Annotated in this window: 99 protein-coding genes and 1 riboswitch (1 of these 100 running past the window's edge); of the genes, 61 read left to right on the forward strand and 38 right to left on the reverse strand. The window is 51.3% G+C overall.

The window, feature by feature from the left end:
* Positions 1-220 precede the first annotated feature (220 nt).
* From ruvA to HAV38_RS11750, 4 genes are all read left to right on the forward strand, one after another.
* The gene (gene ruvA, locus HAV38_RS11735) at positions 221-799 is read left to right on the forward strand and encodes a Holliday junction branch migration protein RuvA (protein WP_168055583.1); all 579 of its coding nucleotides are present in this window, start codon (positions 221-223) and stop codon (positions 797-799) included.
* Between the two features lie 167 nt (positions 800-966).
* Positions 967-2019, forward strand: coding sequence for a Holliday junction branch migration DNA helicase RuvB (gene ruvB / locus HAV38_RS11740; protein WP_168055584.1), 1053 nt, complete (start codon positions 967-969; stop codon positions 2017-2019).
* A gap of 67 nt (positions 2020-2086) precedes the next feature.
* The gene (locus tag HAV38_RS11745; RefSeq protein ID WP_168055585.1) at positions 2087-2545 is read left to right on the forward strand and encodes a YaiI/YqxD family protein; all 459 of its coding nucleotides are present in this window, start codon (positions 2087-2089) and stop codon (positions 2543-2545) included.
* 81 nt (positions 2546-2626) lie between these two features.
* A complete protein-coding gene (locus HAV38_RS11750; RefSeq protein WP_184013427.1) occupies positions 2627-3469 on the forward strand; it encodes a 2-keto-4-pentenoate hydratase in 843 nt (280 codons plus the stop codon).
* 394 nt (positions 3470-3863) lie between these two features.
* Here HAV38_RS11750 and HAV38_RS11755 read toward each other — a convergent pair whose 3' ends face one another.
* Together HAV38_RS11755 and HAV38_RS11760 are read right to left on the reverse strand one after the other, a co-directional pair.
* The gene (locus HAV38_RS11755) at positions 3864-4310 is read right to left on the reverse strand and encodes a DUF2147 domain-containing protein (RefSeq protein WP_168055587.1); all 447 of its coding nucleotides are present in this window, start codon (positions 4308-4310) and stop codon (positions 3864-3866) included.
* 108 nt (positions 4311-4418) lie between these two features.
* Entirely contained in the window at positions 4419-7238 is a 2820-nt protein-coding gene (locus tag HAV38_RS11760; protein WP_168055588.1) for a valine--tRNA ligase, read from the reverse strand.
* A gap of 274 nt (positions 7239-7512) precedes the next feature.
* A riboswitch (TPP riboswitch) is annotated at positions 7513-7654 on the forward strand.
* A 112-nt stretch (positions 7655-7766) separates the two neighbouring features.
* Here HAV38_RS11760 and thiC point away from each other — a divergent pair.
* The 5 genes from thiC to thiE all read left to right on the forward strand — a co-directional run bounded on the left by thiC (position 7767) and on the right by thiE (position 12284).
* Positions 7767-9680 carry a phosphomethylpyrimidine synthase ThiC gene (gene thiC / locus HAV38_RS11765; RefSeq protein ID WP_168055589.1) on the forward strand — a complete coding sequence of 638 codons (1914 nt, stop codon included), beginning with the start codon at positions 7767-7769 and terminating at the stop codon, positions 9678-9680.
* Between the two features lie 8 nt (positions 9681-9688).
* On the forward strand, positions 9689-9889 hold the full coding sequence (gene thiS, locus HAV38_RS11770) for a sulfur carrier protein ThiS (protein WP_184013431.1): 201 nt from the start codon (positions 9689-9691) through the stop codon (positions 9887-9889).
* 75 nt (positions 9890-9964) lie between these two features.
* The gene (locus HAV38_RS11775) at positions 9965-10804 is read left to right on the forward strand and encodes a thiazole synthase (RefSeq protein WP_221313830.1); all 840 of its coding nucleotides are present in this window, start codon (positions 9965-9967) and stop codon (positions 10802-10804) included.
* On the forward strand, positions 10801-11667 hold the full coding sequence (thiD, locus tag HAV38_RS11780) for a bifunctional hydroxymethylpyrimidine kinase/phosphomethylpyrimidine kinase (RefSeq protein ID WP_168055591.1): 867 nt from the start codon (positions 10801-10803) through the stop codon (positions 11665-11667). The genes HAV38_RS11775 and thiD (HAV38_RS11780) overlap by 4 nt, the downstream gene beginning before the upstream one ends.
* On the forward strand, positions 11664-12284 hold the full coding sequence (gene thiE / locus HAV38_RS11785) for a thiamine phosphate synthase (protein ID WP_168055592.1): 621 nt from the start codon (positions 11664-11666) through the stop codon (positions 12282-12284). Before thiD (HAV38_RS11780) ends, thiE begins: the two co-directional genes overlap by 4 nt.
* A gap of 98 nt (positions 12285-12382) precedes the next feature.
* On the opposite strand, the gene HAV38_RS11790 is transcribed toward thiE, so the two are convergent.
* Both HAV38_RS11790 and HAV38_RS11795 read right to left on the reverse strand, forming a co-directional pair.
* The gene (locus tag HAV38_RS11790) at positions 12383-12907 is read right to left on the reverse strand and encodes a Dps family protein (protein WP_168055593.1); all 525 of its coding nucleotides are present in this window, start codon (positions 12905-12907) and stop codon (positions 12383-12385) included.
* Positions 12908-13074: 167 nt separating this feature from the next.
* Positions 13075-14349 carry an MFS transporter gene (locus tag HAV38_RS11795; protein ID WP_168055594.1) on the reverse strand — a complete coding sequence of 425 codons (1275 nt, stop codon included), beginning with the start codon at positions 14347-14349 and terminating at the stop codon, positions 13075-13077.
* A gap of 408 nt (positions 14350-14757) precedes the next feature.
* Between HAV38_RS11795 and HAV38_RS11800 the strand changes: the two genes are divergently transcribed.
* A complete protein-coding gene (locus HAV38_RS11800) occupies positions 14758-17040 on the forward strand; it encodes a UvrD-helicase domain-containing protein (protein WP_168055595.1) in 2283 nt (760 codons plus the stop codon).
* A 203-nt stretch (positions 17041-17243) separates the two neighbouring features.
* Here HAV38_RS11800 and HAV38_RS11805 read toward each other — a convergent pair whose 3' ends face one another.
* From HAV38_RS11805 to HAV38_RS11820, 4 genes are all read right to left on the reverse strand, one after another.
* A complete protein-coding gene (locus HAV38_RS11805) occupies positions 17244-18032 on the reverse strand; it encodes a BPSS1780 family membrane protein (RefSeq protein WP_168055596.1) in 789 nt (262 codons plus the stop codon).
* A gap of 5 nt (positions 18033-18037) precedes the next feature.
* Positions 18038-18994 carry a homoserine kinase gene (locus HAV38_RS11810; protein ID WP_168055597.1) on the reverse strand — a complete coding sequence of 319 codons (957 nt, stop codon included), beginning with the start codon at positions 18992-18994 and terminating at the stop codon, positions 18038-18040.
* A gap of 141 nt (positions 18995-19135) precedes the next feature.
* Positions 19136-19588, reverse strand: coding sequence for a hypothetical protein (locus HAV38_RS11815; RefSeq protein ID WP_168055598.1), 453 nt, complete (start codon positions 19586-19588; stop codon positions 19136-19138).
* A gap of 472 nt (positions 19589-20060) precedes the next feature.
* Positions 20061-20813 carry an LOG family protein gene (locus HAV38_RS11820; RefSeq protein WP_168055599.1) on the reverse strand — a complete coding sequence of 251 codons (753 nt, stop codon included), beginning with the start codon at positions 20811-20813 and terminating at the stop codon, positions 20061-20063.
* Here HAV38_RS11820 and polA point away from each other — a divergent pair, their 5' ends adjacent.
* Together polA and HAV38_RS11830 are read left to right on the forward strand one after the other, a co-directional pair.
* On the forward strand, positions 20814-23627 hold the full coding sequence (gene polA, locus HAV38_RS11825; protein ID WP_168055600.1) for a DNA polymerase I: 2814 nt from the start codon (positions 20814-20816) through the stop codon (positions 23625-23627).
* A gap of 203 nt (positions 23628-23830) precedes the next feature.
* Entirely contained in the window at positions 23831-24715 is an 885-nt protein-coding gene (locus tag HAV38_RS11830) for a dienelactone hydrolase family protein (RefSeq protein WP_168055601.1), read from the forward strand.
* A gap of 170 nt (positions 24716-24885) precedes the next feature.
* Here HAV38_RS11830 and HAV38_RS11835 read toward each other — a convergent pair whose 3' ends face one another.
* Both HAV38_RS11835 and HAV38_RS11840 read right to left on the reverse strand, forming a co-directional pair.
* Positions 24886-25752: a sulfurtransferase gene (locus HAV38_RS11835; RefSeq protein ID WP_168055602.1), complete on the reverse strand. Its 867-nt coding sequence runs from the start codon at positions 25750-25752 to the stop codon at positions 24886-24888.
* A gap of 473 nt (positions 25753-26225) precedes the next feature.
* Positions 26226-27344: an aromatic ring-hydroxylating oxygenase subunit alpha gene (locus HAV38_RS11840; protein ID WP_168055603.1), complete on the reverse strand. Its 1119-nt coding sequence runs from the start codon at positions 27342-27344 to the stop codon at positions 26226-26228.
* A gap of 417 nt (positions 27345-27761) precedes the next feature.
* Between HAV38_RS11840 and HAV38_RS11845 the strand changes: the two genes are divergently transcribed.
* The 3 genes from HAV38_RS11845 to dxs all read left to right on the forward strand — a co-directional run bounded on the left by HAV38_RS11845 (position 27762) and on the right by dxs (position 30849).
* Positions 27762-28022, forward strand: a complete 261-nt coding sequence (locus HAV38_RS11845; RefSeq protein ID WP_168055980.1) for an exodeoxyribonuclease VII small subunit — start codon at positions 27762-27764, stop codon at positions 28020-28022.
* An 83-nt stretch (positions 28023-28105) separates the two neighbouring features.
* Positions 28106-28975 carry a polyprenyl synthetase family protein gene (locus tag HAV38_RS11850; protein ID WP_245182360.1) on the forward strand — a complete coding sequence of 290 codons (870 nt, stop codon included), beginning with the start codon at positions 28106-28108 and terminating at the stop codon, positions 28973-28975.
* 5 nt (positions 28976-28980) lie between these two features.
* Positions 28981-30849 (forward strand): 1-deoxy-D-xylulose-5-phosphate synthase, encoded by a 1869-nt coding sequence (gene dxs / locus HAV38_RS11855; protein ID WP_168055605.1) that lies wholly within the window; start codon positions 28981-28983, stop codon positions 30847-30849.
* Positions 30850-31021: 172 nt separating this feature from the next.
* On the opposite strand, the gene HAV38_RS11860 is transcribed toward dxs, so the two are convergent.
* Positions 31022-31579, reverse strand: a complete 558-nt coding sequence (locus HAV38_RS11860; RefSeq protein ID WP_168055606.1) for a cob(I)yrinic acid a,c-diamide adenosyltransferase — start codon at positions 31577-31579, stop codon at positions 31022-31024.
* Positions 31580-31857: 278 nt separating this feature from the next.
* Between HAV38_RS11860 and HAV38_RS11865 the strand changes: the two genes are divergently transcribed.
* The 13 genes from HAV38_RS11865 to HAV38_RS11925 all read left to right on the forward strand — a co-directional run bounded on the left by HAV38_RS11865 (position 31858) and on the right by HAV38_RS11925 (position 46014).
* On the forward strand, positions 31858-33267 hold the full coding sequence (locus HAV38_RS11865) for an FAD-binding oxidoreductase (RefSeq protein ID WP_168055607.1): 1410 nt from the start codon (positions 31858-31860) through the stop codon (positions 33265-33267).
* 141 nt (positions 33268-33408) lie between these two features.
* On the forward strand, positions 33409-34296 hold the full coding sequence (locus HAV38_RS11870; protein ID WP_168055981.1) for a LysR substrate-binding domain-containing protein: 888 nt from the start codon (positions 33409-33411) through the stop codon (positions 34294-34296).
* A 455-nt stretch (positions 34297-34751) separates the two neighbouring features.
* On the forward strand, positions 34752-36251 hold the full coding sequence (locus HAV38_RS11875; protein WP_168055608.1) for an FAD-linked oxidase C-terminal domain-containing protein: 1500 nt from the start codon (positions 34752-34754) through the stop codon (positions 36249-36251).
* An 86-nt stretch (positions 36252-36337) separates the two neighbouring features.
* Entirely contained in the window at positions 36338-37402 is a 1065-nt protein-coding gene (glcE, locus tag HAV38_RS11880; protein WP_168055609.1) for a glycolate oxidase subunit GlcE, read from the forward strand.
* Positions 37403-37577: 175 nt separating this feature from the next.
* Positions 37578-38828 carry a glycolate oxidase subunit GlcF gene (gene glcF / locus HAV38_RS11885; protein WP_168055610.1) on the forward strand — a complete coding sequence of 417 codons (1251 nt, stop codon included), beginning with the start codon at positions 37578-37580 and terminating at the stop codon, positions 38826-38828.
* A gap of 296 nt (positions 38829-39124) precedes the next feature.
* Positions 39125-39685 (forward strand): PAAR domain-containing protein, encoded by a 561-nt coding sequence (locus HAV38_RS11890; RefSeq protein WP_168055611.1) that lies wholly within the window; start codon positions 39125-39127, stop codon positions 39683-39685.
* Positions 39682-40188, forward strand: a complete 507-nt coding sequence (locus tag HAV38_RS22100; RefSeq protein ID WP_168055612.1) for a DUF6402 family protein — start codon at positions 39682-39684, stop codon at positions 40186-40188. The genes HAV38_RS11890 and HAV38_RS22100 overlap by 4 nt, the downstream gene beginning before the upstream one ends.
* Positions 40115-40573 (forward strand): DUF6402 family protein, encoded by a 459-nt coding sequence (locus HAV38_RS22105; RefSeq protein ID WP_221313827.1) that lies wholly within the window; start codon positions 40115-40117, stop codon positions 40571-40573. Before HAV38_RS22100 ends, HAV38_RS22105 begins: the two co-directional genes overlap by 74 nt.
* The gene (locus HAV38_RS11905) at positions 40567-40956 is read left to right on the forward strand and encodes a hypothetical protein (RefSeq protein WP_168055614.1); all 390 of its coding nucleotides are present in this window, start codon (positions 40567-40569) and stop codon (positions 40954-40956) included. Before HAV38_RS22105 ends, HAV38_RS11905 begins: the two co-directional genes overlap by 7 nt.
* Complete coding sequence (locus tag HAV38_RS11910; protein ID WP_168055615.1) at positions 40950-41339, forward strand: hypothetical protein; 390 nt, start codon at positions 40950-40952, stop codon at positions 41337-41339. Before HAV38_RS11905 ends, HAV38_RS11910 begins: the two co-directional genes overlap by 7 nt.
* 435 nt (positions 41340-41774) lie before the next feature.
* The gene (gene glpD / locus HAV38_RS11915) at positions 41775-43313 is read left to right on the forward strand and encodes a glycerol-3-phosphate dehydrogenase (RefSeq protein ID WP_168055616.1); all 1539 of its coding nucleotides are present in this window, start codon (positions 41775-41777) and stop codon (positions 43311-43313) included.
* A gap of 272 nt (positions 43314-43585) precedes the next feature.
* On the forward strand, positions 43586-45088 hold the full coding sequence (gene glpK, locus HAV38_RS11920; RefSeq protein WP_168055617.1) for a glycerol kinase GlpK: 1503 nt from the start codon (positions 43586-43588) through the stop codon (positions 45086-45088).
* Positions 45089-45303: 215 nt separating this feature from the next.
* Positions 45304-46014 (forward strand): MIP/aquaporin family protein, encoded by a 711-nt coding sequence (locus HAV38_RS11925; protein WP_168055618.1) that lies wholly within the window; start codon positions 45304-45306, stop codon positions 46012-46014.
* 224 nt (positions 46015-46238) lie between these two features.
* Here HAV38_RS11925 and HAV38_RS11930 read toward each other — a convergent pair whose 3' ends face one another.
* Genes HAV38_RS11930 through HAV38_RS11940 form a run of 3 tightly spaced genes read right to left on the reverse strand, consistent with a single transcriptional unit; the run spans position 46239 to position 48993 of the window.
* Positions 46239-46760, reverse strand: a complete 522-nt coding sequence (locus HAV38_RS11930; RefSeq protein WP_168055619.1) for a glutathione peroxidase — start codon at positions 46758-46760, stop codon at positions 46239-46241.
* Positions 46757-47893, reverse strand: a complete 1137-nt coding sequence (locus HAV38_RS11935) for a PilT/PilU family type 4a pilus ATPase (protein ID WP_168055620.1) — start codon at positions 47891-47893, stop codon at positions 46757-46759. Before HAV38_RS11935 ends, HAV38_RS11930 begins: the two co-directional genes overlap by 4 nt.
* 56 nt (positions 47894-47949) lie before the next feature.
* Entirely contained in the window at positions 47950-48993 is a 1044-nt protein-coding gene (locus HAV38_RS11940) for a type IV pilus twitching motility protein PilT (protein ID WP_168055621.1), read from the reverse strand.
* A gap of 120 nt (positions 48994-49113) precedes the next feature.
* Here HAV38_RS11940 and HAV38_RS11945 point away from each other — a divergent pair, with 120 nt between their 5' ends.
* Positions 49114-49851, forward strand: a complete 738-nt coding sequence (locus tag HAV38_RS11945) for a YggS family pyridoxal phosphate-dependent enzyme (protein ID WP_168055622.1) — start codon at positions 49114-49116, stop codon at positions 49849-49851.
* Between the two features lie 105 nt (positions 49852-49956).
* Positions 49957-50781 (forward strand): pyrroline-5-carboxylate reductase, encoded by an 825-nt coding sequence (gene proC / locus HAV38_RS11950; protein ID WP_168055623.1) that lies wholly within the window; start codon positions 49957-49959, stop codon positions 50779-50781.
* Positions 50782-50939: 158 nt separating this feature from the next.
* Here proC and HAV38_RS11955 read toward each other — a convergent pair whose 3' ends face one another.
* From HAV38_RS11955 to recG, 4 genes are all read right to left on the reverse strand, one after another.
* Complete coding sequence (locus tag HAV38_RS11955; RefSeq protein WP_168055624.1) at positions 50940-51263, reverse strand: ElaB/YgaM/YqjD family protein; 324 nt, start codon at positions 51261-51263, stop codon at positions 50940-50942.
* Positions 51264-51351: 88 nt separating this feature from the next.
* On the reverse strand, positions 51352-52206 hold the full coding sequence (gene ubiA / locus HAV38_RS11960; protein WP_168055625.1) for a 4-hydroxybenzoate octaprenyltransferase: 855 nt from the start codon (positions 52204-52206) through the stop codon (positions 51352-51354).
* Positions 52207-52361: 155 nt separating this feature from the next.
* Positions 52362-53309 (reverse strand): LysR substrate-binding domain-containing protein, encoded by a 948-nt coding sequence (locus HAV38_RS11965; protein WP_168055626.1) that lies wholly within the window; start codon positions 53307-53309, stop codon positions 52362-52364.
* Between the two features lie 240 nt (positions 53310-53549).
* The gene (gene recG, locus HAV38_RS11970) at positions 53550-55682 is read right to left on the reverse strand and encodes an ATP-dependent DNA helicase RecG (protein ID WP_168055627.1); all 2133 of its coding nucleotides are present in this window, start codon (positions 55680-55682) and stop codon (positions 53550-53552) included.
* Positions 55683-56082: 400 nt separating this feature from the next.
* On the opposite strand from recG, the gene queA reads away from it, so the two are divergent.
* From queA to yajC, 3 genes are all read left to right on the forward strand, one after another.
* Positions 56083-57126, forward strand: coding sequence for a tRNA preQ1(34) S-adenosylmethionine ribosyltransferase-isomerase QueA (queA, locus tag HAV38_RS11975; RefSeq protein WP_168055628.1), 1044 nt, complete (start codon positions 56083-56085; stop codon positions 57124-57126).
* Positions 57127-57260: 134 nt separating this feature from the next.
* Positions 57261-58388 carry a tRNA guanosine(34) transglycosylase Tgt gene (gene tgt, locus HAV38_RS11980; RefSeq protein WP_168055629.1) on the forward strand — a complete coding sequence of 376 codons (1128 nt, stop codon included), beginning with the start codon at positions 57261-57263 and terminating at the stop codon, positions 58386-58388.
* Positions 58389-58565: 177 nt separating this feature from the next.
* A complete protein-coding gene (gene yajC / locus HAV38_RS11985) occupies positions 58566-58967 on the forward strand; it encodes a preprotein translocase subunit YajC (RefSeq protein WP_184013426.1) in 402 nt (133 codons plus the stop codon).
* Positions 58968-59010: 43 nt separating this feature from the next.
* Here yajC and HAV38_RS11990 read toward each other — a convergent pair whose 3' ends face one another.
* Complete coding sequence (locus tag HAV38_RS11990; RefSeq protein ID WP_168055631.1) at positions 59011-59265, reverse strand: hypothetical protein; 255 nt, start codon at positions 59263-59265, stop codon at positions 59011-59013.
* Between the two features lie 66 nt (positions 59266-59331).
* Here HAV38_RS11990 and secD point away from each other — a divergent pair, with 66 nt between their 5' ends.
* Entirely contained in the window at positions 59332-61191 is a 1860-nt protein-coding gene (secD, locus tag HAV38_RS11995) for a protein translocase subunit SecD (protein ID WP_168055632.1), read from the forward strand.
* Between the two features lie 113 nt (positions 61192-61304).
* Positions 61305-62249, forward strand: a complete 945-nt coding sequence (gene secF / locus HAV38_RS12000) for a protein translocase subunit SecF (RefSeq protein WP_168055633.1) — start codon at positions 61305-61307, stop codon at positions 62247-62249.
* A 109-nt stretch (positions 62250-62358) separates the two neighbouring features.
* Here secF and HAV38_RS12005 read toward each other — a convergent pair whose 3' ends face one another.
* From HAV38_RS12005 to HAV38_RS12015, 3 genes are read right to left on the reverse strand one after another with little or no spacing between them, the layout of a single operon-like run.
* Positions 62359-62667 (reverse strand): AtuA-related protein, encoded by a 309-nt coding sequence (locus HAV38_RS12005; RefSeq protein WP_168055634.1) that lies wholly within the window; start codon positions 62665-62667, stop codon positions 62359-62361.
* Between the two features lies 1 nt (position 62668).
* Positions 62669-64024 carry an acyclic terpene utilization AtuA family protein gene (locus tag HAV38_RS12010; RefSeq protein WP_168055635.1) on the reverse strand — a complete coding sequence of 452 codons (1356 nt, stop codon included), beginning with the start codon at positions 64022-64024 and terminating at the stop codon, positions 62669-62671.
* Positions 64025-64045: 21 nt separating this feature from the next.
* The gene (locus HAV38_RS12015; protein ID WP_168055636.1) at positions 64046-65344 is read right to left on the reverse strand and encodes a CitMHS family transporter; all 1299 of its coding nucleotides are present in this window, start codon (positions 65342-65344) and stop codon (positions 64046-64048) included.
* Positions 65345-65548: 204 nt separating this feature from the next.
* On the opposite strand from HAV38_RS12015, the gene HAV38_RS12020 reads away from it, so the two are divergent.
* Both HAV38_RS12020 and HAV38_RS12025 read left to right on the forward strand, forming a co-directional pair.
* Entirely contained in the window at positions 65549-66445 is an 897-nt protein-coding gene (locus tag HAV38_RS12020; protein WP_168055637.1) for a LysR family transcriptional regulator, read from the forward strand.
* A 242-nt stretch (positions 66446-66687) separates the two neighbouring features.
* Positions 66688-68511 (forward strand): ABC transporter ATP-binding protein/permease, encoded by a 1824-nt coding sequence (locus tag HAV38_RS12025; RefSeq protein WP_168055638.1) that lies wholly within the window; start codon positions 66688-66690, stop codon positions 68509-68511.
* Between the two features lie 148 nt (positions 68512-68659).
* Here the strand turns inward: HAV38_RS12025 and purB are convergent, their stop codons facing one another.
* Positions 68660-70027, reverse strand: a complete 1368-nt coding sequence (gene purB, locus HAV38_RS12030) for an adenylosuccinate lyase (protein ID WP_168055639.1) — start codon at positions 70025-70027, stop codon at positions 68660-68662.
* Positions 70028-70346: 319 nt separating this feature from the next.
* On the opposite strand from purB, the gene HAV38_RS12035 reads away from it, so the two are divergent.
* The gene (locus HAV38_RS12035) at positions 70347-70955 is read left to right on the forward strand and encodes a glutathione S-transferase N-terminal domain-containing protein (RefSeq protein WP_168055640.1); all 609 of its coding nucleotides are present in this window, start codon (positions 70347-70349) and stop codon (positions 70953-70955) included.
* Between the two features lie 238 nt (positions 70956-71193).
* Here the strand turns inward: HAV38_RS12035 and HAV38_RS12040 are convergent, their stop codons facing one another.
* Positions 71194-72009 (reverse strand): AraC family transcriptional regulator, encoded by an 816-nt coding sequence (locus HAV38_RS12040; protein ID WP_168055641.1) that lies wholly within the window; start codon positions 72007-72009, stop codon positions 71194-71196.
* Positions 72010-72349: 340 nt separating this feature from the next.
* Here HAV38_RS12040 and HAV38_RS12045 point away from each other — a divergent pair, with 340 nt between their 5' ends.
* Positions 72350-73588, forward strand: a complete 1239-nt coding sequence (locus HAV38_RS12045) for an MFS transporter (RefSeq protein ID WP_168055642.1) — start codon at positions 72350-72352, stop codon at positions 73586-73588.
* Between the two features lie 191 nt (positions 73589-73779).
* On the opposite strand, the gene HAV38_RS12050 is transcribed toward HAV38_RS12045, so the two are convergent.
* The 10 genes from HAV38_RS12050 to HAV38_RS12095 form a co-directional block, all read right to left on the reverse strand.
* Positions 73780-74319, reverse strand: a complete 540-nt coding sequence (locus tag HAV38_RS12050; RefSeq protein WP_168055643.1) for a peroxiredoxin — start codon at positions 74317-74319, stop codon at positions 73780-73782.
* A gap of 208 nt (positions 74320-74527) precedes the next feature.
* A complete protein-coding gene (locus HAV38_RS12055) occupies positions 74528-74851 on the reverse strand; it encodes a spore coat protein (RefSeq protein ID WP_184013424.1) in 324 nt (107 codons plus the stop codon).
* A 234-nt stretch (positions 74852-75085) separates the two neighbouring features.
* A complete protein-coding gene (locus HAV38_RS12060; protein ID WP_168055644.1) occupies positions 75086-76027 on the reverse strand; it encodes a carbohydrate kinase family protein in 942 nt (313 codons plus the stop codon).
* A gap of 184 nt (positions 76028-76211) precedes the next feature.
* Entirely contained in the window at positions 76212-77765 is a 1554-nt protein-coding gene (locus HAV38_RS12065; protein WP_168055645.1) for a DUF3426 domain-containing protein, read from the reverse strand.
* A 2-nt stretch (positions 77766-77767) separates the two neighbouring features.
* Positions 77768-78703 carry a 50S ribosomal protein L11 methyltransferase gene (gene prmA / locus HAV38_RS12070; RefSeq protein WP_168055646.1) on the reverse strand — a complete coding sequence of 312 codons (936 nt, stop codon included), beginning with the start codon at positions 78701-78703 and terminating at the stop codon, positions 77768-77770.
* An 8-nt stretch (positions 78704-78711) separates the two neighbouring features.
* Positions 78712-80082: an acetyl-CoA carboxylase biotin carboxylase subunit gene (gene accC, locus HAV38_RS12075; RefSeq protein ID WP_168055647.1), complete on the reverse strand. Its 1371-nt coding sequence runs from the start codon at positions 80080-80082 to the stop codon at positions 78712-78714.
* 201 nt (positions 80083-80283) lie between these two features.
* A complete protein-coding gene (gene accB / locus HAV38_RS12080) occupies positions 80284-80733 on the reverse strand; it encodes an acetyl-CoA carboxylase biotin carboxyl carrier protein (RefSeq protein ID WP_168055648.1) in 450 nt (149 codons plus the stop codon).
* 120 nt (positions 80734-80853) lie between these two features.
* Positions 80854-81291, reverse strand: a complete 438-nt coding sequence (gene aroQ, locus HAV38_RS12085; protein ID WP_168055649.1) for a type II 3-dehydroquinate dehydratase — start codon at positions 81289-81291, stop codon at positions 80854-80856.
* Positions 81292-81433: 142 nt separating this feature from the next.
* Positions 81434-81961, reverse strand: coding sequence for a TlpA family protein disulfide reductase (locus HAV38_RS12090; RefSeq protein ID WP_168055650.1), 528 nt, complete (start codon positions 81959-81961; stop codon positions 81434-81436).
* Positions 81962-82006: 45 nt separating this feature from the next.
* The gene (locus HAV38_RS12095) at positions 82007-82675 is read right to left on the reverse strand and encodes a hypothetical protein (RefSeq protein ID WP_168055651.1); all 669 of its coding nucleotides are present in this window, start codon (positions 82673-82675) and stop codon (positions 82007-82009) included.
* 347 nt (positions 82676-83022) lie between these two features.
* On the opposite strand from HAV38_RS12095, the gene mpl reads away from it, so the two are divergent.
* The 8 genes from mpl to mtgA all read left to right on the forward strand — a co-directional run bounded on the left by mpl (position 83023) and on the right by mtgA (position 91360).
* Positions 83023-84546 (forward strand): UDP-N-acetylmuramate:L-alanyl-gamma-D-glutamyl-meso-diaminopimelate ligase, encoded by a 1524-nt coding sequence (gene mpl / locus HAV38_RS12100; RefSeq protein ID WP_168055652.1) that lies wholly within the window; start codon positions 83023-83025, stop codon positions 84544-84546.
* Positions 84543-85136, forward strand: a complete 594-nt coding sequence (locus HAV38_RS12105; RefSeq protein WP_168055653.1) for a YqiA/YcfP family alpha/beta fold hydrolase — start codon at positions 84543-84545, stop codon at positions 85134-85136. Before mpl ends, HAV38_RS12105 begins: the two co-directional genes overlap by 4 nt.
* Entirely contained in the window at positions 85136-85702 is a 567-nt protein-coding gene (locus tag HAV38_RS12110) for a chorismate--pyruvate lyase family protein (RefSeq protein ID WP_168055654.1), read from the forward strand. Before HAV38_RS12105 ends, HAV38_RS12110 begins: the two co-directional genes overlap by 1 nt.
* A 220-nt stretch (positions 85703-85922) precedes the next feature.
* Positions 85923-88133 carry a ribonuclease catalytic domain-containing protein gene (locus HAV38_RS12115; RefSeq protein WP_245182343.1) on the forward strand — a complete coding sequence of 737 codons (2211 nt, stop codon included), beginning with the start codon at positions 85923-85925 and terminating at the stop codon, positions 88131-88133.
* Positions 88134-88189: 56 nt separating this feature from the next.
* Positions 88190-89065: an energy transducer TonB family protein gene (locus HAV38_RS12120; RefSeq protein ID WP_221313825.1), complete on the forward strand. Its 876-nt coding sequence runs from the start codon at positions 88190-88192 to the stop codon at positions 89063-89065.
* Positions 89066-89151: 86 nt separating this feature from the next.
* Positions 89152-89385 (forward strand): hypothetical protein, encoded by a 234-nt coding sequence (locus tag HAV38_RS21645; RefSeq protein WP_184013423.1) that lies wholly within the window; start codon positions 89152-89154, stop codon positions 89383-89385.
* A gap of 398 nt (positions 89386-89783) precedes the next feature.
* On the forward strand, positions 89784-90650 hold the full coding sequence (gene aroE, locus HAV38_RS12125) for a shikimate dehydrogenase (RefSeq protein WP_168055656.1): 867 nt from the start codon (positions 89784-89786) through the stop codon (positions 90648-90650).
* A gap of 14 nt (positions 90651-90664) precedes the next feature.
* Positions 90665-91360 (forward strand): monofunctional biosynthetic peptidoglycan transglycosylase, encoded by a 696-nt coding sequence (gene mtgA, locus HAV38_RS12130; protein ID WP_168055657.1) that lies wholly within the window; start codon positions 90665-90667, stop codon positions 91358-91360.
* Between the two features lie 137 nt (positions 91361-91497).
* Here mtgA and hemL read toward each other — a convergent pair whose 3' ends face one another.
* Together hemL and thiD (HAV38_RS12140) are read right to left on the reverse strand one after the other, a co-directional pair.
* Positions 91498-92781, reverse strand: a complete 1284-nt coding sequence (hemL, locus tag HAV38_RS12135; RefSeq protein WP_168055658.1) for a glutamate-1-semialdehyde 2,1-aminomutase — start codon at positions 92779-92781, stop codon at positions 91498-91500.
* Positions 92782-92959: 178 nt separating this feature from the next.
* The gene (gene thiD / locus HAV38_RS12140; RefSeq protein ID WP_168055659.1) at positions 92960-93829 is read right to left on the reverse strand and encodes a bifunctional hydroxymethylpyrimidine kinase/phosphomethylpyrimidine kinase; all 870 of its coding nucleotides are present in this window, start codon (positions 93827-93829) and stop codon (positions 92960-92962) included.
* A 113-nt stretch (positions 93830-93942) separates the two neighbouring features.
* Between thiD (HAV38_RS12140) and HAV38_RS12145 the strand changes: the two genes are divergently transcribed.
* The 6 genes from HAV38_RS12145 (at position 93943) to HAV38_RS12170 (ending at position 105733) form a co-directional block, all read left to right on the forward strand.
* Positions 93943-94095 (forward strand): rubredoxin, encoded by a 153-nt coding sequence (locus tag HAV38_RS12145; protein WP_168055983.1) that lies wholly within the window; start codon positions 93943-93945, stop codon positions 94093-94095.
* Positions 94096-94378: 283 nt separating this feature from the next.
* Positions 94379-94798, forward strand: coding sequence for a response regulator (locus tag HAV38_RS12150; protein WP_168055660.1), 420 nt, complete (start codon positions 94379-94381; stop codon positions 94796-94798).
* Positions 94799-94877: 79 nt separating this feature from the next.
* Entirely contained in the window at positions 94878-95243 is a 366-nt protein-coding gene (locus HAV38_RS12155; protein WP_168055661.1) for a response regulator, read from the forward strand.
* 15 nt (positions 95244-95258) lie between these two features.
* The gene (locus tag HAV38_RS12160) at positions 95259-95912 is read left to right on the forward strand and encodes a chemotaxis protein CheW (RefSeq protein WP_245182344.1); all 654 of its coding nucleotides are present in this window, start codon (positions 95259-95261) and stop codon (positions 95910-95912) included.
* 230 nt (positions 95913-96142) lie between these two features.
* The gene (locus HAV38_RS12165; protein ID WP_245182345.1) at positions 96143-98587 is read left to right on the forward strand and encodes a methyl-accepting chemotaxis protein; all 2445 of its coding nucleotides are present in this window, start codon (positions 96143-96145) and stop codon (positions 98585-98587) included.
* Positions 98588-98872: 285 nt separating this feature from the next.
* Positions 98873-105733: a hybrid sensor histidine kinase/response regulator gene (locus HAV38_RS12170; RefSeq protein WP_209216729.1), complete on the forward strand. Its 6861-nt coding sequence runs from the start codon at positions 98873-98875 to the stop codon at positions 105731-105733.
* 221 nt (positions 105734-105954) lie between these two features.
* On the opposite strand, the gene HAV38_RS12175 is transcribed toward HAV38_RS12170, so the two are convergent.
* Positions 105955-107448, reverse strand: a complete 1494-nt coding sequence (locus HAV38_RS12175) for a cryptochrome/photolyase family protein (RefSeq protein WP_168055986.1) — start codon at positions 107446-107448, stop codon at positions 105955-105957.
* A 292-nt stretch (positions 107449-107740) separates the two neighbouring features.
* On the opposite strand from HAV38_RS12175, the gene HAV38_RS12180 reads away from it, so the two are divergent.
* The 6 genes from HAV38_RS12180 (at position 107741) to HAV38_RS12205 (ending at position 112736) form a co-directional block, all read left to right on the forward strand.
* The gene (locus HAV38_RS12180) at positions 107741-108442 is read left to right on the forward strand and encodes a YqgE/AlgH family protein (RefSeq protein WP_168055663.1); all 702 of its coding nucleotides are present in this window, start codon (positions 107741-107743) and stop codon (positions 108440-108442) included.
* Positions 108443-108553: 111 nt separating this feature from the next.
* Positions 108554-108940 carry a Holliday junction resolvase RuvX gene (gene ruvX, locus HAV38_RS12185; RefSeq protein WP_168055664.1) on the forward strand — a complete coding sequence of 129 codons (387 nt, stop codon included), beginning with the start codon at positions 108554-108556 and terminating at the stop codon, positions 108938-108940.
* Between the two features lie 129 nt (positions 108941-109069).
* Entirely contained in the window at positions 109070-109591 is a 522-nt protein-coding gene (gene pyrR / locus HAV38_RS12190) for a bifunctional pyr operon transcriptional regulator/uracil phosphoribosyltransferase PyrR (protein ID WP_168055665.1), read from the forward strand.
* Positions 109584-110543, forward strand: coding sequence for an aspartate carbamoyltransferase catalytic subunit (locus HAV38_RS12195; RefSeq protein WP_168055666.1), 960 nt, complete (start codon positions 109584-109586; stop codon positions 110541-110543). The genes pyrR and HAV38_RS12195 overlap by 8 nt, the downstream gene beginning before the upstream one ends.
* A gap of 121 nt (positions 110544-110664) precedes the next feature.
* On the forward strand, positions 110665-111966 hold the full coding sequence (locus HAV38_RS12200) for a dihydroorotase (RefSeq protein WP_168055667.1): 1302 nt from the start codon (positions 110665-110667) through the stop codon (positions 111964-111966).
* On the forward strand, positions 111963-112736 hold the full coding sequence (locus HAV38_RS12205; protein ID WP_168055668.1) for a lysophospholipid acyltransferase family protein: 774 nt from the start codon (positions 111963-111965) through the stop codon (positions 112734-112736). Before HAV38_RS12200 ends, HAV38_RS12205 begins: the two co-directional genes overlap by 4 nt.
* 53 nt (positions 112737-112789) lie before the next feature.
* Here HAV38_RS12205 and HAV38_RS12210 read toward each other — a convergent pair whose 3' ends face one another.
* Positions 112790-113623, reverse strand: coding sequence for a symmetrical bis(5'-nucleosyl)-tetraphosphatase (locus HAV38_RS12210; RefSeq protein WP_168055669.1), 834 nt, complete (start codon positions 113621-113623; stop codon positions 112790-112792).
* A gap of 617 nt (positions 113624-114240) precedes the next feature.
* Between HAV38_RS12210 and rfbB the strand changes: the two genes are divergently transcribed.
* Both rfbB and rfbA read left to right on the forward strand, forming a co-directional pair.
* On the forward strand, positions 114241-115320 hold the full coding sequence (gene rfbB / locus HAV38_RS12215; RefSeq protein WP_168055670.1) for a dTDP-glucose 4,6-dehydratase: 1080 nt from the start codon (positions 114241-114243) through the stop codon (positions 115318-115320).
* Positions 115320-115343 carry the 5' portion of a glucose-1-phosphate thymidylyltransferase RfbA gene (gene rfbA, locus HAV38_RS12220; RefSeq protein ID WP_168055671.1) on the forward strand. It continues 864 nt past the right edge of the window, so the window shows 24 of its 888 coding nt (coding positions 1-24); it begins with the start codon at positions 115320-115322; its stop codon lies beyond the right edge, outside the window. Before rfbB ends, rfbA begins: the two co-directional genes overlap by 1 nt.

The following is a 115343-nucleotide window of genomic DNA, read 5'->3' on the forward strand; positions in this document are numbered from 1 at the left end:
ATCGTCAGGCTCTTATTAAAAAACCCTCCCGGAGTAATCCGGGAGGGTTTTTGCTTTGCAAAAATGCTTTGCGTTATGGCATGACTTCCTACTCAACCCCTCATTTCAACGCCTGAAAATAACATCCTCTCTACAAATCTGATAATGAGATTCACAACCACTGGGTTTTTAACCAGTTGTCCTGTATCATTTCATAAACTCTTTATACGGTGATATTAAGATGATAGGTCGTCTTTCCGGAATCTTGCTCGAAAAAAATCCCCCGCAGTTGCTGGTGGATTGTAACGGCGTTGGCTATGAAGTCGGCGTGCCGATGAGCACCTTTTATAATTTGCCTGCTCTGGGCGAAAAGGTCGTATTGCTCACCCACTTGGCAATTCGGGAAGATGCACACGTTTTATTTGGGTTCGGCACATCGGAAGAAAGAAACGTATTCAAGCAGTTGATTAAGATTAGCGGTATCGGTGCGCGCATGGCGTTGTCGATTTTATCTGGAATGTCGGTACACGATCTGGTCCACGCAATAACTTTACAAGAGTCCGGCCGCCTTACCAAGGTCCCTGGCATAGGCAAGAAAACCGCAGAACGGTTATTGCTGGAGCTTAAAGGAAAGTTGGGGGCGGATATTGGCGCGGCAGGGGGGCAAGCGATGAGCGACGTAACCGCAGACATCTTAAACGCACTAGCGGCACTAGGTTATTCAGATAAAGAGGCGGTTTTGGCACTTAAGCAAATTCCAGGGGATACCACAGTATCTGAGGGGATTAAGTTAGCACTGAAAGCGTTATCGAAATTGTAGTGTCAAGTGCAATAGCGAAACTCTCCGTTACGAAGACCGCATAGAGCATAATAAAAGTAATAAAAAAACACTAGAGAAATAATAAGCGACCCGAGCAGTCCTCTAAAACATATTGGTAGGGCGTTCTTCACTCTAAATAACTTACCGAGTCCGGCTATTATCCGAACATGAGCATTCAGACCGACGATTTCTCCGAGCAGCGAATTATCGCCGCTACACCCGCTTCTCCTAATGAAGAAGCGATTGAGCGTGCCCTGCGTCCGAAGCATCTGGATGAATATGTAGGACAGCAAAAAATCCGCGAGCAGCTGGAAATCTTTATTACTGCCGCGCGTCAGCGTAAAGAAGCGCTGGACCATACTTTATTGTTTGGTCCTCCGGGGTTAGGTAAAACCACGCTGGCGCATATTATCGCCCGAGAAATGGGGGTTAATTTACGCCAAACCTCTGGACCTGTGCTCGAGCGTGCTGGTGATTTGGCCGCCTTGCTTACCAATCTGGAGGCCAATGATGTGTTGTTCATCGATGAAATTCATCGGCTTTCACCGGTCGTAGAAGAAATTCTTTATCCCGCACTGGAAGATTATCAAATCGATATTATGATAGGTGAAGGGCCTGCCGCGCGTTCTGTTCGCCTTGATTTGCAGCCCTTTACGCTGGTGGGCGCGACAACCCGTGCGGGCATGTTGACCAACCCCTTACGTGACCGGTTCGGCATCGTCGCCAGGTTGGAATTTTATACGCCGGAAGAGCTTACCAAGATCGTTACCCGCAGTTCCGCTTTACTCAATGCCCCGATAGTCGGGGATGGCGCTTTTGAAATTGCCAAGCGTAGCCGTGGCACACCACGGATCGCCAATCGTCTTTTACGTCGGGTTCGGGATTACGCCGAGGTGAAGGGGAATGGTCAAATTACAAAAGCGATCGCCGATGCTGCGTTGGTAATGCTGGACGTTGACCCGGTTGGCTTCGACGTCATGGATCGCAAGTTACTGGAAGCGGTACTGTTCAAGTTTGGTGGCGGTCCGGTAGGACTTGATAACTTGGCGGCTGCGATCGGAGAAGAGCGCGACACTATCGAAGACGTATTAGAACCCTATTTGATACAGCAAGGCTTCCTTCAGCGTACGCCGAGAGGGAGAATTGCTACCCCAGCGGCTTACGCGCATTTTGGTGTTAGTGCACCCAAGACTGGCCCCAACGGTGAATTGTGGGGATAAAATTAGCGATCCACACAATATCGGCAGAGAGGCAAATCTGGATTCAATTCGAGACCGGGACGGTGTTATGTCGCCATCCCGACAGGCACAGATATGGGTTGATGCGGACGCGTGCCCCAATGTGATTAAGGAAATCCTGTTCCGCGCAGCCGATCGACGTCAAATTATCACTACTCTCGTCGCCAACAAATTGCTACGTACGCCAGCGTCGCGTTTTATACACGCAATACAGGTACCGTCTGGCTTCGATGTGGCTGATCAAGAAATTTTACGTTTGTTGCAACCCAAAGATTTAGTGATTACTGCCGATATTCCGCTAGCAGCGGAGGTCCTCGGCGGCCGCGGCAATGCATTGAATCCGCGCGGCGAGTTTTATACGCACGATAATATCCAGCAACATTTAACGATGAGAAAATTCATGGATGAATTGCGCGCATCGGGTGTCGAGACTGGAGGCCCGCCCCCATTCAGTCAAAGCGACCGCCATTATTTTGCCGCGCAGTTAGATCGATATTTACAAAAATAGCCCATTTTATAAGTCGTGCTTGTGTAAAAATTAAACGTCACAGACAATGCGATAGTCTTCACCAACTTGTGTAAGCGAACCATGCTCATGTCCACCAAAGCAAACCGGTACGCGCATCAGCTTATTGACGCGCGCGCTCGGGCGCGATTGTTACCTCCGTTTTCCACTAGCGAAGTGTTGTTACTTAGTGACGGCTATGACATAGCGAAACGTGTTCTTGACGTCAGTATTAGTCAAGGAGAAGTACCTAAGGGACGCAAGCTCGGCTTCACTAACCGTACGCTATGGCCTAAATATGGCGTGAATGAGCCGATCGATGCATTGATATGGGCGCATATTTTTGATAGCACAGTCCGTTTTGCCGATGATAATCGCGGCATTCAGAGCCTAGAAGGTGCGTTACAACCCCGAATTGAACCAGAAATCGTATTTAAGCTAGCGACGACTCCCGATCCCGATGCCAGTATTAACGACCTGGCAGATTGCATTGAGTGGATGGCACATGCATTTGAAATAGTAGTCTGCCCCTATCCTGACTGGAAGTTCGAGGCCGCGGATGCTATTGCAGCGTTCGGATTACATGGTACGTTGATCATTGGTGAGCCACACGTGCTGTCGACCGCCACGCGGCGTAATCTCGGCGACATTCTTGCGAACGCCAGCGTCTCTCTGTCCTGTTGTACCGACGAGTCGGTGACCTTATGCGGCGCCGGTTTTGGTAGTGATGTGCTAGATAGTCCATTGCATGCAGTCTGGCATTTACATCAACTGCTTAAAACCCAACCAGATTTTGCTCCACTTACCGCTGGGGAAATCATAACTACCGGGACCTGGACCGATGCATACCCGGTACAGCGAGGCCAAACTTGGGTGACTGCATTTTCCGGGGTTACGCTACCTGGGTTGACCTTGTCGTTTGTGTAGGCGGTAGTACTAGTTGAGCAACTCCCCGTAATTTATTGTGATACGGGCCGCACTCCGTGGCTGTGTCCGTTGCTGCGTTGACCGCCGCTGGCCCTGCGTCGTAACGTGCGGCATACAGAGCGTTGCTCGGGTTCGCCGTCTCTTTACAATAATTCTTGAGCGCTACGTAGTTGGCTGGGCCATTAAATTAGTTAAAACTATGGCGGAGATGTTAATGCTCATAGGAAAAAATCAGTCCGACGCGCCTCTGACGCATGCTCAGCGCTAATTTTGAAGTGCTTAGCGCGTTGTCTCGAAGTCCTTTCGGTGAAGCCGGTAACGCAAACAAAAATAAAAAAAGCCGCGCAATCAATGACTGACGTGGCATTTTTTACTTATTAAGCATTATTCTGATTTACTGTTCACGCACCCACGTTTGTGTACGGCCGATCAGTGGTAGACCGATGTAGCCGCGAACATTGAGCTTTTTACCGTCTTCAATGAGGGTCATTTTACTTTTGTAGACTTTACCGTTCGCTGGATCAAGGATCGTGCCGCCGTCGTAATCAGCGCCATCTGCCTTCATGCCTTGCAACATCGTCATGCCGATGATAGGTTTGTCTTTGTTATCGCCTTCGCATTTAACGCATTTAGGATTCAACTCTTCGGGTGCCTCGCGATATAGTTTTTCTATTTTTCCGGAGAACTCGCCATTTGATTCAGTGATGCGAATCAAGGCTTTTGGTTTGCCTGTCGTATCATCAATGTTTTTCCACAGTCCTACCGGCGAAGCCGTTTGTGCCAAGGCGCTGGTTGCCAGCAAAAGAGTAGCGACCAGAATACCGAGTGAATTGTTTTTCATTGCAAATATCTCCGTTATTTTTTTATTGTACGTAAGTGGATATTGTTGACAACATTCGCTTACGCACAGGGATTTGCATGACGATTTACTACAACGAGTGCTCCGTTGCTAATCCTTCAGTTTGCTAAATTGCTCGCGCAGTTTGATCAAAGTGGTAGAAAAATTAGCGACGCGCTCTTGCTCCTGAGCAACCACCTGTGCCGGCGCTCTGGCTACAAAGCTTTCGTTGTTTAGTTTCGCCTGCGCTTTTGTAATTTCCGCATCCAACCGAGTGATCTCCTTAGTCAGGCGCTCTCTCTCGGCGGCAACATCAATTTCAACCTTCAGCATCAGCTTAGCATTACCCACTATAGAAATAGGTGCCGGTGACTCGGGGAAATCCTCTAATACTTGCACTTCGGATAACTTCGCCAGTCCTTGCAGGTAAGGGGCGAACGATTGTAACGCTGGCCTATATGCTGTATCGCCAGCAATAATCAACGGAATTCGCAGGGCCGGAGACAATTGCATCTCACCGCGCAGGTTTCGGCAGGCATCGGTCAGGGATTTCAGTTCTGTCATCCACGCCTCGGCTTTTTCATCGATTTTATCCGGCCGCGCTTCGGGATACGATTGACGCATGATCGAATCACCTGCCGGATCCATGACGTAACCAGTCAAAGGCGCGACGCTTTGCCACAAAGCTTCGGTAACAAATGGAATGATCGGATGCGCAAGGCGCAATACGGTTTCCAGTACTCGCAACAAGGTGCGACGCGTCGCTTGCTGCTGGGCCGCGCTGCCGTTTTGCATCTGGATTTTGGCGACTTCGAGATACCAGTCGCAATACTCATCCCAGACAAATTTATAGATAGCCGACGAAATATTGTCGAAGCGATAGTCGGTAAATCCCTTCGCGATTTCCATCTCGGTGCGCTGCAATTGCGAAACTATCCAACGGTCTGCGTAAGAGAAATTCAGCTTCTCTTTGTTGCATTCGCCAGCGGTATGACCTTCAAAACCACAATCCTTGCCTTCTGTGTTCATCAAAACAAAGCGGGTGGCATTCCATAATTTATTACAGAAATTGCGATAACCATCGCAACGACTCAGATCAAAATTGATATTCCGGCCGAGTGTTGCCAGCGACGCAAAGGTGAAGCGCAATGCATCGGTACCAAACGCAGGGATGCCATCTGCAAATTCCTTGCGAGTCGCCTTGGCGATGCTATCGGCTTGCTTAGGATTCATCAAGCCAGTCGTACGTTTGGCGACCAGCGTTTCAACGTCAATACCATCGATCAAATCAATTGGATCGAGTGTGTTGCCTTTGGATTTTGACATTTTTTGGCCGCTACCATCGCGCACCAAACCGTGCACGTAGACGGTACCGAACGGGACTTTGCCAGTAAAGTGCGTGGTCATCATGACCATCCGCGCGACCCAAAAGAAGATAATGTCAAAGCCGGTCACTAGTACCGATGACGGCAAGAACATTTTGTAATCCGGTGTTTCTGCCGGCCAGCCAAGCGTCGAAAAAGGCAGCAGCGCTGAGGAGAACCAGGTATCCAGCACATCGTCATCGCGGCGGATAGTTTTATCGCCAGCTTGGGTCTGCGCCTCTGCCTCAGTCCGGGCGACGTAGATTTTGCCATCTTCGTCGTACCACGCCGGAATCTGATGACCCCACCATAATTGTCGCGAAACGCACCAGTCCTGAATGTTGTTGAGCCATTGGTTATAGGTTGTGGTCCAGTTTTCAGGGACCATCTTAATCTCGCCGCTGGCAACTTTTTCCAGTGCTACTTCAGCAATCGATTTCCCGGGGAAATGCGTACCTTCAGGTGCAGGCTTACTCATTGCCACAAACCATTGATCGGTGAGCATTGGTTCAATCACGACGCCGGTCCTGTCGCCACGGGGCACCATCAATTTATGTGGTTTTACCGACTCAAGCAACCCTAACGCATCAAGATCTGCGACGATTTGTTTACGAGCAACAAACCGATCCATACCTTGATATTGTGAAGGCGCCTGATCGTTGATTTTAGCGTCCAATGTCAGGATGCTGAGCTTGTCCAAATGGTGACGCTGGCCGACGGCATAGTCGTTAAAATCATGCGCTGGCGTGATCTTGACGCAACCGGTACCGAATTCTTTGTCGACGTATTCATCGGCAATGATCGGAATTTGACGGCCGCATAATGGCAGCGTCAGCATCTTGCCAACCAAATGCGCATAGCGTTCATCGGTTGGATCAACGGCGACGGCGCTGTCGCCCAACATGGTTTCCGGACGCGTGGTGGCAACCGTCAAATGACCGCTGCCATCGACCAATGGATAGTGGATGTACCACATCGAGCCGTCTTCTTCTTCCGACACTACTTCTAGGTCAGAAACCGCGGTGCCCAGCATCGGATCCCAGTTTACCAGGCGTTTGCCGCGATAAATCAAACCTTGTTCAAACAGGCGCACAAAAACTTCGGTCACGGTGCCGGACAAATCGGCGTCCATGGTGAAATATTCTCTGTCCCAATCGGCAGAAGAACCTAGACGGCGCATCTGACCAGTGATAGCAGAGCCGGATTTTTCTTTCCACTCCCAGACTTTTTCGATGAATTTTTCACGACCCAAATCATGGCGCGAGACTTTCTGCGCATCAAGTTGGCGTTCGACGACGATTTGCGTCGCAATACCAGCATGATCTGTGCCCGGAATCCACGCGGTGTTATAGCCGCGCATGCGATGATATCGCACCAGCCCATCCATGATGGTCTGGTTGAAGGCGTGGCCCATGTGCAAAGTGCCGGTAACGTTCGGCGGCGGTAACTGAATGCTGAAAGATGGTTTGCTCGCATCGGTGGTGGCGGCATAATACCCGCGCTTTTCCCACTCGTTACGCCAAAATTGTTCAATCTCGGCAGGGTCGAAAGACTTGGCTAATTCCATGATTTATTGGTGTTTTCTGCTAAAACAATGATTATAAAGTACGACATGCCGTGCTTCGGTATCTGGCGGTGAGATATTTGCACTGCGCGACAATAAAAAACGCTTTCACCTATTTTTTCTGGATTTTCAATCGTTGGTTTTGTATGCATATTGTTAGTTAAAACACAGCAAATACAGTCGAACTCTGGCCTCGGAAAGATCAAATAAAAATCTTTGCGTACCTCCGGCAGGGGGTGTAAAATTCAGTTCGCTGCCTTAAGATGTCTATTAAGTCAGCAAATGCTAGGGGTCCTGATTACCCGGTGTGGATTAAGTAACGTACTAAACGTTGATTAAAAACGCCAGTAATCGGGTGAGAAACACCCTCTGAACCTGATCTGGGTAATGCCAGCGAAGGGAAGCCGTTCGAGTTTGCTGTTGGCCTTAATCAAACGTATACACCGTTATAACGTATACACCATTATTCCGCCGCCTCTCGAAAACTCCTTTGCTGGCCCCACGCCGAGATAACAACGCAAAGGAGCCAAAATGAACGCCAATCCAAAATTTCTGTCCGCCACTGCCACGGTGGATGAAGCCGCCATTCAGCCACTACCGAATTCCCGCAAAATCTATGTCACCGGATCGCGACCGGATATTCGCGTACCAATGCGACAAATCACCCAGTCCGACACAGAAGCCTCGTTCGGTGCGGAAAAAAATCCTCCGATCTATGTGTACGACACCTCAGGCCCTTATTCTGATCCTGACGTCAAAATTGATATCCGTTCTGGTCTGTCGACACCGCGCACGCCTTGGATCGTCGAACGTGAGGACACCGATGAACTACCTGGACCAAGCTCCGATTATGGCGTTGAGCGCCTCAATGATCCAAAGCTTGCCGAGCTGCGCTTTAATTTGCACCGCAAGCCCCGCCGCGCCAAGGAAGGTAAAAATGTCTCGCAAATGCATTATGCGCGCCAAGGCATTATTACGCCGGAAATGGAATATGTTGCGATCCGTGAAAACATGCGCCGTCAGGAATATCTGGAGGAGCTAAAGGCGTCTGGCCCTATGGGTAATCGTCTGGCCGATTTAATGGGACGCCAGCATCCGGGCCAATCGTTCGGTGCCAGCATTCCTGCAGAAATCACGCCGGAGTTCGTGCGTTCAGAAATCGCGCGCGGTCGTGCGATTATCCCTGCCAATATTAATCATCCCGAAGTCGAGCCGATGATTATCGGGCGTAACTTTCTGGTGAAAATTAACGCCAATATTGGTAACTCAGCGGTCACGTCATCCATCGGCGAAGAAGTCGAAAAAATGACATGGGCGATTCGCTGGGGCGGCGACAACGTCATGGATTTGTCGACCGGCAAACACATCCATGAAACGCGCGAGTGGATCATCCGTAACTCGCCAGTACCGATTGGTACAGTACCTATTTATCAAGCGTTGGAAAAGGTCAATGGTAAGGCCGAAGACCTGACCTGGGAAATTTTCCGCGACACGCTAATTGAGCAGGCCGAGCAAGGTGTAGATTACTTCACGATCCATGCCGGTGTGCGTTTGCAATACGTGCCGATGACTGCCAAGCGTCTGACTGGTATCGTCTCACGCGGTGGTTCGATCATGGCTAAATGGTGTCTGGCGCATCATAAAGAATCGTTCCTGTACGATCATTTTGAAGACATCTGCCAGATCATGAAGGCCTACGACGTGTCGTTCAGTCTGGGCGATGGTTTGCGTCCGGGATCGATTTACGATGCCAACGATGAAGCCCAGTTGGCCGAGTTAAAAACGCTGGGTGAATTGACCCAAATCGCGTGGAAGCACGATGTTCAGGTGATGATCGAAGGCCCCGGCCACGTACCGCTGCACTTGATCAAAGAAAACATGGACCTGCAATTGGAGCAGTGCGACGAAGCGCCGTTCTACACGCTGGGACCGCTGACTACCGATATCGCACCGGGTTACGATCACATCACGTCCGGCATCGGTGCGGCCACCATCGGCTGGTACGGTACCGCGATGTTGTGTTACGTCACGCCGAAGGAACATCTGGGATTGCCGAACAAGGCCGACGTCAAGGACGGTATCATCACTTACAAGATTGCGGCTCACGTCGCCGATTTGGCAAAGGGTCACCCTGGCGCACAGATTCGTGACAATGCGTTGTCCAAAGCACGCTTTGAATTCCGCTGGGACGACCAGTTCAACATTGGTCTCGACCCTGATAAAGCACGTGAATTTCACGATGAAACCTTGCCGAAGGACTCAGCCAAAGTAGCGCATTTTTGCTCGATGTGCGGACCGCATTTCTGCTCGATGAAAATCACGCAGGAAGTCCGTGAGTATGCTGCTGCGCAAGGTCTTACCGAGATCGCCGCCTTGAAAAAGGGGATGGAAGTGAAGTCCATCGAGTTCATCAAAAACGGTGCAGAAATTTATAAAAAACTGTGAGTCGGATGATGGAAATTGAACTCAATGGCGCGCCACATCAGCTTGCCGACGCACAGTCGTTGCAACAGTTAGTCGCGGCGCTGGCGTTATCTGGCAAAGCGATCGCCGTCGCGGTTAATCGTCAGGTGGTGCCATCGCATATGTGGTCGCAACACCTGTTGCAACCGCACGACAAGGTTGATCTGGTGCGCGCTATCGGTGGTGGCTAGACACGATGCAAGTCGGGCTGTATGCAGATTTGCGTGCACCCCGGCATTGTATAAAGTAATACGAAAGGAAGAATCATGAACACGAACGATGCCTTCTCAGATACACAAAATGCTGGCTTAACTAATGCTGGCTTAACTAATGCTGGATTAACGATTGCAGGAAAAACCTATCGCTCACGCCTGTTAGTCGGTAGCGGAAAATACCGCGACCTGGCTGAAACGCGCGCGGCGACAGAAGCCAGCGGTGCAGAAATTATCACGGTAGCGATTCGCAGGGTCAACATCGGGCAGGACCCGAATGCGCCGAGTTTACTGGATGTAGTCCCGCCGTCGCGCTACACGATTTTGCCTAATTCTGCCGGTTGCTACACCGCCAAAGATGCGGTCTACACGTTACAACTGGGACGAGAATTATTGGGTGGTCATAAGCTGGCAAAACTGGAAGTGCTGGGTGACGAAAAAAACCTGTTTCCCAATATGCCAGAGACCTTGAAGGCTGCGGAGACGCTGGTCAAGGACGGTTTCGATGTCATGGTGTATTGCAGCGATGATCCGATTCAGGCCCGTATTCTGGAAGAAATCGGTTGTGTTGCCATCATGCCGCTGGCCTCACTGATTGGGTCCGGCATGGGTATTTTAAACCCGTGGAATTTGTCGCTGATCATTGAGCAGTCCAAGGTCCCGGTACTGGTCGATGCAGGAGTCGGCACTGCCTCTGACGCCGCTATAGCGATGGAACTGGGATGCGATGGCGTATTGATGAATACCGCAATTGCCGGCGCACGCGATCCGATTCGCATGGCGCGCGCGATGCGATTGGCGGTAGAGGCCGGGCGCGAGGCTTTTCTGGCGGGACGAATTCCTAAGCGCTTCATGGCCTCGCCGTCGTCACCAATGGCCGGACGTATCGTGTGACCGGGCCAGATAGTCGGCTCAAGCTTGCGAGGCCGCCCTGCGTTCTGATTTTTTCCGGCTCAGATCCGAGCGGTGGTGCGGGTCTGCAGGCAGATATCACGGCGATAGCCGCACAGGGCGCGCATCCGATGTCCGTAGTAACGGTACTGACGGTGCAGGACAATCAGCATGTTTTTGGGGTCTATCCCGTGGCAGCTGATCTGGTCCGGCAACAGGCTCAGGTATTGGTGGATCGGATCGCCATTGCAGCAGTAAAAATTGGTATTGTCGGCAATCGCGCCAATGCCGAAGTGATCGCTGCCATCATCCGCGACTTACGTACGCGCTTGCCTGATTTACCTGTGGTGTTTGATCCGGTATTGGCGAACGGCGCCGGTGACACTCTCTCGACGGAAGATCCGATAGCCGCGCTGGCACCTTTGTTTGCGTTGGCGACGGTGATCACACCGAACCGGATTGAGGCCAACCGTTTGTGTGGTGTTGCCGCTGACGAGGATGGCGATCCTGACGATCAGGCGAAACAATTGTTGGCGCGGGGTTGTCAGCATGTATTGCTAAAAGGTGGGCACGGGCCGGAGCAGGATCATGTGCTGAATCGTTGGTATAGCCGAACGCAGGATCGAAATCAGAGTTGGCGCTGGCCGCGCTTGCCGGGGGAGTTTCACGGCAGTGGTTGCACGTTAGCGGCAGCATTAGCCGGTTTGCTGGCGCAGGGAATGTCCATGGAACACGCGATTGCCGCCGCGCAAACTTACTGTCAGCAAACGTTGAGCTCGTCGTATGCGATTGCCGATGGCCAACGCATTCCGAATCGTTTAACGGCGATGCTGCCATCTACGCAGCGAGCGAAGGAGCAAGAATGAAATCACTGAAAGGCCTCTATATTGTCACTCCCGACTGGTATGACACGGCTAAGTTGCTGGAAGTAAGTGAGCAAGCATTACAAGGCGGAGCAGCCATACTGCAATATCGCCACAAGACAGCAGGGACTGCGTTGCGAGCAGTACAGGCTACGTTATTGTTCGCATTATGCCGTCGCTATCAGCGACCGTTTATCATCAATGATGACGTTGATCTTTGTCTGGCACTGGATGCGGATGGGATTCATGTTGGCGGTACGGATGCCAGTGTTGCCGACATTCGCGCCCAAGTCGGCCCGAACAAAATTGTTGGCACATCTTGCTATGGCAGTGTGGAGTTGGCGCATGCTGCGGTTAGTTCTGGCGCAAGCTACGTAGCATTTGGTGGATTTTACCCGTCGCGGGTTAAGCAATACGAAGTGTCTACGCAAGCAGCAATCGTGACCGAAGCTAAGTCCGTAATTGCGTTACCAAACGTGGTTATCGGTGGCATGACGGTACAAAACGCTACGCCGTTAGTCGCCGCCGGTGCCGATATGGTCGCCGCGATCAGCAGCGTTTATCTGGCGAATGATCCGGTCGCTGCAGCACGCCAATTTGCCGATTTGTTTGCAATTTAGAAGGTTGGCAGATTGCAGATCGATGGATTTGATATATTAAAAACGGCGCTGCGTGCGCCGTATTTAATATTGAATAAAATAATACTGATAAGAATAAATCAGCCTTCCAGCAAACTGCGCAACATCCATGCATTTTTTTCATGCAACTGCATGCGTTGGGTCAACAGATCGGCAGTTGGCTCATCCGATGCAGCATCCACAACCGGAAAAATTGAACGCGCAGTGCGCGTGACCGATTCTTGGCCTGCGACCAGTTGTCGAATCATTTCAGTCGCATTGGGAACACCTACGGCTTCAGGAATAGATGATAGCTTGGCAAACGCGCTGTACGAACCTGGCGCAGGATAGCCCAAAGCACGAATACGTTCGGCAATCAAATCAACGGCTAATGACAACTCGGTATATTGCCCCTCAAACATCAGGTGCAATGTATTGAACATTGGCCCAGTCACGTTCCAGTGAAAATTATGCGTTTTTAAATATAACGTATAAGTGTCGGCCAGCAGTTTGCTGAGACCGTCTGCAATTTTCTTGCGATCTTTATCGTTGATGCCGATATTAATGACCGCGACGCTTTTCTTTGCAACTACCTTTGTAATTACTTTTGTAGCTAACTTTGCCATTGCATTGCTCCTTCTAGGACTGGTTTTGGAATTTGCCGAGAGGCTTGTATCCTGTGCCGGACCCATTCTATGTCAATTCGCGCGATAGCGTGTTTTATGTCCATCAGCCCGAAAGGAACCTGCGGGAGCAAGATTACTTTCATAGCGGGAGATTGCGCAGGAGATTTTTAGTCTACCGACATATTTCCCATCGCCTGCTCCGAGCGCCGATACAGCAGAATTGTCAGCGCGATCCCCCCCAGCGAGGCGAGTGAGGCAAACAGAAACACTTCGGGGTAACCAAACGCGGTGGCGATCAATCCGGCCAGCGGTCCGGTAATGCCGAGCGCAACGTCTAAAAACATGGAGTAGGTACCCAACGCACTGCCACGATTGTGTTGCGGTACGGTGCGCACCGCTTCGACGCCCAGTGAGGGAAAAACTAGCGCAAAACCGAAGCCTGTGAGCGCGGCGCCGCACAGTGCCACCCAAGAGGCGGTAGAGAATCCGAGTAATAGCAATCCGAGCGCCTCAATGGCAAAGCAGGCAACCGCAACCCGGAACCCGCCAAAACGACCGATCGCACCGCTAAAGAGTAATCGGGCACCTACAAAAGCACTACCAAACAAGGTCAGGGCGAAAGCGGCATTAGACCAATGATGGCTGGCGTAAAAAAGTGTGATGAAGGTAGCGATCGACCCAAATCCAATGGAGCCGAGAGCCAGGCCGATGCCATGGGGTAACACGCGTCGCAATACGCTTTTGAACGAGAGATGCTCGCCTTTGATGACCGCCGTAGCCTGTTTACGCCGTGCTAAATAATAGCCCAGGACAGATAAAACGGCGATGATAACGCCAACCCACGATAAGCCCCAGGCGTGCACAATAACCACGCCAAGCGGCGCACCTGCTGCTAGCGCGCCGTAAGTAGCGATACCATTCCAGGAAATCATTCGCGCAGTGTGTTGAGCGCCTACGCGACCAATACCCCATGCAATGGCACCGGTACCGACCAGACTTTCGGCGCAACCGAGCACTAGTCGCCCGAGCATTAATACCACCAGACTAAGCCACGGTATCGGCATCAGCAATGCTGCTACTATTAGAACAGCACCGCTAACGCCGCATCCTATCAAGCCATATAGAACCGAGGTTTTGGGGCCGACCGAATCGGCAAGGCGACCGGCACGCGGGCGGCTTAACATGGTTGCCAGATACTGAACGCTAATGGCGAGACCTGCGATGACGGAACTGTAGCCGAGATCGACGTTAACATAGCCGGGCAGGACGGCTAACGGCAAACCTATCGACAGGTAGCAGATAAACGTGAAAAAAGAAGTAGAGATGATATGGAACGTGACCGCGCTCTCTGACAGAGGTTGCAGATCGGGCGGTGAAACAGGTGAATCACCATGCTTTGAAACTGACGGTGGGACGCGTTTCAAGCGGGCTTGTTCGAGCATAGTAGGCAACGTAAAGAAGGTGATCGATTTGAGATTGGCGACAACCAATGGTGTATAAAAAGACTAGATAAATGATTGTTACAGAAACAGTGGCCAGCACTAACAAATCGCACGTTGTTATCGCAATTCGGTGATATCTAATCAGTAGTTAATCAATAATCATAACCAGTAATTAAGCAGTGATTTTAATAGTTGTAAATCCAAAACGGTGCCTCAATTTCATGATGCAAATCACAACTTTACTTTAATGCAAGACACTATTTTACTCTCGTGTCCTGATTATCGCTTGCTGGCCCGCAAAACGGCAGGGATTCCGAGTCGCCCCTGATTTCCGGAACGGTTTGACGTGTCTTAGTCCGAACTTCGTAAATCCGCTTCCTGAGCTGCCACGCAGCTTATAATGGTGAGATGCAAAATCTCCTTTTGAACCTCAATCCCGAACAACTCGCCGCCGTTACCTTGCCAGCCCAGCCCGCATTGATTCTTGCCGGTGCAGGATCAGGCAAGACGCGCGTGCTCATTACGCGTATTGCGTGGCTAATTCAAACCGGACAGGTCTCCCCGTCTGGCGTGCTGGCCGTCACCTTTACCAACAAAGCGGCCAAGGAAATGATGATGAGGTTGTCGGCGATGTTGCCGATAAATACACGCGGGATGTGGATTGGTACTTTTCACGGCTTATGCAATCGTCTGCTGCGCGCCCATCATAAAGACGCTGGCCTGACCGCGACGTTTCAGATACTCGATTCACAAGACCAGCTATCGGCAATTAAACGTCTTCTCAAGTCATTAAATATTGACGATGAAAAATATCCGCCGCGCAACTTGATGTATTTTATTAATGGTGCCAAGGATCAGGGTCTGCGGGCGCATCAGGTTGATGTCAGCGACGATTACAACCGCAAATTTGTCGAACTCTATGCGTTATATGATCAACAATGTCAGCGTGAGGGCGTTGTTGATTTTGCGGAATTATTATTGCGTACCTATGAATTACTGGCCAGAAATCAACCGTTGCGTGAGCATTATCAAGCCCGCTTCAAGCATATTCTGGTCGATGAGTTTCAGGATACCAACGATCTGCAGTATAAATGGTTGAAGTTGATGGCAGGGCAGGGCGGCACGGTCTTTGCCGTTGGCGATGACGATCAAAGTATTTATGCGTTTCGTGGTGCCAACGTCGGCAACATGAGCACTTTTGAGCGCGAGTTCAAGGTCGAAAATTTGATCAAGCTGGAGCAAAATTATCGCTCGCACGGCCATATTCTGGATTCCGCCAACACGCTGATTGCCAACAATAGCAAGCGCCTGGGAAAAAATTTACGCACTGATGCCGGTCACGGTGAGCCGGTCAGAATCTACGAATCCACCAGCGATTTGCTGGAAGCGCAGTGGATCATAGAGGAGGCCAAAAGCCTCATCAATGAGGGTGCGACGCGTAGCGAAATTGCGATTCTGTATCGCTCTAACGCACAGTCGCGGGTGATTGAGCATGCCTTGTTTTCAGCAGGGATTCCGTACCGGGTATATGGAGGGCAACGCTATTTTGAGCGCGCAGAAGTCAAGCACGCGATCGCCTATTTGCAATTGATGGACAACCCGCACAACGACTCCGCATTTTTACGGGTAGTGAATTTTCCGACCAGGGGGATCGGCGCACGTTCGCTCGAGCATCTGCAAGATGCGGCCCGCCAGCAAGGGATTTCGTTATATGCAGCGGTCCCCTATGTGGCGGGCAAGGCGGGTGCTTCTCTTGGCGCTTTTCTTAAATTAATTGAAGGCACGCGTTTCGAAGCGCAGCATCTGCCGCTGCCGGAGATGATACAAATCATGCTCGACATGAGTGGCCTGATTACCCATTACCGGTCGGAAAGAGAGGGGGCGGATCGTATTGAGAATCTGGAGCAACTGGTCAACGCTGCGACGCTGTTCGTTGCGGAAGAAGGTTTCGGACACAACGCGCCCGCTTTGTCAGGTCCGCAAGCCGATGTGCTCGCCGCGGCTTCCATTACGACTGCGGACGGGATTGAGATTATCGATGCCGATGCGCGACTGTCGTTCATTATGTCGCCACTGTCAGCCTTCTTGTCACATGCTTCACTGGAGGCGGGCGACAATCAGGCTAAAACGGGACAAGACGCTTTGCAACTGATGACCGTCCACTCATCCAAGGGACTGGAGTTTGAGGCAGTATTCATCACAGGATTGGAAGAAGGTTTGTTTCCTCATGAAAATTCGCAGAAGGAAGAATCCGGCGTGGAGGAAGAGCGGCGTCTGATGTACGTTGCCATCACGCGTGCAAAGAAGCGTCTTTACATGAGTTTTTCGCAAACGCGCATGCTGCACGGTCAGACCCGGTATAACTTGCGCTCGCGGTTTTTTGACGAGTTGCCGGAGCAGGCGCTGAAGTGGTTGTCGCCCAAAATACAGGCACCGCAACATAGCTGGTTTGCCCACCCGAAAGCGGCATGGGTAGACGAGCCGCAGTTTGGGGCGAATACGATTGCCAACAAATTTACCAAACTTGATCTGGGCTGGCGCATCGGTGAGAACGTTGCCCATCTGAAGTTTGGCGAGGGCGTCATTGTTAACATCGAAGGCAGTGGCGACAGCGCGCGTGCACAGATTAACTTTGGCAAACATGGGATGAAATTGCTAGACCTGACGGTTGCCAAGTTGGAGAAGGTTTAAACACCTGACTAACGTAAAACCGCTCCAGCGGCGATGTGCTTTCTAGCCGCCTTGCGCAACCCGGCCTTAGTGGCCGCTCTAACATACTGTCTTCGTCGGCAAGGTAGGAAGCCCTTTACTGGGACGATTTTGGGTAAGCCCTTCATCGTCGCTGCCCCACCGCATTAGGAAAGCGACGCGTTTGAATACTTGTTTGAATATGGTTATTTAACTGCTTTGTCAGTGATGTTGGTTATATTTGGCTTGCCAAATATCTGCGTGTAAGTAGGGTAAAACGAGCAGTACATCACAACTGTCAGCAGTATCGATAAGGGCAATAGCACCATAATCGTAATGGATGCATTGCCTGCCAGCAACGCCACGATGACGCTCACAATCGCTGGCAATACCACGCCAAAAAGTGCCCAGGTAAGCCCGTACACCAGAAATGCCTTGGTCTCGCGCTGAACCGCAAAAAAACTAAAGAAAATTGCCTTCAGGACGCTCATTTTTTGCCACACAATAAGTGGTGCGGCGTACCAGAATCCCATCGCAAATGGCACGTATATCGCGGCGGAAAACATCATTGCCAGCGACATATTGGATTCTTGCGCGGTCTTGGCGTCAAGTGGAATCTGGCCCGTCATCGCCTGCCAGAAAACACCCCCATCAATCAGGGACGACGCACCGATCGCGATGATTGCTGCCAGTAAATACAGACATCCAAGAAGCAACAGATTCTTAACTGCCGGTGATCGAAATCCGGTCAACAATAAGTTAGGGAAGACGCGTTTGCCTTCCTCAATCTGTACGCACGCCTGCATGAATGCCATCGAAAATACCGGTACCAATATCAGCGGCAGCACCTGGCCTAACACTGGAATGATACCCAGAGCCAGCATCAGAAACATGTACGCGAGAAACAGCGTGGAGAGTTCAGCAGGTTGTTTACGGAACAGCGCAAAGCCGCTTTTCACCCAAACCCAGCCAGTTTTTGCAGGTAATTTTTCCATTATTTTCAGACCAGGGCCGGAGCCGGGTGAGCAATGCGCTGTCGCAATATCCGTTCAAAATCAGTCGGATCAAGCGGCGTCAGCATTTCTGCTGGGCGCGGTAAATAAAAGTCATAAAGACGCGATAGCCAGAACCGCAAAGCAGCAGCACGTAACATCGGTTGCCATGCAAGTTGTTCGTCAATGCTAAATGGCTGCACCGAACGGTAGCCGTCCAGCATTGCCGCCACGCGTGTTTCATCTAGCCCGCCGGTATGAACATCAATACACCAATCGTTGACGGTGACGGCGAGATCAAATAGCCAGGTATCGCATCCCGCAAAATAAAAATCGAAAAATCCCGTCAGCCGATCGCCGTCGAACATGACATTATTGCGGAACAGGTCGGCGTGCACAGGACCGTTCGGCAAATTGTTAAAAGTTTCCGTCTCCGCAAAGTCTTCCTGAAACTGCAATTCGGCGCGAAGCAACTGTTGGATTTCTTCCGGCAAAAACGGCAATACTACTGGCGCCGTCTCGCGCCACCAGGACAGGCCGCGTAAGTTAGGCTGCTTAATAGCAAAATCCCGTGCGGCCAGATGCATCTTTGCCAGCATCTCGCCTACCGCGTAGCAATGCACCGGGCCCGGTGACATTTGCGATTCGCCGGCTAGTTTGCTGACGATGGCAGCGGGCTTACCGTGTAACGCATTGATAATCGATCCGTCCGCGTTCGCAATCGGCGCTGGTACCGCCACGCCACGCTGCGCCAGATGACGCATGAGCTCCAGATAAAACGGCAATTGTTCGAAGCTAAGCTTCTCAAAAACAGTTAGTACGTATTCGCCAGCTTCAGTATCTATGAAGAAATTGCTGTTTTCAATGCCAGACGATATGCCTTTAATTGCTAGTGCTTTGCCTAAAGGAAATTGGGATAGCCATTGGGTCAGGTCATCCAGACTGACCGGGGTAAATACTGCCATGAGAAAATTTAAAAAAGGAGATTTCGGAAAAAGTCGAAAGGACATGCCATTTGTGAGAATGCTGAGCAAAGACACCATATCAGTCTTTGCCCGCATCTTTGCCTGGGCTACAAAAAGCTACATATTGCGGTCTGAACTGGCTTAACTACCTGGTGCAGCTGGCGGCGCTGGCGCTGTTTTGCCACCGCCCTGCTCGTCACCGGGTTTTGCAGGTTTTTCTTTCTTTTGGCCCCAGTCAAATTCTTTGATCACCCATTGAGCACCGTTAGCGGACGTGTTATCGGCGTCAACACTCTTACGCGGGATGATGTGGTAAGAACTGCCGCCACTATTTACCTTGATATCAGTTACAACACCCTGCTGGCGTTGTTGGGTGATACTGCCCTCCGGCGCTTTCTGTTCTTTTTCAATAGAAATGGCCGGTTTTTCGCCTTCCTCCAAGTGTTGCATCTCTGGTGGAGGAGGTGCCAGGCCGGTCGGACGCGCTGGGTCGGCCGATTGCTGCGCCAATACTGTTGGCGTCACGGACGCTCCAAACGCTGCGATGAAGAGCGCTGCGATGGTTGCCATAGGCCAGACTTTGAGGTTATTCATGGTTTTGGATACCTATTTGTTCGGTGATAGCAAACTAGCGGGAAAATCTAGTTAAATGCATTTAGCTCATTGTAACAAACCGGCTGTAGCGATAGGGTCCGACCTGTCTTTCTGGCTTAAATAGCGGTGATAAATCGTTCTTTTTCCAACAATCGAAAAATAAACGGCATTTCCTGATGGAAATTTAAAAGGTAGGCGGAAAATTGTCTTTTTTTGTTAACTCTCGCGCCAGCATGCCCGAGGGTTCTGATCATAAAAATGTCATTAATGCTAAGGAGAAAATTTTGCGCGAGAAAAGCAATCAAATAGGGAGCCATTAGCAAGTAAATAGCAAGTAAATAACAAGCAGAAACAAAAAATAGCGAGCAATAGGCCGCATTGAGCCAGACCGGCCTATAAGACCGGTCCCGAAGCTTCAATTGATCTTTAAAAAAGGTTGTTGATGTTACTGCACAAGTTTTCCGACAGACTCTTACAGCACTGCGCCTGTGTCGGTATGACGCTCCGCCGAATCTGCCAGAGATGTTTCACCCTTGTCATAAAAATCAAACACTGCATCAACAATACTTGCAGGATCGTCGATCACCTGAATGAGATCCATATCCTTTGCGCCGATCATGCCGGTCGTCACCAACGTTGTGCGGAACCAGTCCAACAAACCGCTCCAAAACTCTGTCCCAACCAGAATAATCGGAATATGCCGACATTTGCCGGTCTGAATTAAGGTCAACACCTCAGTCAACTCATCCATCGTGCCAAATCCGCCCGGCAAGACGATATACGCATCCGCATGTCGCACAAAGGCGACTTTACGCGCAAAAAAGTGCCTAAAACTTAGAGAAATATCTTGCCACTTGTTATTGCTTTGCTCGTGCGGCAATTCAATATTGAGTCCGATGGAAGGCGATTTGCCTTCAAACGCGCCGCGGTTGGCGGCTTCCATCAGGCCTGGACCACCGCCTGAAATCACCGCAAATCCTGCATCTGAAAAACGCCGCGCGATATCTGAACATTGCGCGTAATACGGGTTATCCTCTTTAATCCTTGCCGAGCCAAAGATGGAGACGGCGGGGTGCAACTCTGACAGACGTTCGGTTGACTCGATAAACTCTGCCATAATTGTGAACATATGCCACGATTCGCGTGCCTTCTTGGAAGTAGCGCGTTCGATGTCCGTCACTTGCCGCAAACGCGGCACATTCTTTCCGTTCGAATTTGATTCCATATGCAAAAAACCCTGCTGTTAGTTGATGGTTCCAGTTACCTTTATCGGGCTTTTCATGCCTTACCCGACATGCGCAATGCCGACAACGAGCCAACTGGCGCGTTATACGGCATTTTAAATATGCTTCGCCGTTTACGACTTGATTACCCCGCAGCTTACATTGCCTGCGTGTTCGATGCAAAAGGGAAAACGTTTCGTGACGATATGTATGCTGAGTACAAAGCGACACGCGCTTCCATGCCTGAGGACTTAGTTAAACAGATTACGCCAATTCACGCCGCTGTGCGCGCTATGGGCTGGCCTATTTTAATGGTGGAAGGGGTGGAGGCCGATGATGTCATCGGTACTTTGACCGTTCAGGCCGTCGCCCACGGCATGACCGCGGTGGTATCCACCGGCGACAAGGATCTCGCCCAGTTGGTGAATCAGCACGTAACGCTGATCAACACCATGAATAATGAAAAGCTGGATCCGCCCGGCGTGGTGGCCAAATTTGGCGTTCCGCCGGAACGTATCGTGGATTATCTTACCCTCATCGGCGACACCGTTGATAATATTCCCGGGGTTTCCAAGGTGGGTCCGAAGACAGCGGTAAAATGGCTGGCGCAATATGACACCGTCGATCAGGTCATTGCCAACGCCGCCAATATCGGTGGAGCGGTCGGTGAAAACTTGCGCAAGGCGGTCGACTGGCTACCGCAAGCCAAAGCGCTGGTAACGGTTAAAACCGATTGCGACCTAAGCGCACACATGGGCACTTTTCCTGAGTCGCTGATCGTGTTGCCGCAAGATAACGCAACATTGATTGACCTTTACACACGCTACAATTTTAAAACCTGGCTGCGCGAACTGGGCGGTAGCATGGCGGCATCCGCACCCGCTAAAAACAGCGGCACATCGGATCTCTTCGATACATCAACTACTTCCCACACCAACAAAGTTGGCGTTATCGGCTCAGTCGTAACGGCAGTGGAAGATTTCGTGCAGAGCACCTTATTTCCACAAGCAGTGACCAATTACGAAGCAGTCACGACCGAAGAACAGCTTGATCGCTGGCTGGAGGTTATTGCCAATGCGCACATCACTTCCGTCGATACCGAGACCACGTCGCTTGATCCGATGAGCGCGCAGTTGGTCGGTATTTCCCTGAGCTGTGAACCTGGTGTGGCGGTGTATATTCCGGTGGCCCATCGCGTGCAGGATGATGTGCAGCAGTTATCGCGGGCGTTCGTACTGGGCAAAATGCGATCTTGGCTTGAAGATCCCGACAAGTTAAAAATCGGACAGAACCTAAAGTATGACAGTCATATTTTTGCTAATCAGGGCGTGACTTTGCGCGGCATATTGCACGACACGATGTTGCAGTCCTATGTTTTTGAGTCACACCGACCGCATGACATGGACAGCATGGCGTTGCGCCATCTAGGGCATCAGACGATCACCTTTCAGGAAGTTTGCGGCAAGGGCGCATCGCAAATTTGTTTCGATGAAGTTGAGATAGCGCGGGCCACAGAATATGCGGCAGAAGACGCCGATATTACGCTGCGTTTGCATCACACCATGTGGCCACATATCGAGAGTGATAAAAAACTGCGCTTTATTTATGAAAAAATCGAAGTCCCGACCGCTGTTGTTTTGCAAAAAATAGAACGCAATGGTGTATTGATTGATGCTGGTTTGCTGAAAACGCAATCGAACGAAATTGGTAAGCATCTGCTTGAAATCGAGCAGCAGGCCTACACCCTGGCAGGCCAGCCATTTAATCTTAATTCACCTAAGCAACTGGGCGAGATTTTCTTCGAAAAACTGCAGCTGCCGATCATTAAAAAGACACCTTCGGGCGCGCCCTCCACCGATGAAGAAGTTTTGCAAAAACTGGCAGAAGATTATCCGTTGCCGAAGATTTTGCTGGATTATCGTAGTCTCTCCAAACTGAAGTCGACTTACACCGACAAGTTGCCGAAGATGATTAATGGCAATACCGGCCGTGTGCATACTAACTATGCGCAGGCGGTGGCGGTCACGGGACGGCTTTCTTCCAACGATCCAAATCTGCAAAATATTCCGATCCGCACCGCAGAGGGCAGACGCATTCGGGAAGCGTTTATCGCGCCGGAAAACAGCCTGATTGTGTCAGCCGATTACTCGCAAATTGAGTTACGCATCATGGCCCATATTTCCGGTGATGAGAACATGTTGCGCGCGTTTGCCGATGGTATCGATATTCACCGTGCCACCGGCGCTGAAATTTTTGGGGTCCTTGCGCAAGATGTCAGCAATGAGCAGCGGCGCTATGCCAAAGTCATTAATTTTGGTCTGATCTACGGTATGAGCGCATTTGGTCTGGCTGGCAATCTTGGCATCGAGCGCGCGGCTGCACAGATGTATATCGAAAAATATTTCATGCGTTTTTCCGGCGTCAAAATGTTTATGGATAACACGCGCCTGCAAGCTAAGGCGCAGGGATATGTTGAAACGGTCTTTGGTCGCCGCCTGTGGTTGCCTGAAATTAATTCGCCAAATGGTCCGCGTCGTCAGGGCGCGGAGCGTGCGGCGATCAATGCGCCTATGCAAGGTACCGCTGCAGATTTGATTAAATTATCGATGATCGCCGTACAGGGATGGCTAGAAACCGAACAGTTAAAGTCAAAAATGGTCATGCAAGTACACGATGAATTGGTGCTGGAAGTGCCGCAAGAGGAACTAGCGTTAGTCAGAGTAAAGTTACCTGAGTTAATGGCGAGTGTGGCCACGCTACGCGTGCCGCTGATCGCCGAAGTTGGTGTCGGTAAAAATTGGGATGAGGCGCATTAAGTGCTGCAAACTAAGTGCCTCAAACGCACGGACTCGACCTGCGCAAGTGGGGCAAGAGTGCCTGCACGCGTTGAAGCTATTACGCTGGCTGGATGCGTGATTTGAAAGCGAATCCCAAGCATCCCGTACCCGCATAACTTAGATGGATTTAGTTAAATGTTCGTGAGTGTCAATTAACTGTATATCTTTTCAGGAGAAATGAAGTGCCGAACTTAAAAAGCGATTTCGATAGCCTGGTAGGAAAATCAAATTTTTCTGAGGATGTTAGCCGTCGAACCTTTATCAAGGCTGCGCTGGGTACGGGGTTTGCTGCCGCAGCGTTACCGGTCTGCGCACAGACAGTCATTAAGACAGATACCGCCGGTCTTACCGCCGGAGCTGTCGAAATGCAAATCAATGGCTTGACCGTGCCGGCCTATCGCGCGCAACCAGAAGGTAAAACAAATCTGCCGGTGGTGCTGGTGATCTCCGAAATTTTTGGCGTGCATGAACATATCGCCGACATAGCACGGCGTTTTGCCAAGCTCGGCTATCTCGCCATCGCCCCGGATTTATTTATTCGGCAAGGAAATCCATTGGCCTTCGCGTCGATTGCGGAATTACAAAAAGAAGTAGTTTCCAAGGTTCCGGACGATCAGGTGATCGGTGATCTGGATGCATGCGTGGCATGGGCCAAAGAAAATGGTGGCAACGTCGATAAAATTGGGATAGTCGGATTTTGTTGGGGAGGTCGGTTTGTCTGGCTTTACAGCGCGCACAATCCAAAAGTCAAAGCTGGTGCGGCGTGGTACGGTCGGCTGGTGGGCGACAAGAACGCGCTCACTCCAAAACAGCCGATGGATATTGCAGCGACATTAAAAGTCCCTGTGTTAGGTCTATATGGCGGGAAGGACGAAGGCATCCCACAAGACACCATTGAGCAAATGAAGGCGGCACTCGCCAAAGGCCATAGCAAATCCACCTTTGTGGTGTATCAAAATTCCGGTCACGCATTTAATGCCGACTATCGCCCTAGTTACGTTGAGGCAGACGCGAAGGACGGTTGGAAGCGCACCTTGGAGTGGCTCAAAAGTCATGGCGTGAGTTGATCAGGCCGATCCATGTAACGCATGGATGTAACCAAATGGTGCAGTAAAGTTCCTATAAGCCGCTTCCGTTGAGCGACTTATAGGAATCACGTATTGGAAGACTTTTTCCAGCAATCCACACAGCAATCGCTACAGCGCCGCGCACTTTTGCTGGTCTGAATTGCTAAAAATTATGCTCCCGTCGCCACCGGCCGACCCGCATCCGCGCACCATTCGCTCCATGACCCCGGATACAGCGCTGCGCCATGCAGACCGGCAATTTCTAATGCCAACAGATTGTGGCAGGCGGTCACGCCGGAACCGCATTGCATCACAGCCGTTTGCGATGCGCTGATGATGTTACTGAATTCTTCATGCAGTTGGTGGCCGGGTTTGAAACGTCCATCGGCTTGCAGATTGTCTTTGAAAAACCGATTTTTTGCGCCTGGAATGTGTCCGCCGACCGGATCGATAGTCTCATTTTCACCACGAAACCGGTCAGGTGCGCGGGCATCTACCAGTGTGCGTTGAGGATTGGTGAGATTTTTCAAAACGTCATCGGCATCAACGCTCGCCACCAAGGTCGGTTTGGCGCAGATATTGCCTTCTGCGCTTGTCGGCGCTTCAGTGGAAAGTGTTTGACCAAGCGCCTCCCAGGCCGCTAATCCGCCATCCAGTACGGCAATCGATGCATGCCCGATAGAACGCAGCAACCACCACAGTCGGGCGGCGTACATGCCGCCGTGCGCATCATAAGCAACGACTTGGGTGTCGTCATTAATGCCTAAGTGGCGCAAAGTTGCAATAAGCGCGTCCTGCTCTGGCAGCGGATGGCGTCCCTTGAACCCGCCAGCGGCAGCTTGCTTCGTCCCTGATAAATCGTGATCGAGATGCGCAAAGCGCGCGCCCGGAATATGTCCGGCGTCGTACGCTGCGCGGCCGGCCTCGGGTGCGCTCAGATCGTGGCGGCAATCAATGATGACCCAATTCTCCAACTGTGCATTAGGTAAAAGATTGGCCGCTGAAATCAGCGTGGTGTAAGGATGTTTATTGGGCATAGCTATCTCCTATGGTTCTGGTGTAGTGCGGCAATTGTATTGTACCTTCTTGGGTTTTAATCCTGTATTCCGTGTTGCCATCTAAGGTCAACCAACGCCTAGACGTGATGCGCTTGACCGTCAGTCTGACCGCCGAGACGTAATTTGGAGTGGAATATTGCCATTGCTATATTTCTGGAGATGTAACGCTCGACCCGACGAAAGGGAGTTTTAACCTTAAAAGGATGTGGAAACGTATAGCGAAGGTAAGGGCGGATCGCCACGTTGTGGCTACCGATGTGACCGGTCGCGGGCATGGTGCGACGGGACGGCGGGAGAGATCGAGTTTGAATCAGAAAGCGGGCATATAAGCACGTTTTGCAACAGAAAAATGAGACGTCCACTGAACGCTTCATTTTATCGGGCGTCAAGTGGATGTCGATGTGCTGTCAGGCCGTCAGTGACCAGTGAGCCAGTGAGCCAGTGAGTTAGGGCTACGGAAATGCAGTTTCCGGTAGTGTGATTTGATTACGATACCACTCATGAAAATGCTGCATGCCATCCTCCATCGGCGATTGATACGGACCGACTTCACTCGTCCCGCGCGCCATCAGAATTGCCCTGCCGGCGTCCATGCGCAGCGCAATTTCATCATCTTCTACACAGGTTTCCATGTAGGCGGCGCGTTCGGCTTCTACCATCTCGCGCTCAAATAAGGCAACTTCTTCCGGGTAGTAAAACTCTACAACATTTGTGGTCTTTTGCGGACCGCTAGGCCATAACGTCGATACAACCAATACGTGGGGGTACCACTCCACCATAATGTTGGGATAAATTGTCAGCCAGATTGCACCGAATTTCGGTGGCTCGCCGTTGCCAAATTTGAGCACCTGCTCTTGCCATTTTTTATAAGCGGCCGATCCTGACTTGGCCAGGCCATAATTAACGCCAACCGTCTGGACGCTGTAATCCTTGCTGAACTCCCAGTTAAGATCGTCGCAGCTGACAAAGCTGCCTAATCCCGGGTGGAACGGTTCAACGTGATAATCCTCCAGATAAACCTCGATAAAGGTTTTCCAGTTGTAATTACACTCGTGGACTTCCACGTGATCAAATAAATACCCACTAAAATCAAGGTCTTCAGACACGCCAAGCTGATTGAGCTTCTCGCTGACGTTGTAGCCATTTTTTTCAAACAGCAGTCCGTTCCAGCTTTGCAATGGTGTTTGTGCCAGGTTCATGCACGGTGTTTCGCTAAAATGCGGCGCACCGATCAACTCACCCTGTAGATCATAAGTCCAGCGATGGAGCGGACAGACGATATTGCGCGCATTGCCGCGACCGTCCAGCATTTTGGCCTGACGGTGTCGACAGACGTTGGAAAGCAACGTGATCCCCTGAGGATTACGCACTAACATGCGGCCTTCGTTTTCTGACGCTAACGTGGCAAAATCACCAACATTTGGCACCGATAATTCATGGCCGACATAGCGAGGGCCATTTTGAAATAGCTGCTGAATTTCACGTTTTAACAGTGTTTCGTCAAAATAGACGTTGACTGGAAGTTGCGCCTCAGACCGCGCCAGCTTGGCAACAATAGCCAGATCGGACATTCCGCCCTCCAAATTAATCTGCACCAACCAAAAGAAAAAGATTCCTGAAATACCGGTTCAAAACCTGTGAACACAGAAATTTTTGACATAACCCACTATTATGTCATAGTTACTCATGCCGTTTTTTGTTTTCCCAAAGGATTAGAGATAAATCGTCAGAAATTCAACGGGTTACACACGTTTGCTCTAAAATAGTGTCCGACACAATTAAGTAATTGCCTATAATTTTGGCTTTATTCTCTGCTTACCCCCGCATCAGGCGTTACCATGCGTTACATGAGATTTTTAGCTGGTTATATTCATTAGAATATCCTGCGCGCGATAAAAACGTAATGCGCACCGAATAAGTATTTGATCATTGCGGTAAAAAACGCGGGATCATCGGGCAAACACACTTTTGAACAGGTTTTAATTATTATGGCAAAGAACGCACTTTCTGCCAATCATCCTGCCTCCTTTGAACAGGCGATGGCTGAATTAGAGCAGCTCGTCGCTCAAATGGAAGCCGGCGAATTACCGTTGGAAGCGTCGGTGGCGGCTTATAGGCGTGGCTCAGAACTGGTGAAGTTCTGCGCAGTACAACTCGACAAAGTCGACAGCCAGGTCAAGGTCCTTGAGGGTGATATGCTAAAGCCTTTTGCAGTGGTACAAGACCAAACTGACGGAAACGACGAATGACGGCAGATGACCAAACGCACAACGCAATCGAATTAACTGACGGGCAGGAAGGCGCAGCGTTGCACAATGATTTTTCTGACTGGATGCGGCACGTGCAGGCGATCACAGAAGCCGCACTAATCGCATTCTTGCCAGCGGCGACCGCGTCGCCAGTGCGCTTGCATCAGGCCATGCGTTACGCAGCGTTGGGTGGCGGCAAACGGATACGGCCTTTGTTAGCGTTTGCTGCCGGGGAATTATTCGACGCGCCCGATGCCATGGTCCAGCGAGCAGCAGTGGCAGTAGAACTAATTCATGCGTATTCGCTGGTGCATGACGATATGCCCTGCATGGATGACGATGCAATGCGCCGCGGTAAGCCCACTGTGCATGTGCAGTTTGATGACGCCACCGCTTTGCTAGTTGGCGATGCGCTGCAATCGCAGGCATTTACTGTGTTGGCTGCAATTGTAGAAAGCGTGGACCCGACACGTCAGATCGCGATGCTGCGCTTGTTGGCGGACGCAGCCGGTTCAGCAGGAATGTGCGGTGGTCAGGCAATCGATCTGGACAGCGTGGGCGTGCATTTATCCCTTGATGCACTGGAATTGATGCATCGCTTGAAAACTGGCGCTTTGTTGCGGGCCTCTGTCTTGCTAGGCGCGACTAGCGGCAAGACTTTATCGCGCCCGGAAACGCAGGCGCTGGAGGCCTATTGTACCGCGATAGGACTGGCGTTTCAGGTTGTGGATGACATCCTTGATGCAACTGCGGACTCGGCAACGTTAGGAAAAACAGCAGGCAAAGACGCGGCGAATAACAAACCAACTTACGTATCGATTCTGGGATTAACCGAATCGGAGAAGTTGGCCGACAAATTGCGCAACGATGCTCATGCAGCGGTCGCGCCGTTTGGCGATAAGGCGCGTCGCTTGCGTGAATTAGCAGATTTGATTGTGCAGCGGAAAGCTTAGGTCTCATGAATTTACTTAAAATTATTAACAGCCCGGCTGATTTACGCCTGCTCACGCGCGCGCAGCTCAGACCTCTGGCGGATGAACTACGCGAATTTGTTATCGATTCCGTGTCCCAGACCGGCGGCCATTTATCGTCGAACCTGGGCACAGTTGAGCTGACCATCGCGCTGCATTACGTTTTTAATACTCCTGAAGATCGCGTCGTCTGGGATGTTGGTCATCAAACTTACCCACATAAAATATTAACCGGTCGGCGCGACCAGATGAAAACCTTGCGACAGTTTGAGGGAATTTCCGGGTTTCCACGGCGCGATGAAAGTCAATACGATACCTTTGGCACGGCGCACTCATCGACATCAATCTCAGCTGCGCTAGGGATGGCCTTGGCCGCCAAAACAAAAGGTGAAAATCGTCATGCGGTCGCCGTGATCGGCGATGGTGCGATGACCGCCGGGATGGTGTTCGAAGCCATGAACAATGCGGGTGTGTATGACGATATCAACCTGCTGGTTATTTTAAATGACAACGATATGTCGATCTCGCCACCGGTTGGCGCGCTTAATCGTTATCTGGCGCGATTGATGTCCGGTCAGTTTTATGCTAAGGCCAAGAATGTCGGCAAATCAATGTTGCCCGGCCCTGTTCTACAATTAGCAAAGCGCTTTGAAGAGCACGCCAAAGGCATGATCGTGCCCGCGACTATGTTTGAGGAATTAGGTTTCAATTACATCGGTCCGATTGATGGGCATGATCTGGAGTCATTGATTCCTACGCTGCAAAACCTGAAGCACCTGAAAGGCCCGCAATTTTTGCACGTGGTCACCAAAAAAGGACAGGGTTATAAATTAGCAGAAGCAGATCCCGTGCTGTATCACGGCCCAGGAAAATTCAATCCAGCCGAAGGTATCAAACCAGCGACCTCAAGCAAGATGACGTACACCCAGGTATTTAGCGACTGGCTCTGCGACATGGCGGCGCAGGACGACAAACTCATTGGCATCACACCAGCGATGGCAGGCGGATCTGGATTAGTCGAGTTCGAGCAACGGTTTCCTGCGCGCTACTACGATGTGGGAATTGCCGAGCAACATGCCGTAACGTTTGCTGCCGGGCTGGCTTGCGAGGGCATGAAACCGGTCGTGGCGATTTACTCGACCTTCTTGCAGCGTGGCTATGATCAGTTAATCCATGATGTTGCATTGCAAAATCTGGACGTCACCTTTGCGCTTGATCGTGCCGGATTGGTCGGTGCAGATGGCGCGACCCACGCCGGTAATTACGACATCGCTTATTTGCGTTGCATTCCCAACATGGTGGTGATGGCCGCCTCGGACGAGAACGAATGCCGTCAGATGTTATCGACGGCCTACCACTATAAAGGCCCGGCTGCGGTACGTTATCCCCGTGGTAGCGGGGTGGGTGCGGTGATGGACAAAGCACTGGTAGGCTTACCGTTTGGCAAAGGGGAAATTCGTCGTCACGGTAAAGGTATTGCGATTTTGGCCTTTGGCACGATGGTGGCACCCAGTCTGGGCGCTGGAGAAGTGTTAAACGCGACCGTCGCCAATATGCGCTTTATCAAGCCGTTAGACGTTGCGCTGTTGCTGGAGCTGGCGAACTCGCACGATGCCATTGTGACCGTGGAAGAAGGCGCGATCATGGGTGGCGCGGGTAGCGCGGTAGCAGAGGCGCTGGCCGCAGCCGGATGCGTCAAGCCGTTGTTAAATTTGGGTTTGCCGGATCGCTTCATCGACCATGGTGATGCTACCCAGCTGCTGGCTATGTGTGGATTAAATGCGGACGGGATTGCTGCAAGTATTCGGCAGCGGTTCGGAAAAGAGGTTTTGCATTTGATGGTTGCGCAAAGTTAAATGGCGCTCAGTGGATCTTTTTACGCTGGCGCTTGTTAATTAAGGTTGTTTGCTTTTCGTTGATGCTGGTCTGGGGTGGTAGCCCGACCAGCGCCTGCGGAATTATTCCCGTCATCTCACGGTTTTAGTGGCAAGAGATATGCACCTCACGCATGCAACCGAATAAAAAAGCCTAGTTGTCCGCCACCTGTCCACTTTTCCACAAAACATCACTCCCCCCATCCACCCGATTCAAGACCCGCGACAAAACAAACAGCAAATCCGATAGTCGATTCACGTAATGCCGCACAGGAACATTCACTGTTTCGGTCTTGCCCAACGTAATAATACTTCGCTCGGCCCTGCGGCAAACCGTGCGGCAGACATGCGCCAACGCCGCAGTCCGCGCGCCGCCCGGCAAAATAAACTCTCGCAACGGTGGCAAGTCTGCATTGTATTTTTCAAGCAATGCATCCAGTCGCGCTATGTGAGATTCTTTGATCATGACATAGCCGGGAATGCACAATTCGCCACCCAAATCGAACAAGTCATGCTGAATCGTGAGCAAATCTTCGCGCAAAGGCGCAGGCAAAGTTTCGCACAGCAAAACGCCCACATGAGAGTTCAGTTCATCAACATCGCCGATGGCATGAATGCGCAAGTTGTCCTTATCGACGCGGCTGCCATCGCCGAGGCCCGTAGTGCCATTATCGCCTGTACGCGTGGCTATTTTTGAAAGTCGATTACCCATGATGACTGACTACCTGACTAAAGAAGGAAACAAACACTCTACACCACTAAGGAGCGCTCAAGAATTTCTTGTGATATAAGGCTGCCGTGTCCGGCGCTCTGCGGCGTTGTCCGCTGCTGGCAGTGCTCGCACTGCGTCGCAACGGTGCCTTGCAGCGCATCCGGACAGGTTAGCCATCTATTCACAATAAATTCTTGAACGCTAATTAGCAGATTAAGAGGACAAATTCCCGACAATTGCTCTCAAAGAGTAAAATCCTCACAAAATGGAGAATTAACATGAACCACATCGTTAGCCTGGCAGCATTAAAAAAACCGTTACCCGAAGCGCTGCTGGTCGCACTCGCCGCTTTATTTGGTGATCGATTTTCAACGACCCAGGCTATGCGTGAACATCACGGCAGCGACGAGTCGTCGTATGATCCGATGTTGCCGGATGCTGTGGTGTTTGCTGAGTCGACCGAGGACGTAGCGGCAACAGTTAAATTATGTAGTGAATATCAGATACCGTTAATTCCGTACGGTTGCGGGACCTCGCTAGAGGGCCACATATTGGCATTGCAAGGCGGGATATCGATTGATTTATCGCGCATGAACCGGATGCTGGCAGTCCATGCTGAAGATATGACGGCGACCGTACAAGCTGGTGTGACGCGTAAGCAAATTAATCATGAAATCAGGGACAGCGGGCTATTTTTTCCTATCGATCCGGGCGCAGATGCATCGCTGGGCGGCATGGCGGCGACGCGTGCGTCCGGTACCAATGCAGTGCGTTACGGCACCATGCGTGAAAACACTCTGGCACTGACCGTCGTCACCGCGGATGGCACTATCATCAAGACCGGCACACGTGCCAAAAAATCGTCCGCTGGTTACGACCTCACGCGCATCTTTGTGGGCAGCGAAGGTACTTTGGGCATTATTACCGAAGTCACCGTCCGCCTGTATCCACAGCCTGAAGCGGTGTCTGCGGCGGTGTGCTCATTTGAAACGATTGCCGACGCGGTAAATGCGGTGATTCAGATTATCCAGTTAGGCGTACCGATCGCACGTGTGGAGTTTCTCGACGAAAACAGCGTCAAAGCCATTAATGCCAACGCTAAATTAGGGTTGCCAGAGAAGCCGCTTTTATTGTTTGAATTTCACGGCAGTGAAAACGGTGTCAAGGAGCAGGCCGAAGTCGTGCAGGCCGTCGTCGCCGACCATCATGCGATTGGTTTCGAGTGGGCGACACAGCCCGAAGATCGCTCGCGCCTGTGGGCTGCCCGGCATAACGCTTTTTTCTCGCTATTGCAGTTGCGGCCCGGCGCGCGCGTTATTTCCACTGATTGCTGTGTGCCAATTTCTCGGCTGGCAGAATGCATGCTGTCAACCAAGGCAGATTGTGAGGCGCACGCTATGATTTATTCGATACTTGGTCACGTAGGAGATGGAAATTTCCACGTGCAGATGCTGGTCGATGCCGACAACCCAGAGGAAATCACCTGCGCTGAAGGCATTAATAGTCGTATGGTCGCGCTGGCGATTTCAATGGATGGCACATGTACCGGCGAGCATGGCGTAGGTTTGCATAAAATGGATTTTTTAATTGCCGAACATGGCGACGGAGCGATTGCATCCATGCGCGCGTTAAAGCATGCATTTGATCCCAAGAACATCCTCAATCCGGGCAAAATCATTCGTTGGTAGAATCGGTTGATCAAGATCACCGATGAAGCAATTTTCGGTCGGAAAGTGCGATCAAAATTTGCATAAAAGTTGTTCAGCGATTGATGAACCCACCATGTTAATGCCATATCTATACGCCGCAATATGCTAAATAAATCTTCCATCGCAACGCGATTGCCCCCGGTTCACGCGCTGTCCGCATTTGAGGCCGCAGCGCGCCATAATTCATTTGCTCTGGCTGCGGATGAACTCTGTATCACACCGTCGGCACTTTCACACCGGATTAGATTGCTGGAGGATTTTGTCGGTGAACGATTGTTCAGCCGTGAGGGACGAGCAGTCACCCTGTCGGAATTTGGTCGACGGTATTTGGACGTGGTGCGCAATGCCTTACGCACGCTGACCGATTTTCCGATGCCACATCGGGGATCGCAGGCGCAACCGCGGATCAAAATAACTGTACCGCCGACCTTCGCACGCTATTTATTAATTCCTCATCTCGGAGCCTTTCTTGCGGCCCATCCAGACATCGTTATTGAAATATTTCTCTCAGTTCCGCTCTACGATTTAAGCCTTTCGGAAAGCGATATCGAAGTACGTTTTGGCGCTGGCAGATATCCCAATACGACGACCGAAAAACTGTTCGAAGAGCCGGCCTTTGCTGTTGCCACGCCTGCTTATCTAGAGCAGATCGGCGGGATTGAGACGCCAGCCGATCTGCGCAAGGCAACGCTACTGCGCTCGGCGCTGGAGCCATGGCAGCCATGGTTTGAGGCCGCCGGCTTAGACTGGTCGGAGCCGTCGTCGGGTTTGCGAGCGGATGATTTAGGACTGCTGCTTGAACTTATACGCAATGGATACGGGGTCGGTTTGACGCGCAAACACTTTGCACAAGAAATGATTGCCAAAGGTGAGCTGGTACAGTTATTTGATGTCAGCCTGACCTCTCCACCACATGCCTACTACCTGGTTTACGAACAAAAGCCGTACGAACGTCCAGAGGTAACGATTTTTATTTCCTGGATAAAAAAAACTTTTAAGCAACTATAATCAAATTATTAATAAGTGCGCGCTCCGGCTTAGCGACCGGGACGCCAATCGCCCTCCTGAAAACAACAAGTCGATGCGTAAGCGCTGCCGCGCGACCTTGCATAAGCGTAAAAAATATTACCGCAGGCAATCGTGTTACCGGTAATTACGTAGATGGGCGTAGGCGTCGGAACACGTGAAAGAATTTCACGTGTACATGTAATATAAGTCCCGTCACCCAATAACAATTTCGCTATACTTCTTATTATAAAAAGGTGCTGTGAACGATTGCAAAAAGTGGTGGCTGTTATACCGTCATGACTTAAATAGCGATAACAATCAACGCCACCTTAAGGTGCCGCTTACATAATCCTTATTAAAACCTCCAATTCATCATCCGGCGGAATCCGGGTTCTGCATTCAGCCCTCATACACCGCACCAATTTCTTGAATTAGATCTACCGCACAGGAATCGCATGAACGCTCCTACTGAGACCTTACTCGCACCGTCCTTTACCGCCGAACGTCAACGCCAGGTGGCCGCTGCGTTGCGCGCCCTTATACCGGCGCACGCGGTACTGTTTAACGAAGAAGACACCCGGCCTTACGAATGTGATGGACTTGCCGCTTACCGGCAATTACCGATGGTCGTCGCGCTGCCAGAAAACGAGGCGCAGGTTGCCGCGATGCTCAAAACTTGCCGCGACCTGAAAGTGCCTATCGTGCCACGCGGTGCCGGAACCGGCTTGTCCGGCGGCGCAATGCCGATCGCCGACGGTGTTGTGGTATCGACCGCAAAACTTAATCGTATTATCAAAATGGACGCGTACTCGCGCACCGCCATCGTCCAACCCGGCGTTCGCAATCTGGCGATCTCGGATGCTGCCGCTGTGCACGGTCTATATTACGCGCCCGATCCATCGTCGCAAATCGCCTGCACCATAGGCGGGAACGTAGCCGAGAATTCAGGCGGCGTCCACTGTCTGAAATATGGCCTCACTGTGCACAACGTCATGCGCGTGCGGATGGTCACCATCGACGGCGAGATCGTCGAACTTGGCGGCGCTGCGCTGGACGCACCGGGACTGGATTTGCTGTCGGTTTTTATCGGCTCGGAAGGCATGCTCGGCATCGTCACCGAAGTGACCGTCAAACTGATTCCCAAACCACAATTGGCCAGAGTCATTATGGCGTCATTTGACGACGTCGTAAAAAGCGGCAACGCCGTTGCTAACGTGATTGCCGCTGGCATCATTCCGGCCGGTTTGGAGATGATGGATAAAACCAGCTCGCGCATGGTAGAACCATTTGTAAAAGCGGGATATGACATCGACGCAGCAGCGATTTTATTATGCGAGTCGGATGGCACAGCCGAAGAAGTAGAAGAGGAAATTGGCCGCATGAGCGCAGTGTTCGAAGCCAGCGGCGCAACCCGTATCGAGGTGTCGCGAACAGAAGCTGAGCGTTTGCGCTTTTGGTCAGGTCGCAAGAATGCGTTCCCGGCAGCGGGTCGTATTTCGCCGGATTATTATTGTATGGACGGGACGATCCCACGCAAGAATCTTGCTCAGGTATTGCTGCGGATTGAAGAGATGGAAGGCAAGCACGGCCTGCGCTGCGCGAATGTGTTCCACGCTGGTGATGGTAATTTGCATCCGCTGATTTTATTTGATGCAAACGTACCGGGCGAATTTCATCGTGCAGAAGCATTCGGTGCCGAGATACTGGAACTATGCGTAGAAGTAGGCGGTACCATCACTGGTGAGCACGGGGTGGGGATCGAAAAAATTAATTCAATGTGCGTGCAATTTTCACCGCTAGAACGCGAAGCCTTTTTTGGCGTGAAGCGGGCGTTTGATACCGCCTTTTTATTAAATCCTGATAAAGCGATTCCGACCTTGCAGCGCTGTGCCGAATACGGAAAAATGCACGTACAGCGCGGGCAGTTAAAATTTCCCGATTTGCCGCGATTTTAGAACATTCGTAAATCGGTGCAATATATAAAATATGTGAAGCACAGAATAGTGAAGAACAGGTCTGCAGGCAGACCAGAAACGAGACGATGGACAATCAAATATTCAAGGATCAGATTCTCTCTGCAAGCGAACTGAAAAGTGCGGTACAGATCCGTGGTGGTGGCACTAAAGACTGGTACGGCCAGACGCCGCGGGGCGAGGTGCTCGATACCCGTTCGCACACTGGCATTATCGAGTACGAACCTACCGAGTTGGTGATTACCGCACGTTGCGGCACGCCCTTGGCCGAGATTGAGGCAGCGCTCGCTGAACGGCATCAGTCGCTGGCGTTCGAGCCGCCGCGTTTTGGCGCGGGCGCGACCTTGGGCGGACTCGTTGCCAGCGGTTTATCAGGCCCTTCGCGTCAGGCGGTGGGTGCGTTACGCGACTATGTGCTCGGCGTAGTATTGATGGACGGTCGCGGCGACGTGTTGCACTTTGGTGGTCAGGTAATGAAAAACGTTGCCGGCTACGACGTCTCGCGTTTGCTGGCTGGATCGCTCGGTACCCTGGGTTTAATACTTCAGGCATCCATCAAAGTGTTGCCGCTACCAATTGCGATTAATAGCCGACGTTTTGAAGTCTCTGAAACGGAAGCCTTACGCTGGTTAAATGAATGGGGCGGTCAACCTTTGCCAATCTCGGCCAGTTGCTGGTGTGATGGCGTGTTGACAGTGCGGTTGTCGGGGGCGCAAGCAGCGGTAACAGCGGCGCAGAACAAGATGGGTGGAGACGCGGTCTCCGACGGCGATGTTTTTTGGCATAGCGTCCGTGAACAGACGCAGCCATTTTTTGATACGACTTCTCCCATCTGGCGTTTATCTGTGCCTTCGGTGACGCCGCCGCTAGCGCTCGCAGGGGCGACGTTGATTGAATGGGGTGGTGCGCAACGCTGGCTGGTCGTTGATCCGGCAAGTGCCATTGATGCGCGTGAAATTCGTGCTGCAGTCAGTGCGGTTGGCGGCCATGCAACCCTTTATCACGGTGGTGATAAAAGCGTAGGCGTGTTTCAGCCATTAGCGCCAGCCGTTGCCAAAATTCACCATAATCTAAAAGCTACTTTTGATCCGGCTGGTGTTTTTAATCCTGGACGTATGTATCCCGACATGTAACCCCATTGATATAGCGTGCCGACGCGTGCTCTATAGCGCGCGTATCGGGAAGACGATTTTTTCCATGTAAGGCACAAGGTCAGCACTATCGTCAGCAGAAAAGAAGGGCATCTGATTGTCGTTTAGGGCACCGGCAAGCCCTCACGGCAAGCCAACTACTGAACCACAGGATTCTATGCAAACCAATTTAGCACCATTTATTAAAGATACCCGCGAAGGCCAGGAGGCCGAGGCGATTTTACGCGCTTGCGTGCATTGCGGATTCTGTACCGCAACTTGTCCCACGTACCAGCTTTTGGGCGACGAGCTGGATGGGCCGCGCGGACGGATTTATTTGATCAAACAGGTATTGGAGGGGCAACCCGCCACTGCCAAAACGCAACTGCACCTGGATCGCTGCCTGACTTGTCGCAATTGTGAGACCACCTGTCCGTCCGGTGTAGAGTATGGCCGACTGCTCGATATCGGTCGTAAGGTCGTGGATGATCAGGTTCCAAGATCGTTAGAACAACGCATCACGCGCAATGCACTGAAGCAGTTATTGCCACGCAAATGGCTGTTCACGCCTGCGTTTAAAACGGGTCAGGCGCTACGCTCCTGGATGCCGCAAAAGCTAAAAGAAAAGCTACCTGCAAAGCAAGTCGCAGGCACGTGGCCGCAGCGTCAGCACGCACGCAAAATGTTATTGCTGGATGGCTGCGTACAGCCGGCGATGGCGCCCAACATCAACAGCGCCACCGCCCGCGTGCTGGATGCACTTGAGGTACAGTTGTTGATCGCACCCAAGGCCGGTTGCTGCGGGGCGATTCGCTATCACCTCAATGACCACGATGGTGGCCTCGACGATATGCGCCGTAATATCGACGCGTGGTGGCCTTATGTTGACGGCAGCAACGGGCAAAAGATCGAGGCAATTGTGATGACTGCATCCGGTTGCGGCAGCACCGTAAAAGAATACGGTCACTTGCTGGCCGCGGATAATGCCTATGCCGAAAAAGCGCAGAAGATCTCCGCGTTAACACGCGATTTGAGCGAAATTTTGCCAGAACTGGAAGCGCCGTTATTAGCCAAATTAAAAGGCAAAATTAACCAGCGCGTGGCGTTTCATCCGCCGTGTACTTTGCAGCACGGTCAACAAATTCGCGGCAAGGTCGAGGGCCTGTTACGTGGCGCAGGCGTTGACGTGCAATTGTGCGCGGATAGTCATTTATGCTGCGGTTCAGCGGGGACTTATTCTGTATTGCAACCGGAATTGTCGCATCAGTTGCGGGATAATAAATTGCGCAATTTAGCAGCTACCCAACCTGACATGATCGTGTCGGCAAACATCGGATGCCTGACGCACTTGCAGTCGGGTACGCAGACGCCGGTCAAGCACTGGATTGAATTGCTGGATAGCGCATTGCAGCAGCCATCCGTAAAGTAAGTTGACGTGCTTTGTTGTACTGTGGTCGCCATGGTAGGATTTGGCGATCACAGGATGTTTTCTTTCACGCTGTTTTCTCTCCTCCTCAAATCTTCTTCTCCATCTGCCCTGCCAAAATCGCACGTCCGTAAATATACGCCTATCGCAAGAATAATAATACATTGCAAAGTCTTTCGCCTGCTTTTGTACGCTCGCATAAGTCAAACACCTAACTTGCGCTCCAAACGCGTCTAAACAAGACCAAATGAGGAGATACTTCGCTGCACTTTACGAAGATCAACTTATCAGGAACGCCATTGGCTAAACGCTATTACATTCTTATCGGCGACCTCACGACCGCAAAAGGGTTCGTAACAGAGGGCCTTTCCACCAACCGCTGTCAAGGTCGGCATCGCGCTTATGAGGGCGACAAAATTGATTGCCGCAGTTGCAAATCTACCGGGATTATTCGCTGTTCCGGCACCCGCATTTCGAACACCGGTTCCCACGGCAAAGAAGCCGCGCTTGATGGCGATTTGTGTATTTGCAAATGCGATCCACCACCACGCTTGATCGCCTCGCAATCCACTTTTTATACAGAGGGTTACGCTGCACTATCGGGATTAAATTTTGGTAACGCGGAAAAAAATGATGCTCTCGGTAATGCCGGTAGCGATTACGACCAACATTTTGTGATGGTCGATAGCGTGAGTCTGCATGCGGTGGAACACGTTGTCTACGGACTCAAATCTGCATCGGAAGAACATCACGGCGGCGTTGATGCTGAGGGTAAAACGGTAGAAAGTTATTCTTCTACATCGGACAAAATCGATTTGTTATACGCAGTACAAACCAGACTGGGAGTGGATCGAAAATGAGCGTACCGATTGCCACAGCAATGACAACTCCATGCAGTGATCGCAAGGGTGTGAAGTGTTTTATCGAGATATTGCAGCTTAGGGATCTTCCCGACATCATGGAAAAAATGGGATGGGATATCGCCGCCGAAATTATGAATCACTGGTTTTCGTTGGATACCGGTTGGGCGATGCCGCAAGAAGTAAAAGAAGGTAAGGTCGATCCGATCAGTCTTGATCAGACGCAATACGACGATCAGATTATCAAGATGGCGTGGCTACTGAAATTTCCCCGTGCAGCGGAGGCGTTTGATTACGTGTATAAAAACTGGGCGACGGAGAATGGAAAGGTTGAACTGAAAAAACGCTTAATTAAATCTGGTTGGAAACCGAAGAAGTTAATACCTTTCAAGTTAGGCAAGCGCTCAATGTCCGCGCGTGAACTGGAGTGTGTGCCAGGTCAATTATCAAGGATTTGGTTCAAAAACGGATGTTCTGGACGAACTGTATGGCGCTGTTGGTAAAGGCATTTTTAAGCTGGCTGTCGTCGGTGAAACTCGGGTGAATTACCTATTCCGACAGGATGAATTTATCGTTCAGCATATCGGCATTTATTTACGCGACACCTATGATTTCAATAGTGATTCAACATTTGAACAAATGTTTCCCTTGGGAGTGTGGAGTAAAAGCCGGTTATTGTCCAAGGCGGAGATGACCGTCTATATGTTAATGTACAACGCGCGCGAGAACAGTAAAATCGCCGAGATGTTTCCAAGCCTTGTGCCTGTCTTTAACGATGATTTTCGGCGGTATCAGAAGCGGCATCAAGCAGGTGGCGATTTCGTCGTGTATTCGGATGTGATGTGGTTAAAGGTTCCTGCAGGAATGAAGACCCCGATGCCATGGTAAAAGTCAAAAAAAGATGGCTACTTTTCATAACTATTTTACCGTTGATGATGTATCTGATTTATTCCAAATGGCACGAGGGAACACCTTATGGAAAAAAAATATATAGCCCGAATAATGAGTTTTACTATCAACGGTATAGAGTTTTCACTCCAGAGGAATGGGTTCCGTTTGCCCTCCCGGGAAGCGCTGGATTTTCCGACAAAGACGGCTACGTCAGGGCATACTCGGCTGACGGAAAACTTATTGGCGAGGTTTTCGCAGATGGGGTACCTAGGGCGGTCGTATTCTGGACTGATGACGTTCTTGCAGTTATGGACGGTTCACGTAACAATTACGGCGATGGAAGAATCCAACTTCCATCTACTGCGGAACTGCCATGGTAAAAGTCAAAAAAAGATGGTTGCTTTTTATAATAATTTTACCGTTGATGGCCTATCTTCTTTATTTTAAATGGCACGAGGGAACACCTTACGGAGAAAAAGAATATAGCCAAAATAGAAAATTTTACTATCAAATACATAAAGTCTTCAGCATTGATGAATGGATCCCATATGTAGGTGTCCCTGGAAATACTTTCAACTACGATAAACACGGATACGTCCTGGCGTACACAGCGGAGGGTAAATTCATTGGTGAAACTTACGCAAAAGGAATACCTATTGCTACCATATTTTGGACAGACGATGAACTTGTTGTCATGGCTGGCGTTAGCGATACGAACGATGACAATATTAAGCTTCCGAAAAGTTCACGGAAACCATGGTGAAGCTTAAAAAAAGATGGTGGCTTTTCACAATCATTTTAACGTTAATGGTCTATCTTCTTTATTTCAAATGGCTCTAGGGAACACCTTACGGAGAAAAAGAATACAGTTCAAATAAAAAATTTTACTATCAAATAAACAAAGTTTTCAGTGTTGAGAAATGGGTTTCATTTAACGGTGTCCCCGGACGCGGACCTTACGGAGGACGTGAATTTAGCCTGAATGGCCCTTCAGAGCAAAAACATACCATTTAACCAACAAATATTGCTATCGTACAACAATCACCAATTAAAAGATTTGTCTTTGAATGTTCGAATTCGAACATTATAATTTCGAATATAGATAATTATTGCTTTCGGCACATAGATATTTCAATTGTCTTTAAGTCAATGCAGAACGCATGGTGCCGAAATCAATAACCGACTTAAGAGGTTAATTGTGAGTGCAAGTGAAATTGTTGATTTGTTGGTGGTCGGTGGCGGGATTAATGGGGCGGGCATCGCCCGGGATGCGATCGGGCGCGGTTTGAGCGTGTTGCTATGCGAACAGGATGATCTGGCCGCACATACTTCCTCTGCCAGCACCAAGCTTATCCACGGCGGTCTGCGCTATCTGGAGCATTACGAGTTCAGTCTGGTGCGCAAGGCGTTGCAGGAGCGCGAAGTATTACTGCGTCTGGCACCGCACATCATTTCGCCTTTGCGCTTTGTGATGCCGCATGTGTCCAGCTTACGGCCTGCGTGGATGATACGCGCGGGTCTATTTTTATATGATCATTTGAGCAAGCGGAAAGTATTGCCGGGATCGCGTGGTATCGATTTTCGGTCGCATGTCTCTGGTGCGCCATTGAAAAAGTCGTTCAAAAAAGGTTTTGTGTACTCCGACGCAGCCGTTCAGGATGCACGTCTGGTGGTGCTCAATGCGATGGATGCCCGCGAACGCGGTGCGACGGTGATGACCAAAACGCGGTTGATTGCAGCCAGGCAAGGAACGCTCTATTGGGACGCGACGTTGCAGTCGACGATCACTGGCGAAAACACGCATGTTAAGGCGCGTTGTGTCGTCAACGCGGCCGGTCCTTGGGTAGCAAGTTTGCTCAGCGGCGCATTGAACACGGCGGCGCGGCATCATATCCGTCTGGTCAAGGGCAGCCATATTGTGACTAAGCGCCTGTTCGATCACGATCACGCCTATATTTTTCAGAATCCTGACAAGCGGATTGTCTTTGCGATTCCTTACGAGAATGACTTTACTGCAATCGGCACTACTGACGTTGAGTACAGTGGCGACCCTGCCAAGGTCGATATTTCGGAAGAAGAAACCGCCTATTTGTGCGAGTCTGTTAATCGTTATTTCAATATTCCGGTGTCGCCATCGCAAGTTGTGTGGTCATGGTCCGGCGTGCGTCCGTTGCTGGAAGAAGAGGTCGCCAATCCATCGGCGGTGACGCGTGACTATCGCCTGGAACTGACGACAGAGCCCGAGATGGCCCCGGTATTGTCCGTATTCGGTGGCAAAATTACCACTTACCGTCGTTTGGCGGAGGAGGCCATGGAGAAGCTGCAACCATTGTTTAGCTATATGAAAGCGCAAGCATGGACGGCCGACGCGCCATTGCCGGGCGGCGATATCGAAAATGCAGATTTTCCGCGCTTTCTCAAACAGTTTCAGCAGCGTTACGCCTGGTTGCCCGCAGCCACCGCCAAGCGTTACGCGCATGCCTACGGTAGCCGCGTTAGCGCATTGCTGGACGGCGTGAATACTATCGTTGGTCTCGGCGAGCTTTTTGGTGCTGATTTATACGAGATTGAGGTGCGATATATGATGGATAAGGAGTGGGCACTCACTGCGGAAGACATTATCTGGCGCCGCTCAAAGCTGGGATTACGACTCGACGGGGATGCCATCACACGACTAACGGCATGGCTGGAAGAGCGGAGTGCCGAGTCAAATATTCAGATGGGTGTAAATGCCTAAATCGGTCTGAATGGGCTGATTGGACTCAATTTAAGTCAAAGCATTGAGGGAGCGAACGCAATCGCTAAAACGTTAATAAGACGCAGCATCTTAGTTAATTTAATAGACTTATACAAAACCATCCCACCATCAGGCTTGCTAACCCTGCCGACGCCCACAGTGTCCCAGTGCAGCTAGGAAAGCCAGACGCCGCTGGGGCGATTTTGCGTAAGTCCTAAAGAATCATAAAAATAGTGGCGCACGCACGCGCCTCCAACCTTGGAGTAGACAAGTTGAAAGACAAATACATTTTGGCCCTCGATCAGGGCACGACCAGCTCCCGCGCGATTTTATTTGATCGGCAGGGCAACATCGTCTATTCGGCCCAAAAAGAATTTCGTCAAATCTATCCTCAGCCGGGCTGGGTCGAACACGATCCGCAAGAAATCTGGTCATCGCAGGTCAGCGTCGCCGCAGAAGCCGCGGCCAGTGTCGGTCTGCATAACAACGCTATCGCTGCTATCGGTATCACTAACCAGCGCGAAACCACTATCGTATGGGATCGGCGCACCGGCAAGGCGATTTATAACGCTATAGTCTGGCAGGATCGACGCACCGCATCGTTTTGCGATGCACTTAAAGGGCGCGGCCTCGCAGAAAAAATCCGTGAAAAGACGGGATTATTGGTCGATCCGTATTTCTCAGGGAGCAAAATACGCTGGATTCTCGATAACGTCGACGGGGCGCAGCAACTGGCCGACCAAGGCAATCTGGCGTTCGGTACCGTTGATACTTGGCTAGTGTGGAATATGACGTCCGGCAAGTTGCATATCACGGACGTTTCCAACGCGTCGCGGACCATGTTGTTTAACATCCATACGCTGGACTGGGATGACGAATTATTAGATATCATCGGCGTGCCACGTAGTATGTTGCCAACGGTAAAATCATCCAGTGAGGTGTATGGCAATACCGAAAAGATAGCATTTGGCGCCGTAATTCCCATCGCTGGTATCGCGGGTGATCAACATTCTGCATTGTTTGGGCAGATGTGCACCGCGCCGGGAATGGTCAAGAATACTTACGGGACCGGTTGTTTTATGATGATGAATACCGGCACCAAGCCGATAATTTCCAAAAATAATTTGCTGACCACCGTGGCCTGGAAGATCGGCGATGAGGTGCATTATGCATTGGAAGGCAGCATCTTCATTGGCGGAGCGGTGGTGCAGTGGTTGCGTGATGGCTTGGGGCTGATTCAAACCTCCGCAGAGGTCGAAAACCTGGCCGGTAGCGTCAAGGATACCGATGGCGTTTATCTGGTCCCTGCCTTTGCTGGTCTGGGCGCGCCGCATTGGAACCCGCATGCACGCGGCACCATATTCGGTATCACGCGCGGCACGACGTCGGCCCATTATGCGCGGGCGGCACTCGACAGTATCGCCTATCAGACTATGGACGTATTGCAGGCAATGGAAGCGGATTCAGGAATCGTTATTTCGGAATTGCGGGTAGATGGGGGTGCCACGGCCAATAATCTGCTAATGCAATTTCAGTCCGATATTCTGGGCGTCGATGTCGTTCGACCAAAAGTTACCGAAACCACGGCCCTTGGTGCCGCCTATCTCGCGGGGCTTGCCGTTGGATATTGGAGCAGCACGGATGATGTGCGCGGACAATGGCAGTTAGACCGGCGCTTTCACTCTGAAATGCCTGCCGCTGAGGTCAAGGCCAATATCAAAGGCTGGCGGCGCGCGATTGTCGCGGCGGTTTCCTGGGCTAACGACGACGCCTAGTTGCGTAAAGGCGTCGTAGGCAAGTATGTGCGGGTACGGTATGTTCCAAGCTTACCGCGACAGAATGGTACCTGAATTCTAGTAGCGCTATAGCTTGAACTACAGCTAGAACTATAACTAGAACTAAAGATTATTCACGGCCTCATTGTTGCTTTGCCACAGCCGTTGAGGGCTACGTGGGCCTCATTTCCGTATCTGTTCTCGAAAGTTTGCATATGACTCCCTTGTTGGCAGAATTTGTGGGGACAACTCTGGTTGTCTTGTTGGGAAATGGTGTAGTCGCTAATGTGATATTGAGTAAAACCAAAGGCAATGGCAGCGGCTTGATCGTGATTGCGGTGGGCTGGGCCATGGCAGTATTTGTGGGTGTTTTTACTGTGGCGTCCTCTAGCGGTGCGCATCTCAATCCCGCTGTCACGGTGGCATTGGCAGTGGCGGGCAAATTTGCATGGTCGAGTGTTCCCGGTTACATCGCGGCCCAGATGCTGGGTGGAATGATGGGGGCTCTTTTAGTCTGGCTGGTGTATCGCAACCACTTCGAGCAAACCTCTGATAGCGATACCAAACTGGCGGTGTTTTGCACCGGCCCGGCGATACGCAGTATAGGCGCAAATCTTATTTCCGAGATCGTTGGTACGTTTGTGCTGGTGTTTGGCGTATTAAGCATTGCATCGCCTAAATTTGGATTAGGTGCATTGGATGCGTTGCCAGTTGCGTTGTTAGTGATGAGTATCGGTGTGTCGCTGGGCGGCACAACCGGTTACGCTATTAATCCTGCGCGTGACCTGGGGCCGCGTCTGATGCATGCGTTATTGCCAATTCCAGGTAAACGCGATAGCGATTGGGGTTACGCTTTTGTTCCTATACTGGGTTCTCTTACAGGTGGTGTATTGGCGGCGTTGCTGTATGATTTAAGTTGCGCCTAGACTTCCTTCGGAACCTACTGCGCGGCACGAATACTTCCGCAACATTAATCCTGCGGTGCTCGTAATCCTTCTGGTCTAAAGACCATTCCGGTTGCTGTGGTTTGTGTTCCTCGTGCGCCTTGCCTATGCGACGTTCGCTACGGTTCCGAAAAAAGTCTGATTGAGACAACCGTCATCAAGTTCTCTCCGCAGTATTTTGGCGCAGCCTGTGGGTTGCGCCTTTTTTATTCTGCGAGCAATTTTTCGATGTCGCCGGATAATGATTCTGGCTTGGTTTGTGGCGCGTAGCGGTCAAAAACGGTGCCGTCTTTATTGATCAGGAACTTGGTGAAATTCCATTTGATTCCTTCGCTGCCTAGTAAGCCCGGCGCGGCGGTTTTTAGATATTGAAATAGCGGTGCGGCCTTATTGCCGTTGACATCAATCTTGGCGAAGAGAGGAAAATTAACGCCGTAGTTTTTCTCGCAAAATGCACCGATTTCTTCTGCGCTGCCGGGTTCTTGCGACCCGAACTGATTGCAGGGGAAGCCCAATATTTCAAAGCCTCGGCTGCGATATTTGCCGTAGATTTCTTCCAGCCCTTTGTATTGTGGCGTGAAGCCGCATTTACTCGCGGTATTGACGATCAGCACCACTTTGCCGCGATAGTCGGACAGCATCGCTGGTGTGCCGTCCAGTCGCTCAACGGCAAAGTCATAGATGGTGGCGGCTCTAGTGCCGCTTGTTGGGTCTGTTTGATTAGTCATACCAATCCTAAATGTTCTGTACCCGTCGATAAATCGCGCGTATGCGCTGCTTTGCCATGCAACTTGACCGCCAGACGAAGGTCGTTGACTGAGTCCGCATTGCGTAACGCATCTTCATAAGTGATTTTGTCGGCCTCGAATAAATCGAACAAAGCCTGATCGAACGTCTGCATGCCGAGTTCGCGTGATTTTTTCATGGTCTCTTTGATTTCATGGACGTCGCCCTTGAAAATCAAATCCGATATCAGCGGTGAATTGAGCAAAATTTCTACCGCTGTGCAGCGCCCTTTGGTGGCTTTTAGTGGTATCAGGCGTTGCGATACGACGCCGCGCAAATTCAAAGAAAGATCCATTAGCAATTGCGCACGCCGCTCTTCGGGGAAAAAATTAATGATCCGGTCCAGCGCCTGATTGGCACTATTTGCATGTAGCGTCGCAAGACATAAATGACCGGTTTCAGCGAAGGCAATTGCGTGCTCCATGGTCTCACGGTCGCGGATTTCTCCGATCAAAATAACATCGGGTGCCTGGCGCAATGTGTTCTTGAGCGCGACCTCCCAGCTTTCGGTGTCGACACCGATTTCGCGCTGCGTAATGACGCAGTTTTTATGCGGGTGCACGTATTCAATCGGATCTTCAATAGTGATGATGTGTCCATGACTATTTTCGTTGCGATAGCCGATCATTGCCGCTAACGTCGTCGATTTGCCGGAGCCGGTGGCACCGACCATGATGACCAGTCCGCGTTTGGTCATCGCTACTTCTTTTAGCGTTTCGGGCAAACCGAGATCGTCGAATTTAGGGATTTCTGTGTTGATGGCGCGCAGCACCATGCCAACGCGGCCTTGTTGCATAAACGCCGAAACCCTGAAGCGACCGATCCCGCCCGGTGTGATTGCAAAGTTACATTCTTTGCTGGCCTCAAATTCGGCCGCTTGCTTATCGTTCATGATCGCGCGCGCCATATCAATCGTATGCGCGGGTGTCAGCGGTTGATTAGAAACTGGCGTCATCTTACCGTCGAGCTTGAATGCCGGAGGAAATTCTGCGGTGATGAACAGATCAGAGCCACGCTTACTGACCATCAAGCGTAGCAAGTCCTGCATGAATTTAGTGGCCTGATCGCGTTCCATTGTGTTCCCTGCCTAACAATAAGTCGGTAAATAGTATAAGAGTTAGTGGGTTATGACTAGCCCGGGAAATTGTCCGGCGATTTAGCCGCTGAACGCGCGGTGGCAACAGAGATAATATTGCGCTTCACCAGATCAGTGAGATTGCTATCCAGGGTTTGCATGCCGACATTGCTGCTAGTCTGGATGGTTGAATACATCTGCGCGATTTTGCTGTCACGAATCAAGCTGCGGATAGCCGGCGTTCCCAGCATAATTTCATGCGCAGCTACACGGCTGGCGCCGTCTTTGGTCTTGAGTAAGGTTTGCGAAATAACCGCTTGGAGCGACTCGGATAACATTGATCGTACCATCTCTTTTTCTTCACCGGGAAATACGTCGACGATCCGGTCAATCGTTTTTGCAGCGGAGGAGGTATGCAGCGTGCCGAACACCAGATGGCCGGTTTCCGCCGCTGTCAGCGCCAGTCGGATAGTTTCCAGATCGCGCAGTTCGCCGACCAGAATGACATCGGGATCTTCCCGCAGTGCCGAGCGAAGCGCGTTATCAAAAGAGTGCGTGTGCGGTCCGACTTCTCGTTGATTGATCAGGCATTTATTGGACTGATGGACAAACTCAATCGGATCTTCAATCGTCAGAATATGCGCGTACTCGTTTTCATTGACGTGATTAACCATCGCCGCCAGCGTTGTGGATTTGCCCGATCCGGTCGGGCCGGTAACCAACACCAGGCCACGTGGTCTCAGTGCAAGCTCGGTGAAAATACGCGGCGTATTAAGTTGTTCTAAAGACAGGATTTTGGACGGGATGGTCCGCATGACTGCCGCCGCACCGCGATCCTGATTAAATGCGTTGACCCGAAAGCGCGCCAGACCCGGAATCTCAAAGGAGAAATCACACTCCAGGTTTTCTTCATACACTTTGCGCTGACCGTCGTTCATAATGTCGTAAATCATGCTGTGCACGCCCTTATGATCTAGTGGCGGCAAATTTATGCGTCGAACATCGCCATTTACCCGGATCATCGGTGGCAGACCGGCGGATAAATGCAGATCGGAAGCCTTATTCTTGACCGAAAAAGCCAGAAGTTCGGTAATGTCCATTTATAATCCCTGAGCTGTTTTTTATTTATATGAATGACGGAAAGTCCGTCGCGCCGTATGCGATGAGGCGGCGCCTCGCATGTAACCGTTTGCCGTACGACAAGTTCAACCAAATCAATTATGTCCTCAATATCTCAGAAGTTGCAAGCTATGCACGAAACTATCCGCCGCGTGACTAGCGGAGCGTCGCGTCCTATTGACAGTGTGGCGTTATTAGCTGTTTCAAAAACTTTTGGTGCCGAAGCGGTGCTTGAAGCGATTACAGCAGGGCAATCTGCGTTTGGAGAGAATTATTTGCAAGAGGCATTGGAAAAGATGCGTGCGGTTGATGCTGGCCTTGACGCTGGCCTTGACGCCGGAGTTGGTGGGATTAATAGAGCGGCGCATATCGAATGGCATTTTATCGGACCGATTCAAAGTAACAAGACGCGCCCGATTGCCGAGCATTTTGATTGGGTTCACACGATAGAGCGTGAAAAAATTGCACAGCGTTTGTCCGACCAGCGCCCGCCGAATTTGCCTCCGCTAAATGTGTGCTTGCAGGTGAATATCAGCGGTGAGGCCACCAAAAGCGGTGTGTCTCCCGAGAATGCGCTGGCCGTCGCGCATGCCATCGCGGCGATGCCGCGCTTAACCTTAAGAGGTTTAATGGCAATCCCCGAGCCGACAGCCGATAGCGTTTTACAGCGTGCCGCGTTCCGGCAGGTGAAAGCGCTATTCGTCCAGTTGCAAGAGAGCGGCTTGTCGCTTGATACTTTATCGATGGGGATGTCTGCTGATCTGGAGGCGGCAATTGCAGAAGGCGCGACGATTGTGCGCATCGGGAGCGCCATTTTTGGACAGCGGGATTATTCCTGAGTTATCTGAATGCAAACTATTGCAAGGGCTGAGTATTGATATCGACGTTGTAATCAACCTTCGTGAAAATCCGTAATTTTTATAAAACGATCAGGACAAAACGACATGAATCAGAATCTTAAAATAAGTTTTATCGGCGGTGGCAATATGGCGAGTGCCTTAATTGGTGGGCTGGCAGGCACAGTCACCGATGGCGGCAACATTCACGTGGTGGATGTAAACCCTGACGCGCTACAGCATTTGGCGCAGCAGTTTGGCGTCACCAGCTCAGCGACAATCGATGCAGCGATCAGCGCGAGCGACGTGGTCGTGTTGGCCGTAAAGCCACAACAGATGAAGCAAGTAGTGGATAAGTTATTGCCTTACATCCACGGTCAGTTGGTATTGTCGATCGCGGCCGGCATTCAGGCGATCGATTTATCCCGTTGGCTAAATGGACACGACGCTATCGTCCGTTGCATGCCAAACACGCCGGCACTGATCGGTAAAGGCATCACGGGTATGGTCGCCACGAGGGGTGTCTCGGAAGAGCAACGCGCAATGGCCGATTTGATACTGTGCGCGGTCGGCTCGACTATCTGGCTCGACGACGAAGCGCTGATTGATGCCGTTACCGCAATTTCCGGCAGTGGTCCAGCGTACGTGTTTTATTTCATAGAGGCGATGCAACAGGCAGCACAGGAGTTGGGCTTGACAGCGCAACAGGGTAATGCGCTGGCGATCGCCACTTTCGTGGGCGCGTCGCATCTGGCAGCAGAATCCGCCGATCCCATCTCAGTGCTGCGCGAGCGCGTAACCTCTAAAGGGGGCACCACTTATGCGGCATTGAATAGTTTGGAAGAAAGCGGAGTGAAAGCGTCAATTATCGCGGCAGCTAAAGCGGCTGCGGTGCGCGGCAAAGAACTAGGTGCTGAATTCGGGCGTGATTGAATTCGTACGGTGGAGCCGAGGAGAGTGCGGTACTTTTTGCTGTAGCCTTACATTGATACTATTTCAGCGCAAAGCTTATTTGCATAAAAAGGCGCGGTCTTCATCCGGGAAATTACGAATAAAGCTCCCCATGCCGGGGAGCGTATAAAAGGCGGTATTTATTTACTACGGCCAATGATAACGCCTGCCAACAAACCAATAGCTGCAGCGACCCCGACTGCTGTCCAAGGATTGCCGCCGACATATTCGTCCGTAACGTGCGCCGCATGTTTACTCTTTTCTACGGCTTTTTTGGTGACCTTCGGCAGTTCTGATTTTGCCGTCTGGAGGGCTGCTTTCAGTTTTTCGCGTGCGGCCTTAAAGCGATCGTCAGCTTCTTCGCCTGTTGCGTCAACGAGATCTTGCGCATCCTGCATGACTGACTTCAAGCCACCGCTCAGGTTGTCGCGTCCGTCTTTTAATGATTCAGTATTTATAGCCATTGTTTGCCTCTTTCAGGTGGGTGAATAGGTCATTCAACCGAAGCGAAGCTCGGTATCCGTGAGAAGAACATAAGTTGGTATTGATTTATTATCGTAATGCATAGTCTAGTGCAGCGCCACAGAATACTGCCGCACCCAGCCAGTTGTTATGGCGAAATGCAGTAAAACAACCGGCCCGTTCGCGTTTACGTATCAATGTGTAATGATAACCGGCAAATATAATTGCCACCAGCAAACCAGCACTGAACCATGCACGCAATCCGAACTGCCAGCCAACCCAAAAGGTCAGGGCGAAGCAAATGGCGTAACAAAGCATGACGGCCAGTACATCAAAACGTCCAAACGTGATGGCGGAAGTTTTGATACCAATATGAAGATCGTCCTCGCGATCGACCATCGCATATTCGGTGTCATAGGCGACTGCCCAAAAGACGTTCGCTATTAATAACACCCATGCCATGGCTGGAACAGTGTTTTGAACCGCTGCAAAACTCATCGGTATGCCGAAGCCGAAAGCGATCCCCAGATAGGCTTGCGGGATCGCAAAAAACCGTTTGAAGTAGGGATAGGTCCCGGCAATGATGACTGCGGCAATCGATAGTTGTTTGGTGAGCAGGTTAAGCGGCCCAATCAATAGGAGCGAAGCGATCGCTAGAATTGCGGCGACCATAAGCGCCTCCCAACCGGCAATTTTGCCGCTGGTCAGGGGACGCTGCGCTGTGCGCTTGACGTGTTTGTCAAAATCACGGTCGGCGTAGTCGTTGACGGCACAGCCTGCGGATCGCATCAGAACTGTGCCCAGAGCGAAAATACACACTAACTTCCAGTCTGGTTTGCCATCGCTGGCTAACCAGAGAGCCATTAGCGTGGGCCATAGCAATAGCAAGATACCAATGGGTTTGTCGATGCGTATAAGTTGGCAGTAGAGTTTGAGTCGATTCATAGCATCGATTTATAGCATAGGTTCATAGCGCTTTTAAAGGTGCAGGGGACAGTTCTAATAGACACGGAGACACGGTGTGCTTGCGCTTACCGCGTCGCTATGTTCTACATGGGGTCTGCATCTGCACCGCTTTGCGCAGAGCCATAGCCAGCGTGTCAGCCCTCGATCATTTTTAAATCGGGCAAAAATTCCACGCCGGACAGGCCACACGTCAGTACCGCTTGTCGAACCGATTCAATCGCAGCCATACGGGTAAAACTTTTGCGCCATGCGATGACGACACGACGCGATGGCCGTGGCGATGCAAACGGAATATAGCGCAGGTTGCCTTCCTGAGTTTCCATATCCGGCACCGACGCCCGTGGCAAGGCGGTGATGCCGATTCCCGATGCGACCATGTGACGGATGGTCTCTAGCGATGAGCCCTCAAAGGTGCGGGCGATGCCGTCGCCAGTCGTGGAGAAACGCGACATCTCCGGACAGACTTCCAACACCTGATCGCGGAAGCAATGACCATTGCCGAGCAACAGCATGGTTTCCGATTTTAGTTCTTCCGCGAGAATACTATTTCGATTGGCCCATGTATGATCTTTTGGCAGCGCGACAATGAATTCTTCATCGTACAACGGTTGCACCATCAGGCCGTGCTCTTGAAATGGTAGCGCCATAATGGCTGCATCCAATTCGCCCTGACGCAAAAGCTCAAGCAGGCGCACGGTGAAGTTTTCTTGCAACACCAGTGGCATCTGGGGCACACGGTCGATGATTGTTTTTACCAGCGGTGGTAGCAGATAAGGGCCAATGGTGTAGATTATTCCAAGGCGTAACGGTCCGGAGAGCGGATCTTTATTTTGATTGGCGATCTCGCGGATGGTCGCAGTTTGTTCTAGCACCCGTTCAGCCTGAGCGACAATTTGCAAGCCCAATGGCGTGATAGAAATTTCACTCCCACCACGTTCAAAAATGGCGACGCCCAGTTCCTCTTCAAGTTTTCTGATGGCGACCGAAAGAGTCGGCTGTGCGACGAAGCAGGCTTCAGCTGCATGGCCAAAATGCTTTACGCGGGCCACGGCGACGATGTATTTAAGTTCAGTTAGTGTCATATCAATATATTCGCATATTTTTTGAAACAGGGTTCCGAAATAGTGCGAGGAAGCAAATAGCAACGCCTGTTTTCGGATGGGACAAGCGCAATACAAGACGCAATACAAGGCGCGATCCGAACACAGTCAGCCAGAATTCAGGAAATATTCAAACCACGCGGTGGCGCCGTGCGGTCGGTTTATCGGGTAACGGAATTAACGCATTAAAACGATTAAACAGGTTAATCCGCTCTGTTGATTTTACACCTTCAAATAGTCTTCGCGACCAGCTAGCCAACGCGCCAGATGTGCGTCCACCGTCACGATGTTTTCGGGTGTCGGATGACGTAATAACTGCTCTGCTAATTCGCTGGCCTGATCGACTATCCATTGATCGGTTGTCAAGTCAGCGAAGCGCAGCATCGCTTGTCCGGACTGACGCGCCCCCAAAAACTCTCCAGGGCCGCGTATTTCCAGATCGCGGCGGGCAATCTCAAATCCGTCCGTCGTCTCTCGCATGGTCATAAGACGCTGTTTTGCGATGGGGCCTAACGGGCTTTGATAGAGCAATAAGCATACGCTTGCCGCAAGTCCGCGTCCAACCCGACCGCGTAATTGATGCAATTGCGACAATCCAAAACGCTCCGCATGCTCTATGACCATCAACGACGCATTCGGCACGTCTACCCCGACTTCAATGACTGTGGTGGCAACCAGCACATGAATATCGCCAGCGATGAATGCCTCCATGACGGCTTGCTTCTCTGCCGGTTTCAGGCGGCCATGGACCAGGCCGACAGTTAAGTCTGGCAATGCTTCGACCAGCATCGCGTAAGTCTCGGTCGCAGTTTGTAATTGTAGCGCTTCGGACTCCTCAATAAGGGGGCATACCCAATATACCTGGCGGCCTTCTTGTGCAGCGGCATGGACCCTGGCAATAACCTCCTCACGTCGATTCTGGTCAACGCTGCGCGTAACGATCGGCGTGCGCCCTGGTGGCAACTCGTCAATGACCGAAATTTCCAGATCGGCATAGTACGTCATCGCCAGCGTGCGCGGAATCGGGGTAGCGCTCATCATCAACTGGTGCGGTACGACCTGTGAGGTCGTCTTGTCTGTATCGGTGTTGCCGTTTTCGGTTGCAGATTTTTGACGTAATGTGAGCCGCTGGCCAACGCCAAAACGGTGTTGCTCGTCTACAATCACCAGACCCAGTCTAAAAAATTGCACGGTTTCCTGAATCAGAGCATGGGTGCCGATGACTAGTTGCGCCTCTCCAGAAGTGATTCTCTCTAACGATGCCAACTTTTCTTTTTTCTTTAAGCTACCAGTCAGCCATGCGACGCTAATCCCCAGTGGTGCCATCCAACCCGCAATTTTGCGGAAGTGCTGGTCTGCCAAAATCTCAGTCGGTGCCATTAATACTGCCTGAAAGCCGCTGTCTATTGCCTGTGCGGCAGCCAGCGCGGCTACCACTGTCTTGCCGCTACCGACATCGCCCTGTAGCAGGCGCTGCATCGGAAACGACTGCTTGATATCCGCGCGGATCTCGCCCATCACGCGCTGTTGTGCAGCGGTCAGGGTAAATGGCAAGGTTTTTAAAAAAGCGCCGGATAAGGTCCCCACGTTCGGAAGTGCCCGTGCATTTTGGGCGCGACGGGCGAACTGAGCGCGTTTTAACGACAGTTGTTGCGCCAGCAGTTCGTCGAACTTCATCCTAACCCATGCGGGATGGGAACGATCTTCCAGCGCGCCCTCGTCAATTTCTGGAGGCGGATTGTGGAGCAGACGCACGGCGGACTCAAAAGGGATTAATTGGTAGGCGGCCAATTGGGCTGGCGATAAAGTATCGCGCCATTCGATTTTTTGCATGGCGTTAGCAATTGATTTGCGCAAGAATACTTGCGACAATCCCTCGCCGGAAGGGTAGACGGGCGTTAATGCGCTGGGTAACGGCGCACCTTCCAATACGATTTTGTAGGTAGGATGGACGACTTCAGCGCCAAAAAATCCGTGCCGTATTTCGCCGCGCGCCCGAACCCGTGTCCCGACGGCTAACTGCGTGGTTTGGCTACCGTAAAAATTTAAAAATCGCATCATCAGCTGCCCGCTATCATCCGCTAACGTGACGACCAATTGCCGCCGTGGCCGATACTGAATGTCGCAACTGGTAACAATGCCTTCGACTTGTGCAATAGTCGCTCCCATCAGGTTGGCCTGCTGGATGCTGATAACCTGAGTCTCGTCCTCATAGCGCATCGGCAAATGCAGCACCAGATCCATATCAGTACGCAATCCAAGTCGTGCCAGCTTGGTTTCACGGCTTGCAGCGGGGGCTTTTGCTGGCTTGCTGGTTTTGGTGGCAGACGGTGATTTTCGGGTTGGTTCGGGCATATAGGCCGTAAAAGGGGCGGCGGGGCGTAAAATGGCGAGTTATTCGAGTAATCGGTGATACTTAGGTACCTTATTCATGTACCTTATTTAAGCCGTGCGGTGCTTTTTCGTGCGGTGCTTTTTTTACCACGCTGACATTGTAAAGGCTACGCGATATATCCGTAAGGTGTAAAAACCTTAAGTTTGTCAGCGTCGGCCGAGATGGCAAGTTCGTCGCCGGGCGATTTTGGGTAAGTCGTATCTGCACGTCATACTTATTTGAATATTGGTCTGCGAACGCGCATTTAAGGCGTGGTTGCATTTCATGTGTCTTGCGGCGTTTTGTAATTTGTCTTTTTTGTTACAGTTCAGTTCAATTTTTAAATTGAATTTTATTCCTCCAACCAGTTATTAGTTAAGTATGCATTCTCTTTCCGATTACGATTTCACGTTACCGTCTGAATTAATTGCGCAATTGCCGCTCAGCGAGCGTAGCGCATCCCGCTTGTTGCACGTCGACGGCGACCAGCTGATTGACCGACAGTTTACCGATATGGTCGAGCTGCTGTCACCCGGCGATTTACTGGTATTCAACGATACTCGCGTACTAAAAGCGCGTTTTTTTGGCGTTAAGGCGACTGGCGGCAAAGTGGAGGTGCTGGTTGAGCGCGTCATCGATAATCGTACTGTACACGCGCAGGTCCGGGCCTCAAAATCGCCACCGGCAGGCGCGCGAATATGTCTGGCCGAGGCATTTGACGTTATTGTCGGTGAGCGTGTCGGTGAGTTTTATACGTTGATTTTCCCCGCCGATGTATTTGAACTAATCGAGGCGCATGGCCGCTTGCCGCTACCGCCCTACATTGCGCATACTGCAGACGCGTTCGACGAGACCCGTTATCAAACCGTGTACGCCAGGGAGCCCGGCGCCGTCGCGGCACCGACCGCTGGTCTGCATTTTGATCTGGCATTGCTAGAGCGCCTGCGTCAAAAGGGCGTTAGTTTTGCCTATGTGACCTTGCACGTTGGGGCGGGCACGTTTCAACCGGTGCGAACGGAGAATCTTGCCGAGCATAAAATGCATACAGAGTGGTATACGATCACGCCGGAAACGGTCAATGCGGTAGGTGCGACCAAGGCCGCTGGCGGCAACGTCGTGGCGGTCGGTACCACCAGTTTGCGCGCGCTTGAGTCGGCATCTCAATCGGGTGTGTTACAGGCAGGTGGCGCAGATACCGCACTATTTATAACGCCGGGCTACGCTTTTAAAACGGTTGATCGTCTTATCACTAACTTCCATTTGCCGAAATCAACGTTGCTTATGTTGGTCTCAGCTTTTACCGGTTACAACGTTATCAAAGCTGCCTACGCCCATGCAATTGCCCGGCAATACCGCTTTTTTAGCTATGGCGACGCCATGCTGCTGACCTATCGCCCAAATGGCGATGAAACTGTAGAAAATTAAGTCGCACCATTGCGCGCAATTTGCACCATCCCGGAAAATAACGGCGCACTTGCACAAATTACGAATACGGGTTTGGTGCGCGTGATGACACCGCACCGTATTGATACAAACCATTAGAGAATCAGAGAATCCCTATGCTTGAATTTACGCTACTCAAAACCGAAGGAAATGCACGTCGTGGACGGGTTAAACTTAATCACGGGATAGTCGAAACCCCGATTTTTATGCCGGTGGGCACTTATGGCTCAGTTAAGGCGATGTCGCCGCTAGAGCTTAAGGAAATTGACGCGCATATTATTCTCGGTAATACCTTCCACCTATGGTTGCGGCCCGGCATAGAGGTCGTCAAAAAGTTTGGCGGACTGCATAAATTTATGGGCTGGGACAAGCCAATTTTGACCGACTCGGGAGGATTTCAGGTATTTTCGCTGGGTGCGATGCGCAAGATTACAGAAGAGGGCGTAAAGTTTTCATCGCCTATCAATGGCGATAAGCTGTTTCTGTCGCCAGAGGTTTCGATGCAAATTCAGAAAGTATTGAATTCAGACATCGTGATGCAATTTGATGAGTGCACACCGTATGAAATTGACGGTCGTCCCGCCACGCAGGTCGAGGCGGCGGAGTCGATGCGCATGTCCTTGCGCTGGGCCAGGCGCTCGCAGGATGAGTTCAATGGCGGTGAAAATCCTAATGCATTGTTCGGTATTGTGCAGGGTGGCATGTTTGAGCATTTGCGCGATGAGTCGTTGGCGGGGTTAAACGAATTGAATTTTCATGGGGTTGCAATCGGCGGACTGTCGGTGGGTGAGCCCAAAGAAGAAATGATGCGCGTGCTCGAACATACTGGCCCCAAATTGCCGGCCGACAAGCCGCATTACCTGATGGGTGTGGGGACACCGGAAGATCTGGTCGCTGGCGTCCAAAGCGGCATAGACATGTTTGACTGCGTGATGCCGACCCGTAATGCGCGTAATGGCTGGTTATTTACGCGCTTTGGTGACGTGAAAATCAAAAATGCGCGCTATAAGGATGACGTTGAGCCGCTTGACGCGACCTGTGGTTGTTATGCCTGCCAGAACTTCTCTCGGGCTTATTTGCATCACTTGCATCGTACAGGTGAGATTCTTGGTGCCAGATTGAACACGATACATAACCTGCATTACTATCTGGATTTGATGCAGAATATTCGTAATGCGCTCGATGAAGGCCAGTTTTCTGCCTTTGTCGTTCAGTTCCATGCTGATCGTGGACGCGGTGTTTAAATAACTTCGGAGCGTGGTAGCGTAAATCTACGTAAATAGGCTGGTTATATAGCGGCCACGCTTAAAACGGGACATAGGCTAAAAAAATCTTTTATCGCCTTTAGGGGCGTCGCTAATGTGATCTAACATGAAGCAAGTGCCCTATATTTAAGCAGTATGTTATTCCTGCACCGCCCAATGCTAAAATGCGGTGCTATTTTAAAACAAACCCCTTTTTTTTGGAGCATTCTCGTGTTCATTACTACTGCTTATGCGCAGACTGCGCCCGCTGCAACACCGTCTTCCGGCCCTTTTGGCTTAGGTGGCAATCTGACTAGTTTTCTGCCGATCATTTTGATGTTCGTGGTTTTGTATTTCTTAATGATTCGTCCCCAGATGAAACGTCAGAAAGAGCAAAAATCGATGATGGACGCATTGGGTAAGGGCGACGAAGTCGTTACGTCCGGTGGCATTTTAGGTAAAGTTTCTAAAGTTGCCGATGGTTACGTCACATTAGAAATCGCTGCCGGCACAGAAGTCACGCTGCAAAAAAGCGCTGTTACGACGTTGCTGCCTAAAGGTACGATCAAGGCGCTGTAATCTGGCACCTGCTGATTATTGGCAATTGGCAATGGATGCTGATTTATTCAGATGCGCCCATTCTGACGTCTGAATGATGCGCTCTGAATTCAGCGCAAAAGCCAGCCATAGCAAAGCTACTGATCTGACTACCTCGCCGCAAGGTCCGGTAGTTGGTTCTTTGCAGTTTTCTGCAGTTTTTATCAATAATCTCGCTATTAAGGATAAAAACCGGCAGAATCCGTTGTTCGTTAGTAATTTTTCGCTTTGATTCCTGAAATGTGGCACCTTCCGTTTCACTAAAGGTTGCTTTCGGCATCGGGCACTATTTATAGAAGTCAGAGTTTGTAGCAGGTTGCGGACTCACATACAACGCTGAATCATTATGAATCGCTATCCAATCTGGAAATATATTGTGATCGTCTTCGCGCTGCTGTTCGGCGTGGTGTACACACTGCCAAACTTTTTCGGCGAATCGCCTGCAGTCCAAATCAGCAGCATAAAGTCTACCTTGAAGGTAGATAGCACGCTAAGCGGTCGGGTGGAGCAAGTTTTGCAGCAAGCCAATCTGGCACCGCTCAATGTAGTTTTTGATAATGCCGGGACGGAGGGCTCAGTGCGTGCGCGTTTCAAGGATACGGACACCCAATTCAAGGCCAAAACGGTACTCGAAAAAGAGTTGAATACCGATCCCGCCGATCCAATGTATAGCGTTGCTTATAATTTGGTGCCAAATACGCCGCAGTGGCTGCAAAGCTTGCACGCGTTTCCGATGTTTCTGGGCCTGGATCTGCGCGGCGGTGTTTATTTCCTGATGCAAGTCGATGTGCAGGCGATCGCGAATAAGCGTATCCAGGGCCTGCAAGCAAGTACCCGCAGCATTTTGCGTGACAAAGATATACGCTACAGCGGTATTGACCGCAACGGCGATGCAATTGAAATCGGTTTCCGCGACCTGGCTACCCTGAACAGCGCAAAGACGCTATTGGCAGACCAGTTGCCTGAACTCACTTTGACCGAAGCACCGGCGGGGGCAGAGCCTAAGTTGACCGCTAACCTGAAACCGGATGTGTTAAAAACAACCACCGATCAAAGTGTCCAGCAAAATATTCTTACACTATCGAAGCGCGTCAATGAGCTAGGCGTTGCCGAGCCGATCATTCAGCGCCAGGGTGCTGACCGGATCGTGGTGCAGTTGCCCGGCGTGCAGGATGTGGCGCGCGCCAAGGACATTATTGGTCGCACCGCGACGCTGGAAGTGCGTCTGGTGGATGAGTCGGTGACGCGGGGGACAGAATTAAGTGCTGCAGTACCGTTCGGTTCCGAACTGTTCAAGGTCGGTAAAAACGCCCCCGTGATTTTGTACAAAGATCCGGTGTTAACCGGCGATTACATCTCCAACGCTTCGGTCTCATTCGATCAGAATCATCAACCCGCTGTCAGTATCGATTTGAACGGTGACGGTGGTCGTAAGATGCGCGCTGCTACCAGAGACAAAATTGGTAAAGGGATGGCGGTCGTATTGTTTGAAAAAGGCAAAGGCGAAGTCTTGACGGTGGCGACCATTCAAAGCGAATTGGGTTCGAGCTTCCAGATTACCGGCATGGGAACACCGCAAGCCGCTGCCGACTTGTCGCTGCTAATGCGCGCCGGTTCACTGGCGGCACCGATGGAGATCATCGAAGAGCGCACCATTGGGCCGCAACTCGGTGCTGAAAATATCAAAAAAGGTTTTGATTCCACCATGTACGGCTTTATGGTTGTTTCGGCCTTCATGATTATTTATTACCTGTTGTTCGGTCTGTTTAGCGTGATTGCGTTGTCGGTTAATTTGTTGCTGCTGGTTGCCGTGTTGTCGACTTTGCAAGCTACGTTGACACTGCCCGGTATCGCCGCGATTGCTTTGACGCTGGGTATGGCGATTGATGCCAACGTACTGGTCAACGAGCGGATACGCGAAGAGTTACGCAAAGGGAACTCTCCTCAGGCTGCGATTGCCTTAGGGTTTGAGCACGCGTGGCACACCATTCTCGACTCCAATGTGACGGCACTCATTGCCGGTATTGCGTTGCTGGTTTTTGGTTCCGGTGCTATTCGTGGTTTTGCGGTGGTGCATTGCCTGGGTATTCTGACTTCGATGTTCTCGGCAGTGTTCTTCTCCCGTGGTTTAGCCAATTTGTGGTACGGCCGCCGTAAGAAACTGACGTCATTGTCCATCGGCAAAGTATGGCGACCTGGCGATTAATAATTTCGTCCGGCCTGAATTTTAAAAAGTAGATGTTGAAATGACCGTTCTGCCAGTTTTATGTGTTGCAAGACAGGATATAAAATGCGGTCGGTCAAACCAAAAGGAATGTGATGGAGTTTTTCCGAATTAAAAAAGATATTCCGTTCATGCGCCACGCATTGATTTTAAATGCGGTGTCGGCGCTGACGTTTGTCCTGGCGGTGTTTTTCCTGTTTCATAAGGGTTTGCATTTGTCGATCGAATTCACCGGCGGTACGGTGATGGAACTGACGTATAGCCAGCCGGCGAACATCGATGGTATTCGCAAGACGGTGGAAGACATCGGTTTTGCTGACAATCAGATTCAAAGCTTTGGTACGGCGCAAGATGTATTGATTCGCCTTCCCGCTAAAAAAGGTGTCAGTTCATCGCAACAAAGCGAAACTGTGCTCAACGCGTTAAAAGCGACCAATCCGGACGTGCAACTGAAGCGTACCGAATTTGTCGGGCCGCAGGTTGGGGAGGAACTGGCGCATGATGGTTTAATGGCACTGCTGTTCGTGATTGTCGGTATCGTGATTTATCTGGCGATTCGATTTGAGTGGAAATATGCGATTGCTGCGATCATCGCCAACTTGCATGATGTCGTGATTATTTTGGGATTTTTTGCATTCTTTCAGTGGGAGTTTTCGCTCACTGTTCTGGCGGCGGTGCTGGCGGTGCTGGGTTACTCGGTCAACGAATCAGTGGTTGTTTTTGACCGGGTGCGAGAGACATTCCGCGACCGGAAGTATGGCAAGCTGGCGACCCCGGATGTGTTAAATCACGCGATTACCAGTACCATTTCACGCACCATTATTACCCACGGTAGTACTGAAATTATGGTGCTATCGATGTTGATATTTGGTGGTCCGACGCTGCATTATTTTGCTGCGGCGCTGACTATCGGTATCTTGTTCGGTATCTATTCTTCCGTATTCGTCGCCGCTGCATTAGCGATGTGGCTGGGTGTTAAGCGCGAAGATTTGATCAAGCCGATCAAGGAAAAAGATGAAACTGAAGGCGCTGTAGTGTAAATATTGATTGAAAAGTCTGTCCGTCTTTTTCAAATTTATTTACGGTATTGCCATAGTTGCCCCGTTTAAGTTTATACGGGGCATTTTTTTGTCTGTCCGTGTCAGCCCCTCAGGCGTCCGGTATCTGCAAGCTTAACAATGCCGAGCTAAGGCATTTGCCATGCGCATCCAGTGCCAGTGAACGCGTCACGCCGCCGCCAAGCGCCTTATGCAATACAAAATTGAGAGCGCCGAGTTGGGGCAGCGCATAACGGATAACTTCGCCAAATGCGACCCCGGAGAAATGGTCTTTGACGACCTCGGCGGTCAGATATTGTTCTAGTAACGCAAAGTCCTGGGGGGCATAAGCAATCACAGACAGGTTTGATATATCCCCTTTATCTCCCGCACGGGAGTGCGCTATGTCGCGAAGTTGCATCTCAGATCTCCTCACAGTACACAATCGCCACAACACAGGTGTGTGGCATTAAAGTGGAGCGCACGGCCACCACGTCTTTGGCCAGTTTGGTGGCACCACCGCCGCCCGCAGGGCCGCAGGTATAAAGCGTCTCTACTTCGTTACCGATACGGACGGCTTCCTTCAGACTATCGGTTCGTCCTGTCACGCGTATGCGTACTTCGTAAGGTTCCTGAGGCGTGTTGTTCAACGCGTTTGCGGCGCTCAATGCTGCACCGTGTATTGCATTGACGCCAATCATGTCATAGCGGATTTCGTTTACTTTGACGTTGGTGATTTTCAATCGCTCTGCAACAATGTCCAGCGCCAGTTGCGCGCGCCCCAGCGCGCCAGGACCGGCGTAAGACATTTGTCCCTCGCCGATGTAGCTGTCGATATAGCCAATAGTTACCTTTAGCATGCCGGTTTTGGGATGGCCGGTCGCGCCGTTTATCGCGACGCGATCAGGGCCGATTTCTGACATCGTAACCCGGGAAAAATCCGCCACCACGTCCGGCGTCAGGTAAGCCGCCGGATCATGGATTTCATAGAGCAATTGTTCTTTGCAAGTCGCAGCAGTGACGCTGCCGCCCGAACCGGCGACCTTAGTAATAATCACGCTGCCATCTTCGGAAACCTCACCGATGGGGAAGCCCAGACGCGCCAGATTGCTGACATCCTTATAGCCAGGGTCGGCAAAATACCCGCCGGTAATTTGTCCAGCGCACTCTAGCAAATGTCCTACCAACGTTCCTTGACCTAGCCGATGCCAGTCGTCCATTGCCCAACCAAACTCATGGATGAGAGGCGCTAGCACTAAAGCAGGATCCGCGATCCGACCGGTCACGATCACGTCGGCACCTTGTGCCAGTGCTTCCACCAGCGCTTGTGCGCCGAGGTAAGCGTTGGCCGAAAGCAAGCGGTTTCCCAGTTCGGCGACTGGTATTCCGTTGTCGTCCAGATAATTGCCTTGTTGTAGGATCGATAAAACATCATCGCCAGAAATCGCCGCAATTTTCAGCTTGGTTAGACCCAGCGATAGCGCAACCTCTTTGACCTTCGCAGCAGCGGCAAGCGGGTTTGCCGCACCCATGTTGGTAATAATCTTGATTCCCTTTTCGCTACAGATACGCAACACCGCGTGCATGCGGTCGGCAAGCAGAGGATCGTAACCCAGCGCCGCATCTTTCATCCGGGCTTGCTGCGCGAGGGCGATCGTACGTTCGGCCAGACATTCAAAAATCAAATAATCGATATCACCTTTTTCTGCCAGTTCGATAGCCGGTTCAATCCGATCACCGGAATATCCCGCACCGGCCCCAATGCGAATTTGTTTCATGTTTTCTCCTTTCGCTAAATCTTATAGCGGAAAAACACCAATAATGACGCAAGCGATAGTCATTACAATCGATGCGGCAAACAGGTATTTGAACGTATATTTTTGATGATCAGCCAGATCAATCCCGGCCAGACCGGCGACCAGAAAGGTGGCTGGCGTCAACGGACTGACAGGGAATCCGGTGGTCATTTGTCCCAGCAGGGCGGCCTGCGCGACTTGAATGGTTGGCACGCCAAGCATGTGGCTGACCTCCGCGACCACAGGCAGCACGCCGAAATAAAATGAGTCAGGATCGAACAATAAAGAAAGTGGCATTGATAGCAAACCCAGCACCACCGGAATATGCGACGCCATTTCGGGCGGGACCAGAGCGACTGCGGATTTCGCCATTGCGGCAAGCATGCCCGATTTGGTCATGATGCCGGTAAATACCCCGGCTGCAAACAAAATGCTCGCCATCAGCAGTGCCGCTTTAGCATGCGCATCGACCCGTGCACGTTGCATATCCACATTGGGATAGTTGATCATCAGCGCAAGCACGACGCCAAGCATGAACATGACCACCGGATCGACTTTACCGCTGATCATGACCCCAAGGACGACGATGGTTAATACGATGTTGATCCAGAAATTGTGGGGACGACGGATTTGCTTCTCAAGATCGGTCAAATCGTGGGTATGGACAAACCCGATTGGCGCACCGTTGGTCAGACCCAGACGAATCTCTTCTTTCCGCCCCAGCCAATAGGACACACCAAAGACAAAGGTCAGACCGACCAGTTGAATTGGAATCAATGGCGTAAATATTTCGCTCACCGGAATATGCAGCGCGGCGGAAGCTCGGATCATCGGCCCGGTCCATGGAAGAAAATTTACCCCCGCTGCGAGTGAGGCAACGCAGGCCAGAATCCGCTTGTCGATGCCGAGGCGTGTATAAAGCGGCAGCATCGCAGGGATAGTTACCAGAAAGGTGACCGCACCGGAGCCGTCCAGATGGATCAATAACGCCAGCAATGCGGTGCCGGGTACAATCCGCGATGGTCTGCTGCCGACAATGCGCAAGATGCCGCTGATCACGGGATCAAGCATTCCTGCATCAGTAACGATCCCGAAGAACAGTATGGCAAACACAAACATGCCCGCGACCGGGGCAATATTGGTGATGCCTGAAACGATGAATTTGGAGGTCTCCAGACCAAAACCGCCGATCAGGGAGGCAACGATGGGTATTGCGATAAGCGCCACTAGCGGTGACATTTTTTTGGTAAGTATCATCGTGAGCAACACGATAATCGTGACGAAACCGAGTATTGCCAGCATATTTGTCTCCTGATGTTATGCGTATGCTTATCTATTTAGCATTTGCTGCTATTTTGTCGTGCTTCATTTATATTGTAAAATTAAATTTTTAGATCAATTAATCTGAAAATTAGATTAATCGAGTGTCTTTGTAGACTTCTCATGAATTCCATTCTGGAAATTTTGCAGCCAAATGATTTAGCTTAGTCAGACAGTAGCTTATTTATGCAGCCCAACATTTCGACCAAACTACTCCATGCTTTTCTTGCCCTCGACGAGTGCCGTCACTTCACGCGTGCGGCAGAGCGCTGCCACTTATCGCAATCCGCGTTTAGCGTCGTCATTCAAAAACTGGAGGCGGTAGTCGGCGCGCAACTAGTCGAGCGCGATACCCGCAACGTCACACTGACGCCCGAAGGCGAGATTTTTGTGGAAGTGGCGCGCAGTCTGGTGTCCGACATCGAGGCGGCCTTTGCGGATATGGCGGATTACGTCGCCCGGCGCAAAGGGCGCGTTTCCATCGCTGCGCTTCCTTCGCTGGCTGCGAATGGTTTGCCCGCGGTCATAGCACAATATAAAAAACAGTTCCCCGGGATAACGGTTCAACTTTACGACGCGTTGTCAGATCAATGCCTGGGATTGCTCAGACTGGGAAAAGCCGACCTCGCATTGACCGCCCCCGGTGCCAGCTTGATGGAATTTGAATCGCGGACTTTATGTAGTGATCCCTTTTATCTGGTCTGCCGTAGGGATCATCCTTTAGCCAAAAAGAAGCGTATTGCGTTGCCGGATTTGAGCGGATGCGATTTGATTCACTTGGCAAAGTCCACCAGCGTCAGGCAAAAGGTAGACCAACTCATACGCGACATCGCGGTAAACAACACCGGATTTGAGGTCGAACATTTAGCGACAGTTGCAGGATTAATCGAGCACGGGCTGGGGGTTAGTTTGGTACCAGAACTCACTCTATTTCAATTTAGGCACCTGAATTTAACTGCTATTGCGCTGGAAACTGATGACGTGGTGCGTCCAATTTATATTGTCAAGCAGAAAGATCGCACGCTCTCAATCGCGGCGCAGGGCATGTTCGACTTGATCGTTGCGAGCTTTAAGCAACCGTAATAGAAGGTGTGACGGACGCTTGATTGTCGGGCGGATTTTAAGAAAATCTGTTTAGAAAGCACGACAATCGGTCTACAGGCATAATTGTCAGCCGACGCACGTAGACAAGCTCCTGTCCGCAGCGTTATGCATCGCTAGCATTATCATCATTAAAAAAATTCTGTAATCAATGTTTCGTACAGTGTTATGACCTCATTATTTGGGTGTGGTTTTCATTTGGCTAATAGCGGACTGGAGTAAAGATGGATTGGAATAATGCGCTGCTCGAAAGTCTGATCTGGATTAGCAAGGCTTTTATTATTAGTATTATCTGCCTGAGTCTTATCGTTATAATTCTGGCGCGCTTCACGATATGGGGGCGTCAATTTCGGCGTCTGACGTGGGCTTTTTTTAGTCCTACCCGAAGTAAAAAGCCATTACTCTGGCTCGCCGGGATTGTGTTTCTAACGTTGTTTTCTGTGCGGATGAACGTCCTCTTTTCATTTTGGAGCAACGGCCTTTACAGCGCATTGCAAAAGCTGGATGCCAAAGTGTTCTGGACCATGGTGATCATATTTTCGATTCTTGCCACGGTCCATGTAGTGCGGGCTTTAATTAATTTTTATGTCCGTCAGGCCTTCCTGATTCATTGGCGCGTGTGGCTGACCAATAATCTGGTGGAGCGCTGGTTGAGCAATCAGGCCTATCATCGCACGCAGTTCGTCGCGCAAAAAATCGACAACCCCGATCAACGTATCCAGCAGGATGTTGAAGGATTTGTCTCCAGTTCATTGCTATTGTCGATGGGTGTGCTGGACTCGGTCGTCTCTCTATTCTCGTTTAGTTTCATCCTCTGGGGTTTGTCCGGTGCGCTGGGAATGTTCGGCGTGGAGATACCACGGGCGATGGTTTTTCTGGTCTACATTTACGTCCTGATCGCCACAATTTTTGCAGTGAGGGTTGGGCGTCCGTTGATGCGCCTGTCGTTTATGCGCGAGAAGTTTAATGCGGATTTTCGTTATGCATTGGTCCGTGTTCGCGAATACGCAGAGAGCATTGCTTTTTTTCGCGGAGAAAATGTCGAGCGTAGCGCATTGGCATCGCGGTTCAGCGATATTGTTGGCAACATGTGGGCGATTATTTCGCGGTCGCTTAAATTTCAGGGTTTGAATTTAGTGGTGAGTCAAATCGCTGTCGTGTTTCCGCTGATTATTCAGGCGCCACGTTTTTTTAGCAAACAGATCACCCTCGGCGACATGATGCAAACCGCGCAGGCCTTTGGTCAGGTGCAAGACTCATTATCGTTTTTTCGAAACGCCTACGATGACTTTGCTGGCTATCGCGCGATCATGAATCGTCTTACCGGTTATCTCGACTCGATAGATGCGGCATTGCAATTGCCGGGTGCACAGATCGGTTATCAGCAGAATATATTCATCGTGGATGGTCTGACTGTAAAAACCCCGGATCAACTGATGCTGGTGGAAAACTTAAACCTGAATTTACCCCCAATGGCTTCGTTATTGATCCGTGGTCGTTCTGGTGTCGGCAAGACGACATTGCTGCGCGCAGTGTCCGGACTCTGGCCTTACGTGGAGGGCAATATCGCACGTCCGGACCCGCAGCACACATTGTTTTTACCGCAGAAACCTTATCTGCCGTTGGGCACATTGCGCACCGCTTTGCACTATCCTAATCTTGTGCGTAACGACGACGGTGCTTCGGAAGTGCTGCGAAAATGTCAGCTATCGCATTTGATCCCCCGGCTGGACGATGACGCCGACTGGTCGCAAATATTATCGCTGGGCGAACAGCAGCGGCTCGCAATCGGTCGCGTGTTGTTAAGTCGCCCGCAAGTTGTATTTTTGGATGAAGCCAGTTCTGCAATGGATGAGGGATTAGAGCACGCGATGTATCAATTGATACGCGACACGTTGCCCCAGGTCATCATGGTTAGCGTTGGGCATCGTAGTAGTTTGGCGGTATTTCATGCACAGGAATTGATGTTGTTTGGCGCTGGAAAATGGCGATTGGGCGCAATGGAAGGTTGGATTGGCGCTACGGAGGCACCTGCGTTGCCGGTGTGAACTGAAGTTGAACGTTTAATCTTAATTGCCACGCTAAGTGACAAAAAAAATGGCTACGAAAGTAGCCATTTTTTTGTGCAGTAATTTGTCTCGGACGAGAGTTACACTTTGATAGTTACGCTTTAAAATTTGCGCGGTTCATCCGCACTTAAATTTTCTTAGCCAACTCGGCAGCGTAGCCAATGTAATTCGCGGGCGTCATTGCCAGCAAAAGATCTTTGGCTTCTTGCGGGATAGCGAGCGTCAGAATGAAGGTGCGCAGCGCTTCTTTAGAAATGCCTTTGCCGCGTGTTAATTCCTTCAATTGCTCGTACGGGTTTTCGATACCGTAGCGACGCATGACGGTTTGCACCGGCTCTGCCAAAACTTCCCAGGTGGCATCCAGGTCTTCTGCCAAACGTGCCGGGTTGACTTCCAGCTTGTTCAAACCACGCAAGCAGCTATCATAGGCCAGCAACGAATAGCCAAAGCCCACGCCGATGTTGCGCAGGACCGTAGAGTCAGTCAGGTCACGCTGCCAGCGCGAGACCGGCAATTTTTCCGCCATATGTTTGAGCACCGCGTTAGCCATACCGAGATTACCTTCGGAATTTTCAAAGTCAATCGGATTGACTTTATGCGGCATGGTCGACGATCCTATTTCGCCGGCTTTAAGGCGTTGCTTGAAATAACCAAGCGCAACGTAGCCCCAGATATCGCGATTAAGGTCTAGCAAAATCGTATTGGTTCGGGCGACGGCATCAAACAGTTCAGCCATGTAATCGTGCGGTTCGATTTGAATGGTGTACGGGTTATAGGTCAGCCCGAGACGCTGCTCGATCACATTTTTGGAGAAAGTTTCCCAGTCGAACGTCGGGTACGCGGATAAATGCGCGTTGTAGTTACCGACCGCGCCGTTCATTTTTCCCAGAATTTCGACTTCGGCAATACGTTTAGTTGCACGCTGCAAACGCGCGACGACGTTGGCCATTTCTTTGCCGAGCGTTGTAGGACTGGCTGGCTGGCCATGGGTGCGCGACAACATTGGTAGCGCGGCGTTCTCGTGCGCGAGGGCTGTGAGCTTGGCAATTAATTGTTTTAGCGATGGCAGTAAAACGGTATCCCGCGCAGCCTTCAGCATCATGCCATGCGACGTATTATTAATATCTTCCGAGGTGCAGGCAAAGTGGATAAATTCAGAAGCGGCAACCAGCTCAGCATCGTCCTTGACCTGTTCTTTAAGCCAGTACTCAACCGCTTTAACATCGTGGTTGGTGACCGCTTCGATTTCTTTGATTCTGGCAGCATCCGCTTCAGTGAAATCAGCGGCTATCTTGTCCAGTTGCGCGCTTGCAGCGGCCGAGAATGGTTTGATTTCCGAAAAGCCAGCATTTGCCAGCGCTTGCAACCACGATATTTCTACTTTAACGCGATGGTGCATGAAGCCAGACTCGGACAAAATCGGACGTAGTTTGTCGGTTTTGGCGGCGTAACGACCATCCAGTGGTGACAGGGCAGAAAGTGCGGTTAGGGACATGATAGTGGTAATCAAAAAAGTGAATCAAAACGCCGAGCGTTCCTGGCGAAACTATTGCCGTAGCTATAAAGGTAGCGACTTAGGCATGATGCTAATGCGCATCCCTTTATTGCAGGTGACTTATTGTGGGCCTTGACGGTGCTAAGGCCCCGAAGTTTCATGAGGCCAACAAGGTCGTTGCACCGAAGTGCCATCAGAGGCGGATTTTACCATTTGCGAGGGTAGTTATCTGTTGTTTTGCATGTTGACGCATCGGGGAGTTGCCGATTATGACAAACCGCGAGTTATAATCGGGACCAAATATTTCTATAAGTACCCTATGAAGCTGATCGGATCCCTCGGTAGTCCCTACGTGCGTAAAGTCCGTGTTGTCATGGCGGAAAAAAAACTCGACTATACTTTCGTTCTTGAAGACGTCTGGTCGGAAAATACGACGATTCAGATTTCGAATCCTCTCGGGAAAGTACCTTGCCTGATTATGGAAGACGGCGGAGCGATGTTCGACTCTCGCGTCATTGTTGAGTATCTCGACACTCTGACCCCTGTTGGTAAGTTAATTCCCGTCAACACGCGGGAACGCGCTGAAATTAAATGTTGGGAAGCGTTGGCTGATGGTGTATCGGACGCCGGCGTGCTAATCCGGCTGGAGCGTCTGCAGCGCCTTCCCGAGCATCAGAATGAGTCTCTGATAGCACGTCAGCGCAGCAAGGTTGATGCAGGTCTGAAAGCCATGGCCGCTGGTCTGGCTGAGAAGTCTTTCTGTTCCGGCAATCATTACACGCTCGCCGATGTCGCTGTCTGTTGCGCACTGGGGTGGTTAAGTTTCCGGTTCCCGGAAATTGAGTGGCGCGAGACTTATCCTACGCTGGCTAAACTGTTTGATAAATTATCCGAACGACCATCATTCAAAGACACCGCTCCTCAATGACTTCCTTCTGAACCTACTGCGCGTCGCGAATACTGCGTTGCACGGTGCTCGCAATCCTCATGGTCTAAAGACCATTCCGGTTGCTCCGCGCCGTGCGCCTTGTCTTCACGGCGCTCGCTACGGTTCAGAAGGAAGTTTGTCTCTTCGGTCCTGACTATTCGGCCCTGATACGCCTGCGGACATTGAGTCGGCGATGCTCCTGTTCTTATGCTCTGAAGTACATTAAAGGTGTACTTTTTCAGCCTTGCTTAGCTTTCCCCGCGCGGCTTTTTCTCGCGGTAAAGAAAGTTGATGGCGCTTCTCCAAAGGTTTTTTTGAACATCGCAGAAAATGCCGACTGGCTTGCATAGCCTAACTTTGCGGCCACCATTGACAGCGGCATGCCGCGGGTGATCATCGGAGCCGCATGCGCAAGCCTTATCTGTTGGCGCCACTGGCCAAATGTTAGTCCCAGGTCGCGCTCAAATAGTCGTGCCAGTGTTCTTTCTGAGGCACCGACCCGATGTGCCCATTCGCCGAGTGTCATTGGGGATCCAGGATCATCGAGCAAGGCCTTGCATAACGTCAGCAGACGCTTTTCAGTTGGTAACGCGATCTGAAAAGCCTGCGTCTCAGCCTGGGCCAATTCATTTAAGATAAGTTGGTTGAGCAGCGATTCGCGATGGCTATTCTCATCGGCTTCAAATAACGCGGCGATCATTTCGCGCAACAGCGAAGTGACTTCCAGCACGATGCATTGATTGCCTTGAAACGGTGCCGCGCTGGTGTGTATGTAAAGCGCACGCAACTGGGCTTTTTCGATAGTTTTGATTTCGTGCATGACTTGCGGTGGAATCCAGATAGCGCGCAAAGGCGGCACGATCCAGGTGCTGTTGCCGACCGACACACGCAATGTGCCTTCGGGTGCATAGGTGACCTGGCCCCAGTCATGCGTATGAGCGTGCAACACCGCCGATGCTTCCAGATCCCGCGCACGCATGCGCACCAGGTGCTGTAAGTCTGGCGCAGCATCCGTCAAGTCTGTCTGGGTATGGGTCAATATTGTGATGGACATTAGGGCGGGCCAGTGTTCATATGGCTGGCGAGGTTGGCAGGTATGCGATAGAAGTTGACATTTTATCTTAAAACAGTCGTGATGTTTTTGCTTACACTTCAGTATAACGTGCCGCTATCCTGATGCTTCTGAAGCGCTCATAAAACCCCTTAGGCTCTCGTGAAAGCTAGACAGGCAATTACTTAAGCAACCCTTTAAGCAAGGACGTAAGCACGGACGTAAGCAAGCACCTGAGTAAGCACCTGAGCAAGCTAAGCCGCCGCAACAAGCAACTAAGCGCCCACGACATAAGATGCAACACATGTCCGCGGACCAGTTTCAACCTTTTCTTTAAATCGCCATGCAAACAGCTATAAGTCAGGCAACGTCTTCACAAAAACAGTTAAGCACCGAGAAAACTGGTTTCCGAGTGTTGGGTGCGATCAGTTTTGCCCACTTTCTGAACGATATGATTCAGTCGCTGATTTTGTCGATTTACCCTTTGCTGAAGGCTAATTTTAGCCTGAGCTTTGCCGAGATTGGGTTGATCACACTGACCTACCAGATCACTGCATCAATTTTGCAACCGGTAGTCGGACTGTACACGGACAAGCACCCAAAGCCCTATTCGCTGGCGATAGGAATGTGCTTTACGCTGCTCGGTTTGCTGACGTTATCGATGGCACCGAGTTTTGGGTTGTTACTGGTGGCGGCAGCGCTGGTTGGTACTGGCTCGTCAATTTTTCATCCTGAGTCGTCACGGGTAGCACGCATGGCTTCAGGCGGGCGCCATGGACTGGCGCAGTCGATATTTCAGGTCGGCGGCAATGCGGGTAGCTCAATGGGCCCGTTGCTGGCGGCCTGGATTATTATTCCTCATGGGCAAACCAGCATCGCATGGTTCTCTCTTGCGGCGTTATTGGCGATTGCCGTATTGTGGCAAATTGGCAACTGGTATAAACAGCAAGGCCGTGTTGCCAAGAGCAAGACAGCTAAAGCGCATCAGGTGTACGTCGCTTTGCCGCGCAAGAAAGTGTTATTTTCAATCGGTGTTCTGTTGGTTCTGGTCTTCTCCAAATATTTTTACATGGCTAGTTTGAGCAGTTATTTTACTTTTTACCTGATCGACAGGTTCCACTTGTCGGTGCAATCGGCCCAGGTGCACCTGTTTGTGTTTTTATTTGCCGTCGCCGCTGGCACTATGTTGGGCGGACCAATCGGCGATCGCGTTGGTCGCAAACTCGTGATTTGGGTCTCGATTCTGGGCGTGGCACCTTTTACGCTGATGCTGCCGTATGCTAATTTATTCTGGACCGGCATCCTGACGGTGATCATAGGCGTGATTCTAGCTTCCGCATTTTCAGCGATTCTGGTATTTGCGCAGGAGTTGGTGCCGGGTAAAGTCGGTACTGTCTCCGGCTTATTCTTCGGCTTTGCATTCGGGATGGGGGGCATAGGTGCGGCGGCTTTGGGCAAGCTCGCGGATCTGACTGATATCCATTTTGTCTATCAGGTGTGTTCATTCCTGCCACTGATCGGGCTACTCGCAGCTTTTCTGCCGAATCTTGATGCACATAGGCAAAAGGCACCGGCAGTGTGAATCGCGGACCTTTAATATTACGACCGCATTTCGCCATGTGAGTAAATAACTACGTGAGGCTAATTACCAGGTAAGGCGAAAGAATCAAGGCCGGAATGGCTCATGACCGTAAAAAAAGCGCGCTTAAGTTGATCTTAAGCGCGCTTTCTTAGTTTGAAGACTTTACTGTCGTGCCTAATGCTGTACTTTTGTTACTTCTTATTGGTTGCCACCCATTGCTGGAGAGCCTGTAAGGTGTTTTCGACATGCTTTTCAGGGCTTAGACTGCTATATTCATAGAGAATATTGCCGTTTGGCGCAATAACATACGACACCCTGTCTGCGTAGTTCGTCCGCGATAGCAGCACCGAATCGTAGGATTTCATAATGCTTTGTGTGGTGTCGGCGGCGACTGCAAACTTACTGCGGCATTCGCTGAGAGAAAACTTATTTAAGGTATCTATACTGTCATTGGATACGCCGACTACGGTGGCCCCAAGCGCTTTGTATTTGTCGGTCGCGTCGGCAAACAAATGCGCTTCAATGGTGCAGCCTTTGCTAAATGCAGCAGGATAGAAATACACAACCACAGGGCCTTTTTTTAATTCAGTGGACAAAGAGTAGGTGAATACTTTTCCCCCTAATGACGCCTGAGTAGAAAAATCAGGTGCCTTGTCCCCGGCCTTTAGCGCCGCAAACGCGGGCGCCGCTACTGTCGCACACATTACGATTCCAGCGATCCATCGTTTCATGTCTTTTCCTTTAGTTATTTGGCAATAGCCATGGCGAAGCCTAGCGGCTTAGGCTGGATGACTATACCATTTCTTTTTGATTGGATTTTGCTGGTGTTCTCTTCAACTGCTCGGCCGCGTGACGCAAGTGAATAAGTGAGGGGCCGCGGTGCGACCCTGAAGTTGTTAACTTAGGATAGCGGCTTTCATGGGATGCGCAATGGCACGGTCAGTGCCACCCATGATGACCACCGCCGTGACCGCCAAAGCCGCCACCGCCACCTCGTCCGTGACCCCATCCACCGCCGTGCCCCCCGCCCCAGCCATAAGGGCTGTGACCATAATTAGAATAGCCAAAACCGAGTGAAACTGAGGGTGCCACGTAGACTGGCGCTGCGGCAACATAAGCGCCATCGACGCTGCCATAGGGAGCATAATTACCGGCGCCATAGCCATAGTTGCCATAATTGCCATAGCCGTCATATGGAACTGCAACGCACCCCCCAAGTACTAGCATCGCGCCTAAAGCACCTGTCAAAAGAATTTTTTTCATGACCTTTGCATCCTTGTTTTCATTTTGTTCTACAAGATCAGATGCATTGCACACGCCGAAGTTCAGGCGTTAACTTTTAGCGAAGCGCCAAAATAGCCTGTTATGAGAAGACTATGACAGGGATAAAAGTGGCGTAGTTACGCTAAATGACGACTATCGCGTCACATACGGGTCTCTAAAATAGTTGGGCCGGATTTCTTACGACTTACGTGCCATTAAATCTCGACCCAAGTTTTACAATTGGTAACCAAATGCCAAGTGGAACCGATCCTCGATTTCGGTTTTAGTGGGCGCATGGTTTTGCGGCCCTTGATCGGCAATCTTGATGCTACCCATCAAGTTGGACAAACGACCGGTGGTGAGCCAGTCCATGCCATTGCTGAGTCCATATAACAGGCCTGCGCGGAAGGCATCGCCGCAACCAGTAGGGTCCAATAGCCGTTCTGCCTTCACGCATGGAATCGTGACCATGTCCGCGCCGGTAAAGATATCTGCGCCCAATTCGCCTCGCGTTACTATCAGGGCCGTCACCTGTTCGGCGATTTGAGACAAGGTCAGGCCGGTGCGGGACGTGAGCAGTTCGGCTTCGTAGTCATTCACGGCAATGTAAGTTGCCAAATCAATGAAATGACGCAACTCCGGCCCATCAAACATGGGCAAACCTTGACCCGGATCGAATATCAAAGGTATACCGCACGACACCGCATGCTCGGCATGTTGTAACATCCCGTCGCGTCCATCTGGTGCCACGATGGCCAACTTGACCGGGTTCTGACTACTTAAATCAGCTACCGTTACCTCGTGCGAATAGGTCATTGCGCCGGGATGGAAGGCGGTAATTTGATTATTGCCCGCATCGGTGGTGATGAAGCATTGCGCAGTGTAGATAGAATCAATGGTACGAATCCCCGCGCAAGAGATATCTAGCTGTTTTAAGCGCTCTAAATAAGGACCCGCATCGTTTCCGACTGTCGCCATGATCAGCGGTTCGCCGCCTAACAATTTTAGATTGTAGGCAATATTGCCAGCACATCCGCCAAAATCGCGGCGCATGGTGGGGACCAGAAAGGACACGTTGATTTTGTGCAACTGTTCAGGCAGCAAGGCGTCGGCGAACCGACCAGGATATTGCATGATGACGTCGTAAGCTAAGGAGCCGGAAATGAGTGAAGTCATATAGGATTTTTAGGATGGAAAGAAATCGATGGTCAACCGGACAGCAAAAGTGGTTGAAAACCTCGTTGTAAGGGACGTTTGTAATGTTTGTATTAAATCAGCTATCGACGCGCTATGCGCAGACTGAAGAGCGGAACGTGTTGGAAATCCTGCGATCATTCGGTCATCTATAGCACGCAGTAGATTATGGATAAAATAAATAAACGCGATAGCCAGATGCCTTTAACTGTAACAGTTCGAACGTCAGTTTCACTGGCTGCTCAGTATTGCGGCGAAATCCTTCTGCGCCATCGGTGCCGACTGGCAGATATTCCGCCGGTGGGAAGGCGCGCCGCGCAATCGCTTTTTCGCTACCATCGTTCAGCGTGAGTTCAATCGTAGGCCATGCCTGGACAGTGCTACTGCGGTTACGCATCAGAACCGTTAGCGCAAACAGATTGCGTGCAGGGTCAATTAACTGAAGCTCGTTGGACTCAATTGACAGCCCATCGATATTGGTCGGTAAACCTATCTGACAGCCAAGCTTGCTACATACGCGCTGTAACAGAGGTTTGAGCAGAGGTACGCTGGCCGCCAAATGATCGCGATACAGATAACCCGCCTGAGCAAGCAGGGCAATTGCAAACACGATGCTGCCGATCCACATGGCCAGTCGGATGGCACCGCCGAGACGTTGTTGGTGCTGGGCTTGCCGCATAAACCGTGGTTCTGCGTTGACAGCGTCTTCCGTGGTGTCCGTCGCGGAGCGATCATATCCACGACGATCACCGACAAAATTACTTTCTACTGCTTTCTCTGGACTGGGTTCCGGCGCAGCTTTTTTGGTCCCCTTCCATTGCCTGTTTTGTAATTCATCGATAAGCCGATCCAGCTCATCGTCCTCGCCGCCCGACGTTCCATCCCCCAGCGATTCTGTTGACGCGACCTGAAATAATGTCATTCGTTGCAACGGGTCTGCATCATTGAGATTACTACCGATGGGAGGGACATTTGGTGCGCCCTTGTCATTGTCGATCTCTACGTTGCCACCCCCAGCGTCGTGGGTATTCAAGCGTTGCCAGACATTCGGCGACTTCAACCCGCTTGTTGTCGGGAGACTGTAGGCAATCGTAGGTTCGCGCCGCGCTGTATTGAGGTGCGGGGCGATGCGTCCGGCAGCGGACTGCGGAGGTGCCACTTCGATCGCCTTTGTTGGGCTAACGGAGCGAATACTTTCTGCCTTCGGCACCAGCGCAATCGGTGCCACCGGTGCTGCATCAGGTAGCAATGGTGTCATCTGTGTCATCGATGACACAGATGGCGTCCTATAAACAGGTGGCAACGGCGCACTTGCCGAAGGCGGTAGTGAGGACAAGCGGGGTGTAAATAAAGGTGCTGCCGGAGAGGCTGGGCGATGTTCAGCTGGCGCTTCTGGAGGGCGCAACTGTGTGTCGGGTCCTAACGGGTTGCTCGGTAACGGCAGCGTTCCGGGGAGCATTGTTGCGGCAGCTAAGTGCGGCGCAACGTTTTTAAATGTGGGTGCTACAGGAGCAACCGCCTCATTCTGCCCTAAAGGTACAGCCACCGCGCTACCATGGCTGCCGTCTGTCGCTGCCTGACCCGGTCTCACCAGATTTTCGATGCCATTGAAGACTTCCCGACATGATCCGCATCGGACCAGACCGGCTCGCAATTTCAGTTGGTCGTTAGCGACCCGAAAAGTGGTTTGACAAAAGGGGCATTGCGTCGCCAGCGCCATGATTATTTATGCAGTCCGACCGTTACAGCTGGCAGCGCGCCCGACAACGCGACCCAACCATCCTGCTCGCGCCACACTGCCAGAGCTATCCATGGTGCGTACGCCGCAATGACGTCCTGCGCCTGTTCTGCCAAAATGCCAGATAACGTCAGGCTGCCGCCCGCAGCAATGCGCGCGCACAGCATCGACGCCATTATTCTCAGCGGTCCGGACAAAATATTCGCAACGACAATGTTGTAAGTAGCTAATCCGCAATGGTTATTGAAATCCTCGGGCAAATAATAGTCAATTTGACAATGATTGCGGGCGCTGTTTTCGCCAGCGCTGACAATTGCCTGAGGATCGATATCGACGCCGATAACATTGGTTGCGCCGAGTTTTTTGGCAACCATCGCCAAAATCCCCGAGCCGCAGCCGTAATCGAGTACAGACTCGACCTCATGCTCACCAAGATGGACTTCCAGCCATTCCATGCATAAACGTGTAGTCGGATGGCTGCCCGTGCCAAATGCCAGACCGGGATCAAGCTCAAGAATCAGGCCATCGGCGTCAGGCGCATCATGCCAGCTCGGGACGACCCAGATATTTTTGCCGATATGGATCGGTGCAAACTGTGATTGCGTCAAACGCACCCAGTCCTGGTCTCCAACCGAGCGCAGCGTGTACGCAGGTGCTCCGGGTAAACCGCAAGCCAGCGCGGCATTGCTGACAATCGCAGTGTGATCGGCGTCGACATCACTTAATGCGACGACGCGGCTCCTTTCCCAGGCAGTCTCTTCAGGCTCCATGCCGGGTTCGCCGAACAATGGTTGTTCGGCAGCGGTGCCTTCATCCGCATCTTCTACCGAGACCGATAGCGCGCCAGCTTCCATCAATGCGTCGGACAACGCTTCAGCGTGGCTGCGCGCGACTTCTATAACAATTTCGGTCCAGCTCATGGGTCGCCTTACTTCTTTTCCGGTTTTGGTACATCTGGCCGTTCAGCCAGTTTGTGTTCCAGATAATGGATGTTAGTACCGCCTTCAATAAAGCGTGCATCAATCATCAGCTCACGATGAAGCGGAATGTTGGTGCTAATACCTTCAACCACCATCTCGGACAATGCAATCTGCATCCGTTTAATGGCTTGCTCGCGCGTGGTGCCGTATGAAATGACCTTGCCGATCATTGAATCATAATGCGGCGGCACGTAATAACCGGCGTAAGCATGCGAATCGACACGAATCCCGGGACCGCCCGGTGCATGCCATGACAGGATTTTACCCGGCGATGGCGTAAATTTAAATGGATCTTCTGCATTAATTCGACACTCAATCGAGTGGCCGGTCAGGTGGATATCGCGTTGGCGATAACGCAGTTTTTCACCGGCAGCGATATGAATTTGCTCTTGCACGATGTCGACACCGGTGATCATCTCTGTGATCGGATGCTCAACCTGCACGCGGGTGTTCATTTCAATGAAATAGAATTCGCCGTTTTCATACAAGAATTCAAACGTACCCGCGCCGCGATAATCCATTTTGCGGCAGGCTTCCGCGCAACGATCGCCGATTTTTTCTACTATCTTGCGCGGGATGCCCGGTGCTGGCGCTTCTTCAATGACCTTTTGATGGCGGCGCTGCATGGAGCAATCGCGCTCGCCTAGCCAGATAGCGTTTTTGTACTGATCGGCCAAAATTTGGATTTCCACGTGACGTGGGTTTTCCAGATATTTTTCCATGTATACCTCGGGATTGCCGAATGCCGCACCAGCTTCAGTCTTGGTCATCGTTACCGCGTTAGCTAACGCGGCTTCAGTGTGGACGACGCGCATACCGCGTCCGCCACCACCGCCAGATGCTTTGATGATGATCGGGTAACCGACTTTACGGGCAATCTTGATGACTTCCTTCGGATCGTCTGGCAACGCACCTTCCGAGCCGGGAACGCACGGCACGCCAGCGCGGATCATCGCTTGCTTGGCCGAGACTTTATCGCCCATCAAGCGAATGTTGGCGGGGCGCGGCCCGATAAATACAAAGCCGGATTGCTCAACGCGCTCGGCAAAATCAGCGTTTTCGGACAGAAAACCATAGCCTGGATGAATCGCCTCAGCGTCAGTGACCTCTGCGGCACTGATAATCGCGGGCATATTCAAATAACTGAGGCTGGACGGTGCAGGGCCGATACAGACCGATTCATCGGCCAGTTTGACGTATTTGGCGTCGCGGTCAGCTTCTGAGTGGACTACCACGGTTTTAATGCCCATTTCGCGACATGCGCGTTGGATTCGCAGAGCAATTTCGCCGCGATTGGCGATCAGAATTTTTTCAAACATAGTAAATGGTGTTCCGTGGCTAAGATGAAAACGTTAATTCCGGGAAGAAGCGGGGGAATTAAGCGTTCTTAAGCGTTGGGACAGCACATAAGGAGGTGACTGAGCGGATTGAATACATCCAATACGTATACGCCGACCTGCTCCTGTTATGCCGTCCGAGAGTTATGCGGCCCCACCGAATAACTCTACGTTGGGATCGATTTAACCGATGATAAACAAAGGTTGGCCGAATTCGACCGGTTGGCCATTTTCCACCAGAATTTTTTTCACTATGCCAGTGACGTCAGCTTCGATTTCATTAAGTAACTTCATTGCTTCAATAATGCACAGGGTTTCGCCTTCCTTGATCGCTGAACCGACTTCTACAAACACTGCAGCGCCCGGCGCCGACGAACGATAGAAGGTGCCGACCATCGGCGACTTGACGATATGCCCCTCTGGCACTGCCGGAGCCTCAACTGGCGCCGCTACCGGCGCAGCGTACTGAGGCTGCATCGGTTGGTGTGCGATCTGAGGCTGCATCATCATGACCTGATTGTTGTGCGACGACTTAACGATCCGCACCTTGCTTTCGCCCTCGGTGACTTCTAGCTCTTCAATATCCGATTCGGCGACCAGATCGATTAACGTTTTGAGTTTTCTCAAATCCATAATGCCATCCTTCAGTGTGTATGTTTTTAAAAATAAATTGATTATGAATGAAAATAGCTGCCGTTCTTGTTTTTAGCAGGCAGATCAAAACGCTTTGTCGTAGATGAAAATGTAGATAGGCTACAACCGTGCAATTGCAAATCCGATTGCAGCGCTATAACCGTCAATGCCCAAACCACAAATAACCCCAACGGCGATACCGGACAAATAGGAATGATGCCGAAACTCTTCCCGCTGGTGAACATTAGAAATATGTATTTCCACAAAACGAATTGCCACACCAGCTAGTGCATCGCGCAATGCCACGCTCGTATGGGTCAAGCCACCGGGGTTAATAACAATGGCATCCACCCCTTCGGCTTTGGCTGCATGGATGCGATCAATTAGCGCACCTTCATGATTACTCTGAAAATGCGACAAGCGTACACCCGCCTGTTCCGCTTGCGTTTCTGCTACCAGCACGACGTCCGCCAGCGTGATTGATCCGTAGACTTCTGGTTCGCGTGTGCCCAGTAGATTCAGGTTAGGGCCATTGAGAAGAAGTATGTTTTTTGCCATGGAGATGGGACTGCGTTTGACGACGATGAGCGCATTTTGCGGTCAAATGCGTTTAACTAGCAAGCGGAATTTAATTATGTTAAATATTTATCAACTTAAATTTACGCATTCACGAACACAAAAAAATCAAATCAACCGTTATTTATGGTTGCAATAAGGATAAGTCTTTGCGCAATTCGTCAAACTTTATGCTGCCAAGATAGGTCTTTTTGACTTGGCCGTCTGTGCCTATGAGGACAGTGAAAGGCAGCCCTCCCGCGCCGTTACCAAACTGCGCGAGTAGCGACGTGCCATCTGTCCCTGCCACGTAGAGGGGATAGGTAATCTTGTATTTTTCAGCAAACTTCGCGATAGCATCTTGCGAATCAATGCCTACGCCGATGATATGAATATCTTTTTTGATCAGTTCCGAGCGCAAAGCGTTTAATTCCGGCATCTCTTCAACGCACGGCCCACACCACGTTGCCCAGAAATTAACGATCAGCGGCTTGCCTCTCCAGTGGGAAATATCTTCGGGTTTTCCGGTCGCTTCGACCATCTGCCGTGCAAACAAATTGGCAACGGCTGGTGTTTTGGGGGCGGAGGGGGTTAGTCGCTGAAGATTAAAATAGACGCCAATCACGCAAAATAAGATCGCAATCGGCACATATATGAATAATTTGTTTTTCATTCGTTAATTTGTTCTGCTTTTAATATTAATATCATTTGTTGTTAATTATGTAACTCGTATTGTTGCAACATTTTGCGATTCCTCAATCAGCAGCTGCACAGCGGCCAGATCCAGGCGCTCGCTCCCGTCAAAATGCAATTTGCTTGGTTTGATACTAACTCGTAAGCCGGCAATTTCATATAGGATCAGATGTATACCTTCATTTTTATAAATGTAATGAAGGATTTCTAAAGGTTCAGACCCGGAGCGACCGCGAGACCGCTTTTCCGAACGATTAGCGCTTTCACTTTCGGTAACGGAGAACGGAACATTCTTATTGAGCAAGAATATTTCGACATCCTTGGGACTATCTATAAATAATTGCAGATGAATCTCGCTGTGTTCGCCCGCCGTGCCGTTAGCGACAGCACCGGTTAAATAGGGACGGAACATTGTCAACTCCTCCATCATCTCAGTGGCAATCTTGCGCAGGTGAATCAGCCGCGCAGGTTGCGTGTCGGCAAAGAATAATGCATTGTATCTGCGGACTTCTGTCAACAGCTGGTCATTGGTTGGCATAAAATCACTGCTTTTACGACCCTCGCCGAGAATTTTTTGTGCAGCTTTTCTTTTTGCCGATCCGTAATCAGCACCGTCCTCGGCAATCATGCGTGCCGCGGCAGCTGCGATCTCCGACCGCAACTGATCGACTAAAGGGAGAGGTTTGTTAGGCATAATCGGTAACTTGAGGTGATTGATAAGGTGGCGTAAGGCCATATAACTTTATCTGATTCAGGATGCTACGTGACGAGACCTCATCGTGTACCTATTACACAGGGTAAGTACCAGCAGCGGTAAAGCAAAAAGCCACCAAAAGCCGGATATGGCCGCGCATTCGATGGAAATGGTGTCGCCAAACGCTTTATCGCGAATCTATTTCCGGACCATTTTGCAGCGGCAAAGAGCATCAATAAACCTAATCCTAATCGCAAATGCATAAATACGCTGCCAACTTTGACGTTGATGCGAGCGCGTCAGGTAAAATTCATTAATCTTATTTTTACGAATGTTGACACTTTAGAATGCACATCCACATCCTGGGTATTTGCGGCACCTTTATGGGCGGTTTGGCGGTCCTGGCAAAACAGGCCGGTCACCAGGTCACTGGTTGCGACGCTAATGTTTATCCTCCTATGAGTACGCAGCTGGAAGCGCAGGGGATAAGCCTGACTCAGGGCTTTGGCGCGGAACAAGTTGCACTGGCTCCCGACTTGTTTGTCGTTGGCAACGTTGTCTCCCGGGGTAATCCGCTGATGGAAGAGATTTTGAATAAAGGTTTGGCTTACACCTCAGGGCCGCAATGGATGGGCGAACATATACTGGCTGATAAATGGGTGCTGGCGGTGGCGGGCACGCACGGGAAAACCACTACGGCGGCGATGTTGACCTGGATTTTGGAGGATGCTGGCTACCATCCTGGGTTCCTGATTGGCGGCGTCCCAATGAATTTCGGTATTTCCGCCCGATTGGCGGACAGAGAAAGCCAAGCGTCCGCATCGCCTTTTTTCGTGATTGAGGCCGACGAATACGACACGGCGTTTTTTGATAAACGCAGCAAGTTCGTCCATTACCACGCTAAAACTGCGATCCTCAACAATCTGGAATACGATCACGCGGATATCTTCCCGGACCTAGGCGCCATTGAAACGCAGTTTCATCATCTGGTCCGCACGGTTCCGGGTATCGGCCGGTTAGTAGTGAATGCCCGCGAGCCAGCATTGCAGCGCGTGTTGGCACGCGGATGCTGGAGTGAAACGGAACTATTTGGACTCAATGCCGGGCCGTCCGCTCAAGCGGGTACGCAGGTCACTGACCTTGCGGCAGATCAGCAGGGGTGGTCGTTGAAGACGCACGCTGATGGCAACTTCGCTGTTTTTTTTAATGGCGATAATCAAGGTACCGTAAACTGGTCGCTGACCGGCGAGCATAATCGCATGAATGCCCTCGCCGCCATTGCAGCAGCGCGCCATGTCGGTGTGCCAGCGGCGCAGGCGGTCGCTTCACTCGCGAGGTTTGAAAACGTTAAGCGCAGGATGGAACTGCGCGGCACGGTTAACCAGATTTCAGTTTATGACGATTTCGCGCATCACCCCACCGCTATCGCGACCACGATTGCAGGTGTGCGCAGAAAAATTGATAACGCGAAGATTGGTACCGAGAAGACCGGCCCTGCACGGATTCTGGCGGTATTGGAACCCCGGTCCAATACAATGAAACTGGGTGCCATGAAAGACGCATTGCCCGACAGCCTGAACGAGGCCGATTTGGTTTTCGGCTACGGCAACAAAGGCGGTCAAGAAGCGCTCGGTTGGGATTTAAGCGAGGCTTTGTCGCCGTTGGGCGACCGCGCCGCCGCTTTCGACGGACTTGATCAACTGGTACACGCTGTAGTTCAGGCGGCGCAGTCGGGCGATCAGATATTGGTGATGAGCAATGGCGGTTTCGGCGGTGTGCATCAAAAGCTACTGGATGCTTTGTCGCTGCGTTTCGTCGACGCGTTGCCGGGCGCTACGCCGACGCTGAGGGCAGGGCCGGCGAGATTATGATTCTTTATTTGCACGGCTTTCGATCATCGCCGCTGTCATGCAAAGCGCTGCTGGTCGGCCAGCGACTAGCAGCTTTGGGTTTGGGGAGCACATATGTTTGCCCACAACTACCAGCATCGCCACGTCAGGCAATGGAACTCGTGCAAACTTTTATTGCGGGTGTCGCGCCCTCCGACTTGACGGTTATCGGTTCGTCGCTTGGAGGCTTCTATGCCACCTGGCTTGCCGAAAAAACCGGATGTCGGGCGGTATTGCTCAATCCAGCGGTCAAGCCGCCGCGTGATCTGGAAAAATATGTGGGTCTGCATACGCAATATCACTCCGACGCGCCATTTGAGTTTAAGCGCGCGTATATTGCGGAGCTGGAAGCGCTGACGGTTGATAAGATAAGCGCTCCGCAACGTTATTTTTTGATTGCGGCAACGGGCGATGAGATACTCGACTGGCGTGAAATGGTGGCGCACTATCCGTTAGCTAAACAATTGGTCATAGAGGGCAGCGATCACGGCATTAGTAACTTTGATGACTATGTTGACGCTGTCCTGACTTTTTGCAGGGTAAAAGTCGGCATACGTCAGCGTGGGCACTGATGGCGCGTTCTGCTATGTTTGCCAAATGGCATGATCATCCGAACGGCGTCCATCCATCTGCTGGAATGCGCGGCTGGCTAACTGATCGTGCCTCATTGACCTATAAGTTAATAGCACATAGCACGCAGTTTCGCGTGCAGCGGTTGCACCAGCACCGTGCCCTCTGTCTGGCTGATGAGCATACAGCGATTTTATTGCCTGATAGAAAAAAAGTGCAGGAACGAGACGTTTTGCTATTTTGCGATGGACGTCCCATGGTCTTGGGTCATACTGTTCTATCGTTGGCTTCGACCACGTCTGAATGGCCTTTTTTTGGGAGTCTGGGCGAGCGCTCGTTGGGGACCACATTATTTGGTGATCCGCTGGTTGCGCGCGGGAAACTGCAGTACGCCCGCTTGTATCAAGATCACCCATTAGTGCGACGGATGTGTGTGGCGACCGGCGTCAGCAAATTTCCCATGCCATTGTTTGCGCGACGTTCGACCTTTCGGCGCAAAGGTGGTGTGATGCTGGTCACAGAAGTATTTTTTCCGGATATTGAATTATTGAAACGATCATTGAAATAAACCAGTCCAAAAGCGATGCAGGACTTAGGTAAAGTCATCCCATTCTCGGGTTTGCTAACCCTGCCGACGAAGACAGTATACTAATACCGGGCCATCTTGGACGTAGCGAAAGCGCAATGCCGATGGGGTGGTTTTGCTTAAGTCCTAAAATTGTTAATGCAGGCGGTAATTTTTAAGTAGTCATCACCGCAATACTCAGAATCTATAAGTAAAGTAATCAATGAATCTATTTTTTGAAGAATCCGGGGACTTTAAAGCAGGGTCTGTTTTGTCGCAACAAGGCGAGGCGTATCAGGTTGAATTACCAACAGGGAAACGCAGCAAGATCAAAGCCAAGGACGTGTTGATACAGTACACCGCGCCAACCCCGCAAGATTTATTGGATGATGCGCATAAAATCGCCGCCGAAGTGGACGTCGAATTTCTATGGGAAGTAGCAGGTCAGGAAGAGTTCGGCTTTGCCGAGCTCGGCGTTGAGTATTTTGGCCACGCCCCCATTCCTGCCGAAGCTGCCGGCTTGTTGATGTGTCTGCATTCGGCGCCCATTTATTTCTATAAAAAAGGTCGGGGACGGTACAAGGCCGCGCCCGAAATATCGCTGAGGGCGGCGCAGGCCGGTCTTGAAAAGAAGCGGTTGTTAGCGGTGGTTCAGGCGCAATACGTTGCGCAACTGGTCGCTAATGTGTTGCCCGAGATCATGAAGCCCATGGCTTTACAACTCCTTTATAAGCCGGACAAAAACAGCATTGAGTACAAGGCGCTAGACGCGGCTTGCCAAACGTTGCAGACCACTCCGGCGCGTTTGATGCTGGCCGTCGGTGGCATCGCGTCGCCTAAGGATCTGCATTTCTCCAAATTTTTGTTTGAGTTTTTTCCAAAAGGTGTCGGCTTTCCGGCAATCACCATCCCGAGCGTGGCTGCGTTGCCACTGGCCGATGTGCGGGCGTTTTCGATTGATGATGTCACGACCACAGAAATCGATGATGCGCTGTCAGTGACGACGTTGCCGGACGGTAATCTACGTATCGGTATCCATATCGCAGCGCCTGGTCTGGCGGTCAAACGTGATGACGCAATCGATGCAATTGCGCGTCATCGCATGTCTACGGTGTATATGCCAGGCGATAAAATCACGATGCTGCCGGACGCGCTGGTGGAGGCTTTCTCTCTGGACGAGGGCAAAAATTGTCCTGCATTGTCGTTATATGCCACGCTAGACCCGCTCGACTGGCGCTTGATCAGCACCGAAACCAAAGCCGAATTGGTGCCGATTTCTGCTAATCTGCGCCACAATACGCTCGATATGCTGGTCACGGAAGAACATCTGACAAGCGGTGACGGCGAATATCCGCATAAAGCAGATATCGCGGTCTTGTGGCAATGGATATCGGTGCTGGAAAAAGGCCGGATGGCCAAGCGTGAAAGCTTTGGTTTGCGTCCCGAACAAAATAATCGCGTGGATTTTAACTTCTACGTGGAAAACGATATTGTCACTATCGCCCGTCGTAAACGCGGTGCGCCGCTCGATAAAATCGTCGCCGAGCTAATGATTTTTGCTAATAGTACGTGGGGCAAGCTGATGAATGACCACGGCGTACCCGGCATTTATCGTGCGCAAGGTGGCGGCAGCGGAGGCTGGGCGACTAAAATGCAAGTGCGCATGGTGACGCATGCCGCACCCCATCAAGGTCTTGGGGTTGATCAATATGCATGGAGCACCTCACCGTTGCGTCGTTATACGGACTTGGTAAATCAATGGCAGATTTTGGCATGTGTAGAGGGCGGCGTCGCGGCACCGCTGGTGGCACCGTTTAAGCAGCGCGATGCAGACTTGTTCGCGATTGTTTCCGCTTTTGATGCGATTTATGCGGGATATGGCGATTTTCAGTCAACAATGGAGCGCTATTGGTGTCTTCGCTGGTTAGGCCAGGAGCAAACAAAACAAGTGGAAGCAGTGGTTCTCAAGGATGAGATATTGCGCCTCACCGAGATACCGTTGGTTATCAAACTACCTGGCATGCAGCAAGTTGCCCGTGGCGCCTCGGTCAAACTTGATTTAATTCGCTGGGACGAAGTCGACCTGAGTCTCGAAGTACGGTTGCTGGAGGTATTGACGCCGCCAGCGACAGAAGGTGAGCAGATTGACGCCACAGGCGATGACGAGGTCTCAGAGGAGCTTGATGCGGCAATGGACCTTTCGCATGAAGCCGATGTTACCCAAGTGGCGGACCCGGGGCGTGGTGCTGCCCATGGATTCGATGCACTCGATAATGTCAGCGGCGCAGTGATGGAGGCCAGCATTGGCGCAATCAGCTCCGACCTTGGTGCAATCTGTGGCACTGATGGGGTATCTCACACCGGCGCAAGTGTTGAGGAGGGCAACGGTATCGGCGATAGCCTGGATAGCGCTGCAATTAATATCAATCTATAAGTGCTGGCGACGATGGGCGAGTCTAATTGCGTGTGAAATCATTTACTCAAAATCGCATGTTAACTATTGCGCTGAGCATTTCGCTATTAATCCATGGCACATTGCTGGCAGTACGCTTTACGTTGCCCGATCCGGTCCGGCGCAAGCCGACCGATCCGACGCTGGAAGTCATTCTGGTCAATGCCCGGCATCAAAGCGAGCCGTTAAAGGCTGAGGCGCTGGCACAGGTCAATTTGGACGGCGGCGGCAATGCTGACGCAGGCCGTGCCAGGTCGCCGTTGCCGGATATGCATAAGACTCTGGACGGGGACAGTCTCAACACGGCGCAGAAACGAATCGCAGAATTGGAAAAAAAGCAGCAACAGATGCTCTCGCAAATGCAAAAAAAAGCGATGTTTGCGGTGCCGCAGGCTAAGCCTCTGGATCAGTGGAAGGATGCGTTAGCGCCAACAGAAGGCAACGATCTCACCCCGGAAGCCCGCGCTTTACGACGGGAAGAAGCAGAAATCGCGAAAAATATTGAAGACTATAATCGACGACCCAAGAAGACTCAGATCACACCGAGCACGCGCGGTGTGCGATATGCGCGGTATTACAAGGCCTTTGCTGATAAAGTTGAACGCTTGGGTACGCTGAATTTCCCGCATAAAAATGGGAGTAAGCTGTACGGAAAATTAGTCGTATCCGTCCCGATATTTCAGGATGGCACCATCTATAAAAAAGACGGGGGTTTGCAAGTTGAGCGAAGTTCAAACATCGCAGGCCTGGATGCCGCCGCGTTAAAAATCGTAGAAAACGCAGCCCCTTTTAGCCGTTTTCCTCACAACATGCGCTCCGGCGGCCCAGACGAAGTATGGGAAGTCATTGTGACGCTAGTTTTCTCTCACGACGGGCAAGTCGAAACAGAATTACGCAGTGCGAGTAGTGATTGATAACATAATGAAGGGACGAGCCTGTTATCAAAGAATCTCCCTCAAATAACTACAAACCAGGTGCGCCTGACTATATAAATAGGTAGATGACGTCAGTTCCAACTAAATCAGCCACCATAAGCACTCATAGTTGCTGGGGGTTACCGTTGCAGGCGCAATTACCGTTGAAGTTGAAGTTGAAGTTGAAGTTGAAGTTGAAGTTGAAGTTGAAGTTGAAGTTGAAGTTGAAGTTGAAGTTGAATTGGCAGTTGACCTACCCCGTCATAGGCGTTGCCGGTTATTTCGGCTGTCAGTCGGGAATTGTCGGAATACATGTTTGAGCGAAGCGAGTTGGTATTTCGACCCGACTGATAGTCGAAATAATCGGGTACCCGCCAACGGCGGGCGACGTCTCTGCGGTCGCCTTTTGTTTGGTTACTTTATTTTGGCGAGACAAAATAAAGTAACTGGCTGTCGGGCCACCCCCGACCAGCATCCACGGAGCACAAACCCTTCAAGTTAGCGAACAACCGAACAACCGAACAACCGAACAACCAAACAACCAAACAACCAAACAACCAAACAATAAATTGACTGGCTGTCGTGCCACCCCCGACCAGCATCCACGGAGCACCAACCGTTTAAATTACCGACCATTCGACCATTCGACCATTCAACCAATCGATCCAAAACAATACACCCAATTTTTCTAAATAAATATAACAAGATATCCGACCCCATGTCCGTACCCACCCCAACAAAAGCAAGCAAAACACCCCCCGACTGCTACGTAGTAATCGGCAACCCCATAGCCCACAGCAAATCCCCCACCATCCACGCCCGCTTCGCCACAGAAACCGCACAAGACATCGATTATCAGCATCTGCTAGCGCCACTAGGTGGCTTTGAAGTCGCGGTACAAACCTTCATCAAGCAAGGCGGCAAAGGCGCCAACGTCACGGTGCCATTTAAACTGCTAGCCTACGCATTGGCAACCTCCCTCACGGCGCGTGCGCAGGCCGCGGGTGCCGTCAATACGCTCGCGTTTAATAATGGAGAAATACTCGGTGATAACACCGATGGCGTGGGTCTGGTGGCCGACATCGTGTCCAACGCAAACGTAACAATCGCTGGCAAGCGGATTTTGTTATTAGGCGCGGGCGGCGCGGCAAGGGGGGCATTGCTGCCCTTATTGCAAGCGAAGCCATTCCAGCTAGTGCTGGCCAATCGCACTGTTTCAAAAGCGCAGGAGCTGGCGCAACAATTCGCACAAAAATTTCCCGACGAACAACACATTGTTGCCTGTGGTTTTGAAGACATCCATGACCAGTTTGATCTGATCATCAACGCCACTTCCGCCAGCCTGCAAGCAGAAGTTCCCCCGATTGCGCATACTGCTTTTGGCGCGCAAACATTCGCCTACGACATGATGTACGGTCAACAGTCGACCGTATTCATGCAGTTTGCCAGCGCGCATGGCGCCTCCGTGAGGGATGGTCTGGGCATGTTGGTCGAGCAGGCGGCGGAATCATTTTTTCTGTGGCGTGCGGTCCGCCCGCAGACCAGCGGGGTTTACGCCGCTTTGCGTGCTCAACTTTCCACCTGACAGGAACCGCCATCATGAAATCGGTCGGAAAACTGGTCTGGCGCCTGCTCTTGCTTGTGATCGTTGCGGTGCTGGCACTGCAACTTTATTTTTTTGTACAAATTTGGTGGTGGGTTGATCATAATCCTCAATCCACCAGCTTCATGCGCCATCAGCTATCGATACAGCGCGAAACCGATCCCAAGTTCCAGCTGCAGTACATCTGGGTGCCGTACGCGCGGATATCGAATAACCTCAAACGCGCCATCATTGCCTCCGAAGATGCCAATTTTTCAGAGCACGAAGGCGTTGACTGGGACGCATTGGAGAAAGCCTATGCGCGCAATAACAGAAAAGGCAAAATTATGCTGGGTGGTTCAACCATTACCCAGCAACTGGCCAAAAACCTGTTTTTATCTGGCGAGCGCAGTTACCTGCGCAAAGGTCAGGAGCTAATAATTACCTATATGCTGGAATTTTTTATGGACAAACAGCGTATCTATGAAATTTATCTGAACGTGGTGGAGTGGGGCACCGGCATTTATGGTGCCGAGGCTGCGTCGCAACACTATTACCGATCGTCTGCCGCCGGTCTGGGCGCAAGTCAGGCCGCGCGTCTGGCGGTAATGTTGCCGCGTCCACGCTTCTATGACAAAAACCGTGGATCAGCCTATTTATCCAGACGTACCGGTTTGATTTTACGACGGATGGGTTCGGCGGAATTGCCATAAACGCGTTGATGATGTTAATTTAGCATCTATTTTTAGTGTAATTTGTAATAAAAAGCCGCCGGTAATGTCAAAGACTCTACCGGCGGCTTTTCGTTGGTTGACGCTCGAAAGCGGGTTTCTTGCGGCTAGTCCACTAATTAAGCTAGTTTAGCAAATGCCCCGTGAGCCGCAGCGAGGGTTGCTGCAATAACTTCATCGTTATGCTGCGCGGACACAAAACCTGCTTCAAAAGCAGAAGGCGCCAAATATACACCTGCGTCCAGCATCGCGTGAAAGAAGACATTAAATTGCTCTTTATCCGTGGCCATCATTTCGGCAAAAGTAGTGGGCACTTTTTCTGAAAAGTACAGACCGAACATGCCACCGATGGCGTCAGCACAGAAGGCCACACCGGCTTGCGCTGCAACATTGGTAAGGCCTTGGGTCAATTTGAGGGTCTGGGCGCTGAGGTGTTGATAGAAGTCTGCCTCTTGAATCAGCTTAAGTGTTGTCATTCCTGCCGCGACTGCCACCGGATTGCCCGACAGTGTACCGGCCTGATAGACGCCACCAAGCGGCGCCATATGTTGCATCAGATCGGCACGCCCGCCAAATGCAGCAACCGGCAAACCACCGCCGATCACTTTACCGAGGGCAGTAATGTCGGGCGTAACCTGATACAGCGCTTGCGCACCCCCCAAGGCAACGCGGAAACCACTCATGACTTCATCAAAAATCAGCACCGCGCCATGTTTGGTACAGAGGCGACGCATAGCTTGCAAGAATTCTGGCGTCGCACGGATCAGATTCATGTTACCGGCGACCGGCTCGACGATCACACAAGCAATCTCATCGCCCATGTTGTTAAACGCTTCTTCTAGCTGAGCAACATTATTGTAATCCAGCACCAACGTGTGTTTTACGAAGTCGGCCGGAACGCCAGAAGAGGTCGGATTGCCAAAGGTCAGCAATCCGCTGCCTGCTTTGACCAGCAGTGAATCGGCATGGCCGTGATAGCAGCCTTCAAATTTGACGATTTTGTCGCGACCCGTGGCGCCACGGGCCAGTCGTAATGCGCTCATGGTCGCCTCGGTGCCACTGGAGACCAGGCGGACTTGCTCTATCGATGGCACGAGCTTGCAGATTTCTTCGGCGATCAGGACCTCGCCTTCGGTCGGCGCGCCGAAGCTCAAGCCTCGGGCGGCGGCGTCTTGTACCGCTTTGACCACGGCTGGATGCGCATGGCCGACTATCGCCGGACCCCATGATCCGATGTAATCGATATAGCGACGCTCATCGGCGTCCCAAAAATAAGGTCCTTCGGCACGCGTTATAAAACGGGGCGTACCACCCACCGAGCGGAAAGCCCGCACCGGGGAATTGACGCCGCCGGGAGTGGTTAATTGGGCGCGGGTGAACAAAATATCGTTATTTGAAGTCATGTGGTCTGCATCAATGAGAGTAAGCGCCGACTGGTCGACGGAAAAGTGCGAGTCTGGAAAGTCAGGTCAAAACTTTCCTGCGGGTGTCCAATAGGGCCAGCTCGAAATACGTTTTGAATTTCAGCTTTTATCAATTTAGCTTTTATCAACCCAGCTTTTATCTATAGATTCAGGTATATCACGACGGTAAAGCAGGCGGAACCTGTGCGTTTTCTTCCTCGGCGAGTGCTTCCAGTACATCCTCACGCGCCCAGAAAAACCGATCCGGGATCAGCTTGCCCATGCCCAGCCGTTGTCCCGCCATTACTGCTGCAAGCGTAAATTCCTGCGCTTCGGAGACTGCTTCCGGTACGTCAAGGCCGTTTGCCAGCATCGCGGCGATAGCCGCAGAGAGCGTCGTCCCGGCACCACTAAAGGAGCCGGATACGCGCGGCCAGCTGTCTTGACGCAAAATACCGGTATCGTTGAACAGTGTATTGCTGACCTCGGCTGCGAGACCCGGCGTGCCGGTAACGAACAGGTATTCGCAGCCAAGCTCTATGATGTGCATTGCATCCACGGTAGACAAGTCCTCCGCCGATGGCTCTCGCCAGGTTTCGGCCAGCCGCGATAGTTCGACTGCCGACAGCACCATCACCGTGCTCTGCGGAATCAATAACTCGCGCATTGCGGTCAACAGGTCCTCGCTATCCTGACCCTGATCTGGCATCGCAGACAAAAAAGGGTCGAGAATCAATGGGATGTCTGGGTAATCGGACACGATTTCAGCGATCACTGAGACGCTTTCAATACTGCCGATGGCACCGACCTTGAAGGCGGCGACCGGCATATCCTCCAATAAAACACGGGCCTGATCAGCGACCCAGTCTGCATCGATTTGCTGTGTATCTTCGATGCGGGCTGTGTCTCCGATTAAAATAGACGTGATAACTGATAAGCCATGGCAACCCATGGATGAAAATGTGGCAAGATCTGCCTGAATTCCGGCTGCGCCAACAGGATCAGCAACACCGAATGTCAATATAAGAGGAGAAGTTTGGTTTTGCACGACGGTTAGATTAAGATATCCGACTTTACATTTTACTTGATTGGAAGGTTCCCGCCGTGAGCAATACCAACGAAACATCGAACGAAGCGTCAAAACCAGCATTTAAAACCTGGATGTGTCTGATTTGCGGTTGGATTTATGACGAAGAGCAGGGTTTGCCCGACGAGGGGATCGCCCCTGGAACTCCGTGGGATGACGTACCCATGAACTGGACCTGTCCTGAATGCGGCGCGCGTAAAGACGATTTTGAAATGGTAGTAATGTAATTTTGTAAAGATGTGCAATAGCTGGTTGCTACTTTTTGCATGCCATCGCGGGTCGCTATGCACAGATTAATCTGTAGTGACGCAGACAGTTCTCGTCCAATTTGCAGTTTGTTCTGTAGTCGACTACGGATTTATCTGGAAGTAATTATCAAAACGTTCAGTTTGTTAGTGCCCAATTCAAAAAAAGCACATCAATTTTTGTTGTCTACCCGAAATGTAGTTTTAAAGTTTATTGATCTTTGTTACAGTGGTTTGGTAAAACAAATGATCTGGACAAAACTTGATGACACACCCAAATGGCACAGTCGGTCTGAAGGTCATGGTGATTGACGACAGCAGCACGATTCGCCGCTCGGCTGAGATTTTTCTGAGCCAGGCAGGCTATCAGGTCATTCTCGCCGAGGATGGATTTGATGCGCTGGCCAAAATCAACGATCACAAACCGGCACTCATCTTCTGCGATATTTTGATGCCACGTCTTGATGGTTATCAGACCTGCGCACTCATCAAAAAAAGCGCCAGGTTTCATGACACGCCAGTCGTCATGCTGTCGTCAAAGGACGGATTATTTGATCGCGCCAGAGGGGCGATGGTGGGTTCAGACGAATATCTGACCAAGCCATTTTCTAAAGATAGTCTGTTAAAAACTGTCCGCCAGCACACTCAGCACGACCAGCCCACCCAGGATCCTGGCCAGACTTGATCTGGCGGAACCGCGCTTCCAGTTAATACAACACTGGTATCTGGTCGACGCTACTAACATTATTTCGTAAAGGTTGAACATGCCCATTCAAAAAGTTCTGGTGGTAGACGACTCTCCTACCGAGCGCTATTTCCTGACCGATATCCTCGCAAAGGGCGGTTACTCCGTCTCCACCTCCGAGAGCGGCGATGGTGTTATTACCAAGATAAAGGCCGACAAGCCAGACCTGATCCTCATGGACATTGTGATGCCCGGTCAAAATGGTTTTCAGGTAACGCGTTCGATTTCTCGCGATCCTGAATTGCAGGACATTCCCATCATTATTTGCAGCAGCAAAGGGCTGGAGACGGATCGGATCTGGGGTTTGCGTCAGGGCGCTCGCGATTATCTGGTGAAACCGATCAATCCGCAGGAGCTGTTGGCAAAAATCGCTGCACTCGGCTAAGCCCAGGCGTTATTAATGAGTCAATCAAAGCCGGGTCCCGACCCGGGGCTTCAGATACCGCACTTATCCATTCCCATCGCGCTTAAATCCGTGACCGAGGCGGAAGCGCGTCGCGGCCGTTTGCGAGAATTTCAGGCGCATTTGCTTGAGCGGATGCAGGCTGCCCGTAGCGGTGCCAACAGCAGTAACAACCAATTGGGGCTGCTGATTGGGAATCAGCGCTGGCTCCTCAGCCTGGACGAGGCGGGTGAGATTGTTGCAGCAAGCGGCATCACAAAGGTACCGTTGACGCAAGACTGGTATCTGGGCCTGACAAATATCCGCGGGACATTAATAAGCGTCATCGATTTTGCGCGCTTTCAAGGGCAACCGAAAACGGTTGTCGATAAAGACACAAGGATCGTCGCATTCTCTAACGCATTGGCTTTCTATAGCGCTTTGCTGGTTGATCGTGTGTTGGGGTTGCGCAACGTAGAGGAAATGGTCTTGCAGCCTGGCCTGCTAGCTGCGGACTACCCTGTCGGTGCCGAGCATACAGCGGCAGAAACCGGCGAAACAGTGGCTAGGACCGCTCCCGCTCAGTATCTGGATAGCGAGTCGCAACTCTGGACTGAACTCAAATTGACACAAGTAGTAAGTGACCCCCGTTTTTTACATATAGGTTTATAAGTTAGGACGTACGCGGCTGTATGCAAAATCTTCCCGGCAAGGGGGTCACCTTGCCGAGGAAGTCAGTACGTTAGTACCAATCTGCTTAGGCGGCCAGTAAGGCCAACCTGTGCAGGAGCGGCTTTACGTATGTACTCAAAATCAGGGTGCCGAGTCCAGTTGACTGACGTCAGGGGTTGACGTCAGCACATGGGGTGGCAGCATAGAATTTGCAATCAGGAGATTCAGCAATGACATTCAAAGTACCGCCCTTGTTCAAGGCAGCGCAAGAAGAGCAAATTGAAGGCGGAAAGCCTTCTGATCATGCGTCCAGATCAGAAGGACCAGAAGAAGGACTCACCATGGGCAGCGCGTTTGGTGAGCGCGGAAATGTATCGTACGGCATCCACGATACCCATGCTAGCCCCGACCTGCAGGGGATCCAGAATGCTCCAGATACGGGCCATTCGCAGCAGTTACACGACGCGCACGATACCGTGATGATGGGCTACCCGGAACAGCCAGTCCTCAGGCCCGCAGAGGCGCCCTTTACATCGCCAGCCCCGCAGGCCGTGTCCGAAGAGCCGCCCTCCTCCTATGAGGCCAGGCCATTACCTTTGATCGGCAGATTGCCGCAGCGGGTACAGGTACGCAGTTTGTTGATCTTGCTGGCCGTTGGTCTGGTAATGACGATCGTCTTCCTTTGGATGAGTACCCAAAACGCGACAATGATTGCTACGCAAACCGAAATCGCTGGCGATGCACTGATGCATTCCCAGCGGATTGGTAAGGCAACACCCAATGCTATTCAGGGTAATACCGAGGCATTCAAGCAATTAGCAGATAGCCGTAAGGAATTAAAACAGGATTTGGACTTGCTTGCCAACGGCGGGATGTATAAGGGCGTTAGTATTCCTGCCGCAGGCCTGCAAATCGGGAGAACAGTCGCAGCGGTTCAAAAGGTTTGGTCCAACACCGACAAGGCGGCAGCCGTCATACTGGCTCGCGAAAAAGAATTGGCAGACTTTGGTAAGACTTTAAGAAAATTAAATGGTATTTCACCTTTACTGCTTGATCTGTCGGAGCAAGTCGCGACCATCAAATTTGAGAGCGGCGCAACGCCGCGTGAAGTTTCCGCATCCTCTCAGTTGGTCATGCTGACCCAGCGATTGGCGCGTAGTGCGAACGAATTCCTGACTGCCGAAGGCGTCAATCCTGAAACCGCATTTTTATTAGGCAAAGATACCAATACGTTTCGTGACATAGTTAGCGGCTTTTTAAATGGCAGTGAACTGTTGCGTTTGTCAGCCACCAAAAATCCGGTGGAACGCGAGAAATTGGTCGCGTTGGAACATGCCTTTGCAGAATATCAGGGTGATGTAACGGTGGTTTTGAGTAATATGAAAAATTTTGTGTCGGCCAAACAATCCGAGCAATTGATCTTCTCAGAAAATGAGCTATTGAAGCAGCGTCTAAGCGCATTGCAAAACATCTACCGGAATGATCTCGATACAGAGAGCGTACCGTTTTGGCTAATGCTAGGATCAGCTTTCCTCTCCTTGCTAGCGGTCGCGGGCATCTCCTGGGTGCAATTGCAAGACGGTCATCGGCGGGCCCATGAAGCCGATATGCGGCGCCTTAAAGCCGAGGGGCAACGTTTGCAGGCGATCAAACAAGAACTGGACGCCAGTAACGTCAATGATCAGAATCAGGCCGCGATTTTACGATTGATGAATGAATTGCAAGAAGTCGCAGATGGCGATCTGACGATTCAGGCTACGGTTTCAGAAGACATTACGGGCGCGATCGCCGACTCGGTTAATTACACGGTAGAGGAATTGCGCGGACTCGTGGGGCGTGTAACCGCGACTGCAAAGAAGGTGACGACCGCCTCCGATCAAGCACAAACTATTTCGACCGAATTGCTGGAGGCATCGCAAAGCCAGTCGCGCGACATCAAAGAAACTACCCGTGCGGTACTCGAAATGGCAGTGCAGATCACCGATGTTTCAAAATCGGCAAGTGCGTCCGTGGATGTGGCGCGGCAATCGGTGAGCGCCGCCGAGGAAGGTTCAAAGGCGGTGGAAAATGCGATCACCGGCATGAACGAAATTCGCGAACAGATCCAGGAGACCTCGAAGCGGATCAAGCGTTTGGGAGAATCCTCCCAAGAGATTGGCGAAATCACCGAGTTGATTTCAGACATTACAGAACAGACCAACGTATTGGCGCTGAATGCGGCGATTCAGGCCGCGTCCGCAGGCGAAGCGGGCCGGGGGTTCTCAGTGGTGGCGGAAGAAGTGCAACGTCTGGCGGAGCGCTCAGGCGCGGCGACTAAGCAGATCGGTGCGTTGGTGCGGACGATTCAAACCGATACCCACGATGCAGTCGTGGCGATGGAAAAATCCACGCAAGGGGTGGTCGAGGGCGCAAAGCTATCGGATGCCGCCGGTGCCGCCTTATCGGAAATTCGACGGGTGTCGAACCGCCTTGCTGAATTGATCCAGAACTTTTCATTGGCAACGGAGCAACAGGCACAATCGGCCAATGGCGTTGCCTCCAGCATTCAGAATATTCTTATCGTGACGGAGAAAACCCGCGAAGGGACCAGCCAGACGGCGGTGTCTATTCGTGAACTTTCCAAACTTGCTGAGGATTTGAGTAGTTCGGTATCGCGCTTCCGTGTCACTAGCTAGTTCTGCTCAGCAAATTCAATAAATTGAGCGAACCAAGAAAATAGTGAACTAAGAAAATTCAGCGAACGACCAACGAAAATTGTCACCTGCCTCATTTGAAGATCGCAAACGGATGCCTGCACAGGCGGTGCGAACAATTTCAGATCGGGCCGGATCAATTTGGACTGATAGGGTTTGAATAGCACCTCACTCCCACCATTTGCGTACAAGAGAATCAGGTCGCATGAATCTGGATCAACCGTCAGGATGGCCCAATTGATCACCATCAGAACCGATAAGGCAGTTATGACCACTGATTTCCCAAGCGCTTCCGCAGTCTTATCGACGCAACTTGATACCGGCCCGTTGTCCTGGGTGATGACAGAAATTCGCGAAAGCTTAGGCCGCTCTCTTAATGAACTGAGACAGGTACCGGCAACGCATGGCACAGCGGATGGGGCGCTAGAATTATCTGCACCACCACCGGATGCGTCTTCATTAAACGCCGCCGCAGATAACCCTGTTGCAACGATACCGTCGCATGATCCGGTAACAGCATTGCAACTGGCCAAGACATTTCTGCATCAGGCACATGGCGCATTGCAGATGGTCGATATTAACGGCGTGACTATTATCACCGAAACCGTTGAGGCGTTGCTGGAGCATGTTCAGGCAGGGCAAGCCGCTGGCCTGACTACGTTCACGTCTGAACATGTGGAACGTATTCAAAGCGCGTACGAAGCTTTGATTGAATACCTTGAAGATTTGTTGGTCGGCGCGGTGCATCAACCGGTTAAATTATTTCCCTATTACGAAGCGCTACTGGAAATCCGGGGCGCCCAAAGAATTCATCCTGCGGATTTGTTTTTCCCTGATTTGTCGATACGTCCGCAATTTGTGCCGGTCGCCGTTCTGGTCGATCCAGAACCCGGTCAGGGCGCAGACACGCCGCCGTATCCACCGTTACGTAAACGGTTTGAAACGGCGCTCCTGCCATTTTTGAAAAGTAGCGATAGTGATATTGAGCTTGCGAACGCTGCCATCATGCAAGAGGTGCTTGGTGAAATCGAACGGCTGCAACAGAATCAGCAGGCGCGGACATTCTGGTGGGTAATGCAAGGATTTGCGGATGGCGTTGCCCATAAGCAGATTCCTAAAGAGCTGTTTGTAAAGCAGTTATTTGCGCGTATCAATTTAGAGTTACGGCGCTTAAGTCAGGGTTCTTCCGTTACCTCGGAACGCCTGTTGCGAGATGCATTGTTTTTTATCGCCGGTATCCAAAATCCGTCCGCTCTCAATCTCGAGATCCGTAGCGTTTATCAACTCGACGGCGCGGTGCCGACAGATTTTCACCTGCGGCGATACGGTCGGGTCGATCCAGAAGCGCTGAAAGCTGCAAAAGAGCACCTGATGCGCGCCAAGAACATGTGGGATCGTCTCGCCGCTGGCGACCCTAGTCCTGCACAAGAATTTGAGCAGGAAATGCGCCGCTTGTCGATTGCTGGCAATAAGTTAAACGCCCCGTCTTTGGTTACGCTGTTGCGAGAGTTAAGCGGTATCGCGCATCAGGCAACGCAAATAAAATCTGGCGATCCGATCGGTTGTGAGATCGCTACCAGTCTTCTTTTCGTCGAGAATTCTCTGGCCCAAATCAATCGGCTGCCCGAAAACTTTGCTGATCACGCCGATGCAATGACGGCCCATTTCTTAGCTTTTATGTCGGGCGACCGTACCTCTGCACCAGCGCCATGGCTGCATGATATCTTTCGCGACGCGCAGCAGAAAATTTTGGTTAAGGCACTTGCTGGTGAGATGCTGTCTAGTTTGCGTCACGTTGAAAAACTCCTTGATGAATATTTTTCTGCTCCGGCTCAGCGCGAGTTGCTGGTTCAGATCGATCATGTTATGCATCAAATTCAAGGCGCGCTTGCGATACAGGAATTGCCAGAAGCGACAGCCGTAATTGTGCATACGCGCGCGGCGCTCCAACAATTTAATCCACCAGCGAGCGCGGAGGAACCAGATGCAGACGGTACAGCCAGGCAGCCTTCCCATCAGGACTTTGAGCGAATTGCGCAGAATATCGGCGCACTGAGCTTCTATATCGAGGCTACCCAACACCAATCCGATTTGTTTGATGCGCCGGAAGTATCCGCGGCATTGGGCGTGTCCGTGGCCTCTGGTACCAAAAATATTCATTTGAATTTTGATGCACAACTCGGCGTGTTTCGCGTAAATATTTTTGAACGCCGAACGGCTGCGCCAACGCATCCAAAGGAACGGCTGGTGCAATCTGCGGCAGCAGGGTTAATGACCGCAGTACCCACTTTAACTATCTCCGAGGAGTCGGTCGCGGGCGTCGGTAAGGGCACTGAAAACAATCAACACAATCAAGTCCCTGAAACAAATAAGCTCCATGAAAGCGACAGCGCGATCAGACTCGCCGCGCCTGCATTTCTGGAGGGGTTACCTTCTTTATCCTTTCTGGATTTGCCGATTATAGAAGACGCGTCGTTGCAACGTCAGCGTGAGGAACTAGCGGAACTAGCGGAACCGCTGATCGTAGAGCCGCATGATGTCACGCTGCGGAGCGATTTTATCGAGCGGTTGGAGCAGTCGGAATACTTGGGAGGCGATGGAAAGTTCAATGACAATCATGACAATGAACGCGCGGCAGTAAAGAACTCAGCGGCGATCCCGATGTTAGACAAGCAGGCTTTTTCGGCTGTGCCACCGTCTTTTAGCGACATCAACTCTGAAACCCTGCTGGCGCAACCCTTAGATTTTCTTCCCGAATTGTTATTGCTGGAACCAAAGCCAGAACCTGAAACCGAAGAGGCCCCCGATAAAAATATTGACAATGATACTGTTACCAAGAAAATTGCAGATGCAAAGCTAGTTGCAGATGGGAAAGCGCTTGCTGAGGCCAATGCCGCCGCCGAAGCGGATGCGGAGATACTGGGTATTTTTCTGGAAGAAGCCACAGAGGTTTTGCAGGCAATCCGCGAGACTGTTCCAAAAGCGCGTCTTGCGCCCGATGATATCGAAAATGTGGTTGTTTTGCGACGCGCCTTCCATACCCTGAAGGGTAGCAGTCGGATGATCGGCATGACCGCTTTTGGTGATGCGGGTTGGAGCATTGAAGAGGTCCTGAATCTATGGCTATCTGAGGCTAGGGCGGGAACCCCGGATTTATATGCTTTGCTAGATCACGCAGTAATCTTTCTAGGCGACTGGATCGCGGAGGTATGCGCCGACGGCGCATCGCATCGTACTGCGGAAGGACTTATCGAGTATGCGCAGCAGGTACGCGAGGGTAAAGCCTTTTTAGTGGTGGAATCTGCCGTTGATTCCCAAAACACTTTTGATGTGGACGCCTTATATGCCGATCTGCCGCTATTGACCGTATTGGACGTAGTGACCGAGGATAATATATTGTCCGATGCGGAGTTGGTGCAATTTTCAGGTTGTAGCATAGACACAGAGTTATCGGCGCTGGAGGCCACAGTTCATCCATCGCTTCAGGTGCCGTCCTTCGTCCAATCCGGCATCGATAGCGATTATCTAATGATGCCCGGCACCGTCTCTGGTGCCAGCGCGGATATCTTGTCTTTCCCCTCTTTGTCGGAGGCAAGGCATGACGATAGCATTAAAAATATCGGCGATCTGGCCATCAGTTTGCCGCTGTATAACATTTACTTGTCCGAGACCGACCATTTAGTGCGTTTGTTATCGCAAGATTTTTCCGAATGGCATCATGAGCCGGAGCGGTCAGTAGCGGTGCAAGCGATACATGCTGCGCATTCGTTATCGGGAAGCTCGGCAACGGTTGGCTTCAAACCACTGCAAAATCTCGCGCATGCGCTGGAGATGCTTTTGCAGCGCATGGCATTGCATCCCACTCCCGTGCGCGAACCAGAATTTGCATGCCTCGACGACGCGGTCGCACGCATCAAATGGATGCTATTGCAATTTGCGCAAAGCGAAATGCCGTACTACGAACCGGCTTTAGTCGGCGCTCTGGATAGTTTGCGGCATGGCCAGGAGCCGCACATTGAAGACTTGTCACTGGCCGAAATGGAAACTCTGGGAGCGTTATCGCTCCCCTCGTTCCGCCCCGCGCTGAGAGATTCGATAGATGAGATACTAGCTGCTTCAGCCATTGAGGCCAGCCCCGGATATGTCGATGAACCAATATTCGCATCAGGCAAGAAATCAAGAACTGAGGCGATAACCGAGTCGCTAAGTGGGCCGCTAAGTGAGGCGATAAATGAGTCGCTAAGTGCGTCCCTAAACGGGCCAACAACAGCGCCAACAACCGACCCGGTAAGCGCGTTTACACTTGAGGGAACAAGCGGATCAACTGCCGATCCGCTAAATGACTCGCTAAGTGACCCGCTAAATGAGCCGCTAAATGAGCCGCTAAATTTCCCGGTCGTCGTTCCAATCGTTGATGCGACCATTAGTGTGCCCAATGAAATTTTGGCAGGTCAAAACAGTGCTAGCCAAAATGCCATGCCGCCGATGGCGTCGCAGCGCCCGCCAGACTTCATTTGTGAGCCGGGGCAAGTAACGCAAACGCCGGTAATTGCAAGGCGTACGGTGATCGCTGCGCCAACGCCGGAATTAATAGCACGTCGTGAAGACTTCGATCCTGCCCGCGCGTTACGCGATGATATTGATATGGACTTGCTGCCGGTCTTTCTGGAAGAAGGGCGCGATATTCTGCCGCAGATTGAAAGCGCATTGCGGAGCTGGCAGACAACGACAATGGATAGCGCGGCGCTAGGCCCGAGTGGGCCTGCGGTTGCTATTCCGGTAGAAGCTTCGCAAGCCATTTTGCGTCATTTGCACACTATCAAAGGAAGCGCGCGGATGGCTGGTGCGATGGTGCTTGGTCAGCATTTGCACGATATGGAAAGTCATATTGCGGCCACGTTATTTAGTGCGTCGCCTACGACTCATGTGATTGATGAGTTGCTGGCGCACTACGATCATGGCGTGCAAATGTTCGAAGATCTGGCGCCGCAGCAGCAGGCTTACCTGACACCAGCTTTAACAATTCATAATGTATTGGGTAGCGCAAGCGGCATAGACGGCTCACACGGTATGAGCGGCTCGAACGACACAGCTGAAGCATCCGATCTGCATTTGTCAACTGCGCCGGTAGTCCCAACGTCTACTACCGGCAGCGCCCCGGCGCCATGGCTGACTGCTGCGCCAAGGTCGATTGCCACGGCGCAGGTACGGGTCAACGCTGAAGTGCTGGACCGATTGGTAAATCAGGCAGGCGAAGTATCGATTGCCCGTTCTCGTTTAGAGTCGGGCGTCAGTACGCTACAGCAATCGTTAGTGGAGTTGACCGAAAACGTCGACCGTTTGCGCAGTCAGTTGCGTGAAATTGAAATCCAGGCAGAAACCCAGATCACCTCGCGCATGACGCTCGCTGGAGAGCGCGAATTCGATCCGCTGGAATTTGATCGTTTTACCCGGCTACAGGAATTGACGCGAATGATGGCAGAGAGCGTTAATGATGTCTCGTCGTTGCAAAAAATTCTGACCAGAACTGTGGAGAGCGCCAGTGTGGATCTGGTAACGCAGGGGCGCCTGACCCGAGATTTGCAACAAGATCTGATGCATGTCCGGATGGTGCAATTTGCCAGCGTTGCGGAGCGATTATATCGACTGACGCGTCAGGTATCCAAAGAGGTGGATAAGCGCATCAACCTTGATATCGTGGGCAGCACCGTGGAGATTGATCGTAGCGTGCTAGAAAAGATGGTCGGCCCATTCGAGCATTTGTTACGGAATGCAATCGTTCACGGGATCGAAAGCCGGGATATGCGCCGCGCCGCAGGCAAGAACGATATTGGCGAACTTAAAATAGAAATTCGTCAAAATGGTAACGAAGTTCTGATCGGGTTATCTGACGATGGTCAGGGACTTAATCTGGGCCAGATACGTGATAAGGCGAGGTCGGTAGGCCTGTTGGGACACGATCAGCAAATCTCCGATATCGAAGCAACAGACCTGATTTTTCGGCCGGGCTTTTCTACCGTCACGGATGTTACCAAACTTGCCGGGCGCGGTATCGGTATGGACGTCGTGCGCTCTGAGGCTGCGGCGCTCGGTGGCCGCGTCGCGGTCTCAACCAAGCTCGGTAAAGGCACGCAATTTACCATCCATTTGCCGCTCACGCTTGCCGTTACACAAGTGGTTATTTTCTCCGCTGGCGATCATACTTATGCGTTCCCCTCTGCCTTGATCGAGCAGGTACAGCAGCTCAAGGCAGCCTTTCTGACGAGTGCTTACAACGATGGCGGAGTGTCGTGGCAGGATCAACGCGTACCCTTGCATTACTTGTCTGCGTTACTGGGCGAGCACCAGGTCACGCCCGTCACGCAACAATATTCACCGGTCATTATTTTGCGCAGCGGTAATGATCGTGTGGCGGTGCATGTTGATGCGATTATTGGCAATAGAGAGGTGGTGGTCAAGAACGTCGGCCCACAATTGTCGCGACTGATTGGCATCGTTGGTGCTACCGTGCTGGGATCGGGCGAGATTGTATTGATTCTGAATCCAGTGCCGCTGGCGCTAAAATTGGGGCAACAGTTACGCGCAGTGGCGACCAGTACGGCGTTGCTTAAAGCCAATCCCTCATCTCTTCCGAGCAGTGATTCTGCTATTCCAACAGCCGAAGTAGCCGGGGTAGCAGGAGCAATCGGGGCAATTGCAGAAATTGTCACGAGTGACAATCAACCTGTACCGGTGCAAGGACTTCGTACCCAAAAAATCATCATGGTGGTTGATGATTCGCTGACAGTACGCCGGGTCACGCAGCGATTATTAGCGCGCGAAGGGTACCAGGTGGTTTTGGCAAAAGACGGTATCGATGCGTTGCAGCAGTTGCAAGCCGTCACGCCCGATGTCATGCTGGTCGACATTGAGATGCCACATATGGATGGCTTTGATCTGACCCGCAACGTTCGCAATGATGATCGAACGCGGCATGTTCCGATCATCATGATTACGTCCCGCACGGCTCCCAAACATCGTACCTATGCAATGGAACTCGGTGTAAACGAATATCTGGGTAAGCCGTTTCAGGAAGATACACTGTTAAGCACAATTAAGTCGTTCATGCCAGACCATGTGACGATTTAGTATGGTTCGGGCATACAGTGAGCGCAAAGCGGGGGCGATTTCGGGCGCACTAGTAATGCCCCTAATGATGCCTCGGCATTATCGTTCCAGGTTCTCGCCCGACCGACTCAGAGGTGAGGGCCGGTCGCTAGTCCGTGGGACGTAATATACGCTCCACGGCGGCCTCTACAGCGCGGCGAAGGTTACCGACGCTGCAGACGCCAATCGTTCTCGACCGTGACCTATAATTCGACCGTGACCTTTTTGACCACCGCGTAGCGCGCTAATGTTTGTGCGCGCGCTACATCATGTTGCACCAGGGGGCGTGGGTAGTTGCCGCCTAAAGTGATACCCGCCGCTTGCAAAATTGCGGTATCAATCAACCACGGAGCATGGATCGCTTTGTTACTCAGTTTGCCTAATTGCGGCAGATAACGGCGAATGAATTTACCTTCGCTGTCAAACTTTTCTGATTGCGTGATCGGGTTAAAAATTCGAAAGTAAGGTTGGGCATCGCACCCGGATGACGCGGCCCATTGCCAGCCGCCATTGTTGGCCGACAGGTCGAAGTCATTGAGGTGTTTGGCAAAATAAGCCTCACCCCAGCGCCAGTCTATGCCCAGATCTTTGATTAAAAAGGATGCGACAACCATACGCAGGCGATTGTGCATATAGCCGGTCTGGTTGATTTGCAGCATGGCCGCATCGACCAGAGGATAACCGGTGCGGCCATCGCACCATGCCTGAAACGCGGCCTCTGCAGACGCGCCGGTTTCCCATTGAATCGCATCGTAGTCCTGTTTAAAGGCGCGCTGCGCAACGTGCGGATGGTAATGCAGAATCATAAAATAAAAATCGCGCCATACCAGTTCGGATAACCACACCGCTGCACCGCCACCTTCGACGCCTTGGCGCATGGTCTGATAGGCGTTACGCGCTAAGGTCCTGATAGAAATGGTGCCAAATCGTAAATGTACAGAAAGATAAGACGGTCCCTTCACTGCGGGAAAATTCCGCGTGTCGCGATAGTCCCCGATGCGCAGCATGAAATCATCAAGCAATTGATTCGCGCCGGAAATACCGGTGGGTATTTTTAGTTCGCTTAGATTAGTAGGCTCAAACCCCAGGTCAGCCAACGAAGGAATCGCATTGGCATTTGCTGTTGGAGCAAGTGCCAGACGCGATGCATAGGAGGATATTGGATAAGGCTTAAGAAAGAATTCGCCGTCTGCAGCGGCCAATCGTTTCATCCAGGAATTTTTATACGGCGTAAAAACTGAAAAAGGCTTGGCCGCTAACGAAAGCACTTCATCGGTTTCAAAGATCACGTGATCTTTATAGGTATGCAGTGCGCAGCCATTTTTGGCTAACGTGGCCGCTACCGCGCTATCGCGTATGACCGCTTGCGGCTCATAGTCTCGATTGGCATATACTGCGTCTACGCCCAGTTCAGCAGCCAGCGCAGGAATATCAGCGACAGAGGAAGCGTGCCGCACGATCAAATTGCCGCCCAGCAGGCGAAGTTCTGCGTCCAGCTCGACAATGCTGGCATGAATAAACTCCACCCGACGGTCTGCTTTTAGTCCTGCATCCAGCAGGGGTTGCAAAATGTCGGTATCAAACACAAATACGCAAAATACCATGCGGCTGTTCTTCAGCGCATGATGCAGCGCGGCATTGTCGAATACCCTTAAGTCACGACGGAACCAGACCAGAGACCTGTTAAATGGAGGCATTTTGATTAGCGATGAGATAATTGCCATAAAAGCAATTTTATAAATAAAGCCCAGCTCGGCAGTTCCTGCGGGCGCGTTCAACATGTGGAATGCAGGTAGTTTACGCGAGTTACGTTGCTATGGATACGTGCCTATTGACTCATAGTTATTGTTACGGGCTACTGATAGGGCTAGCGATGAGTTGATTGATGGCAGAATTGATACGGATGATTGATACCGTTGATTGATACAGTTGATGGATACGGCCCTTCAAAGCAGGAAAGTCAACTTTAAAACTGATAAAATGTCCACTATGGCTAAGTTAGATAAAAGTTTTTCCGCATTTCCTCAAGGTGATCCCCCGTTGGATCAGGCAGCGTCGCGTCCGCAGATTCCGGCATCTACGGGGTTGGACCTCACTAATCACTTCTTGATCGCGATGCCGTCAACGCAGGACTATGTATTCGGCGGCAGCGTCGTGTATCTATGCGAGCATAACGCCAACGGCGCGCTTGGGTTAGTGATTAATAAGGCCACTGACATTACCATGGACAAGTTGTTTGAGCGTATCGATCTCACACTGGAGATCGCGCCAGACCATACGCATGCCGGTGCTTACTCCGATAGCCATGCTAAATTTGGCGATAGTATGTCCACCCGCCCCGTTATGTTCGGCGGTCCGGTGCAGATTGAACGCGGGTTTGTATTGCACTCTTTGCAAAAACTCTACTCATCGACGCTTAAAGTAAGCGATTCGATTGCCATGACCACGTCAAAAGATGTTTTGGAGGAGGTCGCGGACGGCAGCGGCCCGCATCAGGTGCTGGTCAGTCTGGGTTGTGCCGGGTGGGACGCTGGGCAGCTTGAGGACGAAATAGCCCGCAACGGCTGGCTCACTGTCGCCGCCGATCCTGCCATTATTTTCGATTTACCCATCGCAGACAGGTTTCAGGCAGCGCTTAAATTGCTCGGAATAGACCCTTGTATGCTGACCGGAGAATTTGGTCGTGCCTGAGCGGTTGCCGGTGTTACCTTTGTTGGCATTCCTTTATGCCTACTCTTTGTCCGCGGCGTCTGGTGTAACGCTCGCCATAAACGCTAATGCGCTGTCACTGGTGAAACTCTAGTGGAAACGATACTTGGCTTTGATTTCGGTCTCAAACGCGTTGGGGTGGCGGTCGGCAATACCATGATCAGACAGGCGCAACCGCTCACTATTATCAGCGCTATTAGTAACGACGCCAAATTTATCGAGATCGCTGCGCTGATGCAAGAGTGGCAACCGGCACGCTGTATCGTTGGCTTGCCACTGCATCCAGATGGTGCCGAACATGAGATGAGTGTGCGTTGCCGGCGATTTGCCAATCAGTTGCACGGGCGCTATGGCGTGCCGACGATCCTGGTAGATGAGCGTTATTCGTCGGCGGTGATTGCCCATCAACGCGGCGAGCGGATTGACGATCGTGCGGCAGCGATCATATTGCAGCAGTACTTTGATGATTTGAGCGCGTGATCCGCATGCGGGCTGCGCTCACGCCAACGCCAACGCTGCGCGTCAACACCGAAGTGCCGCCGAAAGCCTGCGATTTAACGAAAATTGATCACTAATCAGTATAAATATTTATAAAAAAGACCAATTCCCATGACAACATCACACTCGCAATACGACGCCGAAGCGCTTTATCGGGTATTGGAAACACAAGTAACGACCGGTTTAGCTGGGGCGGATAATATTGTCGTGATCGGCATTTATTCGGGCGGTGCCTGGCTGGCTGAGCGTCTGGCTAAGGCGTTGCAATTATCCGAAAAAGACCGTTTAGGATACCTCGACGTCTCCTTTTACCGGGATGACTTCGCCGAAAAAGGATTACGTCCAGGCATCAAGCCGACGCAAATCTCGTTCGATGTCAACGGTGCAACGATTTTGCTGGTAGACGACGTGTTATACACCGGACGCACGACGCGCGCCGCGATCAACGAACTGTTCGACTATGGCCGCCCCGCAAAAATCATGCTGGCGGCTTTGGTTGATCGCGGCGGACGTGAACTACCGATTGCCGCTGATTTTGTTGCCGACAAGGTCACGCTCGCCGCTGGCGAATCGCTCGAACTCCAACGCGCTGAAAACGGCGAACTTTCTCTGACGGTCCATCACAATGCTTAATCCTCAACTTAATAAACATGGCGAATTACAACATTTACTGACCATTGAGGGACTTCCGACATCGGTCGTCACACATATTCTCGATACAGCCTCGTCGTTCGTCGGTATAAGTGACCGGGATGTTAAAAAGGTCCCGTTGATGCGCGGAAAAAGCGTGTTCAATCTGTTCTTTGAGAACTCGACCCGCACCCGCACCACGTTCGAGATTGCCTCAAAGCGCTTGTCCGCTGACGTGATTAATCTGAACATCTCCGCGTCAAGCGCGAGCAAGGGCGAGTCGTTGCTCGATACCATCGATAATCTTGCGGCCATGCACGCCGATATGTTCGTGGTACGCCACTCGCAGTCGGGCGCGCCGTACCTGATCGCCAAGCATCTTACCGACACCAAACAGTCGCACGTGCACGTAGTCAACGCAGGCGACGGACGTCATGCGCATCCGACGCAGGGCTTGCTGGACATGTACACGATTCGTCACTACAAAAAAGATTTTACCAATCTCACGGTGGCGATCGTCGGCGACATTCTGCATAGCCGCGTGGCGCGCTCTGATATCCACGGGTTGACGACGCTGGGCGTGCCGGAAGTGCGGGCAATCGGTCCGCGCACGCTGTTGCCGAGCGGACTGGAGCAAATGGGCGTGCGGGTTTTCACCGATATGAACGAGGGCCTGAAAGGCGTTGACGTCATCATCATGTTGCGGTTGCAAAACGAGCGTATGACCGGCGCATTGCTACCATCGGCGCAGGAATTTTTTAAAAGCTACGGTCTCACTCCCGAGCGCCTCGCGCTAGCCAAACCGGACGCTATCGTGATGCATCCGGGACCAATGAATCGTGGCGTCGAAATTGATTCCGCTGTGGCGGACGGCGCACAAGCGGTCATATTGCCGCAGGTGACCTTTGGGATCGCGGTGCGCATGGCAGTCATGAGTATTCTGGCCGGGAACTAAGATCGTCAGATCGCCGCTCCGGCTTAAGTAGGGCGCAAAGAAGTACCGCACATTTGTGGCAGTGAATTGTCACTAAGGTGCGATTGAAGTGCCACTGAAAATCATTGCTAAGAAAAAACCCATGAAATTGCATATTAAAAACGGCCATCTGATCGACCCTGCAAACGACATCGATGGCAAGCTAGATGTTTTTGTCGCCGATGGCAAGATCGTTGGTATCGGACTCTCTCCGGCTGAGTTTGTCGCTGACCAAACCATAGACGCCAGCGGCCTGATAGTAGCCCCCGGACTAGTAGATTTGAGTGCCCGTTTGCGTGAACCCGGTTACGAGTACAAGGCCACCCTGGAGTCCGAAATGCAAGCAGCAATGCAGGGCGGTGTCACCAGTTTGGTGTGTCCTCCTGACACCGATCCGGTACTCGATGAGCCTGGTTTGGTTGAAATGTTGAAGCACCGCGCCAGATCACTCAATCAGGCCCATGTATATCCGCTTGGTGCATTGACTGTTGGATTGAAAGGGCGCGAGTTGACCGAGATGGCAGAATTGACCGACGCCGGTTGTATCGGTTTTTCGCAAGCGGACGAGCCGATTCTTGATACCACCGTGCTCCTGCGCGCACTGCAATACGCGCAGACGTTTAATTACACGGTCTGGCTGCGACCACAGGACCCCTACCTCGGTCACGACGGCATCGCCAATAGCGGCGCGGTAGCGTCACGCTTAGGCTTGTCGGGCGTGCCGGTCATGGCGGAAACCATTCGGCTATACACGATTTTTGAGTTGGTCCGGGCGACCGGTGCACGCGTCCATTTATGCAGGATTTCGTCCGGCGCTGGTGTTGAATTGATCCGTCTGGCCAAAAAAGAAGGCCTGCCGATAACGTGTGACGTCGGCGCGCATCATATCCATATGACCGAAGTGGACATTGGTTTCTTCGATTCCAACGCACGGATGACCCCGCCATTCCGTTCGCAACGGGACCGTGACGCGATTCAACAAGGCCTGCTAGACGGGACCATCGACGCCATCTGCTCGGACCACACGCCGGTCGACGATGACGAAAAATTGCTACCGTTTGGGGAGGCAACCCCGGGTGCTACCGGTCTTGAATTGTTGTTGTCGCTGGCATTAAGATGGGCCGAAGACAATGTCGTGGCTGCAGACCAACCGCTCAGGAGGGCATTGGCAAAAATTACCAACGATGCCGCCCGGGTAGCAGGCCTGCCAGCGGGACAACTGGGCTTGGGAAGTGTTGCTGATATCTGTATTTTTGATCCCGCAATACGCTGGACGGTAGAAGCCAGGAGCTTGGCAAGTCAAGGTAAGCACACGCCATTTCTCGGTTACGAGTTAACCGGGCAGGTAAAAACCACCATCGTCGCTGGGCAAGTTGCCTATCAACGCGCGACCGAACACGCATGATTGCGTATCGATTATTGAGAATAATAGGGCATCTTTTTGTCGGTTTGGGGATTTGTGCTTTGGTGTTTCCATTTGCGGATGCCGCTGGTCGCCATGCGCGCATTCGGCGATGGTCGATGCAAGTGTTAACGCTATGTCGGGTGACAGTTGTAGTGCAGAATGCGCTCCAGACAGAAGCCGTATCCCCGGCGCTGATTATCGCCAATCATGTGTCCTGGCTGGATATTTTTGTGATCAATTCAGCCGAGCCATGCCGTTTTGTTGCAAAGTCAGATATCCGCGACTGGCCATTAATTGGCTGGCTGTGCGTTCAGGCAGATACCATTTTTATCGCGCGCGGCAAACAGCGCGATGTACGGCGGATTTTCCAGGGATTAGTCAGTAGCATCCAGGCGGGTGAGCGCGTGGCATTTTTCCCGGAAGGCACGACCGCAGCGCAAGGCGCAATACTGCCTTTTCATGCCAATCTGTTTGAAGCGGCGATTGATGCGCAGGTGCCCATTCAGCCCTACGCGTTGCGCTACCTTGATGCCAATGGACAACATCCTGCCGCCGCAGATTTCATCGGTGACATGACCTTCGCCCAAAGCATGATAGCGATCATGAAAGCCTCCCCAATGAAGGCGGAATTAATTCAGCTGGCACCGATTGCCACGGCGGGCATGCATCGACGCGATCTGGCGATGCTTGCGCGTGCCGCAATTGCGGAGGCGTTAGGGCAAAGCCAGCCTGAGCGACGCAGTGATAATTTGACCCCCACTACCAGCTAAATTAAAAAGGCAGAGGTTAAATTTATACCCCTTAAACTTATACCCTTAAACTTTTAACCCGGTTTTTGCGCTTGGGGGCAGCTAACCTGAAACAATGCGCGATCCCTCAAGCGTACAGCAGTTAACTTCCCCCCCCAAACACATCCTGTATCGAGCCCGATCAGATTTGACTTCAGCGTTAAACCCAACGTCGACCAATGCCCGAATACGACGGTGACTGCGGCAGTTTGACGCGCAGGCGCGTCAAACCAAGGAACATAACCGGGTAGGGCCATGCCAGCGCTCTCCTTTGCCGCAAATTCCATTGTTCCATCTGCAGTACAAAAGCGCAGTCGGGTTAGCGCATTAACAATGCAACGCAAGCGCGCATTGCCTTCCAGCGTTTCATCCCAGCGCGTAGGTTCGTTGCCATACATTTCACGCAAGAACGCAACCCAGTTCGGGCCTCGTAATACCGACTCAACCTCATGTGCCAATTCCACCGTGCGGGATGCCGACCATTGCGGTAACGCACCGGCGTGCAGCAACAAATGATCGTCCTCAAACAAGGCTAGCGGCCGATGACGCAACCATTCGAGTAGTTCTTCCCGATCCGGCGCTTCTAATACCTGCGCCAGCGTATCCTGTCGATGTAACTTACGGATACCATGCGCCGCCGCCAGCAAATGCAAGTCGTGATTGCCAAGGACCGATTGGGCGCGCTCACCGAGTGAGCGAATAAGTCGCAACGTGGCGAGTGAGCCCGGTCCACGATTGACCAAATCACCAACAAAAATTAATTTCGCTTGCGGCGTCACTGCGTCAATTTTAGCTAACAATGCCAGCAGGCTTTGGTAGCAACCTTGCAGGTCTCCGATGGCGTAAATATCAGCGTAATTGTTGCTCATAGTCTTTTGTGGAATGCGAAAAACATCTAATAGGTTATTGTAAGGCAAATTTTTCAGTTCCTCGTTTATGTAAAAGTTGGTTTATACATAAAATTTTGGTAAAAATACATTGGCGAGGTTGTGGGAATGTACAGTGCGCACCGTTATTCTTAACTATTATATTAGACACATGCAAGGGGAGGGTTTTAAAGGATTGAATCAAGGGATGGTAGGGGCGCGTGATTCAGATTGCCTAAACCAGAATTTTCATAGAGAAAAATTTGGTGAAATTGACCGCCTCGCGATTATAAGCTGTCAAATGATTCCTTAAGCGAGTAAGCTCGCAGGTTTGTTACGCTAAAGTTAATTTAAACTGTTTAATTTTGATTTTCAAATTCTTAGCCCGATGATAATTAGCGCAACAAAGAAGCCACTTGTTATGGAACAATAAATAGCAATTTGCAAATAAATCACAGGTTATGTTAATTTGGATAATTTTCATGAAATTAGTTCTAATTCTGTAATTTTAGAGCTGTAATAATAGGGGATAATCAGCCTGTCGATAAATTTGTCGCAGGCACGTATATTTTTCGACACCTAGAGCAGGTTTTTTTATTCAAACATCAGCGGGATATTTCATGATTTTAGTTACTGGCGGAGCTGGTTTTATCGGCTCCAATTTTGTACTCGACTGGTTAAGTCAAGATGACGAACCCGTAATCAATCTGGATAAGTTAACCTACGCGGGTAATATCAACAACCTCGCTAACATTAATAAAGACCCCCGCCACATTTTTATCCAAGGCGATATTGGCGACACCGCGCTCGTGGCAGCTTTATTGGCGCAATATAAGCCCCGCGCGATTGTTCACTTTGCAGCAGAAAGCCACGTTGATCGTTCCATCCATGGGCCAGCTGCATTCATCGAAACTAACATCAATGGCACCTTTGGTCTGTTAGAGGCTGTGCGCGCGCACTGGACCAATTTACCCGCTGCCGAGAAATCTGCCTTTCGCTTCTTGCACGTTTCCACGGACGAAGTGTATGGAACACTGAGCGCCGACGATGCGCCTTTCACCGAAACCAGCGCGTACGCTCCTAATAGTCCGTATTCTGCATCCAAAGCCGCGTCTGATCACCTGGTCCGGTCCTATCACCACACCTACGGTCTTCCGACACTTACTACAAACTGCTCCAACAATTACGGACCCTATCATTTCCCCGAAAAACTGATCCCGCTCATCATCACCAACGCCCGGGCCGGCAAGCCTTTACCAATTTATGGCGATGGTCAGCAGGTTCGCGACTGGCTCTATGTAAGCGATCATTGCACCGCAATTCGCCGCGTATTGGTAGCGGGCAAACCTGGTGAGGTCTACAACATCGGCGGCTGGAATGAGAAAGCTAATCTCGATGTCGTGCATGTTCTATGCGACATCCTGGATACACTTGATCCAAAAAGTGACGGCAGCTACCGCGACCAGATCACCTACGTCACCGATCGACCAGGACATGATCGCCGTTACGCGATCGATGCGAGAAAAATTGAACGCGAGTTAGGCTGGAAACCAGCGGAAACTTTTGAAACAGGTATTCGCAAAACTGTGCAGTGGTACCTGGATAACCAGCCGTGGGTGAGCGATGTCCAGTCAGGTGCTTATCTTAAATGGGTCGAAAAGAATTATAGTCAGCGCCAAGTTGGCGAGGAGATCAGTTAATGACCGTAGCACGTAAGGGAATC

The organism is Glaciimonas immobilis (assembly GCF_011947285.1).
Classification (GTDB): domain Bacteria; phylum Pseudomonadota; class Gammaproteobacteria; order Burkholderiales; family Burkholderiaceae_D; genus Glaciimonas; species Glaciimonas immobilis.

Excerpts from the sequence above, each read along its gene's own strand:
- ruvA (WP_168055583.1), top strand. The coding sequence starts at position 221 with ATGATAGGTCGTCTTTCCGGAATCTTGCTCGAAAAAAATCCCCCGCAG.
- ruvB (WP_168055584.1), top strand. The coding sequence starts at position 967 with ATGAGCATTCAGACCGACGATTTCTCCGAGCAGCGAATTATCGCCGCT.
- HAV38_RS11745 (WP_168055585.1), top strand. The coding sequence starts at position 2,087 with ATGTCGCCATCCCGACAGGCACAGATATGGGTTGATGCGGACGCGTGC.
- HAV38_RS11750 (WP_184013427.1), top strand. The coding sequence starts at position 2,627 with ATGCTCATGTCCACCAAAGCAAACCGGTACGCGCATCAGCTTATTGAC.
- HAV38_RS11755 (WP_168055587.1), bottom strand. The coding sequence starts at position 4,310 with ATGAAAAACAATTCACTCGGTATTCTGGTCGCTACTCTTTTGCTGGCA.
- HAV38_RS11760 (WP_168055588.1), bottom strand. The coding sequence starts at position 7,238 with ATGGAATTAGCCAAGTCTTTCGACCCTGCCGAGATTGAACAATTTTGG.
- thiC (WP_168055589.1), top strand. The coding sequence starts at position 7,767 with ATGAACGCCAATCCAAAATTTCTGTCCGCCACTGCCACGGTGGATGAA.
- thiS (WP_184013431.1), top strand. The coding sequence starts at position 9,689 with ATGGAAATTGAACTCAATGGCGCGCCACATCAGCTTGCCGACGCACAG.
- HAV38_RS11775 (WP_221313830.1), top strand. The coding sequence starts at position 9,965 with ATGAACACGAACGATGCCTTCTCAGATACACAAAATGCTGGCTTAACT.
- thiE (WP_168055592.1), top strand. The coding sequence starts at position 11,664 with ATGAAATCACTGAAAGGCCTCTATATTGTCACTCCCGACTGGTATGAC.
- HAV38_RS11790 (WP_168055593.1), bottom strand. The coding sequence starts at position 12,907 with ATGGCAAAGTTAGCTACAAAAGTAATTACAAAGGTAGTTGCAAAGAAA.
- HAV38_RS11795 (WP_168055594.1), bottom strand. The coding sequence starts at position 14,349 with ATGCTCGAACAAGCCCGCTTGAAACGCGTCCCACCGTCAGTTTCAAAG.
- HAV38_RS11800 (WP_168055595.1), top strand. The coding sequence starts at position 14,758 with ATGCAAAATCTCCTTTTGAACCTCAATCCCGAACAACTCGCCGCCGTT.
- HAV38_RS11805 (WP_168055596.1), bottom strand. The coding sequence starts at position 18,032 with ATGGAAAAATTACCTGCAAAAACTGGCTGGGTTTGGGTGAAAAGCGGC.
- HAV38_RS11810 (WP_168055597.1), bottom strand. The coding sequence starts at position 18,994 with ATGGCAGTATTTACCCCGGTCAGTCTGGATGACCTGACCCAATGGCTA.
- HAV38_RS11815 (WP_168055598.1), bottom strand. The coding sequence starts at position 19,588 with ATGAATAACCTCAAAGTCTGGCCTATGGCAACCATCGCAGCGCTCTTC.
- HAV38_RS11820 (WP_168055599.1), bottom strand. The coding sequence starts at position 20,813 with ATGGAATCAAATTCGAACGGAAAGAATGTGCCGCGTTTGCGGCAAGTG.
- polA (WP_168055600.1), top strand. The coding sequence starts at position 20,814 with ATGCAAAAAACCCTGCTGTTAGTTGATGGTTCCAGTTACCTTTATCGG.
- HAV38_RS11835 (WP_168055602.1), bottom strand. The coding sequence starts at position 25,752 with ATGCCCAATAAACATCCTTACACCACGCTGATTTCAGCGGCCAATCTT.
- HAV38_RS11840 (WP_168055603.1), bottom strand. The coding sequence starts at position 27,344 with ATGTCCGATCTGGCTATTGTTGCCAAGCTGGCGCGGTCTGAGGCGCAA.
- HAV38_RS11845 (WP_168055980.1), top strand. The coding sequence starts at position 27,762 with ATGGCAAAGAACGCACTTTCTGCCAATCATCCTGCCTCCTTTGAACAG.
- HAV38_RS11850 (WP_245182360.1), top strand. The coding sequence starts at position 28,106 with ATGCGGCACGTGCAGGCGATCACAGAAGCCGCACTAATCGCATTCTTG.
- dxs (WP_168055605.1), top strand. The coding sequence starts at position 28,981 with ATGAATTTACTTAAAATTATTAACAGCCCGGCTGATTTACGCCTGCTC.
- HAV38_RS11860 (WP_168055606.1), bottom strand. The coding sequence starts at position 31,579 with ATGGGTAATCGACTTTCAAAAATAGCCACGCGTACAGGCGATAATGGC.
- HAV38_RS11865 (WP_168055607.1), top strand. The coding sequence starts at position 31,858 with ATGAACCACATCGTTAGCCTGGCAGCATTAAAAAAACCGTTACCCGAA.
- HAV38_RS11875 (WP_168055608.1), top strand. The coding sequence starts at position 34,752 with ATGAACGCTCCTACTGAGACCTTACTCGCACCGTCCTTTACCGCCGAA.
- glcE (WP_168055609.1), top strand. The coding sequence starts at position 36,338 with ATGGACAATCAAATATTCAAGGATCAGATTCTCTCTGCAAGCGAACTG.
- glcF (WP_168055610.1), top strand. The coding sequence starts at position 37,578 with ATGCAAACCAATTTAGCACCATTTATTAAAGATACCCGCGAAGGCCAG.
- HAV38_RS22100 (WP_168055612.1), top strand. The coding sequence starts at position 39,682 with ATGAGCGTACCGATTGCCACAGCAATGACAACTCCATGCAGTGATCGC.
- HAV38_RS11905 (WP_168055614.1), top strand. The coding sequence starts at position 40,567 with ATGGTAAAAGTCAAAAAAAGATGGCTACTTTTCATAACTATTTTACCG.
- HAV38_RS11910 (WP_168055615.1), top strand. The coding sequence starts at position 40,950 with ATGGTAAAAGTCAAAAAAAGATGGTTGCTTTTTATAATAATTTTACCG.
- HAV38_RS11925 (WP_168055618.1), top strand. The coding sequence starts at position 45,304 with ATGACTCCCTTGTTGGCAGAATTTGTGGGGACAACTCTGGTTGTCTTG.
- HAV38_RS11930 (WP_168055619.1), bottom strand. The coding sequence starts at position 46,760 with ATGACTAATCAAACAGACCCAACAAGCGGCACTAGAGCCGCCACCATC.
- HAV38_RS11935 (WP_168055620.1), bottom strand. The coding sequence starts at position 47,893 with ATGGAACGCGATCAGGCCACTAAATTCATGCAGGACTTGCTACGCTTG.
- HAV38_RS11940 (WP_168055621.1), bottom strand. The coding sequence starts at position 48,993 with ATGGACATTACCGAACTTCTGGCTTTTTCGGTCAAGAATAAGGCTTCC.
- HAV38_RS11945 (WP_168055622.1), top strand. The coding sequence starts at position 49,114 with ATGTCCTCAATATCTCAGAAGTTGCAAGCTATGCACGAAACTATCCGC.
- proC (WP_168055623.1), top strand. The coding sequence starts at position 49,957 with ATGAATCAGAATCTTAAAATAAGTTTTATCGGCGGTGGCAATATGGCG.
- HAV38_RS11955 (WP_168055624.1), bottom strand. The coding sequence starts at position 51,263 with ATGGCTATAAATACTGAATCATTAAAAGACGGACGCGACAACCTGAGC.
- ubiA (WP_168055625.1), bottom strand. The coding sequence starts at position 52,206 with ATGAATCGACTCAAACTCTACTGCCAACTTATACGCATCGACAAACCC.
- HAV38_RS11965 (WP_168055626.1), bottom strand. The coding sequence starts at position 53,309 with ATGACACTAACTGAACTTAAATACATCGTCGCCGTGGCCCGCGTAAAG.
- recG (WP_168055627.1), bottom strand. The coding sequence starts at position 55,682 with ATGCCCGAACCAACCCGAAAATCACCGTCTGCCACCAAAACCAGCAAG.
- queA (WP_168055628.1), top strand. The coding sequence starts at position 56,083 with ATGCATTCTCTTTCCGATTACGATTTCACGTTACCGTCTGAATTAATT.
- tgt (WP_168055629.1), top strand. The coding sequence starts at position 57,261 with ATGCTTGAATTTACGCTACTCAAAACCGAAGGAAATGCACGTCGTGGA.
- yajC (WP_184013426.1), top strand. The coding sequence starts at position 58,566 with ATGCTAAAATGCGGTGCTATTTTAAAACAAACCCCTTTTTTTTGGAGC.
- HAV38_RS11990 (WP_168055631.1), bottom strand. The coding sequence starts at position 59,265 with ATGCCGAAAGCAACCTTTAGTGAAACGGAAGGTGCCACATTTCAGGAA.
- secD (WP_168055632.1), top strand. The coding sequence starts at position 59,332 with ATGAATCGCTATCCAATCTGGAAATATATTGTGATCGTCTTCGCGCTG.
- secF (WP_168055633.1), top strand. The coding sequence starts at position 61,305 with ATGGAGTTTTTCCGAATTAAAAAAGATATTCCGTTCATGCGCCACGCA.
- HAV38_RS12005 (WP_168055634.1), bottom strand. The coding sequence starts at position 62,667 with ATGCAACTTCGCGACATAGCGCACTCCCGTGCGGGAGATAAAGGGGAT.
- HAV38_RS12010 (WP_168055635.1), bottom strand. The coding sequence starts at position 64,024 with ATGAAACAAATTCGCATTGGGGCCGGTGCGGGATATTCCGGTGATCGG.
- HAV38_RS12015 (WP_168055636.1), bottom strand. The coding sequence starts at position 65,344 with ATGCTGGCAATACTCGGTTTCGTCACGATTATCGTGTTGCTCACGATG.
- HAV38_RS12020 (WP_168055637.1), top strand. The coding sequence starts at position 65,549 with ATGCAGCCCAACATTTCGACCAAACTACTCCATGCTTTTCTTGCCCTC.
- HAV38_RS12025 (WP_168055638.1), top strand. The coding sequence starts at position 66,688 with ATGGATTGGAATAATGCGCTGCTCGAAAGTCTGATCTGGATTAGCAAG.
- purB (WP_168055639.1), bottom strand. The coding sequence starts at position 70,027 with ATGTCCCTAACCGCACTTTCTGCCCTGTCACCACTGGATGGTCGTTAC.
- HAV38_RS12035 (WP_168055640.1), top strand. The coding sequence starts at position 70,347 with ATGAAGCTGATCGGATCCCTCGGTAGTCCCTACGTGCGTAAAGTCCGT.
- HAV38_RS12040 (WP_168055641.1), bottom strand. The coding sequence starts at position 72,009 with ATGTCCATCACAATATTGACCCATACCCAGACAGACTTGACGGATGCT.
- HAV38_RS12045 (WP_168055642.1), top strand. The coding sequence starts at position 72,350 with ATGCAAACAGCTATAAGTCAGGCAACGTCTTCACAAAAACAGTTAAGC.
- HAV38_RS12050 (WP_168055643.1), bottom strand. The coding sequence starts at position 74,319 with ATGAAACGATGGATCGCTGGAATCGTAATGTGTGCGACAGTAGCGGCG.
- HAV38_RS12055 (WP_184013424.1), bottom strand. The coding sequence starts at position 74,851 with ATGAAAAAAATTCTTTTGACAGGTGCTTTAGGCGCGATGCTAGTACTT.
- HAV38_RS12060 (WP_168055644.1), bottom strand. The coding sequence starts at position 76,027 with ATGACTTCACTCATTTCCGGCTCCTTAGCTTACGACGTCATCATGCAA.
- HAV38_RS12065 (WP_168055645.1), bottom strand. The coding sequence starts at position 77,765 with ATGGCGCTGGCGACGCAATGCCCCTTTTGTCAAACCACTTTTCGGGTC.
- prmA (WP_168055646.1), bottom strand. The coding sequence starts at position 78,703 with ATGAGCTGGACCGAAATTGTTATAGAAGTCGCGCGCAGCCACGCTGAA.
- accC (WP_168055647.1), bottom strand. The coding sequence starts at position 80,082 with ATGTTTGAAAAAATTCTGATCGCCAATCGCGGCGAAATTGCTCTGCGA.
- accB (WP_168055648.1), bottom strand. The coding sequence starts at position 80,733 with ATGGATTTGAGAAAACTCAAAACGTTAATCGATCTGGTCGCCGAATCG.
- aroQ (WP_168055649.1), bottom strand. The coding sequence starts at position 81,291 with ATGGCAAAAAACATACTTCTTCTCAATGGCCCTAACCTGAATCTACTG.
- HAV38_RS12090 (WP_168055650.1), bottom strand. The coding sequence starts at position 81,961 with ATGAAAAACAAATTATTCATATATGTGCCGATTGCGATCTTATTTTGC.
- HAV38_RS12095 (WP_168055651.1), bottom strand. The coding sequence starts at position 82,675 with ATGCCTAACAAACCTCTCCCTTTAGTCGATCAGTTGCGGTCGGAGATC.
- mpl (WP_168055652.1), top strand. The coding sequence starts at position 83,023 with ATGCACATCCACATCCTGGGTATTTGCGGCACCTTTATGGGCGGTTTG.
- HAV38_RS12105 (WP_168055653.1), top strand. The coding sequence starts at position 84,543 with ATGATTCTTTATTTGCACGGCTTTCGATCATCGCCGCTGTCATGCAAA.
- HAV38_RS12110 (WP_168055654.1), top strand. The coding sequence starts at position 85,136 with ATGGCGCGTTCTGCTATGTTTGCCAAATGGCATGATCATCCGAACGGC.
- HAV38_RS12115 (WP_245182343.1), top strand. The coding sequence starts at position 85,923 with ATGAATCTATTTTTTGAAGAATCCGGGGACTTTAAAGCAGGGTCTGTT.
- HAV38_RS12120 (WP_221313825.1), top strand. The coding sequence starts at position 88,190 with ATGTTAACTATTGCGCTGAGCATTTCGCTATTAATCCATGGCACATTG.
- HAV38_RS21645 (WP_184013423.1), top strand. The coding sequence starts at position 89,152 with ATGACGTCAGTTCCAACTAAATCAGCCACCATAAGCACTCATAGTTGC.
- aroE (WP_168055656.1), top strand. The coding sequence starts at position 89,784 with ATGTCCGTACCCACCCCAACAAAAGCAAGCAAAACACCCCCCGACTGC.
- mtgA (WP_168055657.1), top strand. The coding sequence starts at position 90,665 with ATGAAATCGGTCGGAAAACTGGTCTGGCGCCTGCTCTTGCTTGTGATC.
- hemL (WP_168055658.1), bottom strand. The coding sequence starts at position 92,781 with ATGACTTCAAATAACGATATTTTGTTCACCCGCGCCCAATTAACCACT.
- HAV38_RS12145 (WP_168055983.1), top strand. The coding sequence starts at position 93,943 with ATGTGTCTGATTTGCGGTTGGATTTATGACGAAGAGCAGGGTTTGCCC.
- HAV38_RS12150 (WP_168055660.1), top strand. The coding sequence starts at position 94,379 with ATGACACACCCAAATGGCACAGTCGGTCTGAAGGTCATGGTGATTGAC.
- HAV38_RS12155 (WP_168055661.1), top strand. The coding sequence starts at position 94,878 with ATGCCCATTCAAAAAGTTCTGGTGGTAGACGACTCTCCTACCGAGCGC.
- HAV38_RS12160 (WP_245182344.1), top strand. The coding sequence starts at position 95,259 with ATGAGTCAATCAAAGCCGGGTCCCGACCCGGGGCTTCAGATACCGCAC.
- HAV38_RS12165 (WP_245182345.1), top strand. The coding sequence starts at position 96,143 with ATGACATTCAAAGTACCGCCCTTGTTCAAGGCAGCGCAAGAAGAGCAA.
- HAV38_RS12170 (WP_209216729.1), top strand. The coding sequence starts at position 98,873 with ATGACCACTGATTTCCCAAGCGCTTCCGCAGTCTTATCGACGCAACTT.
- HAV38_RS12175 (WP_168055986.1), bottom strand. The coding sequence starts at position 107,448 with ATGCCTCCATTTAACAGGTCTCTGGTCTGGTTCCGTCGTGACTTAAGG.
- HAV38_RS12180 (WP_168055663.1), top strand. The coding sequence starts at position 107,741 with ATGGCTAAGTTAGATAAAAGTTTTTCCGCATTTCCTCAAGGTGATCCC.
- pyrR (WP_168055665.1), top strand. The coding sequence starts at position 109,070 with ATGACAACATCACACTCGCAATACGACGCCGAAGCGCTTTATCGGGTA.
- HAV38_RS12195 (WP_168055666.1), top strand. The coding sequence starts at position 109,584 with ATGCTTAATCCTCAACTTAATAAACATGGCGAATTACAACATTTACTG.
- HAV38_RS12200 (WP_168055667.1), top strand. The coding sequence starts at position 110,665 with ATGAAATTGCATATTAAAAACGGCCATCTGATCGACCCTGCAAACGAC.
- HAV38_RS12205 (WP_168055668.1), top strand. The coding sequence starts at position 111,963 with ATGATTGCGTATCGATTATTGAGAATAATAGGGCATCTTTTTGTCGGT.
- HAV38_RS12210 (WP_168055669.1), bottom strand. The coding sequence starts at position 113,623 with ATGAGCAACAATTACGCTGATATTTACGCCATCGGAGACCTGCAAGGT.
- rfbB (WP_168055670.1), top strand. The coding sequence starts at position 114,241 with ATGATTTTAGTTACTGGCGGAGCTGGTTTTATCGGCTCCAATTTTGTA.